Below are 108,484 nucleotides of genomic sequence, written 5' to 3'. Positions count from 1 at the left end.
GCTAACAATGTCCTTGGCATACAAAGCGGGGGCGTCATTGCAATGTCCCCCGAAACGTCGGGAGGACACCTTGCACTTGAAGTTTCGCCATGTGATCGCCACCGCCGCCTCGCTCGCGGTGCTCGCTCTGGCCGGCCCGGCCCTCGCTGCCGACAATCCGATCGTGATCAAGTTCAGCCACGTGGTGGCCTCGAACACCCCGAAGGGCCTCGCCGCCGACAAGTTCAAGGAGCTGGCCGAGAAATACACCGACGGCAAGGTCAAGGTCGAAGTCTATCCGAACTCGCAGCTCTACAAGGACAAGGAAGAGCTCGAGGCGCTGCAGCTCGGCGCGGTCCAGATGCTGGCGCCGTCGAACTCGAAGTTCGGCCCGATCGGCATCAAGGAATTCGAGGTGTTCGATCTGCCCTACATCCTGCCCGACCTCGCCACCCTGCGGAAGGTGACCGACGGCCCGCTCGGCGCCAGGCTGCTGAAGCTGCTCGAGCCCAAGGGAATGATCGGGCTCGCCTACTGGGACAACGGCTTCAAGCAGATGAGCGCCAACAAGAAGCTCGTCGATCCCGCCGACTACAAGGGCCTGAAGTTCCGCATCCAGTCCTCGAAGGTGCTGGACGCGCAGTTCCGGACGCTCGGCGCGATTCCGCAGGTGATGGCGTTCTCGGAAGTCTACCAGGCGCTGCAGACCGGCGTCGTCGACGGCCAGGAGAACACGCCCTCGAACATCTATACCCAGAAGATGCACGAGGTGCAGAAGTACATCACGCTGACCAATCACGGCTACATCGGCTACGTCGTGGTCGTGAACAAGAAGTTCTGGGACGGCCTGCCGCCGGATATCCGCGCCGCCTGCGAGAAGGCGATGAAGGAAGCGACCGCCTACGGCAACAACCAGTCGGCGAAGGAGAACGACGACGCGCTCGAGGAGATCCGCAAATCCGGCAAGACCGAGCTGGTCAAGCTGACGCCGGCCCAGGACGAGGCGATGCGCAAGGCGATGATGCCGGTGTACAAGGACGTCGCGGGGCGCGTCGGCCAGCCGCTGATCGACGAGTTCCTGAAGGAGACGCGCGGCACGACCAACTGATGGCGTGAGGCGAGCGGTGCGCGGGCCATGGTCTGCGCACCGAGGGGTGAAGCACTCGGCGCGCAAGAAGGCAGACGGCGCAGCCAAGCGCCGCGGACGTTTGATTGTGGGGGTAGGGGACTTGGGCTTTCTGTTGCGCATCCTCGATCGGCTCGAGGAGATCCTGATCGCATTCCTGATCGCGGCGGCGACCTCGATCATCTTCCTGGCGGTGCTGCATCGCTATTTGGTCGGCGTGCCGCTGTTCTATCCGCTGCTGTTCCCGATCGACATGTCCTGGGCGCAGGAGCTCTGCATCTACATGTTCGTGTGGATGGCGAAGTTCGGCGCCGCCTATGGCGTGCGCACCGGCATCCATGTCGGCGTCGACGTCGTCGTCAACATGATGCGGCCATCGCTGCGCAAGGTGACGGTGCTGTTCGGCCTGCTTTGCGGAGCGCTGTTCACCTCCATCATCGGCACGATGGGCGCCAAGTTCGTCTACGGCCTGTCGCAGACCGACCAGGTGACGCCCGACATGGAGCTGCCGAGCTGGCTCGTCTACCTCTGCATCCCGCTCGGCTCCTATCTGATGTGCTTCCGCTTCCTGCAGGTCGCCTGGCACTATCTGCGCCACGACGAGCTACCGCATCATGATCATGCGGCCGTCGAGGGCATCGAGACGACGGGCGTGGAGGCCGCGCGATGAGCAGCCTCCTCATCTTCAGCCTGCTCATCTTCCTGATGCTGACGGGCATGCCGATCTCGATCGCGCTCGGCCTCACGGTGCTCTCGTTCGTCTTCTTCATGACGAACGTGCCGACCGAGTCGGTCGCGCTGAAGCTGTTTACCGGCATCGATAATTTCGAGATCATGGCGATCCCGTTCTTCATCCTGGCCGGCAACTTCCTGACCCATGGCGGCGTCGCCCGGCGGATGATCAATTTTGCGACCTCGATGGTCGGGCACTGGTATGGCGGCCTCGGCCTTGCCGGCGTGATGGCCTGCGCGCTGTTCGCCGCCGTGTCCGGCTCGTCGCCGGCCACGGTGATCGCGATCGGCTCGATCATGCTGCCGGCGATGGTCCGCCAAGGCTTCCCGAAGCGCTTTGGCGCCGGTGTCATCACGACGTCAGGCGCGCTCGGAATCCTGATCCCGCCCTCGATCGTGATGGTGGTCTATGCGGTCGCGACCGGCGGCAGCATCGCGCTCGATCCGGCCGGCCACCGCGTGTCCTCGGCCTCGGTGGGGCAGCTGTTCATCGCCGGCGTCATTCCCGGCCTGATGCTGGCGAGCCTGCTCGGCTTCACGACCTTCTACCGCGCCTGGAAGAACGACTACCCGCGGATGCCGCGCGCGAGCTGGGCGGAACGCTTCGTCGCCTTCCGCAAGTGCATCTGGGGCCTGCTGCTGATCGTGATCGTGCTCGGCGGCATCTACACCGGCAAGTTCACGCCCACTGAGGCTGCGGCCGTCAGCGCGGTCTATGCCTTCGTCATCGCCGTGTTCGTCTATCGCGACATGTCGCTGAAGGACGTGCCGAAGGTGCTGCTCGGCTCGGCCAATATGAGCGCGATGATCCTCTACATCATCACCAATGCCGTGCTGTTCTCGTTCCTGATGGCGAACGAGAACATCCCGCAGCAGATCGCCAACTGGATGGCAGGCGCCGGCGTCAACTGGGCGGTGTTCCTGCTGGTGGTGAACATCCTGCTGCTGCTCGCCGGCAACGTGATGGAGGCGACCTCGATCGTCTTGATCATGGCGCCGATCCTGTTCCCGGTCGCGGTCAAGCTCGGCATCCATCCGGTGCATCTGGGCATCCTGATGGTGGTCAACATGGAGGTCGGCATGTGCCACCCGCCCGTCGGGCTCAACCTTTACGTGGCCTCCGGCATCGCCAAGATGGGCATCACCGAACTGACCATCGCCGTCATGCCCTGGCTGCTGACGATGCTGGGCTTCCTCGCGCTCGTCACCTACGTGCCGGAAATCTCGCTGTGGTTGCCGCGCATGCTGGGGATGCTTTGAGGCGCGGCAACAAACTGAAACTGATTTGCAAAAACAGAAAGGTATTTGAAGCAATTACATCTTCGTAAGGTCGCACACTCTGTCCAAACTGTAAGTTGAAGGCGCGGAACGGCAGGCTCATGCTGATCCGAGTTTCCAAGGAGGTTGGCATGAGAAGGTTCACCATCGCCGCAGTCGCCGTGCTCGCCATCGCCGGCTCGACCGCGGTCTACGCCCAGCGCGGCTGGTTTCATGATCACATGCACCATGCGCGCATGAATCCGGAAGATCGCGCCGCCATGCTCGATGCGCGCATCGCTTCCGTCCATGCCGGACTGAAGCTGACGGCGGACCAGGAGAAATTGTGGCCGCCGGTCGAGAGTGCGGTGCGCGATCTCGTCAAGCTGCGGTTCGATCGTGCCAACGCGCGAATGAAGGCAGCCGATGAGGCGCAGGACAAGGATGTCGATCCGGTGGCGCGGCTGCGCGAGCGTGCCGACACCATGGCGGTCACGGCGGATGCGATGAAGAAGGTCGCCGACGCCGCCGACCCGCTCTACAAGACGCTCGACGACGGCCAGAAGCGCCGGCTGTCGATGCTGACCCGGCCGATGGGGCGCATGATGGGACCGGACGGTCCGCGCCATCACCGCTGGATGGAGCGCGGCGAGGGCGGCACGGAGGATGGTCCGGGCTTCGGCGAGCATCGTTTCGGCCCGGGACCGATGGGCCGCATGGGCTGGTCCGAGGAGGAACGCGAGTCCGGACGGCTCTGACAGCCGTTTAACGATCCGTCTGATTTCATTTGGGGAAAACCGCCGCCCGCCGGCGGTTTTTCTGCATCGAAAGTGCCGAAAAATCCTCAGGGATCGCTGGACATCTCGGAATCGCTTTGCTAAACGACCGGCTCTCGCGGAAGGCTTTCTCCGGATGCAAGATCCGGGCGCATAGCTCAGTTGGTAGAGCAGCTGACTCTTAATCAGCGGGTCCTAGGTTCGAGCCCTAGTGCGCCCACCAAGCCTTTCAAGGACTCTTGGCTGATCCCGAATTGGCTGATCCCGTGGAGCCATTCCGACAAGCGGTCATTTCGGAAGATGCCGGCGCTTGATCTCGCCGTTGAGCCGCTCGATCGGATCGGTTGAATGCAGCTTGGCGCGATGCGGACAGGACCTTGCTGACTGAAGCCTTGATGCCTTCATCCGCGTCGGAGATCACAAGCGACGCCGCACGGCCCACGGCGGGCGAGCACGCGCAGGAACGTCGTCCGGAATGTCTCGGTCTCGGACGGCCGATGTCCATGCCGAGAACCTCGCGGCGGCCGTCGCTGTTCAGCCGCTCGCCTTCCGGAGTGACCTAGCGGCCGTCGGTCTGCCAGCCCGGCCTCCCGTCGTGGACAGGTGCGGACGCGCCCGGTTTTTCGTATTCTCATCACATGCAATGGGTCGAGCCTACCGCGCCGGGCCGTTTCCCTTTTTACTCGCACTTTCTTCAACCGGGCCCAAGGCTTGGAGGGAAAAGCGGGCCTGGAAACCACTCTGCGCTCCAGGCAACGGAGATGTTAGAATAAGCTCGCCGCCAACGCCGGAGGCGATGGCTCTTGCAATGGCCAGGCCCAGGCCGGATCCTTCTGCATCAGTACGACCGCGCTCGAAGGGGTGGGACAGGCGCGTCAGCAACTCTGGCGGAACCGGCGGTCCTTCGTTGGTCACCGTGAGCACGCCAATGTTTGAAAGTGTCACTGTGACCGGAGCGTCCGACGCTCCGTGCTTGAGGCCATTCTCGATCAGGTTGCGCGCCAGAATGGCAAAAGCATCGGTATCAATATCCAACAGAACCGGCGTGGCAGGAATATTGAGAACAAGCCGGCCGGCCGTGGCCGGATCGCGCATTATCTCGTCTGAGACTAATTTCAGCACGGATGCGATGTCGATCGTCTCCTTGGCTTGAAGGCGCCCGCCCTCGGCCTTTGCCAGTTGCATCAACTTTTCAGACAGTCGCCAAAGCCGCCGCAGCGCCGTCTCGATCTGCTGTGCCCGACTTTGCGCCGCAGCGTCCTGCGTCTCCGCGATCAGCCGCTGTGTCTGCGCCAACGCGGCGGCGATCGGTGTACGCAGCTCGTGCGCAGAGTTGGCAGTAAAGCTTCGCTCGGCTTCCAGTGCACGCCGAAGCCCTTCCAAGAGGTGGTTCACAGCGTCGGCAATCGGTGCGATCTCGGAGGGCAGGTCTGCGACCGGAATCGGAGACAGGTCGCCGCTGCCACGCGCCTCTATACCCCTTCCCAGGCGCCTGACCGGCGCCATCGAGACGCGCACGACGCCCCAAACCGCCACAAGACCGAGAGGCACCAAGAGGCCGAGCGGCAGAGCCAGGCCGAGGAGAGCCTTGTTTGCGACCTCGCGACGGTGGGCAAGCGGTTCTGCCACGGCGATCGTCACCGTGTTTCGCAGCGCGGCGTCGAAGTAGAGTCGGTGGGTCGCTGTGTCGACGAACCCCGTCTTGGCGAAAGGCGGAAATATCGCGTCGTCAGCGCGGTGCGAGCGCAGCAGCACGGACCCGCGCGCGTCGCGCACGATATAAGTGAAGTACTCGTCATGCTCCCTCAGGGTCGCAATACGCTGCGAGGTGTCGCCGTCCTCGCGGTCCAGGATGTCGAGCACTGCGAGTGGCAGGATGCGCTGGGCTGTTTCCTCGAGCGCACTATCGAAAACCCTGTTCATTTCGTGGCGCAGCCTTTGAGCTGTCGCGACGGCTGCGACGATCCAGAGAAGTGCGATGCCGAGTCCTAGCCACAGCGAGATGCGCCACTGCAAGCTGCGCGGCGGCATCATGCGCTGTGTCCCAGTCGGTAACCGAGACCACGCACCGTCTCGATGACGTCGTGTCCGAGCTTCTTGCGAAGCCGACTGACGTGCACCTCGATGGTGTTGCTCTCGATCTCTTCTCCAAATGAATAGAGCCGTTCCTCAAGAATGGTCTTTGACAGGACCCGACGCGGTCGCTGCACGAAGGTCTCGAACAGCACCCATTCCCGCGCTGTCAAGTTGATGTTCTTTCCTGCACGGGTGATTGAGCGGGCGGCCAGATCGATCCGGAGATCGCCGATCCCGACAAGGGGATTCGGATTGCCGGAATAACGACGCGCGACGGCGTTCAGCCGTGCCGAAAGCTCCGAAAGATCGAAGGGCTTGATCATATAATCGTCCGCGCCGGCGTTGAGGCCTTCAATGCGATCGGAGAGTTGATCGAGTGCCGTCAGGATGATGACCGGCGTCACCATGCCCTCGGTGCGGAGATCGCGCAGGAGCTTGATACCGCGACCGTCGGGCAGCATCAGATCCAGCAGAAGCAGATCATAGGCCGTGCTGCGCAGATGGTCCTGCGCGGCATCAAGGCGGGTAACCCAGTCAACCGAGTGTCCATCGGAGACGATCTGGTCGCGCACCGCAGCGCCCAGAATCGTGTCGTCTTCAATCAGCAATATCCGCATCGCCTCATTCCGCCCACCCCCCATCCATCTCGGATCATAGATAGTCATAGAGGGGAATCTGACGTTGACCTGACGCAAAAGCCACAGCGTCTTCAGGTCGCCGTCAGGAAACCGGCTCACAAGGACGACAGGTTGAGGCTTCGAACGGGAGCAGGAAACATGAAAGCGATAGCAGTGATCGTGGCCATTCTGATGGGCACTCTGGCGCCGGGTCTGGCGGTGGCCGATAATGACGACTGCAAGGTTCCCATGGCCCAATGGCAGCCGCGCGAAGCAGTCGAGCAAATGGCAAAGGCGCGCGGCTGGACCGTGCGAAGGATCAAGATCGACGACGGATGCTTCGAGATTAGAGGGCAGGACGAGAACGGTCGTGAGATCGAGGCAAAGGTAGATCCCGCATCGCTCGCCGTGATCCGCGTGAAACAAAAGCGTGGAGAGCACGGCAGGAACCGCGATGATGAGGAAGACGGTGCCCGGCGTAGTGGACGCTCCGGGCCGGAGGGAGCCCCTGAGCCAGCGGGAGTACCGCCTTCCAACGGGCTTTTTCAGGGCGGTGCCGTCCCCAAGGCCGAAGTCAAGTGATGCCGTGGTGCGGAGTCCATCTTGTTGGAGCCGTGATCAGAGAAGGTGAGAGTTGGCGCCATTGACTTCCATTGCCTGAGGCGAACGAACACATCGCGTTCAAGTGCGCCCCGCCTGCTGCGGGGCGTTTGCCGTTTTTGAAGAGGTCCAACCTGACGGCTGCCTGAAGCAGATTCCTATCGACCTTCAGGAGCACGTCATCTGCGGTCTTCAGTCTTGGTGCGATCAATACGCCACTGCTGGAGACCAACAATGAAATCGCTGCTCGCCGTCCTTGCCGTCACCACCGCGCTGACCGCTCCCGGGCTCGCCATGGCGCGTCCTGTCACGCTGACCACCACGCTCAGCAACTATGGCGGGAACGGAGCCTATCTCGCGCTTTACGTGACCGATTCCACGGGCGCCTATAAAGGCACGCTGTGGGTGGCGGGCTCAAAGTCCAAATATTACAGCCATCTCAGCGGTTGGAACCGAGGATCGCGCGGAAACCCCGCCGAAATCAACGGCATTACGGGTGCCAGCGTCGGTGCCGGCCGGACGCTGAAAGTCACGCTGGACCTCGCGGATGCGCTCTTCGATGCAGGCTACAAGCTCCACATCGATGCCGCCGCCGAGGACATGCGGGACAGCCCGTCCGAGGTGGTCGTTCCGCTGACATCCGCGGGAGCAAGTCGGCCGGCGGCGGGCCGAAGCTACGTCCGCTCCTTCACCTACGCCATGTAGGCCTATGGACAGGGATGGATGTCATGCTGCGCTGGATTCATAGGATTCTAGGCGTTTTCGTCATCATTCCGCTGATGGCACTCGCGATCAGCGGTTCGCTGCTGTCGGCGATTCCGGCCTGGGATCGGGCTGAAGCAATTTCGCCAAGCAGTGTCACCGTCGCCGCTTTGGCTGGCCGAGTCGTCGGCACCTATCCTGGTGTGGAGGAGCTCAAACGCCTGCCCTCCGGTAAGATCATCGCCTTCTATTCCGGGAACGATGGCCCGGCCGCGAGCGTGGTGAACCCTGTGAGCGGTGAATTTGTTTCGGACTACACGCGCTCGGCATTCGAACGCTGGATGACCAACCTGCATCGTTCGTTCTTTCTCGGCGATAGCGGGCGCGTGGCCGCTGGCGCCGGCGCGCTGGCGATGCTGGTCCTGCTGCTGTCTGGCCTGCAGATGACCGCCCGGCGCATGGGAGGATGGGGACAGATTCTCAGCCGGGCGCGCGGCAATGGCATTCAGCGACTACATACCGACCTCGGGCGGCTGGCGGTCGGTGGGCTTCTGCTGTCAACTCTGACGGCGCTCTATTTATCGCTCACCACGTTCGGACTGATTTCGGACGGCATGTCGCAGGCGCCCGCTTTCCCGACGGCGACGACCCGCGGCCCGGCTCTTCCCGTCGAGCAAATCGCTGCCTTGCGCGGCATCGATCTTTCCCAGCTCCGAGTGCTGACTTTTCCCAACCCGGCGAACCCGGACGACCTCTTTCACCTGACCACCGCGACCGGCGAAGGATATGTCGATCCCGCGGGCGGAGGCCTGCTGGCTTGGCACGACCATTCAATCGCCCGGCAGATCTACGAATTCATCTACATGCTGCACACCGGCCAAGGGCTGTGGTGGCTCGGCTTGCTGCTGGGCGTCAGTGCCCTCAACGTTCCGGTACTTGGCTTGAGCGGAGCTGTGATGTGGTGGAGCCGGCGCCGTGCATATGCTCCAATTGCTGACAACGTTGTCGCCAAGAACGCCGACACCGTGATCCTGGTCGGGAGCGAGGGTGGCAGCACATGGGGCTTTGCCCGCACGCTGCACGCCGCCCTGACGGCTAATGGACACGGGGTTCATACGGCCTCGATGGATAGCTTGTTGCGATCCTATCCATCGGCGCGGCGCATGTTCCTGCTGGCCGCGACCTATGGCGACGGCGCGGCTCCCGCGACGGCCAGCGTGTTCCTCAAACGCCTCGACGGGATCGCAGAGCCGCCGCCTTTCCCAATCGCGGTCCTCGGCTTCGGTGACCGGCAATTCCCGCAATTCTGCCGTTTCGCTCACGATGTCGAAGCGACGTTGGCGCGGAAGGGCTGGGCGTCGCTGATGCCGCTCGAGACGATCGACCGCCAATCCGAGCAGGAATTCGCGCGGTGGGGCGAGGCGCTGTCGCAGGTCATGGGCGAAGAGCTGGCGCTGCTGCATGTGCCGGAGCGGCCGCGCACGCATACTCTGACGCTTGTCGACCGCGTCGACTACGGCGCGGAGGTGCAGGCGCCAACCTGCGTGCTGCGCTTCGCGCTGCCGATGAGCCACATGTTCGCGCGCGTCGCAGGGGGCGGCTGGCCGCGCTTCACGGCAGGCGACCTCATAGGCATCGTGCCGCCGGGCTGCACCTCACCGCGCTATTATTCGTTGGCCAGTTCGACCAGCGATGGATTTGTCGAGATCTGCGTGCGCAAACATCCCGGCGGGCTTTGCTCGGGCCTGCTTCACGGGCTTGAGCCGGGCGACAGCGTCGAGGCCTTCGTGAAGGCCAATCCAGCCTTCCGTCCGGCGCGCGGACGAAAGCCGGTCATCCTGATCGGCGCCGGCACCGGCATTGGTCCCCTGGCGGGATTGGTCCGCGCCAATTTCTCGCGCAGGCCCATGCATCTCTATTTCGGCGGCCGCGATCCAGCCTCGGACTTCCTCTATGAGCCCGAGATCGCCGGCTGGCTGCATGACAGACGGCTGACGAGCCTCGCCACCGCATTCTCGCGCGTGAAAGGTGGCGGCTATGTGCAGGATCGGCTGCGCAAGGACGCCGATCGATTTCGTGCCCTGATCGCCGGTGGTGCGCAGGTCATGGTGTGTGGTGGGCGCGACATGGCGGCGGGCGTGACGGAGGCGATAGCTGATGTGCTCGCGCCGACCGGCCTGACGCCCATGGTGCTCAAGGCCCAGGGGAGGCTTGCTGAAGATGTCTACTGATCTTGTTCGCCACGCATTGAGCGGCGCCACGATGGGAACGCGCTGGTCGGCGCTGGTCTATGCTTTTCCTGACACCGACATTGCCGCACTGGAGGCCGCCCTGGCTCGTGCCGTCGATCGCGTCGACCGCGAGATGTCCACATGGAAGCCGGACAGCGATCTGATGCGATTGAACTCGGCCGCGCAAGGCGTCTGGGTATCCCTACCTGCCGAGATCATGCAAGTTCTGCAACGGGGCGTGACGATCGGACATGCATCGGGCGGAGCCTTTGACATCGGCCTGGGGCACCTGGTCAATGCCTGGGGCTTCGGACCTGCTGCCTCTGCTCCCGACAAGGACGCGATCCAGATGGCGCTTCGTGAGCGACTGCCGCCAACCCATACGGTTCTAGAGCTGGATGTGCCGGGAAGCAGGGTGCGCAAACATGCGCAGTCTACGTTGGACCTTTCAGGAATCGCCAAGGGTTTCGCCGTGGACGAGATGATGCGAACGGTCGAAGCCTTCGGTATTTCCAATGCGCTGGTCAGTCTGGATGGAGAGCTGAAAGCACGAGGCGCCAAGGCGGACGGAACACCGTGGCGCGTGGCGGTGGAAAAGCCCGACTACGAACGGCGCGGTCCGCTTGGCGTCATTGAATTATGGGACGCGGCGGTCGCTACTTCAGGCGATTACCGGCATTGGATCGATCTCGGGCGAAAACGTCTGTCTCACACCATGGACCGGTCACGCGGCGGTCCCATCGACAACGCAATCGCCTCAGTCTCCGTCGTCGCGGCAAGCTGCATGGATGCTGACGCATGGGCGACGGCATTCATGGTCCTCGGTCCGGTGCAGAGCAAGGCGCTGGCGCAGGAGCAGGGCCTCAGTGCCCTGCTTATCCAGCGAGGGAACGAGAGGTTGGTCGAGATTCCCGTCGGTCCGGCGTTCGAGGTGCCTTGGGCAGCGTCGGCGGAGATGAGGCGGCAAGATCTATCACATGGGTGAGGTCGATGGGTACGCGCTCCGCCCAGCTGCCTAGGTACGGCGGCAAACGGCCATGCGGTGGATTGGCTCTCGATGCTGGATTTTGGTTCCGACAAATCATCGTGATGCAGCTGGATGGAGAGGTTTGACCAACATCAAGCTCGCGCATCGTCACCCATCTAGCTTCCTCCGCGAATTTTCGTCCGCGACGCAGAGGAGATGGTCATGAAGGCGCTCGTCTATAACGGTCCGGGAAAGAAGGCCGTTGAGGAAAGGCCGAAACCCGAGATTTCGGCTCCGACCGACGCCATCGTCAAGCTTGTGAAGACGACAATCTGCGGGACTGACCTTCACATATTGAAAGGCGACGTTCCAACCTGTGTACCCGGCCGAATTCTTGGCCATGAGGGCGTCGGCATCGTCGACAAGATCGGCGGCGCCGTTACCGCCTTCAGGCCGGGCGATCACGTCATCATCTCCTGCATTTCCTCCTGCGGGACCTGCGACTATTGCCGGCGCGGAATGTATTCCCATTGTGTGAACGGCGGATGGATCCTTGGCAACCGAATCGACGGAACGCAGGCGGAATACGTGCGTACTCCGTTTGCTGACACCAGCCTTTATCATGTGCCGGCCGGAACCGAAGAAGACGCGTTGGTGATGCTGAGCGACATTCTTCCGACCGGCTTCGAGTGCGGCGTGCTCAACGGTAAGGTCCAGCCCGGCTCGACGGTGGCGATCGTCGGCGCCGGTCCGATCGGCTTGGCAGCCCTGCTGACGGCCCAATTCTACTCGCCGGCCGAAATCATCATGATCGACCTCGACGACAATCGCCTGGAGATGTCGTCCCGGTTCGGCGCCACAACTGTCATCAACAACAAGGATGGCAAGGCTGTTGAAAAGATCATGGAGATGACGGGCGGTCGCGGCGTCGACACCGCCATGGAAGCGGTCGGTGTGCCGGCGAGCTTCATCATCTGCGAGGATATCGTTGCGCCCGGCGGCGTCATTGCCAATATTGGTGTTCACGGCGTCAAGGTCGATTTGCACCTGGAGCGACTGTGGGACCGCAATATTGCGATCACGACAAGGCTCGTCGACACTGTCACCACGCCGATGCTGCTTAAAACGGTACAATCTCGCAGGATCGACGCGAAGAAGCTCATCACCCATCGGTTCAAGTTCGAAAAGATCCTGGACGCCTATGAGACCTTCGGAGCAGCTGCCAGTACGCACGCCCTGAAGGTGCTGATCGAGTTCTAGTACGCGGACTCATAGCCGGGGGATACGTCGGCCTTTGAAGGGGCGCTGGCTAACCTTTTTCTCGATCCAGGCGAAGGGTTCAGCTCTGTCGTCGCAGGCTTGGACGAAGGCATCGATCGCACGACTGCGACATTTGGGAAAGACGCGCGTAACCTGCGGACTGCCGAGCTTCAGCGCTGATCGCCGAATGTGACATTTCGATGAATGATCCAGCGCAACACCGCACCGTTCGCCGGCTGCTACGAGGCCGTTATCAAACAGCGACGTGCGCCGATGAAAACTGAAATTGTCAGAGAGCTCGGACAACCCGACATCCTGCTGCCGCAGCTCGTGGCAGAGGGACTGGCCGCCAACGATCGCATCAAGCTCCGCCTCAGCGCGCTGCAGGCCGCGGTCCAACATGCAAGACAGCCGCGCGCGAACGTGCCTGATCTCGCGATGGAGAGCCGCGCTGCCGGGCTTGCGCCGGCGGCGCTCGTCACACTGATCGGCGGCGCACATCTCGCTGGCGACGACAAGGTGGTCGCACCAGGACTCGCTCCTCTGCTGAAGGGCATCGAGGGCGACATTCTCGCGATGATCAGTGCCGCCGCCGCAGGCAATCCGTCGGAAGGCCAGCAGTTCGAAAGACGCCTGGCCTCGATCCGCAGCGCGGGTCACCTCGAAGCGACGCCGGAGATCGAGATCGCCCGCGTCGGTCGGCTGACCGGGGTCGAGCATGACGGACCGGACAGCCTGCATCGGCTGGTGATGGACCTGCACAAGGCATTGAACCGTCTGGCCGCGACCCACTCGGAGGAGATCATCGCCGGCGCGCATGTCTTCGGCGTGCAGGACGCCGATCGCGCACCGATCGCGAGCTTCATGCGCGGGCTCAACGAGACGAGATCGCTCAAGTTCAATCATCCCGGGCTCGATACGACCGCAATCCGGGCGGGCGACCGTCTGGTCATCCAGAACGACATCGGCACCACCGATGCGCATGTGATCGTCATCGTGGTCACGGCGAGCGCCGTGACCATCACCTATACCGACGTTCATCTGGCGCGCGCGAAGTTCTTCGTATCGCTGTTCGACGAGTGTTCGCTGAAATGGAGCGGCCTGGACAAGCATGCCGCCGCGGGGCTCGAGGACGACGGGACGTTCTATCTCGTCACCGGATCTCATGAGTATGGAGCGCCCGACGATCGCGACGAATTGCTCGCCGCCATCGGATCTTCGCTGGTGTTCCTGATCGACTGGAACAAGGCGCGCAAACTGCTGCGCAGCTGGGTCGCCAAGACCGATGCGGTTCGTATCCTGGAATGGGCGGCGCGGCAGCGTGTCGGTCACCGCGGCTTTCTGGAGCTTGGCGGCAGCGAGCTGCTCGGCGCAGCCGTGCGCAGCGCGGCACCGACGCGCATCGGCTTCGGCGAGCGGCTCGACCAGGTGCTGGGGCGAGAGGCCGCGATCGGTTTCCTCAAGACGTGCCTGCAGGTCTCGACCGAGGCTTTGCGCGAGGGGCAGTCGTCACGGCTGGCGCGGGACCGGATCGGCGCCGACCTGGTCAGGCATCTCGATCGCGTCGATAGCGGATTGCTCGCGATGGTGCTCCGACAGATCGGCCTGGCGCGCGATGTGGCGGCGCTGGTCCAACAGGCCGTGTCGATGATCGAGCCGGAGCCAACGTTGGTCAGGCAGCTCGCGGAGCGGGCGGGCCGGATCGAGCGGAAGGCCGACAGGATCGCCATCGAGGCGCGTGCGGACATCGCGCGGCTCGCTGCGCGGCCGGTGATCGGCGACCTGGTCGACCGGATCGAGCAGGCGATCGATGAGTTGGAGCAGGCTGCGTTCATTGCGTCGCTGGCGCCGGGCGCGCTGAAGCCCGAGATCAGATCCGCACTGGGGGCGCTCGCGTTGGTGGCGGTGTCGGCAACCGAGCACGCCGCGTCGGGCCTCGCCGCCGCTGCCGAGGTCCAGGAAGGCCGCCGAGCAGATTCGGAAGATGCGTTGGCGGCGGTTGCCCGGCTGATGGATGCCGAGCACCAGGCGGATGCCAAGGAACGCGAAATCACTGCGAGCGTGTTCTCCGGCGGGCTCGATCTGGCAGCCTCTCTTGGCGCTCTGGAGCTCGCGCGGGCGATCGAGCGCGCGACCGACTGCCTGGCGAGCTTCGGCCATCTGCTGCGGCGCTACACGATGAGTGACCTCTCGGCCTAGGGAACGAAGTGATGATGATGGTGCGGATCGGGGATGGCCGGCGCGAGCTGCCTGGCGCCGAAGAGGTCGGGGCGAAGGCGGCAAATCTCGCACGGATGGCGGCGCTGGGTCTGCCGGTGCCGCCTGCATTCGTGCTGCCGGTGCAGCTCTGCGCCGACGTGGTGGCCGGCAAGGGGCAGGCAACGCGCCAGCTCGTTGACGGACTGAAAGGAGGGATCGCCTTTCTCGAGCAGGCGACCGGAAAGTCGTTCGGCTGCTCGCGCAATCCGCTGCTCGTGTCCGTCAGGTCCGGTGCGGCGCGGTCGATGCCGGGCATGCTGGATACCGTTCTCAATGTCGGCTGCACGTCGCGCGCCGTGCGCGGTCTGGTGCGCGCAACGGGGCGGCCGCGGCTGGCCTGGGACTGCCGGCGGCGCCTGCTCGAGAGCTACGCCGAAACGGTCATCGGGATCGATCCCGCCCCGCTTGCCGAGCGATTGAGCCAGATGATTGCCGCCGAAGGCGTCAGCAACGAGCGTGAGCTGGACAGCGAGGCGCTCGAGCGGCTGGTTTGCGACCAACACAAGCTTCTGGAAGAGGCCGATGATGACGGATGGCTCGAAGATGCCGCGGTGCAGCTGGAACGCTCGGCGCGGGCCGTCTATCGATCCTGGACCAGTGAGCGGGCGCGGACCTATCGCCGGCTCGAGGGCCTCGAGCATCTCAAGGGCACGGCGGTCACGGTGCAGGCCATGGTGTTCGGCAATGGCGGCATGTCGTCCGGTGCGGGCGTCGCATTCTCGCGCGATCCCTCGACGGGAGCGGACGAGCCGGTCATCGACGTCATGTTCGATTCGCAGGGCGAGGACGTCGTCTCCGGCCGAAGGACGCCGGAAACCGAGAGGGCCCTGTCACGGGCGCTGCCGGATGTGGCGCTGGGGCTGCGTGCAACTCTGAAGCGGCTGGAAAGTGAATTTCGCGATGTGCAGGACATCGAATTCACCATCGAGGAAGGCCGATTGTGGATCCTGCAGACAAGAGCCGCCAAGCGCACCCCGCGCGCCGCGCTCCGCATCGCGGTCGACCTCGTGCACGAAGGATCGATCACGCAGGAAGAGGCCCTGGGAAGACTTGAAGGCATCGATGTCGAGGCACTCACGGAGACGTCGCTCGTTTCGGCCGGCCAGCCCGCAGCCGTCGGAGTTGCGGCTTCCGGCGGTGTCGCAACGGGTCGGGCGGCCTTCGACAGCGCGTCCGCGGAACGCCTCGCGGCGGCAGGTGATCCGGTCATTCTGATCCGTCACGACACCAGCACCGCAGACATTGCCGGCTTCGCCGCGGCCTCCGGGATCGTCACGGCCGTTGGCGCCCGCACCGCGCATGCCTCGCTTGTCGCCCGTCAGATGGGCAAGCCCTGCGTGGTCGGTTGCGCCGCGATCCGGGTCGATGGTGAAGCGCAGCAGGCACGTATCGGCGCAGCGGTCGTGTCCCCCGGCGACTGGATCACCGTCGACGGCAATACGGGCCGTCTCTACCTGGGGCGCGGCGAAATCGTCGCACAACGGCCCGAGGCTGAGCTTGCGGAGCTGTCGACATGGCGCTTTCCGCGCGATACCGGCTCTGGGGGCGCAATCGCTGAAGCGCCCGCGGCCTGACCAGTTGCCGCTGGTCTAAGCGAAGGACCGGATCATACGCCGCTCAATCAGCGGGTCCTAGGTTCGCCCACCATGCCTTCCCCCATCAAGTCTTCCCCGGTTTCTCCAGCGATCGATGCCCGGCCGAGCTCTTCCAGGGCCCGTCGCACCGACTCGACGAGGTCCAGCGCCACCGGCGAGGGGCTGCGCTGCGGCGGAAACACCGCGGCGAATTCGAAATCGATGCGCGGCGTGAATGGCCGCATCACCACGCCGCGGCCGTCGAATTCGCGCGCGGTGAACGGATCACAAATCGAGACGCCCAGTCCCGACGACACCATCCCGCACATGATTTCCGACAGCGTCGTCTCGACCCGCAGCACGCGCCCGACATCCTCGCGATGGAAGATCTGATCGATCAGATGCCGGCTGGTGGAGCCTGACGAGAGCGAGATGAAGGTCTCCCCCTCGAAGTCGCGCGGCACCAAGATTGTCTTCGCACACAGCCGATGGCCTGCCGGGAGGACGGCGACGCGCGCCAGCGCCGGCAGCTTGATGCTCGGCAGGCCGGCATGGGCGATCGGCACCTCGGCAAAGCCGACGTCGCATTGCGCGTTCAGCACCCAGTCGATCACGATCGGCGAGATCACGCCGAAAAATGCGAGATTGAGATTGGGCCGCTCCTGCAGGAAGCGGCCCGCCAGCCGCGGCAGATAGCCATTGGCAAGAGCGGGCAGGGCGGCGATGCGCAACGTGCCGGTGCGCCGGCCGCGAATTTCCTCGGCGGCCGCAGTGATGCGATCGAGCCCGACGAAGGAGCGTTCGACCTCCATGTAGAGCGCCGTTGCTGCGGCGGTCGGCACCAGCCCGGTGCCGCGCCGTTCGAACAGCTCCATCTTGAGCAGCGCCTGAAGGTCGCGCAGCAGCCGGCTGACCGCCGGCTGCGTCACCGCCATCAGCTTGGCGGCTTCGGTCACACTGCCGCTCAGCATCATCGCCCGGAAGGCTTCGACCTGCCGCGAGTTGATCCGCGCCATCAGTCCTCCAGTCCATAACATTTGCGTATGAACAGGGTGCCATTATTCATTGGACGATCAAAGCCTCTGCTGCGATCTTTTTTGGCAGGGTGAGGGGTGGCTCGTTTTTTAGGCTCGTTAGCTCCGGGTTTTCTGGACTGCGGATGCATCGGCCAAGCCCGATCTCCCTGGGACGGTTATTTAATACCGTCTCATATCCAAGATGATGGAGATCGGTCCGATGAAGCACCCTAAACTCCTGATGGCGGTCAGCGTCGCCGTCCTGGCTTCAGCCTCCCAGGTCTGGGCTCAGCAGAAGACGCTCTATGTCGCCGGCTATGGTGGCTCGTTCGAGAAGACCATCCGCGAGGAAGTGATCCCGCCGTTCGAGCAGGCCAACGGCGTCAAGGTCGAATACGTCGCCGGCAACTCCACCGACACACTCGCCAAGCTGCAGGCGCAGAAGGGCAATCAGCAGATCGACGTCGCCATCGTCGACGACGGTCCGATGTACCAGGCGATCCAGCTCGGCTTCTGCGACAAGGTCACCGGGCTGCCTGGCGATCTCCTCGATGTCGCGCGCTTCAAGGACGACAAGGCGGTCGCGATCGGTCTCGTCGCTACCGGCCTGATGTACAACAAAAAGGTGTTCGCCGAGAAAGGCTGGGCCGCGCCGACGTCGTGGAATGATCTCAAGGATCCGAAATACAAGCAGCTGCTCGTCATCCCGCCGATCAACAACACCTACGGCCTCAACGTCCTGCTGATGCTGGCCAAGATGAACGGCGGCAGCGAAGCGAACGTCGATGCCGGCTTCAAGATCTTCAAGACCGACATCAATCCGAACGTGCTGGCCTACGAGCCGTCGCCGGGCAAGATGACCGAGCTCTTCCAATCGGGCCAGGCCGTCATCGCCGTGTGGGGCAGCGGCCGTGTGCAGAGCTTCGCCAACACCGGCTTCCCGGTCGATTTCGTCTATCCGAAGGAAGGTGCCGTCAGCCTGCTGACGACGGCGTGTCCGATCGCCAAGACCTCGGTCTCGCCGCTGGCGTCGAGCTTCATCAAGCTGCTGCTCGATCCGAAGATCCAGCTCACGATGCTGAAGGAATATGGCTATGGCCCGGTGGTGAAGTCCGTGGTCGTGCCCGAGGGCGTCGGCGCGATGGCGCCGATCGGCGAGCGCGCCGCCAAGGTCTATGCGCCGGATTGGAGCGTGGTCAACGAGAAGCGCGAGGAATGGACCAAGCGCTGGAATCGCGAAGTCGAGCGCTAATCAGTCGTTTGTTGCGAACCTCTCTCGTCGACGGCGGTCTTCTCCCTCCCCCCTCGTGGGGGAGGGTCGGGGAGGGAGGGACCACACCAATGGTCTTCGGGCCGCCCCCACCCCCGGCCCCTCCCCGCAAGGGGGAGGGGAGTGCACCGTGCGCGCGGCGCCAGCATTCCTCGCCCATCTGGATCCAAAGCATGTCCTTCCTCGAGCTTGATCGCGTCGGCAAGTCCTTCGGCCCCAACACGGCGGTCGAGGAGTTCAGCCTCGGCGTCGCCAAGGGCGAGTTCATCTCGTTCCTGGGGCCGTCCGGCTGCGGCAAGACGACAACCTTGCAGATGATCGCGGGCTTCCTCGACCCGTCGCACGGCGCGATCCGGCTCGAGGGCAGGGATCTGGTCGCGATGCCGCCGGCGAAGCGCGGGCTCGGCATCGTGTTCCAGAGCTACGCGCTGTTTCCGCACATGACGGCGGCCGAGAACGTCGCCTTCGGCCTGGAGATGCGCAAGGTCGCGCGCAAGGATCGTGAGGAGCGCGTGCGCGCGGCGCTCGCGCTGGTCGGCCTCGCCGGCTATGAGGACCGTCATCCGCGCCGCATGTCCGGCGGCCAGCAGCAGCGCGTTGCGCTGGCGCGCGCGCTGGTGATCCAGCCGAGCGTGCTGCTGCTCGATGAGCCCCTGTCCAATCTCGATGCGCGCCTGCGCGAGGACATGCAGATCGAGCTGCGCCAGATCCAGCGCAATCTCGGCACCACGACCATCCTCGTCACCCATGATCAGATCGAGGCGATGTCGCTATCCGACCGCATCGTCGTGATGAGCAAGGGGAGGATCGAGCAGATCGGCACGCCGCAGCAGGTGTACGAGCAGCCGGCCTCCGCCTTCGTCGCGCAATTTCTCGGCAAGACCAACGAGTTTGCTGCGACCGTGGACCGCACCGGGGGGCAGGCCAGACTGGTCGCGGGATCTTGGAGTGCGCCGGCGCCGGCCGGCGTGGCCGGCTCCGTCGCCGTCAGCGTCCGGCCCGAGCGCATCAACTTCGGTGACGCCGGTCTTGCAGGGCGCGTCACGAGCCGCATCTTCCAGGGCAATCACTGGCTGTTCCAATGCGACACCGAATGCGGGCCCGCCATCGTGATCCGGCAGAATGACGGCCAGCCGCAGCCTGAGCAGGGCGCAGCGGTGCATCTCGTCTGGCAGGTCTCGGACATGAGCCTGCGCGCCGCGAAGGCTGCAGCATGAGCGCGACCATCGCGTCCAACTCGTCCGAGACGCGCGCCGGCCTTTCGCTGGCGCTGCCGGCCTTGATGCTGTTCCTGGGAGTCGTCGTGATCCCGTTGGCGATGACGGTGATGCTGTCGTTCCATGATTGGGGCCAGTACAAGGGCATCGAGCCAGTCTTCATCCTGAAGAACTGGATCGAGATCTTCGACGACCCCTACTACGCCGAGATGTTCTGGCGCACCTTCCGCGTCGCGGTGCTGGCGACCTTGATAACGGCGGTGTTCGGCGTGCCCGAGGCCTACATCCTCAACCGCATGCAGGGGCCGTGGAAGGGCCTCTTCCTGCTGGTGATCATCGGCCCGCTGCTGATCTCGGTGGTTGCGCGCACGCTCGGCTGGGCGCTCCTGTTCGGCGGCAACAACGGGCTCGCCAACAAGCTCCTGATGACATCAGGCCTGATCGATTCACCGGTCCGGTTCATGTTCACCGAAACCGGCATGGTGATCGCGCTGGCGCACGCGATGATGCCGTTCATGGTGCTCGCGGTATGGACCGCACTGCAGCGGCTCGATCCGCAGGTCGAGAATGCGGCGTTGTCGCTGGGTGCAAGCTCGCTGACGGTGGTCCGCCGCATCGTGCTGCCGCAGATCATGCCGGGCGTGCTGTCGGGCGCCATCATCGTATTCTCGCTGTCCGCCAGCGCCTTTGCGACGCCGGCGATCATCGGCGGCCGCAGGCTCAAGGTCGCCGCGACGCTCGCCTATGACGAATTCCTCAACACGTTGAACTGGCCGCTCGGCGCCGCGGTTGCCGTGCTGCTGCTGATCGCGCTCGTCCTGATCGTGGTCGGCTCCAATGCGCTGATCGAGCGCCGCTACCAGGAGATGTTCCGATGAGCAGGAACGGTCCTCTGGCGCTGATCTTCCATGCCGTCTTCGTCGTCTTCATGGTGGCGCCGATCGTCGTCGTGTGCTGGGTCGCGTTCACGCCGGAAGGCTTTCTGTCGATTCCGATCACGAGCTTCTCGCTGCGCTGGTTCAGGGCGCTCGCCGACTATCCGGAGTTCGTCCACGCCTTCGGCGTAAGCCTGTGGCTCGGCGCGCTGTCGTCGTGCGTGGCGCTGCTGTTCGCGGTGCCGGCGGCGCTCGCGATCAGCCGCTATCGCTTCCGCGGCCGTGACGCGCTGTCGGCGCTGTTCCTGTCGCCCTTGATGATCCCGCATGTGGTGCTCGGCATCGCCTTCCTGCGCTTCTTCACGTCGGTCGGCATCGGCGGCACGTTCGTGGCGCTGGTGATCGCCCATGTCGTCGTGGTGTTTCCGTTCGCGCTGCGGCTGACGCTTGCGGCCGCGACCGGCATGGACCGCTCGATCGAGATGGCCGCGATCTCGCTCGGCGCCGGCGGCTGGACGATGTTTCGCCGCGTCACCTTGCCCGCGATCCTGCCCGGCATCGTCAGCGGTTGGATGCTCGCCTTCATCCAGTCGTTCGACGATCTGACCATGACCGTGTTCCTGGCGACGCCCGGCACCGAGACCCTGCCGGTGCGCATGTTCCTCTACATCCAGGACAACATCGATCCGCTGGTGACATCGGTATCGGCCAGCGTCATCGCCATCACCATGACCGTCCTGATCCTGCTCGACCGCTTCTACGGGCTCGACCGCGTGCTCACCGCCAAAGGCGGCGACGCAGGACGATAGGAGACACTACGATGAGAGACTATGACGTCGCCGTCGTCGGCGGCGGCCTGCTCGGCTCTGCGATTGCCTGGGGGCTCGGCCGGCTCGGCCAGCGCGTCGCCGTGCTCGACGAGGGCGATATTGCCAAACGCGCCTCGCGCGCCAACTTCGCGCTGGTGTGGGTGCAGAGCAAGGGCCTGGGCATGCCGGCCTATACCGGCTGGACGGTGCGCGGCTCCAAGGCGTGGCCGAAGCTCGCCGAGGAGCTGAAGGCTCAGACCGGGCTCGACGTCGTGCTGCAGCAGAACGGCGGCTTTCACCTCACGCTGGGCGAGGCCGAGTACGAGCAGCGCACGCAACTCGTGGCGCGCATGCACAATCAGGTCGGCGCCGCCGACTACCAGATGGAGATGCTGCCGGCGGCAGAGGTGAAGAAGATGCTGCCGCTGATCGGCCCGGAGGTCTCCGGCGGCAGCTTCTGTCCCTATGATGGCCACGTGAATTCGCTGCGCACCTTCCGCGCCCTGCATGCCGGCATGAAGCAGTTCGGCGTCGACTATCTGCCGGAACGCGCGGTCGGCGCGATTGCCCGTGAGGGCGATGAGTTCAGGCTGACGACGGCGCAGGGCGAGGTACGCGCAGCGAAGGTGGTGCTCGCGGCAGGGAATGCCAACCAGACGCTGGCCCCCATGGTTGGACTGTCGGCGCCGATGGGCCCGACGCGCGGCCAGATCGTCGTGACCGAGCGCACGATGCCGTTCCTGCCGCATCCGCTGACCACGATCCGCCAGACCGACGAAGGCACGGTGATGATCGGCGACAGCAAGGAGGACGAGCTCGACGATCGCGTGCAGAACCATCCGATCAACGCTGTCATGGCCGATCGCGCCCAGCGCACCTTCCCGCATCTGGCGCGGCTCAACGTCGTCAGGAGCTGGACCGGCATCCGCGTGATGCCGAAGGACGGCTTCCCGATCTACGAGCAGTCGGAGAGCCACCCAGGCGCCTTCGTCGCCTGCTGCCATTCCGGCGTGACGCTCGCGGCGAACCACGCGTTCGACATCGCGCGCATGGTCAAGGACGGCGCGCTGGAGCCGGAGCTGGTCAGCGCATTCACAGCCAGGCGCTTCGACGGCGAAGCGGAAGCGGGCGGCAGTGGCTACTACTGATAGTGAGAGGCCCGGCACGGGCGCGGAGATGATGATGTTCAAGCGAGCAGAGGGTGACGCCAGGCGATCGGTGACGATCCATGTCGAAGGCAAGGCGATCGCCGCGCGCGAAGGCGACACGGTCTCGGCGGCGCTGCTTGCGTCGGGTCTCGACGTCAGGCGCTCGACCGCGGTCAGCGGCGCCAAGCGGCTGCCCTACTGCATGATGGGCGTGTGCTTCGATTGCCTGGTCACCATCGATGGCGTCGGCAATCGGCAGGGCTGCCTGGTCCCGGTCGCCGAGGGCATGCAAATCGAAATCCAGAAGGGCAAGCGGGAGATCGGCAAATGAGCGCGGCGCCGAAGCATGATCAATACGACGTCGTGGTGATCGGCGCTGGTCCGGCCGGGCTGGCCGCAGCGACCGCGACGGCCGGCGCCGGCCTGTCGACTTTGCTGCTGGACGAGAATGCTGGTCCCGGCGGGCAGGTCTGGCGCGCGATCAATTCGACGCCGGTGAAGAGTGAAGCGCTGCTCGGCACCGATTATTGGTCCGGGGCCGAGATCGCAAAGTCTGCCGAGACCAGCGGGGCCGAGATCATCCATCGGGCCACGGTGTGGAGCCTCGATCGCAAGCTCGAGCTCGGCGTCTCCGTCGGCGGCGGCTCGGCCTTCATCAAGGCCGGGCGGGTCATCATCGCGACCGGGGCGCAGGAGCGCCCGTTCCCGATTCCCGGCTGGACCCTGCCCGGCGTGATGACGGCGGGCGCGGCGCAGACGATGCTGAAATCGTCGGGGCTGGTGCCGGATTGTCCGACGGTGATCGCAGGGCAGGGACCGCTGCTTTGGCTGCTCGCCGCGCAGATCCTGCGGCTTGGCGGTCGCATCGACCGCGTGCTCGACACCACGCCGCGCGCGAACTACATCACAGCACTGCCGCACGCCTTCGCTTTCGTGACCTCGCCCTATTTTCTCAAGGGTCTGGCGATGATGCGCGAGGTGCGCGCGAAGGTGCCGGTCACCACGGGCGTGACGGAGCTCGCCGCCACCGGCAACGGCAAGCTCGACGCCGTCAGCTATGTCGCCGCGGGCGGCAAGCGCGAGACGCTGCCGGCCGAGCTGTTGTTCTTGCACCAGGGCGTGGTGCCGAACGTCAATCTGGCGATGGCCGCCGGCGTCGAGCATCGCTGGAATGAGCTGCAGCTGTGCTGGACGCCCGTGCTGGACGCCGGCGGCAACAGCTCGATTCCGGGCATCGCGATTGCCGGCGACGGTGCCGGCATCGGCGGTGCGCAGGCCGCGCTGTGGCGCGGACGCATCGCGGCAGCCAGCGCCATCAAGGCCCTTCGGCCCCAGGCAAAGGTTTTGGACTATTCAGCGCAGTTGAAACGCGCCGAGCGTGGCCGTGTCTTCCTCGACGTTGTATTCCAGCCGGCAGAACAGTTCCGTATCCCGCAAGGCGACACCATCGTGTGCCGATGTGAGGAGATCACCGCCAAGGACGTGCTCGACTCCGTCGCGATCGGGGCCACCGGACCGAACCAGCTCAAGGCCTATCGCCGCACCGGCATGGGGCCGTGCCAGGGCAGGCTGTGTGGCCTCACCGTCACCGAGCTGATGGCGCAGGCGCGCGACAAGAGCCCGCAGGAGATCGGCTACTACCGGCTGCGCGCGCCAGTGAAGCCGATCATGCTGTCCGAGCTCGCAGGCCTGCCGAAGACCGAAGAGGCCACCAAGGCCGTGGTGCGCGGATGACGGTGAAGAAGGATGCCATCATCGTGGGTGGCGGCATCCACGGCTGCTCGACCGCGCTGCATCTATGCCTGGCCGGGTTGAAGCCGGTGCTGATCGAGAAGGACTATGCCGGCCGCCACGCCTCCGGTGTCAACGCCGGCGGCGTGCGCCAGCTCGCGCGCGACGTCGCGGAGATTCCGCTGTCGATCCGCTCGATGGGCATCTGGGAGAACATCAGCGACCTGGTCGACGATGATTGCGGCTTCGAAAGCTTCGGCCAGGTGCTGGTCGCCGAGAACGACGCGGAGCTCGACGCCTGCCGTGCCCGCGTCGCCGATCTCAATGCGCGCGGCTTCAGCCATGAGGAGCTGATCGACGGCACGGAATTGCGCCGCCTCGTGCCGGCGGTGGCGGAGAGCTGTCCGGGCGGCGTGGTGTCGCGGCGGGACGGCGCGGCGCAGCCTGCGCGCACCACGACGGCGTTCCGCCGCAAGGCGGAGCAGCTCGGCGCGCTCATTCGCGAGGGCGTGGCCGCGACGAACATCCGCAAGGACGGCAAGCTCTGGCATGTCGACGTCGGCCCTGAGAGCTTTGCCGCGCCGGTGCTGGTCAATGCCGCCGGCGCCTGGGCAGGCCGCGTTGCAGAACAGTTCGGCGAGCCGGTCCCGGTCGAGACTATCGCGCCGATGCTGATGATCACGTCTCCCGTCGCGCACTTCATCGATCCCGTCGTCATCCTGCGCGGCCGCAAACTGTCATTCAAGCAGTTCCCCAACGGCACGGTGCTGATCGGCGGCGGGCACCTCGCCATCCCCTATCAGGATCGCAACGAGACCGTGCTCGACTGGCGCAAGCTATCGGAGAGCGCGCGCACCGTCGCGGAGCTGTTCGAGGTGATGCGCAGCGCGACCATCGTGCGTGCCTGGGCCGGCATCGAGGCGCGCATGCGCGACGACATTCCGGTGTTTGGACCGAGTGCGCGGCACGAGGGGCTGTATCACCAGTTCGGCTTCTCCGCGCACGGCTTCCAGCTCGGCCCCGGCGCCGGCGCGGTGATGGCCGAGCTCATCGTGCACGGCGGCACCCAGACGCGCATCGGCGATCTCAGCATTGCGCGCTTTCAGACTTCCACCCCTTCGTCAACGACATGAGGACATGATGACGATCACCCGCAAGATCCGCTCCGCCATTCATCACCGCATCGTCGAGGCCAACGGCTTCGTCTTCATCGGCGGCACCATCGCCGACGACACCTCGGTGTCGATGGGCGAGCAGACCCGTAATATTCTCGGCAAGATCGACGGCTTCCTGAAAGAGGCCGGCACCGACAAGTCACGCGTCGTCTCGGGCCAGATCTTCGTCACCGACCTGTCGAAGAAGAAGGAGATGGATGCGGCCTGGACCGAGTTCTTCGGCGACGATCTGCCGGTTCGCGCCACGGTCGGCGTCTCCGATCTCGGCGGCGGCGCGCTGATCGAGATCGTCATCACCGCCTTGAAGGGCTGAGCACAACGCCTCGGCTCGGAGAAATGTGATCGAGGGTGACGCGCGGACTCGCTCCGCGCGTCATTTGCTTTTAAGGGGATTTCGATCGAACATGGTATGACTGCAACGTCACGCGACGAAAGACGACCTCATGAGCGATGCCCGCACCGTTCCATCTCCTTCCGCCGGTCTCGCTGCCGTGTTCCGGCACATCGACGCCGAGAGGGAGCATTTTCTCACCCGCGTGATGGACTATGTGCGCCATCCCTCGATCAGCGCGCACAATGTCGGCATTGCCGAGGTGGCTGCGCTGCTGGTGAGGATGCTGCGGGAGATCGGCCTCGAGGCCGAGGCGGTGCCGACCGCGGGTCATCCGATGGTGCTGGGACGCTGGCACAACAAGCCGGGCGCGCCGACCGTGCTCCTCTACGGGCACTACGACGTGCAGCCGCCGGATCCGCTGGAGCTGTGGCTGAGTCCGCCGTTCGAGCCGACCATCCGCGACGGCCGCATCTATGCCCGCGGCATCGGCGACAACAAAGGGCAGCATTTCGCGCAGCTCATGGCGATCGAATCGCATCTCAAGGTTCACGGCGAGCTGCCGTGCAACGTCATCTTCCTGCTCGAAGGCGAGGAGGAAATCGGCAGCCCACGCATTGCCGAGTTTGTCGCCACGCATCGCGAGAAGTTGAAGGCCGATTTCGTGGTCACCGCCGACGGCCCGATGCATGCGTCGGGACGGCCGACCATGACCTATGGCGTCCGTGGCATGTGCTCGTTCGAGCTGCGCGCCAAGCACGCCATCCGCGACGTTCATTCCGGCAATCTCGGCGGCATCGTGCCGAATCCGATCTGGACCCTGGTGCATCTGCTTGCGACGATGAAGAATGCCGCCGGCGAGATCACCATCGACGGTCTCCACGACGCGATCGTGCCGCCAAGTGCGCTTGACGTCGCTGCGGTGAAGCGTTTGCCGCTCGATCTCGATGCCGCCAAGGCAAGCCTCGGTCTCAGCCGCCTCGATGCGCCGGCAGAACGCGGCTACTACGAGCGGCTGATGTTCCACCCGACGCTCACCATCAATGGCTTTCACGGCGGCTATGGCGGCCCCGGCAGCAAGACCGTCCTGCCGTGCGAGGCGGTCGTGAAATGCGACATCCGCCTGGTCGAAGCGATGACGCCGGGCGACGTGCTGGCCAAGGTCGAGGCCCATGTCAGGAAGCACGCGCCCGAGGTCGAGTTCATCCCCCGCGGCGGCATGCTGCCCTCGCGCGTGCCGCTCGATTCGCCCTATGGCGCAATCATCCGCGACGCGATTCGATTGGCACAGGGCGTCACGCCCCTCGAATTTCCGTGCACTGGCGGCAGTCTGCCGGACTACGTCTTCACCAAGATCCTCGGCGTCCCGGCCTTCGTCGTTCCCTATGCGAATGCCGACGAGGCCAATCACGCGCCGAACGAGAACATGACGATCGACTGCTTCTACAATGGCATTCGCACCGGTGCGGCACTGCTCGACCGCGTCGGCGCGCGCGAGCGCTGATGCCGGTGCAACGCCCATCACGATCTCGCGTGCAGTGCGGGAGGCGTCATCGAGCAGCCATGAACGGATGGCAAGCACACGCTGGTTCGTCGCGTTGCGGGCGAATCGGCCGCACGCGGCGAGATCGCGCATGGATTAACGCAGTTGATATCGCCTAGTCTCGGAAGAGATTAGTAAACGCCGCTTCAGGGCTCGGAGCTGCCACATGCACGACCCCGTTGACCAGCCGAGTGATTCGGTAAGTTCCGCTTCTCCTTGCGCGCGCGATCAGCGCAGCGCTCCGGAACATTCCGCCGCGGTTCCCGTGATCCAACTCGACCACGCGCCCGCAATCGATCCCGCGCCCAATGTCGATCAGGCTGCACAAAGCCTTGGCGCTCTTGGTCGGAAACGGTCCGATGGCGCGCATCTTGTCACACCGACCATGTGGCGCTGAGAACGATTCGTTCTCGGCGGCCATCGGACATGCGATGTCCGGCGACGAGTTCCTGAAGAACACCTTCGCCCAACAACGCATTCGAGAAATTTGAGATCGCCGCCTACACGTCGCTGCTCTCGCTGTGCCGTGCCGCCGGCCTCGAGGACGCCCGCGCGCCGCTCGAACAGTCGCTGCAGGAGGAGGAACGGAGAGCAGAGTGGGTCGACTCCGATGTCGAGAAGGTCACGCTGGAATTCGTTCGCCATGAGGAGCGTCAGACGGCGTGACCTGGCGGTATCTCGGTCAGGATAGGGAACCGTCAGCGCGATGACAACCTCCGGTATCATCCGGATACCCACGAATCTCCTGATCTAGTAAGTAAAACCTAGCCCTTCTTGGGGCGTTTCCTCCCTGGACTTGGGCCGCCTGCACCTTGTGTGTCGGCGGCCTCTTTCTTTCAGGGGGCGGGTCAGGTGCTGGCTCCGCAATCGGAGCCATGGGCGGTCGGTCCAGTCGCGCTCCTGGAAGCCGGCTTGAGCGGCCTCCGGCAATATTTCACCGCGATCGCGCGCGACCTGAGCCTCACCGCCGCGCGTGCTGCCAGCGCAGCAGCCGGCTCTCGGCCGCGGCCATCGCGAGCGCGGTCGTGTAGCCGATGATTCCGAGCAGCATCACGCCGGCAAACAGATCCGCCGAGCGGAACGAGCGCGCCGACAGCAGCACCCATTGGCCGAGGCCGTCGAGGCCGGCGAGCATCTCGCAGACGACGGCGAGGATCAGCGCGACCGTGAGGCTCAGCCGCATGCCGGCGAGGATGTCGGGTGCCGCCGATGGCAGCGCGATCTTGAAGATCACGGCGAGCCGCGACATGTGCAGCACCCGCGCCACTTCATAGAGTCGCGGCTCGACCGCGGCGAAGCCGTGGATCGTCCCGAGCAGCAGCGGCCACAGCGAGCCGAACGCGATCACGAACAGCGCCATGCCCTGGCTCAGTCCAAGAACGGCGATGGCGACAGGAATGATCGCTGAGACCGGCAGCGGCCGCAGCAGCTCCAGGGTCGGTGCGACGTAGATGCGCATCGCCTTCGAGGAGCCGATCATGGCGCCGAGCGCGATGCCGGCGGCGGAGGCGAGCAGCCAGCCATAGGCCATATGCGTGAGGGTGCCCGTGAGCTTGGTCAGGAGATCGCCGCTGGTGAAGCCGCGCAGCAGCGCCGCCCAGGCGCGGTCGGGGCTGGGAAGAAACACCGGTGATATCAGCCGCTGATCGGCGGCGAACTGCCACAGCACGATGATGCCGGCGGCGACGGCGAAGCTGGCGAGGCGCCAGGCGGCGACCGACCACTTCATGCGGGGTCTCCCATCGCGGCCGCGCGCCCGAACAAGCTCTGTTGTGCAGCGATCAGCGCGGTATTGAGCGCAAACCCGGTCACGCCGATCCATACCAGATAGGCCAGCATCAGATCGGGCCGCAACGCCTGCTGCGCGGTCATGATGCCGGCGCCGAGGCCGAGCGGATTGATGGCGATCTCGACCGTGACGGCGACGATCAGCGCGATGCCGGCGGCGAGGCGGAACGCAAGGAAGATGCGGGGCAGGGCGGCGGGGATGACGATCTTCCTGATGCGATCGCGCTGCGTCAGCCGCAGCACGCGCGCCACCTCGATCAGCCGCGGCTCGATGCCGCCCACCGCGGCACGCGTCACGATCAGCACCGGCCAGACGCAGGCAAAGGCGACGATCGCGATCTCCATGCGATAGCCGAAGCCGAGCGCGATCAGCGCGATCGGCAGCAGCGCCACTGAAGGAATGGGCCTGATCGCCTCGATCGTGACCTCCATCAGCCGGTTGAAGATAGGCGACAGGCCGAGCGCGATGCCCAGCACGAGGCCGATGGTGCCGCCGAGCGCGAGGCCGGCGAACACCGAGGCGAGCGTGTCGCGCGTCGCCGCGAGCAGCGAGCCGTCGGTCAGCGCGCCCAGCAATGCGAGTGCGATCGCGCTCGGCGGCGCTAGCGAGTCGCTCTGCACGCCGGCGAGCCGCATCCAGGCCTCGAACACGAGCAGCGCTGCGAACGGCAGCAGGGCGGGCTTGATGCGATCCGGCATCGTCATTCGCTCGCCTTGATGAAGTCGAACAGCTCGCGCCGCAGCCGCAGGAACTCCGGATGCTCGCGCGTCGCCAACTGGTCGCGCGGCCGCGGCAGGTCGATCTGCATCGTGAGGCCGACGCGGCCGGGATACGGCAGCAGGCCGACCACGCGGTCGCCGAGATAGATCGCTTCCTCCAGATCATGCGTGACGAACACGACGGTGGCGCCGGTCGCCGCCACCAGCGCCAGCATCTCGTCCTGCAGCCCCTGTCGCGTCATCGCGTCCAGCGCGCCGAACGGCTCATCCATCAGCAGCACCTTCGGATCCTGCGCGAGACAGCGCGCGATCTGCAGCCGCTGCTGCATGCCGCCCGACATCTCCGTCGGATATTTGGCCGCATGGCCGGCCAGCCCGACCTTGGCGAGCAACTCGGCGATGCGTGTCTCGCGCTTGATGGCGGGCATGCCGATCGTCTCCAGCGCCAGCGAGATGTTGCCGGCAGCGGTGCGCCAGGGCAGCAGCGCCTTGCCATAGTCCTGGAACACGACCGCGATCTCGCGCCGCGGCGCGCGCATCGCCTCGCCCTCGAAACGCACCGTGCCGCCGCTCGGCTGATAGAGGCCGGCGGCGAGCCGCAGCGCCGTGGTCTTGCCGCAGCCGGAGGCGCCGACCACGCACAGGATCTCGCCAGCTGCGACCTCCAGGCTGATCGTGTCGATGATCGTCTTGCCGCCGAGCACCAGCGCGACATCGTCGAAGGCGATCTGCGCGCGCACAGGCGAGGGAGATGATTGCACCAATGCGAGGGCAGGCTCTGCCATCTCAGGATCCCTTCGGATGCGGATAGACGATATCGACGGTCGAGCGCAGATGTGCCTCAAGCCGCGCTTGGGCCGCGGCGGCATTGCGCGCGATCACGAGGTCGGCGAGCGTCTCGTGCTCTTTGATGAAGCCGCTGCCATCCTCGAAGCTGCGCATCATGACGCGGCGGTAGCGATAGGCCTGGTCGTAGAGATCCGAATGAGCGGCGAGCAGGCGCCGTGATCCGCAGGCCCCCAGCAGCGCGGTGTGAAACGCCTTGTGCAAGCGATCGAACTCCGGAGCGCCTTCGCGGAACTCGCTCTGCATGCGCTGGATGTAGCGGCGCATCTGATGCAGCGCGGCGATGATGCCGGCCTCCCATTGGTCGTCGCCGCTCTGCATCGCCAGCCGCAGGGCCTCTTTTTCCACGACAGTGCGCATGCGCGTGATGTCAACGAGATCGTCGCGGCTGACCTCGGCCACGCGAAAGCCGCGCTGGCCGATGCCGACGATCAGGCCGCGCGACACCAGCCGGGACAGCCCTTCCCGGACCGGCGTCGGCCCGATCTCGTAGCGCTTGGCAAGCTCGACGATCCCAAGCCGCGAGCCGGGGGCGAGGACGCCGGCGACGATGTCGCGCTCGATCAGCGCGGCGGCGCGCTCGCTGAGCGTGTCGCTGCTCGGCGGCTCGGTCTGCGGGATCGGGTGTGGTGCCGTCATCAGTCGAGGATCAGCTTCTTGAGATCGAGCTTGCTCTGCAGCATCTTCTGCGCGGACATCACGTCGATCCACCAACCAAGCTGCTCGGGTTTCAGGACCGGCTCGGCGTAGTTGGGCGTCGTCAGCTTGACCAGCTCTAGCGGCTGCTTGGTGAACTTGGCGATCGCGGCCGAGGCCTTCTCCCGGTCGCTGTTGACGACCGGCGCCGCCTCGGCGATGGCCGCGCGGAATTTCCTGACGGTCTCCGGGTTCTTCTCCGCCCATTCGCGCGAGGCCGCATAGAAGATGATCGGCTCGGTGCGGGCGAGCTCGGCCGCGTAGTGCGCGCCCACCGTGCCGAGATTGGCATTGGTCATGCGCATCACGAAAGGCTCCGCCGTCAGCACCGCATCGACGCCTCCCGACTTGATGGTGTCGGCCATGGTCGGGAACGTCACTTCGACGAAGTTGACGCTCTTCGGATCGACGCCCTTCTCGACCAGCCATTTCACGAACAGCACCTGAAGGAACGCGCCGATGCCGGGGGCGCCGACCTTCTTGCCCTTGAAGTCCTGCGGCCCAGTGATGGTGATGCCGTTGCGCACGAAGGCGGCGACCGCATCGTTCGAGGTCTTGGTCATGATCGAGGCGCCGGAGACGGCGACCAGGTCGAGGCCGCCATCGGCCGCCTGGAGGAACACCGTCGAGGTCGGTCCGCCGATCTGGATCGAATTGGAGAGGATGGCCGCGGGGATGTTCGAGTTGATCCCGATCAGCACCATCTCGGCGTCCAGGCCGTGCTTCCTGAAGATGCCTTCGTCGACCGCGACCATCGCCGAGGCGCAGTCCGAGGTGGCGGTGCAGCCGATCTGGATCTTCTCGGCGCGTGTCGCAGATGTGAGCACAAGCGTGGCCAGCACCGATCCGAGCGCAGCACTGATGATCCGATGACGCATCCTTGACTCCTCCCGCGGGCGTCCCTCTCTCGGACGCCTCTTGTTTATCGATATTTTCTATGTTTGTATATTTTTAGATAGAACACAAGGGGAGGCCAGCGTGAAACTTGCGACATTTCGAGCGGAAGGCGGGGAGCGCATCGGCGTCGTCCATGGCGGCGATTCCAAGCTTTTCGATCTCACCGCGGCCGCCGATCGCGCTGGCAAGAGCAATCCGGCGTTCGGCTCGATGCTGTCGTTGATCGATGCCGGCGAAGCTGCGCTCGACGCAGCACGCGCGCTGGTCGAGCGCCATGGCAGCGACGAAAGCCTCTCGCGCGACGTCGGCGGCACCGAGCTGCTGGCCCCGGTGCCGGAGCCGCGGCAGATGCGCGACGGCATGTCATTTCCGCTGCACATCCTGCAGGCGCCGCGCGGCCAGCGAAAGCTCGCGGCGCGGCAGCGCGGCGACGCGGAGGAGCTCGCGCGCATCGATGCCGAGCCGCTCGGCGAATTGCCCGAGGTCTATCGCAAGGTCCCGATCTTCTACATCACCAACCGCTTCAGCGTGCGTGGCCCCAACACGACGGTGAAATGGCCGCGCTACAGCAAGGTGATGGACTATGAGCTGGAGTTCGGCATCATCACCAGGGGCAAGGGCAAGGATATTCCGGCCGCGAAGGCGCGCGATCACATCTTCGGCTTCACGATCTTCAACGACTTTTCCGCGCGCGATACCCAGCGCATCGAGATGGACGGCCGGCTCGGTCCCTCCAAAGGCAAGAGCTTTGACGGCGGCAACGTGATGGGGCCGTGGATCGTGACCCCCGACGAGATCGGCGATCCCTATCGCCTGAAGATGGAGGCGCGGGTCAACGGCGAAGTCCGCTCGCGCGGCGTCAGCGAGGGCATGCTGTTTTCGTTCGAGGAGCTGATCGCCTATATCAGCAAGGACGAGACCCTGATGCCCGGCGAGTTCATCGGCTCGGGCACGGTCGGCAATGGCTGCGGTCTCGAGCTCGGCTGGTATCTCGAGCATGGCGACGTGATCGAGCTCGAGGTCGAGAAGATCGGCGTCCTGAAGAACAAGGTCGAGCGGCAGGACGTCTGATCCTGCTGCCGACGACAATAACCAAGAACGATGACAAGAGAGGACCGCCCATGGCCCGCAAGCTGATCGACATCTCCGTGCCCTTGCAGAACGACGTGCCCGCCGATCCGCCCGGCAATCATCCGACCATCACCTATATCGACCATCAGCAGGGCCTGCCGCGCATGCTGCAGTTCTTCGACGGGCTGAAAGCCGAGGATCTGCCGGACGGGCAGGGCTGGGCGGTCGAGCAGGTCAATCTGTCGACCCACAACGGCACGCATCTCGATGCGCCCTGGCACTTTCATCCGACGATGAACCGCGGCGAGCGCGCCTGGACCATCGACGAGGTGCCGCTGGAATGGTGCCTGCAGCCGGGCGTGAAGCTCGACTTCCGTCGTTTCCCGGACGGCTATGTGGTGACCGCGAGGGATGTCGAGGATGAGCTCAAGCGCATCGGCCACACGCTGTCGCCGCTCGAGATCGTCGTCGTCAATACCTCGGCCGGCGCGCGCTTCGGCCAGGCCAACTACGTCAACTCCGGCTGCGGCATGGGCTATGAGGCGACGATGTATCTGCTTGAGCGCGGCGTGCGCCTGACCGGTACCGACGGCTGGAGCTGGGACGCGCCGTTCGTGTTCACCGCGCAGAAATACGCCGAGACCCACGATGCCGCGCTGATCTGGGAAGGCCACAAGGCCGGCCGCCACATCGGCTATTGCCATCTGGAGAAGCTGCACAATCTGGAGCAACTGCCGTCGACGGGGTTCATGGTGTCGTGTTTCCCGGTCAAGATCGAGCGCGCCTCGGCCGGATGGACGCGGGCGGTGGCGATCATCGAGGGGTAGGGCGCCTAATCTCCGATTGAAGTCACGACATGGGTTCTGGCGCGTTTGATCTTCGCGTCATTCCGGGGCGGCGCGCGCCAGCGCGACGAGCCCGGAATCCATCGAGCCGCGCGACGTGCTGAAGGATGGATTCCGGGTTCGCGCTGCGCGCGCCCCGGAATGACCGAGGAGAGGACTCGGCAAAGCCAAAGAGGGAGCTCGTCGCGCGTCGTGGTGACAGTTGCGAGCCGACCTTGACTGCAAAATCAAGCCGCTCTCTCTCATCTCGCTTTAGCAACTACACGCCAGCATGACCTCGTTCCGCCGTAGCATCGGCAGGGTCCAGGGCGGATTGTAGAACGCGAGCAGCGGCGATCCGGTGACGGTCAGCCCCTTGCGCTGCGCGTAGTCACGCAGTTGGTGAGTTTTGTCAGCGATGATGCCGTCGGAGGTGGAGCCCGAAAAGGTGATCGCGACCATGCGCTGCGCAGACTGGGCCGTCAGCTTGATCCGGGCATCGGCCGGCGGCGGCAGAGTGTCGAGCGACCAGTTCGAGGGCATCACGAAGCTGATGCTCCAGCGGTCGCTGGCGACGCCATCGGCGGGCGCGATGGTGGCGCTGGCCTGCTGCTGCACCGGCGCGGTCATGGCGATCTTCGCCTTCGCACGGTTGGCGCCGAAAATGTAGCCGGCGATGATGCGAAAGCCTTCCTCGATCGCCGGCTTGCGCGCGCCCTGCACCTCGGCCTGCACGATGATCATCGGCGCATAGGCGCGGATTTCGAAGTCGCCATCGCGTGAAACGACGTCGTATCTGGCATGTTCGACCCGGCTCATAAGCGGCCCTGCGGCAATGGCGGCACCGGCGAGGACAAGCACGGTGGCGCCTGCGAGCCAGATCAGCATGCGGCGTCTCCTCGGTGGTGTCGTCTCGGTCATGGCGGTTGCGCCGTCAGGTTTGAATAACGAGGAAACGCGAGCGAAGGTCCGGCAGATCACGTGCCGGGTGCCCGCCTGCGGTCGTCCTTCGCGACGCCCGACTGTAGCGTAGCCCGGATGAGCGCAGCGATATCCGGGATCGCACGAGGCGTAGGGACCCCCGGATGTCGCTGCGCTCATCCGAGCTACGCGCGTGCTGATGGCGGTGCGTGCCCGTCGGGCGACTCGGGCTCGGGCGCGACAAGAAGCGCCGCCCCGCAACCCCTCTCATGATCCAGATCGTGCCTGCGCCGAAAACGAAAATTCCGCAGCGCGCTCAGCGCGATCACCTCTGTCCAGATCTCGGCGCAAAAATTTCCCACTTTCGTTTTATCGGAAGGTATGCTCTCCTCCCTCCATCCCGCCTCATTCAGAGGGGCGTACGCGTCGTCACGATACGTTGAGGCGGGGAGCGGTGGCCGCGGGTCTGTCAGGCGCTTTTGCGCAAGACGACTGTCAGCTCGCGGACGTTCAAGCCGTGTGGTCCTGGCGCCCCGATGCTGGCGCCAAGCCTGTTGCCGACCTGACGGGTTGCGCAGGTGACGGGGGCAAACAAGCCGGTCCCCGGGGAGAGCTCGGAGCAGACGTTCACCCATCGCGCAGGGAAGGCCGGGTCTGTCCGGCTGAACCTGTGGTTCCTGCCGCCTGCATTTTTTCCGCAGGCGGGCCACGGGCCTCAGTCGAGGTCCGGCCTTCCCTGCGCCCTCGCGTTTCCGGCGAGGGTCTTGAGCATCGCTTCGGGCGCGTGTTGCGCTGCGAGAGCGACGGCGCGTGCGCGCATGGTGGCGCTGGCATACTGGATATGCTTATCAGTTGAGCGGGGCGCCGATGCTGGCGCGCCACCACCAACAAATCAGCCGGCCGCAACGGCTGATCCAGGAGGAAACCCATGGCAGACACCTCACGCCGCGATCTTCTCGTCGCCGGCAGCGCCGCCGCAGCGGCTGCGATCATGACGGACACTTACCCTGCCGCGGCGCAGGCCGGGCCGAAGCCGATCTTTGCCGTGCCGGCGACCACCATTCCGATCGCCGGCGAGCAGGGTGTGTTCCCCGTCCGCCGCATCTACTGCATCGGCCGCAACTACGCGGCGCATGCGATCGAGCGCGGCTCCGATCCGAACCGCGAGCCGCCGTTCTTCTTTCAGAAGCCGACTGACGCGATCCAGAACGTCGCGGTCGGCGAAGTCGCCGATCATCCCTATCCGTCGCTGACCAAGAACTATCACCACGAGGTAGAGCTGGTCGCGGCGCTGAAATCCGGCGGCACCAACATCCCGGCCGAGTCCGCGCTCGATCACGTCTACGGGTACGCGCTCGGCCTCGACATGACCCGGCGCGACCTGCAGAACGGCATGGCCGCCGAGAAGAAGCCATGGGAGATCGGCAAGAGTTTTGATCATGCCGCCGTGCTCGGCCCGATCCATCCGGTGGCGAAGGTCGGCCACTTCACCAAGGGCGCGATCTCGCTCGCGGTCAACGGCACGGTCCGGCAGAACTCCGACCTGACCAAGATGATCTGGAACGTCGCCGAGCAGATCGCGAAACTGTCCGAGGCGTTCGAGCTGAAGGCCGGCGACATCATCTATTCCGGCACGCCGGAGAATGTCGGCCCGGTCGTCAAGGGCGACGTGCTCTTGTGCAAGCTCGAGGGCCTGCCGGATATGTCGATCAAGATCGTTTGAGTGGAGGGGCTGGATCACACGTCGTGTGCAGCATGTTAACGCTGCCGATCGGAACGGAAGTCGCCGCCGCAATGCCGGTACGCTCCTTCTCCCCGCACGCGGGGAGAGGCGAGCAGCGAGCGTCGCTACGCGCGCTATCCAACAAGCGCGGCAGCCGCAGCCATCCCTCCGGATGCTGCGACTGCCGCCGTGGCGCTCGCGGCGCCGCGCCTCTCATCGCCTGCCGGACGGGAACTATCGTTGTTCCCGCGCAAACAGGCGCTGCCACCCGTTCGCAAGTTTGTGGCCCGACAAAGAGCCGCCGGGCACCGCCGCCTATCGTTGCCCTGCATCAGCCGAGCGAACGAGGGCAGCCGTGGCCATCACCATCGAGATCGATCACGCCAAGACGAGGCGCATGGCGCAGGGCCAAGGCCAAAGCAAGGGCCAGGGTCAGGCCCGCGGCCCGGCACGGTCGTTGCGCAGCGCTGGCGGCCCGGTGGTTCCGCAGGGCGTCAAGGGGCCAATCCGGCGGCTGAAATGGCTGATTCTCGTTCTGACGCTCGCCGTCTACTACATCACGCCGTTCGTGCGCTGGAACCGCGGGCCGAATGCGCCGGGCCAAGCCGTGCTGCTCGATTTCGCCCACGGAAAGCTCTATCTTGGCCCCGCCGAGATCTGGCCGCAGGATCTCTATCTCATCACCGCGGCGATGCTGCTGGCGACCTTCATCCTCGTCCTGGTCAACGCGCTGGCCGGCCGCCTGTGGTGCGGCTTCGCCTGTCCGCAGACGGTGTGGACCGACCTGTTCCTGCTGGTCGAGCGCCTCGTCGAGGGCGACCGCCGGCAGCGGCTGAAGAACGTCGGCGCGCCGCTGACGGCGCGGCGAATCGCGCAGATCGCCACCAAGCACGCGCTGTGGATGGCGATCGCGCTCGGCACCGGCGGCACCCTGATCTTCTACTTCACCGACGCGCCGGAGTTGCTGCGCGATCTCGTCCATGGCGAGATGTCGGCGACCGCGCTGACCTGGACCTTGGTGTTCGCCGGCACGACCTATGGCCTCGCCGGTTTCGCGCGCGAGCAGGTCTGCACCTTCATGTGCCCGTGGCCGCGTCTGCAGGGCGCGATCTGGGATCCAGAAGCCTTCACGGTGAACTATCGCGATTATCGCGGCGAGACTCGGATGTCGGCGAAAAAGGCCGCCGAGGCGCGATCGCAGGGGTTGCCGGCCGGCGATTGCGTCGATTGTGGCGCCTGCGTCGCGGTCTGCCCGATCGGCATCGACATCCGCCAGGGGCCGAGCTTCGCCTGCATCAATTGCGGCCTCTGCGTCGATGCCTGCGACGGCGTGATGGCCAAGCTCGACCGTCCGCGCGGCCTGATCGACTACGAGAGCTGGCGCAACATCGAGCGTGGCCGTGTCGGCGAGCCGCGTGTCTCACGGCTGGCGCGGCCGAAGACGATCGGGCTCGCGCTCGCCTGCGTCGCTGTGGCCGGCGTGATCGCTGTTTCGTTCGTCACGAAGACCACCGCCGTGCTGTCGGTGCAGCACGATCGCGATCCGATGTCGGTGCGGCTGTCGGATGGCTCGGTGCGCAACGGCTACACGGTGAAGCTGCTCAACAAGTCGTCCGCCGTGCAGGGCTTCAAGCTCGGCATCAGCGGCATCGATGCGGCGCTCGCCATTGTCGGTCATGCGGCGGCGGATGCGATCGAGGTCGAGCCGGACGGCTCGGAGGCGCTGCGGGTGACGCTGACCATGCCCGAGTCTGTGGATGCCGATGTGACCTTCCAGGCGGTCGATGCGAGCGGGCAGGTCGTGCTGACCGCGCACGACCGCTTCGTCAACCGGTAGAGGAGGGCTCAGAGATACGCCTTCGGCAGCAGCATGTGGATGCCCTTGTTGCCGTCCACCAGCTGGGTGACGCGCAGATTGCCGGCCAGCGAGCACAGCATGTAGGCCTGGTTGCGCGACAGGTTGGTGCGGGCGCAGACGTGCTTGACCATCTCGCGCACCGCCTGCTTGGCGGCGTCGTCGAGGCCGATCGACATCAGGTGGGTGGCGTTCTCGGCGAACGGCCAGGCGATGTCCATGTCCTTGCGCACGGTGAGGCGGAAGCTGCCGGTGACGCCGGTCTCCAGCGCGGTGATGCAGACCTCGCCTTCCGCCGTCATCGGCCGCTATGCCTCGGTGCGCTACGGGCGCTGACCGATCCTGCTTCTTCCGCTGGGATCACCGGCCGGATCGCTCCGGCCGACGATCTGCTGATTGCTGCAAGCTCAGGTCGCGAGCTGATTGCCGATCGGCAGCGCCCGCAGGCGCTTGCCGGTGGCGGCAAAGATCGCGTTGGCGAGCGCCGGCGCGAATGGCGGCACGCCCGGCTCGCCGACGCCGCTCGGCGGCGTGTCGGCATCAACGGGCACGATGTGCACATTGGTGACCAGCGGTGCCTCGTCGATTCGGACCACTGGATGGTCGTCGAAGTTGCGCTGCTGCACCCGACCGTTCTTGAAGCTGATCTCGCCATATTTGGCGAGGCTCAGCCCCATGATCGCGGCGCCTTCGAGCTGCGAGGCGATGCGCTCGGGGTTGACGAAGGTGCCGCAGTCGATCGCGGTGTCGACCTGATGCACCACAAGCTTGCCCTTGTCGTCGACCGACACCTCCACGATGGTGGCGATGTAGCTGACGAAGCTGCGATGCGCGGCGATGCCGAGGCCGTGGCCCTTGGGCACCGAGCGGCCCCAATTGCCCTTCTCGGCCACGAACTCGACGACGCGGCGCAACCGGCCGGTGTCGATCGGGTAGCTCTCGTAGGGCTCGCCGTAGTTCCAGAGATCCTTCACCGAGGCGAGCTTCAGGACGCGCGGAGTGCCGATCAGCTCGAGCAGCGTGTCCTTCTGGTCGCGGCCGGTGGCATGGGCGATCTCGCCGACCATCGACTGCACGGCGAAGGCGCGCGGGACGTTGGAGACCGAGCGGAACCAGCCGATGCGGGTCATCGCCTTGGCGGCGGGATTCTCACATTGGATGTTGGCGATCTCGAACGGCATGTCGACGAGGCCCATGCCGAGCTCGAACGGCGCGGCATGATCGGCGCCCGCCGCGAAGGTCGACAGGATGGTCGGCGCGACGCTGCGGTGGCGCCAGGCCACCACCTTGCCGCTCTTGTCGAGCCCGGCTTCGATGCGCTCCACCGACACGGTGTGCAGGAAATCGTGATGGAGGTCGTCATCGCGCGTCCACTGCACCTTGACCGGCGCACCCAGCGTCTTCGACAGCAGGGCAGCCTCGAGCGCGAAGTCGCATTTGGACTTCCGCCCGAACCCGCCGCCGAGCAGGGTGACGTTGACGGTCACGTTCTCCGGCGGGATCTGCAGCGTCTTGGCGACATCCTCGTGCGTGCCGCCGGGGCTCTGCACAGGCGCCCAGATCTCGGCCTTGTCGCCCTTGACGTCGGCGACCGCGACCGGCGGCTCCATGCTGGCATGGGCGAAATGCGGCAGGTAGTACTCGCCGGTGATCACCTTGTCGGCCGACTTCAGCGCGGCCTCGACGTCGCCTTCCTGGCGTACGACGAGGCCCGGCTGGCGTGCGGCGGCTTCGAGCTCGGCGCGATAGGCGACGGAGTCGTAAGCAGCATTGGCGCCGTCGTCCCACTCGACCTTGAGCACGTCGCGACCCTTGATTGCAGCGCCGGTGTTGCGCGCGATCACGGCGACGCCGCCAAGCGGCTGGAACTTCGACGGCCAGGGCCAGCCCTTGACCTCGATCACCTGCTCGACGCCGGGCACCTTCAGCGCCTCGGCCGGATCGAACGACTTGACCTTGCCGCCGGTGACCGGCGGCCGGGCGATAACCGCGTATTTCATGCCGGGCAGGCGGACGTCGGCTCCATAGCGCGCCTTGCCGACGGTGATGTCGTGCAGATCGACGATACTGACCTGGCCCTTGCCGAGATAACGGAAGTCCTTCGGCGACTTCAGCTGCACGGTGTCGACCGCAGGGACCGGCAGATTGGCTGCATCGGCCGCGAGCTCGCCGAAGCCGAGGCGGCGGCCGCTGGCGCTGTGCACGACCTCATGATTGACGGCTTTCACTTCGCTCGGCGGCACGCCGAGGCGCTTGGCCGCCGCGGCTTCGAGCATCGCCCGCGCCATGGCGCCGATCTGTCGCATCGGCAGCAGATAGTGCCGCGTGCTGCGCGAACCGTCGGTATCCTGGTTGCCGAACTTCACCTCGTCGCCGGGAGCCTGCACGACGCGCACGCGCGACCAGTCGGCTTCCATTTCCTCCGCCACGATCAGTGGCAGGCTGGTACGCACGCCCGTGCCCATCTCGGAGCGGTGGGCGAGGATCGACACGATGCCGTCGGGGGCGATCGAAACGAAAACCTTGGGATCGACCACGGTGCCGTGCGGCATCTTGCCGGCGCCGGTTTCATAGGCGGCAAACGCCGGGCGCGACAGCAAGGGAGCCGCGAGCACGAACCCGCCGGCGAGGCCCAGCGTCTGCAGGATGGTACGGCGCGAGACGTTCTCGACCTTGAGATGCCGCTCGAAGCCGCGGCGAGACGCGGACTTTGCGATGTCGGGATTTGCGATGATGCTCATGATCACACCCCCGTCGAGGCCAGATGGACCGCATTCTCGATGCGCTGATAGCAGCCGCAGCGGCAGATGTTGCCGGCCATCGCATCCCTGATCTGGTCATGCGACGGCTTGGGATTCTCGTTCAAGAGTGCGGCCGCCTGCATGATCTGCCCGGCCTGGCAGAAGCCGCATTGCGGCACGTTGACCTGCCGCCACGCCTTCTGCACCGGATGATCTCCAGTCGGATGCAGACCTTCGATGGTGGTGACCTCCCGTCCCGCGACATCCGACACTGCGGTGATGCAGGCGCGCGCCGCTTCCTTGTCGACTATCACGGTGCAGGCGCCGCACAGCGCCGCGCCGCACCCATATTTCGTTCCGGTCAAACCCAGCTCGTCGCGCAGATACCACAGCAGCGGCAGGCTCGGATCGCCATCCCAGCTCTGCTCCTGTCCGTTGATTTTCACCTTGATCATGTTCGCCCTCGCTCTGTCGGACCAATGGTCGCTGTTCTGATCGTTGGTGGACGCGCGCGGGACCACATGTCCTTACGTGCACGCGCCGGATCAATCGAGAGTTGTCGGAAAACGACTAATGATAGCAGACCGGGACAGGCGTCGGTCTACACAGGCGCGTGTGTTGTCAGAGCAGACGAGCGCTGCGCGTGCAGCCCGCTGCAATGCAAATGCGGAACAATGGGCGGTGCGCCGACAACAATGGCGGCCGCCAGACCAAAACGACGACAAAAAAGAATGCCTCGCCAGCGTGGGGCAGGCGAGGCACCAAGTCTTCAGGAAGGAACGCTTCAGTTGGTACGCTTGGTACGTGGCGGCCGTCAGGCCGCCTTTGCTTTCGCCACGTGGGTGGCAATCGCATCCATCAGGGCCGGCGACAGGCAGTCATAGGGCTCGAGCCCCAGCTCCTTCAATCGCGCCCGAATCTCGCCCATCTGTTCCGGCTTCACGCCCGACTCGATCACCGAGGAGACGAAGGCCGCAAAGCCCGGCGCGGCCGAACCCTGCTCCTGGAACAGCTCGGGGTGAATGAAGTCGAGGCCGTAGAACGGGTGGCCCGTGTTCTCGATGCGGCCATACATATGCGTGCCGCAGCCGGTGCAGGCGTAACGCTGGATGACGGCGGAGGGATCGACGATCTTGAGCTTGTCGCCGTTCTCCAGCACCGTGACGTTCTGCCGCGGCACCACTGCAACGACCGAGAAGGTCGCGCCGGAGGGCTTCCAGCATTTGGTGCAGCCGCACGCGTGGTTATGCGCGACATCGCCCTTGATGCCGACCTTGACCGGCCGGTCGTGGCACTTGCAGACCAGCGTGCCGCCGGCGAAATGGCCGCTTCCCTGTTTGACGCCGTTATCGACGGACGGGTGGATGTGGACAGTCATGGCGCAATCCTCCTCAGTTTTGCGTGCTTGGGGTCAGAACACGACGACGGAACGGATCGATTTGCCCTCATGCATCAGGTCGAAGCCCTTGTTGATGTCTTCGAGCTTGAGCGTGTGGGTGATCATCGGGTCGATTTCGATCTTCCCGTTCATGTACCAGTCGACGATCTTGGGAACGTCGGTGCGCCCGCGCGCGCCGCCGAACGCCGTGCCCTTCCAGACGCGTCCGGTGACGAGCTGGAACGGGCGGGTCGCGATCTCCTTGCCGGCTTCGGCGACACCGATGATGATCGATTCGCCCCAGCCGCGATGGCAGGCTTCCAGCGCCTGGCGCATCACCGTGGTATTGCCGGTGCAGTCGAAGGTGTAGTCGGCACCGCCATCCGTCAGCGCAACCAGATGCTGGACGATGTCGCCGGTCACCTTCTTCGGGTTGACGAAGTGGGTCATGCCGAAGCGGCGCCCCCATTCTTCCTTGCTGTCATTGACGTCGACGCCGACGATCTTGTCGGCGCCCGCCATCCGCGCGCCCTGGAGCACGTTGAGGCCGATGCCGCCGAGGCCGAAGACGATGACGTTCGAGCCGGGCGTGACCTTGGCCGTATTAACGACTGCGCCGACGCCCGTGGTGACGCCGCAGCCGATATAGCAGCTCTTGTCGAAGGGCGCGTCCTCGCGAATCTTCGCGACCGCGATCTCCGGCAGCACGGTGAAGTTGGAGAAGGTCGAGCAGCCCATGTAGTGGTAGATGGCCTGGCCCTTGTAGCTGAAGCGCGACGTGCCGTCGGGCATCAGGCCCTTGCCCTGCGTGGCGCGGATCGCGGTGCAGAGATTGGTCTTGCGGCTGAGGCAGCTCTTGCACTGGCGGCATTCCGGTGTGTAGAGCGGAATGACGTGGTCGCCGGGCTTGACCGAGGTCACGCCAGGGCCGACCTCGCGCACGATGCCGGCGCCCTCATGGCCGAGGATCGAGGGGAAGATGCCCTCGCTGTCGAAACCGTCGAGCGTGTAGGCATCGGTGTGGCAGATGCCGGTGGCCTTGATCTCGACCAGTACCTCGCCGGCCTTCGGCCCTTCGAGGTCGACCTCGACGATCTCCAGCGGCTTCTTGGCTTCGAAAGCGACCGCGGCGCGCGTCTTCATGTCTCAAACTCCTCTTTCATTCTCTTGAGCCCGCGACGCTGCCCAGGGAAACTGTTCAGGCGCGGTCCCCGTCGTCAGTCATTTCTTGCCCATGCAGGAGTTCTCCGCTTCCGTATAGGCTGGCGGTTTGTCCTCGTGCTTGGCCGGGCGAACGCGTCCCACCGCGTCATTGCCGCGGGCGCGCAGGTAGATGTAGAGGTCGTCCATGTAGCAGGCCACGTTCGGATTGTCGCCGAAAGCCGGCATGACGTTCTCCTGGGACGTGCTGACATTCTTGCGGCCGCTGGCGATGACACCGATGAAATCGCCGTAGCTCATGGTCTTGACCGAGTCCTTCAGCGCAGGCGCATAAGTCGATCCCATGCCGTCGGGCCCGTGGCAGACGTGGCATTCGGAATGATAGCGGCGGTATCCGGAGTAGGTGTACCAGTCGACCGATCCGTCGGCGCCCACCTTGTAGGTCGGATTGCCATCCTTATCGAAGTACTTCCCGTCTTCGGACTTGACGGCCGCAGGATCTCCCGGACTTTCCGCCCAGGCATTTTCGGCGACAGTCATCCCGCCGGTTGCCAGGATCAGAGCCGTGGCGACCGCAAAACAGATTCTACGCAAGGGCGTCTTCCCTTAATTTTCTGGGGCAGGCGAACCGGCGCATGGACGAGATCCATGCGCCGGAAGCAGGTGCCTAGCTCACTGCTGCGGGAGCGAGAACACGGTGAGCGCGCCGCCCAGGGCGGTGTAGTTGCTCAGCGCTGCGTAGCCGCCGACCGCACCGAGACCGGCGGTCGGATCCGTCAGGCCCGCCGCGAGACCGATGCCGGCCCAGCCACCGACACCCGAGAGCACGGCGACATACTGCTTGCCGCCTGCCTCGTAGGTCGTGACGTTGCCGATGATGCCGGACGGAGTCTTGAACTTGTAGAGCTCCTTGCCCGTCTTGGCATCGACCGCCTTGAGGTAGCCTTCGAGCGTTCCGTAGAACACCACGCCGCCGGCCGTTGCGAGCGCACCCGACCACACCGAGAACGGCTCCTTGTTCGACCAGGCGATCTTGCCGGTCTTGCCGTCCCAGGCGATGAAGTTGCCCATATGGGTCTCACCCGCCGGCGGATACATCGACAGCGTCGCGCCGACATAGGGCTGACCTGCGGTGTAGCTCACCTTGAAGGGCTCGTAGTCCATGCAGACATGGTTGGTCGGAACGTAGAACAGCTGCGTGTCCGGCGAGTAGGCGGCCGGCTGTTCGTCCTTGGTGCCGAGCGCCGCCGGGCAGATGCCCTTGGTGTTGACGTCTTCACCCTGCTTGTCGGTCGAGTATTGATCGACAACCTTCGGACGGCCGTAGGTCGGCGAGTTCTTGTCCATGTCGACGCCGGTGGTCCAGTTCACCTTCGGGTCGAACTTTTCGGCGACGAGGAGCTCGCCGCTGGCACGGTCGAGCGTATAGCCGAGGCCGTTACGGTCGAAGTGCGTGAGCAGCTTGCGCGGCTGACCGTTGATCGACTGGTCCGACAGGATCATCTCATTGACGCCGTCATAGTCCCACTCGTCGTGGGGCGTCATCTGATAGACCCATTTCGCGACGCCGGTGTCGGCGTGGCGGGCGAAGATCGTCATCGACCACTTGTTGTCGCCGGGACGCTGCTTCGGGTTCCAGGTCGAGGGATTGCCCGACCCGTAATAGACCATGTCGAGTTGCGGATCGTAGGAGATCCAGCCCCAGGTGCAGCCGCCGCCGGTCTTCCACTGATCGCCTTGCCAGGTCTTCAAGCTCGAGTCCTTGCCGACCGGCTTGCCGAGCGCGGTGGTGTTGGCATCGAACAGGATCTGGTCATCCGGACCTTCGGAGTAGGCCTTCCAGACCTGCTTGCCGCTCTTGATGTCGTAAGCGGTCATGCTGCACTGGACGCCGAACTCGCCGCCGGACGTGCCGACCAGGACCTTGTCCTTCACCACCAGCGGCGCCGAGGTGCCGGTCTGGCCCTTGGTCGGATCGCCGTTGACGGCGGTCCAGACATGCTGGCCGGTCTTGGCGTCGATCGCCACCAGCTTGTCGTCGGCCTGATGCAGGAAGATCTTGCCGTCACCATAGGCGACGCCGCGATTGACCGTGTCGCAGCACATCACCGGAATGACGTTCGGGTCCTGCTTGGGCTCGTACTTCCAGACGATCTTGTTGTCCTGCGCGAGATCGAGCGCATACACCTTGTTCGGGAACGGCGTATGCACATACATCAGGTTGCCGATGATGAGCGGTCCGCCTTCATGGCCGCGCAGCACGCCGGTGGAGAAGGTCCACGCGACCTGCAGCTTGCCGACGTTCTGGGCGGTGATCTGGTTGAGCTTGGAGTAACGCGTATTGGCGTAGTCTCCCGCCGGCATCACCCAGTCCTTCGGGTTGGCCGACATCTTGACCAGCTCTTCACTGGCCCACGCGCCACCCGCGGCGAGCGCCGCGACTGACGTCAGACATGTTGCGAGTAGCACTCTTCGCATCGTCTTTCCTCCCGGGTTCAACTGAGGTTCCGCATCACGCGGCCCAGTATTCGTTTTCGGCATCATTGATTATCCACTTCCCAACCGGGAAACTTGCCCAAAAGAGAAAAGAGCTTGCTCAAGAGTGAAGCGAATAGAAGTTTTTGAAGGAGATTTTGCTTTGCTGGTCCGCAACATGAGGGCCACTCTTGCTGCGCAGCATCAATTTGCAGCATCGCGGTTCCACCGAGGGTTGACGTTTCCCTTGACCTTACAGAGATGAAGGCGGAGGATCAGACAGGGCGCGTTATGGAACGAGTGCGCCGCGAAAGAGCCGCAGCCTTAAAATGGGAGCAATCTTGCTGCAGTCTCGTTCGCCGTCCTGCGGCGGACCCGTTGCGTTTCGATCATGAATCGGTGGATGAAACATGTCCGATACGATCCGCTCGCTTAATACTTCGGGCTTCTCGCCGAAGAGCCAGATCCAGCGTTGGTCAGATGCACTGACCGACCTGTGCGGACGTTTCGATGTCGATCCGCTGGAGGGGGCCTCATTCGAGGGGCGCATCAATTTCACGACGGTGTCGCGCCTGAAGCTCTGCCAGATCGAGGCCAGCCAGCACCGCATTGCGCATTCCTATGCGCGTGCGCAAAAGGCGGCACATCCCTACATCAAGATCTTGTTCCAGACCTATGGAACGTCCTATTTCGAGCAGGATGGCCGCCAGATCGAGATCGGCCCCGGCGATTGCCTCGCCTACGATGTGTCGTCGCCGCACACGATCATCAGCCCCGCGTTGACGCGCCATGACGTTGTCATCGTGCCCAAGGAGCTGTTGCAGGAGCGCGGTTTCCGGTCGGAGAAGATGCCGGCATACAAGCTGTCGGCGCGGAGCGGGACCGGTCGGATTGCGCATGACGTCACCCATGCCGCGTTCGACGAGGCGACCCGGCTGTCGCCCAACTCGGCGGCCAGCGTCGCCGAGTCGCTGATCGATCTGCTGCTGCTGCCGCTGCGCGAAGCCGATCGAATGCTGGACCGTGCGGGACCCGAGGCGGTCTATATCCGCGCTCAAGCCTTCATCCGCGAGCATCTGCGCGATCCCGATCTGTGCATCGATCAGATTTCGGCGGCCCTGGGTTGCACCAAGCGCTACCTTCACATGGTCTTCAGCGATCGTGGGATGACGGTCAGCGACTACATCTGGCGGGCCCGGCTTCAGCATTGCCGTCAGGAGCTGGAGACGCAGAGCGGCAAGACCATCACCGATGTCGCGTTCTCATGGGGTTTTTCGAGCTCGTCGCACTTCAGTCGCGTCTTCCGCAAATATTTCGGCGTCGTGCCATCGTCGGTTCACAAGACTGCGGCGCGCTGAGCGGTCGTGGAGCGACCGCGCTAGCGTGCGCCGCTCCGGATGATCCTCTGGAATGCATCGCCGAGAATCACCGGCTCGCGCGGCGGAAGATAGGTCAGTCCGGCGGACCGACCGAGATTCGCCAGGGCCCCGGAGCCGTCGAGCTCCGTCAATGCCTTGTCGACCGATGTGATGAGTTCGGCCGAACTGGCCAGCCCGACATAACCTCGGTTCACGCCGATCGGATAGCTGTAGCCCGACCCGCCGAGCTTGGTGTCGGGATGAGCCGCCCGATACGCATCGAAACGTCTGCTATCGAGCAGGGTCGCGTCGAACTTACCCTGTTCGAGCGCGCCGAGCAGATCGTCCCGCGCCGGAATCAAATGAGTGATGTCGTCGATCAGCCGTCCCTTGTCGAACGTCATCAGGATGGCATCCGCCAACGTTCCGCTCTCGATTGCCAGCCGCAGCCCGGCCAGATCGCCGATGTCGGTAATCGGGCGCGGTTTCGCGGAAGGTCCGAGAACGACGGTCAGTGTTGAGAACATGTACGGCTTGCTCGGCATCAGCGTGCCGAGCGGAACACGGCGGCGGCGGTCGTCGCGCGTGGCGCCATCGAAGTCCGGCAGCTTGGCCGTCTTGACGCCCGGCGCGACCAAGCCGTCCTGCGTGAACGCATAGCTGCCGAGCAACGAACAGCGTCCGTCCGATAGCAGTGCATTCGCCTCCAACGCTGGACTGGAATCTTCGTCCAATTTGCTCTCGTACCACTGGATCTCGAGCTTCCTGCCGAGGCGATCGGCGATCGCCTGACCGAGCAGGACATCGAAGCCGCCGCCGGGCTTGCCACGATGATGGACCGAGAGTGGCGGAAGATTTTCGTCGAGGCAGATGCGCAGCACGTCGTCGGCGGCTGAAGCCGCTGACGATACCGTCGAAATCATCAAGGCGGCCAACCAACAGCAGAGATGGCGCATCACTGCGCTCTCCGGCTCGAAACGTAGGCCCACAGCGCGGTGATCTCGTCATCGCTGAGAATATCGCCCCAGGGCGGCATGCGGCCGTTCTTGCCCTGCTTCACCGTGGTGACGAAACGAGGCTGGTCATCGGGAAACCGGCGCAGGTCGGGCGTCACAGTGCCGGAGTTCACCATGTTGGGCCCGTGGCAGTGCGAGCACTTCTGAGCGAACGTCGTCTTGCCGAGGTCGACCTGGCTGTGTGCAGCGCTGCCATCTTGTTGTTGGGCGAGGGCGGTCGTCGATGGCACGGCCAAAGTCGCCATGACGGCGGCGAAGGCCGCCGCCGTTCTCATGAACATGGTCTGTCTCACGGGCGATCCGCACTCAATTCTTGACCGCGAAGACCCACAACGAGCCGCCTGCCGGAACGTTGGCGAGGCGCTCGTCACCGGAGAACAGCGAGTAGACGCCGCCGTAGCCGGAGGTGACAGCGACATACTGCACGCCGTCCTGCTGCCAGGTGACGGGCTGGCCCTCGATGCCGGAGCCGGTCTGGAACTGCCACAGCTTCTTGCCGCTGTCGGCGTCGAAAGCTTCGAACTCGCCGGTCAGCTTGCCCGAGAACACCACGCCGCCTGCCGTGGACAGCACGCCGGAGAAGCGCGGGATGTCGCTCGGCTGCTCCCACTTGGTCTTGCCGGTCATCGGATCGATGGCCTTGAGCTGACCGCGCGGCCCTTCCGGCCAATCCCACAGATCCGTCAGGTCCATGCCGAGGTACCACTCGCCGGCCTTGTAGGTCGCAGGCTCGGTCTTGTAGTGACCGCCGAACACGAGCGTATTGGCATAGGCCAATCCCGTTTGCGGATTGAACGACATCGGCTCCCAGTTCTTGCCGCCGAGAATCGACGGATAGACCGTGACCTTCTTGCCCTCGCGCGCATCACGCGTCACGTCGGTCTCGACCGGCTTCCCGGTCTTCAGGTCGATGCTGGAGGCCCAGTTCACCTTCACATAGGGGTTGGCCGCGAGCAGCTTCCCATTGGTGCGATCGAGCACGTAGAAGAAGCCATTGCGGTTAGCGTTCATCAGCACCTTGGTCGGCTTGCCCTCGACGTTCATATCGGCGAGCACCATCTCCGCGACCGCGTCGTAGTCGAACGGATTGTTCGGCGAGAACTGGAAGTGCCACTTCATCTTGCCGGTCTTCGGATCGAGCGCGAGCACCGAGCAGGTGTAGAGGTTGTCGCCCGGGCGCACCGCCGCGTTGAACGGTCCGGGATTACCGACGCCCCAGAACACGGTGTTCTGCTCGGGATCGTAGGAGCCGGTGATCCAGGTCGAGCCGCCGCCCAGCTTCCAGGTGTCGCCCTTCCAGGTGTCGCCGCCGGGTTCATCCGGGCTCGGGACCGTGTGCGTGCGCCACAAATGCTTGCCCGTCGCGGGATCCCAACCATCGATGAAGCCGCGGGTGCCGAACTCGGCGCCGGAGATGCCCGTCAAAACGACGCCGTCGGCCACCAGCGGCGCGACGGTCATCGAGTAGCCTTCCTTGATATCGGCGGCTTTCTGGCGCCACAGCTCCTTGCCGGTTTTGGCATCGAGCGCAATCACGTTGGCATCGAGCGTCGTCCGGAACACCTTGCCGTCGTACAGTGCGGCGCCGCGATTGATGATGCCGCAGCAGACCACGCGCGGCGTCTCGGCGGGATAGTCGATCTTGCTCTTCCAGATCTGCTTGCCGGTCTTGGCGTCGACGGCCATCGTCGCATTGTGGGTCGTGACGTACAGCACGCCCTGATAGACCAGCGGCTGCGATTCTTCACTGCGATCATCGGCGAAACTGTAGTTCCAGACCGGGACCAGGTTCTTGGCGTTGTCCTTGTTGATCTGGGTGAGCGGGCTGAACCGCTGCAGATTGTAGCCCATGCCGTAGTTGAGGACGTTTGCCGTATCAGTTGCACCCTTGACCAACTGATCGGCGCTCTGCGCGCTTGCACCATGTGATGCAAAAATGGCGAGGCCTGCGGCCAGCGCGATCCGCTTCATTCATTTCCTCCGAGATTTTTATGCGCGCCTATCCTGACGCTGCGGGAACAACACTCCCCTCGAAATCAGGAACCGTCAATACGAAAAGGTGGCAACGACCCTCGTCTCATCGGGAAGCCCTCCTCGTTCGATTCGGACGGAGCAGCCAAGCCGTTGTCGCTGCTCGCTGATCGAGTTCGGCATGATGGCACCGCTCCTATGCTGCGTTGCGGCACGAACATTGCTTCACTGCATCATGCCGGGACAACAGAGGAGTAGGCGGATGAGACGAACCATCCTTTGGCTCGGCATGCTTTGTTGCCTTTGGGTGAGTGCGAGTGCGCGTGATCTCGGTCAGTGGGGAGCGGTCGATCCTGCATTGCGTCAATGGTACGAGGCGTTGATGCAGCCCGATGTCCCGACGGCATCATGCTGCGGTGAGGCTGACGCCTACTTTGCCGATGAGATCCATGTCCGCAACGGCAAGACCTATGTCATCATCACCGATGACCGTCCCGATGAGCCGCGTGGCCGTCCGCACATCGATGTCGGTACCGAAATCGAGGTCCCCGATCACAAGCTGAAGTGGGACAAGGGAAATCCGACGGGGCACGGCATCATCTTCCTGAGCCGCAATCGATATGTGTTCTGCTATGTGCAGCCGGGCGGTGCGTGAGCGAAGCTGCCGTCCCGCTCAGGGGGCACGTCCTACGAGGATTGAGGCGGAACGGCGTCCAGCCAGGCGGCTGGATTTTTGTTTCGTTCAATCGATCGCCAACCGCTGGGAAATGCTCCACGGTTGCGGAGCCTTGCGTTCCACCTGATGCGGTCCTAGCTTCGACGTCGGCGCGAGCAATGCGTCAGTCAATGATAGTCGAACTTGGGAGCTTGAAATGGCCTGGAAGACACCGAAGATCGTCGAAGTGCCGGTTGGCATGGAAATCAACATGTACGCCTGTGCGGCGCGCAAGTAGCGCGTAGCGGTCTGCCAAGCCACGAAGAGCAAAATTTGCTTCGGACTGGCTTGGCGGATCCATTCTGCAGACGACCCGCGAGATCGTCCCGGCGACCGGCCTCTCGGCCGATCGGGTATGACGGGCACACCGCCGAACGTTGGTGACGGCCTGAGGACCGTCCAAGGATCAAACGTCCTGCGTGTCGAAGATATACAGATCGACGCCGCCATCGGCGAAGTTGGGCAGATCGCCCGCCGCCGCCTTGCCTTCGGCAGAGCCCATTCCCGCCTGCAGCGCCTGCATCGAATCGAATACCAGGGTGGCAACGAGGTGGATGTTGGTGGCGCCCGCCGGCCCATTCACCGGGCCGCGGCTGATATCGTAGCTCTTCAGGCCGGGAATCTTCTTCGCCAGCGGCACGTGGACGTTCATGTAGTGTTTGTCGAACGCCTCGGCGCTCTTGGGGGTCTTGTAGAGTACGAGAACCTTGGGCATCTGCTTCCTCCGCATTCGCTCTTTTTGAGGTCGATCGACCGAGTCCATTGCAGCCGATCTGCCGGTTCGGATCAAGCGTCAGGGCCGGCTTGGCCCGGGGATGGTCGTTCCAGCCTTGGTTCCGCTGGATAATTTGTTGTGCAAAGAGAAACTGATGCAGCCGGATGTCGTAGTTTCAGGTACGTTGCTTCAGGCTTATTGAAGGACAACGAGCCATGAGCCCCATCGATCTCGTCATCACCGTCTGCGCAGTCCTGTCTCCGGCCACCTGCGAGGAGCAGCATCTCGTTTTCGCAGATGGCGGCGCCTCCCTGCAGCAATGCGCGATGAAGGCGCCGCCCTACATCGCCCAGTGGATCGGCGAGCACCCGAAATGGACGGCAGTGCGGTGGCGCTGCGAATATCCGCACACTAACGACAAGGCCTGAGGCCGGTTTGGCCGTCGGCGCGCTGGCTGCCTACTTCGTGCACTCCTTGAGGTCCTTGTCCGCGACCGAGATCACGGCGTCGGCCTTGATGTCGAGGCCGCGTACGACGCACTGCCGCTCGCCGGCATAGCTCACCTTGGCGTCGTAGCGCCCAGGCTCGATGCCGGTGAGCTTCAGCCGTTCGTCGTGATCGAGCTCCTTGTCCTTGTCGCTCAGCGTCTGGTTCGGACCCCAGTTGTTCTGGTCGGCCGGAGAGAGCTGAAAGCCGGTCATCGTTGCGGTGGTCAGATTCCAGAGCCGGATGCCCTTGCTTTGTGCGACGGCTGCGAGCGGCATGGCGAACAGAATGGTTGCCGTCACGGCGAGTTCGCGTTTCATGGCATTTCCCTGGGTTTCCGACGTCCTTTGATTGCCATGACTATGACACGGAAAAATCCAGTCGCGCCAGATCGGCCTTGGTCGCCGCAACGGTGTCGTTGTTGCGCTGCGCGCGCGGCAGGTCGATCGGGACTGAATGAAGCAGACGGGCGGGGCGCGAGGATAGCAGGAAGATCCGGTCGCCGAGCCGCGCCGCGTCGTCCATGCTGTGCGTGACCAGGAGCGTGATCATCGGCCTGTTGGCCACCAGCGTCGCAATCTCCTCGCGCAGCCGCGCGGCGAGCGCGTCGTCGAGCGAAGCCAGCGGCTCATCCAGGATGAGGAAATCCGGCTCGACCGCAAAGGCGCGCGCCAGCGCGACACGGCGGGCGAGGCCGAGCGACAACTCGCCTGGAAAATGGCTGCGATGTCCCTCGAGCTCGAGCACGCCGAAGATCGCGGCCAGCCTGTCCTCGGCAACACCGGGCGCTGCCAGCCGGACGTTGTCCTCCACCGATCGCCACGGCAGCAGCCGCGGCTCCTGGAACACCATCGCCAGCCGGGCTCCCTCAGGCCGCGATACCTGGCCCTGATAGTCGTTGTCCAGACCGGCGAGAATCCGCAGCATCGTGCTCTTGCCGCACCCGGAGGGGCCGACGACGACGCCGACCTCGCCCCGCTGCAGCGCAAAGGCAATGCCCGCAATCACCTCCTGGCGCTTGCCATTGGCGCTGGTGTAGCTCTTGGACCTGATATCGACCTCAAGCCGCACGGAGCCGCCACCTCGATGCGCGCTGCTCGAACGGCTGGACGATGACGGCCTCGATCACCAGCACCACGGCAGCAAAGCTGAGCGAGTAGGCGAGCAGCAGCGGAATGTCGAACAGCTGGAAGGCGACGCCGATCTCGAAGCCGATGCCGTTGGGCCGTCCGAGCAGTTCGGCCACCAGCACGATCTTCCAGACCAATGAAAGGCCGGAGCGCGCGGCAGCCGCAATATAAGGTGCGAGCTGCGGCAGCAGGACGTGGCGGAGGATGCGTCCGCGCGAAAAGGCAAACACCTTGGCCATCTCGTCGAGCGATGGATCGAGCGCGCGGGCGCCTTCACGCAGGGTGACGACGGCCGTCGGCAGCTTGTTGATCGCGATCGCCGCGATCGCAGCGACCTCAGTGAGACCGGCCCAGATATAGGCGAGCACGATCACCACCAACGCCGGCAGATTGAGCAGCAGGATCAGCCAGGGATCGCCGAGGCGGTTGGCGAGCTGGCTGCGCCCCATCAAAAAGCCGATTGCCGAGCCGAGTGTCATCGACAGAGTGAAGGCGAGGGCTACGCGGGCGAGCGTTGCGCCGAGATGCAGAAACAGCGCGCCGGACCGCGCCTCCGCCACCGCAACCGCAAGCACGGCCGATGGCAATGGCAGCTTGGCGCTGCCGGCGACAGCCGCGGCAATCCACCAGGTGGCGAGCAGAAGCGCAAAGGACAACAGCCGCAGCACTAATCCCTCGCATCCGCCCTGTAGTAGGTGCCGGGACTGAGCTCAGCCGCGGGGCCGACCAGATCGCGGCCGCCGATCGAGGCGAGCACGCCGTAGAGAACGCGGGCGTCAGCCTCTTCCTCGGCCACCGGCCGGCGCGGAATACCTTCGCGATAGCGGTCGCGGTAGGCGCGCAAGGTGGCGTCGTCCTGTGCGCCGGTCAGCGGGGCGATCGTTTGCCAGTCGGCGTCGGAAGTCGCCAGGATCTCCTTGGCCTTGGCCGTGACGGTTAGGAAGCGTGCGACGAGATCGCGATGCTTGGCGGCCCAGTCCTCGTCGAAGACATAGCCGATCATCGCGGTGCGGCCCTTGGCGCCGAATGGCGGCAGCAGGTCCTCGATGCCGGCAAGCCGGCGGAAGCCCTTGGCCTCCAGGGCCGCGCAGAAATTCCAGAAGTTCAAGCCCGCATCCATCTCGCCGTCGGCCAGCTTGGCGGCCAGCAGCGGCGGTGCCCCATAGGTGATGGTTGCCTGCGATTTCAGATCGACGCCGTCGCGCTTGAGCGTGGCCTGCAGCAGCAGCCAGCTCTTGTCGAGCGGGCCGCCGGCCACCGCGAGCTTGCGTCCCTTCAGATCGGAAAGTGTCTTGATCGGTGAGGTCGCCGGCACCATCACGGCGCCGAGCGCGCTCGAATAGGGATAGAAGGTCAGCTTGGCGCCGAGCGCACGCTCGCGCGACACCCACAGCCAGTCCGATACCATGATGTCGGCATTGCCGGCACGCAACGCGATCTTGCCGGCCTCCGGGCTCGCAAGCTCGACCGCATCGATCGCGATATCCGCCTGTTTGTCCAGCTGGCGGGCGCGGATCACGGCCAGCTCCCAGGCGAAGGTGCCGGTCTTCTGCACTGCAACCTTGACGGTCTCGGCGGCGCAGCATGCCGTGACCGGCAGCAGGGCGCAGGCGACAATCGCCATCAACAAACGACCGATCTGCGTCATGAGCCCGTCTGCATTTCCTCGAGATGTGTTCTTTTCAGCCTCATTCTCTTAGCATAGCTTCGGCTGCGATGCCGCGGAGGACTGTGATGCGTAGTGCTGTTCCGGTAGGACCGATTGTCGCCACCCTCATTGCCATGATCGCGCTGCGCGGGTCGGCTCACGCCGAGGATCTCAACGACTATCCGACCTCTGCGCGGGCCGAATATGTGTTCGGCTGCATGAAGGCCAATGGCGAGACCCGGGAGGCGATCGCGCAGTGCTCCTGCTCGATCGACGTGATCGCCTCGATCCTTCCCTATGAGCGCTACGTCACGGCCGAGACCGTCCTCAGCATGTCCCAGGTGCACAGCACTCTCGGCACCCAGTTCCGCACGTCCGAGCAGGCCGCCACCGCGCTGAACGATCTCCGTCGGGCGCAGGCCGAAGCCGAAGTGAGATGCTTCTGAAGCGCTGCCGCTCTGCCGCATCAAGTTCCTGAGCCGTCGGCCGGCCAGTCGTGCTCGAACACGTGGCCCTGCGTATCCTTCGCTTCCGCACGGAATTGCTTGGCGCCGTTCGACACGTAGGTGAAGCGGATATTGGGATCCTCCGAGATCGAGATGCCGCCTTCGACCGACAGCACCAGGCTGCCGTCCTGCGACAGCGTCAGCCGGTCGATGAAGAAGGCCGGAATGTAGAGCTGCGTCACCTGGTCCATCTGGAGCCCGGAATTGTTGGGATGCCCGACCATGACCTGCGCTTCGCGGATGCCGCTCGTGGCGCCGTCGCTGCTCTGCGTGAACTGCCGGTAGCGCATCTGGCCGATGCGCGCCTTGGCCTCGTCCGGATTCTTCGCCGCCGGGGCCGAGCAGCCTCCGGAAGCCTTGACGAAGGTCTTGACCACATAGAGCTGGCCGTCGGTGAGCTCGGCCACCGCATGCACATCCGTGTAGTTGTTGACGCGGACCCGCGTCGAGATCGCGGTCACGTTGGCGTCCGCGCCGAGCGTGAACTTGGCCGCCATGGGCGCGGGATTCTGGTCGATCACCAGCGTGATGGTCTTGATGCGGCGCTCGTCGGCGGGCGACAGCTTGCTGCGCAGGGTGACCGGAACCACCGAGGCATCCTCGGCGCGCGTCGGCATCTCGATCGACAGCACATTGCTGCCGTCCTGCATCGCCTTGTTGTTGAAGATGTCCTGGACTAGTCCCGGCCAGGGATCGTAACCATCAGCGGCCTTCGCAGGTGCGAAGGCAAGCGCGAGGCATGCCCCGAGAAGCAGGGTGGACGGCAGGTGGAGCCGGATCATGGCGCAATCCTCCTCGGGCAGTCGGGTGAATTAACAATCATAGCGCGTTGCCGCCCTCATTCCCATTCCATTTCCGAGAATGCCGCCGTTGCGTTGCGGGCATTGTAGTCGTCGAACAGCTCCCATTTGCCGCGCTCCGATCCGGCGGCCCCAGCGGCGTCCGCGATCGGCTTGCCCGCCTTGATCAGCCCGCGAACGTCGTGGGCCAATATGTCGAGGTAGCGACGCTCGTCGCTGAGCGCCAGTGGCCACGGGCTGACAGGGCCATGGCCCGGGACGACGCGCTCGGCCGGGATGATCGCGAGCGCGGCCATGTCGGCGATCCAGCCGCGCAGGCTGCCATCCATCACCGGGATGTGACGCAGGAATACGAGATCGCCGGCGAACAAGATCCGGCTCCGGTCATCATAGACGGACAGGTCGCAGTCGCTATGCGCGGTGCTCCAGGCCTTGAGCGTGAGGGTACGGCCGCCGAGGTCGAGCATCATCTCGTCGTCCACGAGGATCGACGGGGCGACGAGACGGACCTCGTCGATCAGCTCGGCGCCCATCAGGCGCCGGAACGCCTCGATGTAGTGCGGTCCGCGCAATGCAAGCGCGCGCGGCAGGTTCTTGGCGCCGACGAAGCGCGTGCCGTCGCCCTCGAATGCCGCGTTGCCGAATGCGTGATCCGGATGGGCGTGAGTGTTGACGACGTAGCGCACCGGCTTGGCGGTACGGGCGCGGATCGCTGCCAGCAGCGCGCGGCCTTCGCGGACGCTGCCGCCGGTGTCGATCACGGCGACCGCGTCGTTGCCGACGATGAAACCGACATTGGCGATGGCGCCCTCGTTCGCCGCGTTCATCAGCGCGGTCTGGCCGACGTGAACGAACACGCCGGGCGCGATCTCGCTGACCTCGAGTTCCGGCGGCATGGCAAGAGCGGCGCTGCCTAGCGCCAGCGCCCCCCAGGCGGTGATCGCGATGATCAATTGTCTCACCATCGGCTTGCCTTGCTCGCGTGAGAGGTGTGCGTCAGACGATGGACGTTGCGGTGCAGCAATGGGTCAACTCTTCGCGATGACGGCGGCTGTTGCACCGGAGCGGCCGGCGGCCTAGCATTTTCAAAAATACCGCGATGCGTTCGATAGGGATGGAAATACGGATGACGAAGCGTCACAAACTTGCCTGCTCGCTGGCCGTTGCCGCGGGGCTCACTCTGCTCGGACCGGCCGCCGCTTTCGCGCAGAGCAATGATGGCCTGGACCTGTCGATCGAGCTGGTCGATCCCAAGGTGCTCAGGGTCTGCGCCGATCCGCGCAACCTGCCGTTCTCGAACGAGAAGGGCGACGGCTTCGAGAACAAGCTGGCCGAGCTCTTTGCCGCCAAGCTGCAGAAGAAGGTCGACTACACGTTCTTCCCGCAGGCCACCGGATTCGTGCGCATGACGCTGGGCTCGCACCGCTGCGACGTGATCATGGGCTTTCCCCAAGGGGACGACCTGGTGCAGAGCACCAGCCCGTATTACCGGACCTCCTACGCGATCGTGACCAAGCCGGGCTCCGATCTCGCCGACGTGACGACGCTGGAGGACGCCAAGCTCAAGGGCAAGCATATCGGCATCGTGGCGGGCACGCCGCCGGCGACCAACATGGCGCTGGCCGGGCTGATGCCGACCGCAAAGCCCTATCCGCTGATGATCGACACCCGCGTCGATTCGTCGGCGGAGGCGATGATCAACGATCTGAAGTCCGGCGATATCGATGCCGGCGTGCTGTGGGGCCCGATGGCCGGGTACTACGCCAAGCAGGCGAGCCCGCAGCTGCACGTGACGCCGCTGGTGAAAGAGACCAGCGGGCCGACGCTGATCTATCGCATCGCCATGGGCGTCCGTGGCGCGGACCAGAACTGGCGCCGTCAGCTCAACAGGCTGATCCAGGAGAACCAGGGTGAGATCAACAAGATCCTGCTGGACTTCGGGGTGCCGCTGCTGGACGAGAGCAATCATCTGATCACCGCCGAGGCTGCGGCGAAGACATCGCCATGATCGTTCGGCTCGCCGCGGCGGCGTTGGCAGGCGTGCTGCTGATCGCCGCGGCGGTGCGAGCCGATGATCTCGTGCCGGAGCCGGACAGCTACCGGACCGAGAACTACCGCGCGCCGGTGCCGACGACCCTGGCCGGTGCGCGCGTGCTGTCGACGCGGGAGACCGAGGCGATCTGGCGCGCAAAATCGGCCGCCTTCGTCGACGTGCTGCCGCGCCCGCCCAAGCCGAAGGATCTGCCGGCAGGGACGGTGTGGCGCGAGCAGCCGCGCCTGGACATTCCCGGCAGCATGTGGCTGCCCGACACCGGTTATGGTGTGCTGGCGCCCCAGACTGAGGACTATCTGAAGCGCGGGCTGGCGCACGCGTCGGGCGGCGACCTCGGTCGTCTGCTCGTGTTCTACTGCCTCGAAGACTGCTGGATGTCGTGGAATGCCGCCAAGCGCGCGCTTACCTTTGGCTATCGCAACGTCGCCTGGTATCCCGACGGGACCGACGGCTGGAGCCGCGCCGACCTGCCGCTGCAGCAGACGCAGCCTGAGCCGCGGCCTGAGGAGTGAGCGGGGAGGGCGGCGAGAGCGCATCAAAACAGCTACTCCATGTCCTGCTGGATCTCCCGGGCCAGCGCGAACAGGCGCTGGTCGATCGCGGTCGGCACCTCGCAGACGAACTTCATCACGCGACGCCGATCCTCGAAGATGCGCGTCTCCCAGTTCAACTGGTTGGTCATTTCCTCGACCTTGGCCTGATCCGGCGCGGCGCTGCTCTGCATCTCCTGCAGCTTGATCGTGTCGCCGCGCACTTTGTCGACGGCCTCGCGCTGCTTGCGCATGACGCGCTCGAGGCCGTTCATGACCGATGTCCGCTGCGCGTTCAGCGTGTCGAACAGCCCGACGAACAGCAGCTTGCCCTTGCGTGTCTTCTCCTCGGACGTTCCGGTCAGGAAATCGGCCACGTCCTTCTGGGCCTGCTCCAGCGGGATACGGCGCGCGGCAAGCTTGGCGACGAGCTCGGCCACCTTCGCATCGTCCTTCCAGCTCGCGCCGATATCGTCGATCGGCGGGCCGGACCACACCGCCGCGATGGAGATTTCCGGCACCTTGGCCTGCGGGCAGGGCCAATCCGGATAGCGCGGATCGGCGGCTTGCGCAGCACTGGCTGACGCAGCGATGGCGACGGCCGCCAGTATCGTTCTCAACCTCATGCCTCGCCTCCGGGACCACGCCTGACAAACCCCCGCGACGGATCATAGGCCAGGATCGCGCCGATCATGAATATGGCGGTGCAGCCGCCGACCACCGCGAGCGAAACCCAGTTCAGCTTGCCGTACAGCGCAAAGCGGATGAGCTCGACCGCGTGGGTGAAGGGGTTGGCTTCGCAGAGATAAGCCAGCCAGGGACTGCCTTCCTCGACGCGCCAGAGCGGGTAGAGCGCCGATGAGGCGAAGAACATCGGGAAGATCACGAAGTTCATGACGCCGGCGAAATTCTCGAGCTGCTTGATGCCGGAGGAAATCAGCATGCCCAGCGCGCCGAGCATCAGGCCGGACAGGATCAGCGCCGGCAGCACCGTCAGATAGCCCATCGGCGGCGGGGTGATGTCCCAGAACCAGGCGATGGCGAGAAACGCATAGACCTGCAGCACCGAGACGGCGGTGCCGGCGAGCAGCTTGCAGAACAGGAGATAGCCGCGCGGCAGCGGGCTCACCAGCAAGGTGCGCATGTTGCCCATCTCGCGGTCATAGACCATCGACAGCGACGACTGCATGCCGTTGAACAACTGGATCATCGCCATCAGGCCGGGCGCGATATAGACCTCGTAGAGGATGTAGGTCTCGTAGGGCGGGATGATCGAGATGCCCAGCACCTGGCGGAAGCCGGCGGCGAAGATGAACAGCCAGACCAGCGGCCGTACCAGCGCCGAGACGAAGCGCTCGCGCTGATGCAGGAAGCGCAGGCCCTCGCGCCAGACGATGCCGGTGAGGCAAGTGATGTATTCGCCGGCCGAGAAGCCGCTGCGTGTGGGTGGGGGGGCGTGCATGGTGGTGACGGTCATGGCTCGGAGCTCCGCGCCGGACTGGCCTGGGTCGTCAGCCGCGCGAACGCCGCGTTGACGTCGGTCGCACCGGCCTCGGCGATGACCTGCGGGACGGGCCCGCGCGCCAGCACGCGGCCTTGATGCAGCACCACGAGATCGTCGGTCGCCGCGATCTCGTCGAACAGATGCGTCGCCCAGAGCACGCCGATGCCCTGCTCGGCGACGAGTTGGCGGACATGGCCGACGATGTCGGCGCGCGCCTTGACGTCGAGGCCGACGGTGGCCTCGTCGAGCAGCAGCAGGCGCGGCCGGTGCAGCAGGGCGCGGGCGATTTCAAGGCGGCGCATCTGGCCGCCGGAGAGGTCGCGCACCTTGTTGCCGGCGCGGTCGGCGAGGCCTATGCGCGCCAGCAGCTCCTCGCTGCGCGCGCGGGCCTCGCGGCGCGAGATGCCGTGCAGCGCGGCGTGATAGAGCAGGTTCTGGGTCAGCGACAGATCGAGATCGAGCGTGCGCGGCTGGAACACGACGCCGAGCAGCCGCAGCGCCTCGCCCGGCGTCCGGCCGATGTCATGGCCGAAAATGCCGATCTGGCCGGTCTGCACCGCGAACAGCCGCGTGATGAGCGAGAACAGCGTGCTCTTGCCGGCGCCGTTGAGGCCGAGCAGGGCGGTGAAGCTCGCAGGCTGGACGGCGAAGCTGACGTCGTTCAGCGCCTTGCGTGCACCGTAGGAATGGCTGACGCCGGCGATCGACAGCGCCGGGACCTGCTCGGGCGCCGTCTGCGATGCAGAGCCTGTCGAGTCGAGAGCGGGTGCGTTTTGCGTCGTCATGGCTGTGCAATCGTGATGCCCCAGGGCAGCTCGCCGACTTGGATGGTCTTGATCACCTTCTGCGCGGCGACGTCGATCACCGAGACGTCGTTGGAGACGCCGTTGGTGACCAGAAGATATTTCTCGTCCGGCGTGAACTCCATGTGCCAGACGCGCTGGCCGACCAGGAGATATTTCTTCACCTCGTGGGTGGTGCCGTCGACGACCGCGACGCGGTTGGCGGGGCCGAGCGCGACGAAGCCGGTCTTGCCGTCCTTGGTCAGGGCGATGCCGACCGGCTGGATCGCCTCGCTGCGCAGGCCGGGCACGGCGAACTTGATCTTGCCGGTGACCTCACGCTTGGCCGGATCGATGATCGAGACGGTGCCGCCGATTTCGGCGGAGACCCACAGCTCCGAGCCGTCGCTCTTGAACTCGGCATAGCGCGGCCGCGCATCGACCAGCACGTTGGCCACGATCTGGCGCGTCGCCGTGTCGATGAAATGCGCCATGTTGGTGGTTTCAGAGGTGCAGATCAGGATCTTGCCGTCCGGACTGAGCATCATGCCCTCCGGCTCGACGCCGACCTGGACGTCGCCGATGCGGACGCGCTTCTCGAGGTCGAGCACGGTGACGGTGTTGTCGTTCTCGTTGGCGACATAGAGCGTCTTGCCGGCGGCGTCCTGCGCGAACAGCTCGGGATCGGGGCCGGAGGGCAGGGTATCCACCACCTCCATCTTCTTGGCATCGATCACCTGAATGGTGTCGTCATCGCCGACCGCGACCATCACGAACTTGCCGTCGCGCGTGAACGCGATGCCGCGCGGCCGCTGGCCGACCTTGATGGTCTTGGTGACCGTCCAGGTGTCGGTGTCGATGACGGAGACGGTGTTGCCTTTTTCGTTGGAGACGAAGGCGACGTAGGCGGAGGCGGGGGCTGCATGGGCCATGACGAGTGCGGCGATGAGCAGGCTGACTGCTGTGCCGAAGCGCTTGCAAAGCTGCGATCGCCCTTCGGGACGCGCGTGTGCGGAAGGCTCCACACCAGCACGCATGCCGGCCCGGCATGTCGGACTAGGCATTCTCATCAGCATGGTTCGATCCGACATCATTGCAGCTTGCACTTGGTTTCGGGGCGGTCGATACCGAGCGTGTCGAGTTCGGAGACCTGGTGCAGGAAGCCCTCCTGCGGGGAGACCGAGACGATCATGCGGCCGTCGGCTAAGAGGATCGGCTGGCGGAGCTGCAGGTTCCAGTCGCGCAGCGAGAGGCGCGTGCCCTTGAAGGCGGCGATCGTGAAGTTCGGGCTCTTGAGATAGTCGGTCATCGTCTTGGCGTCGCCGGAGTTGGTGCGCGAGGCGGCCTCGCCGACCATGCGCACGGCCATCCAGGCCTGCATATCCAAGGCGTCCATGCGGCGCGAGGCGAGCTTCATGAAGCGGTTCTGCAATTGCGTCGCCCCCCACTGGTCCTGTGCCGGATCCCAGCTGGTCGGCCGCAGGCCGGCGGAGCCCGCGACGGGGCGCGGATCCCAGGTGCGGTAGGGCAGATAGTTGGCGAATACCTCGCTCTCGTCGGCGGCGACCAGCACGTCATAGGCCGGCGCCTTCTGCGTGAACACCGGCATCTGGCGCTGGATCAAGGTCACACCGCTGTCGGTGCGGCGCGCGCCGCCGGTGTCCGCGAAGGTGCGCTCCTCGACGATCTTGGCGCCGAAGCGCGTGGCGGCGCGGCGCAGCGCATCGGCGAACAGTCTGTCATTGTCGTGCGAGCCGGTGACGAGCAGCCAGCGCTTCCACTGCTTCCAGACCAGATATTGCGCGAGGCCATCGGCCAGCATCGAGCGCGTCGGCGCGACATGGATGACGTTGGCGCGGCAGTCCTGCTCGCGCAGCCGGTCGTCGGTGGCGCCGACATTGAGCAGGGTGACGCCACGGCCCCGCAACGCATCTGCGACCTTCAGCAGCGCATCTGCCGGCAGGTCCACGAGGACGAATCCCGTCTTGCCGGCGAGCTCATTGGAGGCCTGCGCGGCGTCCTCGTCATCCTTGACGCGGCGGTCGATCAAAGTGAAGCGCTGGTTGAGGAACTTGCCGGTGGTGTTGTTGTCCTCGATCGCGAGCTTCGCGCCGGCCACGCCATCATCGGCCGCTGGCTGGTCGAGCGGCGACAAGGTCTGCGGCACGCTGGCGCGGCCGAGATAGCCGATCGCGATGTCGACCGGATCCGCCGCGCTGGCGGCAGTTGCGGCGGCGATGAGGCCGATCGCGCCCATCAGAGATCGGGCCAGAACTCCCAGGACCACATGTCCTCCCATTGTTCCCTCGTCCTTGTCCGGCGAGGTTTCATCTTGCAAGATGAACGAATTGGCCTAGCTTTCAACCCCACTTTTGGCCGCTGTCGCGTCATTTCGGATCACGACCTTGAAACCTGCCGTTCTCCCCGCGTTCCTGATCCTGATGTCTGCGACATCAGTGCATGCCGAGCCGACCAAGGTGGCGGTGTTCGACTTCGAGCTGATCGACACCAGTCTGCAGGGCGAGGTGCAGGGCCTGCGCCAGGACGAGCAGAACAGGCTGGCGCATGCGGCCGAGCAACTGCGCGCGGCGCTGCAGGACTCCGGACGTTTTCGCGTGCTCGACATCGCTCCCGTTAACGATGCGGCGCACCACAGCAATCTGCAGGCTTGCGGCGGCTGCGACGTCAAGCTCGCGAGCGACATCGGCGCCGATCTCGCCATCACCGGGACGGTGCAGAAGGTCTCCAATCTCATCCTCAACATGAACATCTATCTGCGCGACGTTCACACCGGCAAGCCGGTCGCGGCGATGACTGCGGATATGCGCGGCAACACCGACGAATCCTGGACGCGCACCATGGCTTGGCTCGTCCGCAACCGCCTGCTGGCGCCGAACTACGGTGCGCCGCAGGCGCAGTAGCCGACGAGATATGACGGTGCATTCTCGCGGCGGATGACGCCCGAGCTTTGCGTGCCGGTCGCCCCTTGGAAAACAAGAGGCGCAGGGAAGGCCGGGAGCCTGCCGCCCCCATGGCCCGCCTGCAGAAAGAAATGCAGGCGGCAGGTACCACAGGTTCGGCTGGGACATCCCGGCCCTCCCTGCGCGGATGGTCTTAACGGTTGCTTCGCGTTCTCCCCGGTGCGCCGGGCTTTCTGGTCACCGTGCGCAACGACGCGCTGTGAGCACGCCGCCGCGGAGGCATCGGCATCGGGATGCCAGGACCACGCGACTTGGCCGTACGCCGTGACGCGTTCGTCCGCACGCTCTCACGGGGCATGTGATGCCCTGAGCATGCTGCGCGCCGCCGGCGTCCACCGCATCCCACCTCCACGTTCGTGACGACCGCGATACGCCCTCTCGACGAGGCGGGATGGGGCTAAACAATCACGATTTCCGGAAAAACGAAAGTGAAATTTTGTCGCCGCCGGGCTGGACGCTGGGATCGCCTTGTGGCGCCGAGCGAAATCCGCCTCGTCGCGCACGTGGAATCCGGGCGCCGGGGAGACAAAATCGCCTCGACGGGCGCGTCATCGCACCCGTCGGGCAAATCACGTCCGCGGCTGATATCAGCGGCCGAGCCGCGCCGCGTGCCAGCGCAGGTGATCGGCCATGTAGGTCGAGATGAAGTAGTAGCTGTGGTCGTAGCCTTCCTGCTTGCGCAGCAAGAGCGGGATGTTCGCTTTCTCGCACGCCGCCTTGAGCAGCTCGGGGCGCAGCTGCTGCGTCAGGAACTGATCGGCGGTGCCGACATCGACCAGCAGGTCGGAGACGCGCGCGCCGTCCTCGATCAGCGCCACCGCATCGTGTTTGCGCCACGCCGCCTTGTCGGCGCCGAGATAGCCGCCCAGGGCCTTCTCGCCCCACGGCACCTGCGAGGGCGCGACGATCGGCGAGAACGCGCTGGCCGCGCGGTAGCGGTCCGGGTTGCGCAGCGCCACGGTGAGCGCGCCATGGCCGCCCATCGAGTGGCCCATCACCGACTGCCGGCGCGGGTCGACCGGGAAGTTCGCCGCGACCACGCTCGGCAGCTCCTCGGTGACGTAGCTCCACATCCGGTAGTTCTTCGCGAACGGTGCCTCGGTCGCGTCGACATAGAAGCCGGCGCCGAGGCCGAAATCATAGGCATTGTTGGGATCGCCCGGCACGCCGTCGCCGCGCGGCGAGGTGTCGGGCGCCACGAAGACCAGGCCGAGCTCGGCGCAGGCGGCACGAAACTCGCCCTTCTCGGTGACGTTGGCGTGGGTGCAGGTCAGGCCGGAGAGATACCAGACGACCGGCAGCTTCGCGCCGTCGGCATGCGGCGGCACGAACACCGCGAACGTCATCTCGGTCTTGGTCTCCTGGCTGGCGTGGCGATAGACGCCCTGGACGCCGCCATGGGATTTGTTCTGGGAGACGGTCGTGAGGGTCATGGAATCACCTGTTCGGCAATGATGTCGGGCCGCTGGCGCGCGTGCCGCCAACGCGTGTCAAGCTGCGTCGTTCAATCGGGGCGAGTCAAGCGACGCCGTTCTCGATCGCCAAACGCACCAACTCGCCGGATGTTCGCACGCCGAGCTTCTGGCGGATGATCGAGGAGGTGTTGGCGACGGTCTTGTAGGACGAGTGGATCAGCCAGGCAATCTCGGACAGGCTCTTGCCGGCGCTGAGCAGGCGGAGGATCTCGAGCTCGCGCGAGGTCAGCTTCGCCAGCGGGCTCTGCGCGACCGCGGCGCCCGCGAACGCGATGCTGCGGGCGATCGCCGGCGGCAGATAGCTGCCGCCGCGCGCGACCTCGCGGATCGCCTCGGCGAGATCGTTCGGGTCGCCGCTCTTGGAGACGTAGCCCTTGGCGCCGATGTCGATGGCGCGCGCCGCGAACACCGGATCGTCGTTCATGCTGAACATGATCAGCCGGGCATTGGCATCGTGGGCGAGGATGCGCCGCGCCAGCTCGAAGCCGGAGACGGTCGGCAGGTTGATGTCGACGACGCAGACGTCCGGTCGGCGCGCGATGAAGCTGGCTTCGCCGCTCTCGGCATCGGCGGCTTCGAGCAGCTCAAGGTCCGGATCGGTCGAGAGCAGGGCCCGGCAGCCTGATGCCACAATGGGATGGTCATCGACGATCAGTACGCGCATGGCCTTGGGGTCCCGGACTTCCAACTCGCGTCATTGTTGCGATGCATCATGGATGCATGCTGCGCGGTCTGGCATCATGTTGCAATTAGATCGCCGGCGGATTTGTCTGTCAATGTGAGGACGCGTGAAACCCGGTGGCTTTGAGGCGGAGAGAATGTGGCAGAATTGGTCGTTGCGGACCCGCATCAACGTGCTGCTGGCGCTGCTGCTGACGCTGGGCCTCGCCATCAACATCGGCCGTCTCGTGCTGGAGGCGGCGCCGCGCGTGCTGGCCGAGGACCAGAGCGTCATCCGCCTGACACGGGCCTTCGTCGAGACCATCATGGACGAGGTCAATGACGCGCCCGATCCGGACGCGCGCCTCGATCGGATCGTCGGCGATCTCCGACAGCTTCGTCACGTCAGCGTGAGACGGCAGGGAATGCCGGCGCAGACTCCGCCCTCTCCGGGCGTCGGCCGCGCGGCGCCGGCGTGGTTCATCGCACTGGTGCATCCCGACAAGACCTCGGTCAGCATGCCGGTCATCGTCGCCGGCCGGAGCGACACGCTGGTGATCACGTCGCATCCCGACGACGAGATCGCGGAGATCTGGGACGGCATCGTCACCCAGCTCGTCGTCGGCTCGCTGGTCGGGCTGGCCTTGTTCGCGATCACCATGCTCGTGGTCGGCCGCGCGCTGGCGCCGCTGGCGGATCTATCGGAGGCGATGAGCCGGATCGAGGCCGGCGCCTATGATACCCGCGTCAGGCCGGGCGGCGCGCCCGAGCTCGCGGCGCTCTGCGCCAAGCTCAACCATCTCGCCGGCGCGCTCGGCGAGGCGGTGGAGGAGAAGCGCCGTCTGGCCGAGCGCACGGTGTCGTTGCAGGACCACGAGCGCAAGGAGATCGCGCGCGAGCTGCATGACGAGTTCGGGCCGCATCTATTCGCGCTGCGCGCCCATGCCAGTGCGCTGATGCGGCTGCCGGAGGCTGCGACGCTCGACGTCGCGGCGATGCGCCGGCACGGCCAGGCGATCCTCGACCAGGTCAACGCCGTGCAGCAGTTCAACCGCCGCATCCTCGAGCGGCTGCGGCCCGTGGGTCTCGCCGAGCTGGGCTTGCGCGAGGCGCTCGGCGCATTGGTGCGGCTGTGGCAGGAGTCAAGGCCGGAGGTCGTGATCGAGACCAGGTTCACCGACACGGTCGTGCGCAGCAATGAGACGGCGGAGCTGACGATCTACCGGGTGGTGCAGGAAGCGCTGACCAACGTGTTCCGCCACGCCGAGGCCACCGCGGTCGACGTCACCATCGAGCCGCTGCAGCAGACGACGGCCGGCCACCGCCGCAGCTACACGCGGGTGCGCGTCCGCGACGACGGCCGCGGATTCAGCCCGGAGCACAAGCTCGGCTTCGGCCTCACCGGCATGCGCGAGCGGCTGCTGGCGCTCGGCGGCACGCTGACGGTGGCCTCCACCAGCACGGGCGTCACGATCGAGGCCATGGTGCCGGCCGACGCGGCGTGAGTTCGGCCGCTAGGAACCAACCACCGGACGCCGCATTCAACGAGCGACTTGCGATCCGCGTGAGCCGCAGCCCGGAGCACGCGCTGGTAGCTCGTGGTGATCAGATGACGAGAACCCTGCTCGCGCTGGGCAGCGCGGCCTTGTTGGCTGCGCTGTCGTTCAACGATGTCGTCTGATTACCACGCAAGGTCACGCCGTCGAGGCAGCCTCATGCGAGGGAGAACCATGGACCGGACCAGCGACACTGAACTTCAGGAGAGGATTCGCCGAGCTGCGCGTCGGGTGCGACGCGCGGCGACCGACGGTAAGCCGCTCATCCGATCGATCCGCTGGGGGGAGGCACGCGCCTGTCGCATTTGTCCGACATCCGACAGCGCGCGATGTGCCATGTCGTGCGCTGTGATCGCCTCAGGCCACCGACACCATCGCGCACGGCACGGGCTCGGCCTGCACCGGCCACACCGCCGCAGCGGCCGTATCACCCTGCCGCTCGTCGAGGATCCGCTTCACCGAGCGTGAGCAGAGGCCGCATTGGACCGTGCAGCCGAGACAATCATACACTTGCGCCGGCGAGCCGAAGGTGATGTCGGCCGCCGTGACGATGTTGCGAATGGCCGTGTCGCTGATGACGTTGCAGGAACAGATGATCATGGCTGTTGCTCGCTCCTGCAAACGATAAGCAACCGGGATGCCAAGGCCGGCGCGCCGGATACGGGCTAATCAGAATCGTTCGAAACGATCTGATCGGCGGGCACGCTCGCGCTCGTCCTGATGCAGTTTGCGGCGTGCAGCCGTAATGCGGCCAGCGTCGCCTGGGCGAGCGCCTGTCCCTGCGCATCGATCCCGGTCCACTGCGCATGGCGGCCGCGTGGATCGATCTCGGCGAGCGCGATGCCGGCCGGCACGTCGCTGCCGTCGCGGACGATGCCGCGCAGGATGCCGTCATAAGGGGCTGTGACCGGTGCGCCGGAGAGATGGCCGATCACGAAGCCCTTGTAGATGCGCGTGCCGATCTCGATCGGGGTGTGCCATCGGCCCTCATGCGGCGAACGCACCAGGCGCTCGACGCCGACGAGCGCGCCGACATCATCCGTTGCCAGCGTCCAGCCCTCGCGCACGATCTGGCCGAGCCGGTCCGGCCGGGTCTCGATCGCGATATCGCAATTGGCTGATGGCGAGAAGCCCGGACCGATGCCGATCGAGAGCCGCGTCATGCCGCGCAAATTCGGGGTCACCTCGCGCCGCTGCATCCGTGCGTCGATCAGGACGTCGATGGTACGGACCGGCAGGAGATCGAGCAGCCCGAGCGGGGTGACCAGGACGTGCCGGGGATCGCCGAGCGCCTTGAACACCTCCATCGTGCTCTCGATGCGCTCGCCGGTCACGTTCTCGATGCGGACGGTGTCACCGAACAGGGCGTCGTGAAACGCCATCTTGCGGCGCATGACCGGCGGATTGGGATCATGCGACAGCACCACGCAGAAGCCCGCACGATGCAGATGCACGCCGATCGCGGACGCGACGTCGTTGGTCCCGAGGACCACGGCGAAGCGCACTGCATTCGTCCCCATGTCCCGGTTCATACGGCGTTGGCGTCTCGTGGCTGTCGTCGTGCGGCTGGCAAGCCGTCTTCCAGTTCGAATGATCAAATCCGTCGAGCAAGAGTTGGACCATCAGCCATCGTTTTGAAAACGATCGCTCTTTGAAGGTCTTGCAAAGGACGCAGCACAAAGCCGACGCTGGATGTGTCCAGAACGCGCCAATCTGTCGCGAACCCGACAGAAACGGGCTGCTTTGCCCGCCGTTTTCGCTGGCCCGGAATCTGCACAACCGGCGCATGGCGATACCGCTGATATTTCCGATCGTCGCGGAGCCTGCGCCCAGACCACGTCTGAGGCAAAGGCAGCAGCCGAAGCTTGGCAGCCGGCGTCCTGGTGGCGTTGCGGCGCAGGATCAGGACGGATGAGGTGAGTCTCGATCTCGACCAGGACGTCCGCGAGCCCGCCATGGCGACGGCCGAGACCATCGCGGCGTGCCCGTTCCATCGAGACATGGCGGCCGCCGAGCGGCCCGCGCGCACCGAGCAGAAAACGCTCGTGCTGACCGGCGGCTCGCGCGGAATCGGTCATGCGACCGCAAAGCTGTTCTCCGACGCCGGCTGGCGCATCATCACCTGCTCGCGCCAGCCGTTCGACGGTGCTCGCTGTCCGTGGGACGCCGGTCCCGACAACCACGTCCAGGTCGATCTCAGCGATCGCAAGGCGATCCCGCGCGCGATTGCCGACATCAAGCAGCGGCTCGACGGCGCGCCGCTGCATGCCTTGATCAACAATGCCGCGATCTCTCCGAAGGCCGGCGACGGCGGCCGGCTGGATTCTCTGTCGACCTCGGTCGAGACCTGGATGACCGTCTTTCACGTCAACTTTCTCGGACCGATCTTGCTCGCGCGCGGGCTGTTCGAGGAGCTGAAGCGCGGGCAGGGCGCGGTCGTCAACGTGACGTCGATCGTCGGCACCCGCGTCCATCCGTTTGCGGGCACCGCCTATGCGACCTCGAAGGCGGCGCTCGCCTGCCTGACCCGCGAGATGGCGCACGACTTCGCGCCGCATGGCATCCGCGTCAACGCCATCGCGCCCGGCGAGATCAAGACCGAGATGGTGTCCCCGGAGACCGAGGCGCGGTTCTCGCCGCTGATCCCGATGCGCCGGATCGGCGCTCCGGAGGAGGTCGCCAAGGTGCTGTTCTTCCTGTGCTCGGATGCGGCGAGCTACGTGACCGGCGAGGAGATCCAGATCAACGGGGGGCAGCACCTCTAGGTTGATCACAGCCGCGCGCTGCCGACACGCGGATGTGAACACGTCATACCCATGGCTTGCAGCCGAAGGCGACGAGCGGCGGGCCGACGGTGGAAAGTTGGTGTTCAGTGTTGTCCGTTGCGATCCGGTCGCAAACAGGCCGACGAATGCGCGGATATTAGGTGTCGAGAAGACAACGCGAAATCGTCAGGCACACCGTTTTTGTCGCCCGCGCGGACGTGCAATGCACGCATCGTGACGGGTGCAAACTCATTTGTTAACATCATGAAAGCCTGCAGCTTTTCTGTTCTGTCCGTTGCACACTACTTCTGCGGCAATGCAGCAAAGTTAGGCACGACAATCATCTGCAGTTGGGGGAGGATGTTAGAACATCTACAATCACGGGCGGCTTCACCGAGGCGTTCGTGACGATCAGAGAAGCGGCCATGGTCCAAACGGAAACACGTCAGGTCGAAGCTCAGGACGTCAGGTCCAACGCCGCTCCGATCCCGCTCAGCGAGATCGCCCTGACGGGCATTTTCGAAATCTCGAAGATCCTGGCGGCGCCGACGCGGTTGGAGATCACCCTCGCCAATGTCGTCAACCTGCTGCAGTCCTTCATGCAGATGCGCCACGGCGTGGTGTCGCTGCTCGCCGATGACGGCATTCCCGATCTTGCGGTGGGGGCCGGGTGGAGCGAAGGCAGCGATCAGCGCTATCGCGAACGGCTGCCGCAGAAGGCGATCGACCAGATCGTCGCCACCGCCGTGCCGCTGATCGCGGAGAACGTCGCCGATCATCCCGCCTTCAGCGCCGTCGACGCGGTGACGCTCGGCGTCGGTGCCGACACCCGGGTGTCCTTCCTTGGCGTTCCGATCCGCATCGACCAGCGCGTCGTCGGCACGCTGACGATCGACCGTGTCTGGGACGGCCGCGCCGTGTTCCGGCTCGATTCCGACGTTCGCTTCCTGACCATGGTCGCCAACCTGATCGGCCAGACCATCAAGCTTCATCGGGTCGTCGCGCGTGACCGCGAGCGGCTGATGGCGGAAAGCCACCGGCTGCAGAAGGAGCTGTCGGAGCTGAAGCCGGCGCCGAAGGATCGCAAGAAGGTGCTGGTCGACGGCATCGTCGGCGACAGCCCGGCGCTGCGCGCATTGTTGGAGAAGATCAACGTCGTCGCCAAGTCAAATGCGCCGGTGCTGCTGCGCGGAGAATCGGGCACTGGCAAGGAGCTGGTGGCGAAGGCGATCCATGAACTGTCCAATCGCGCCAAGCGGCCGTTCATCAAGATCAACTGCGCCGCATTGCCAGAGACGGTGCTGGAGTCGGAGCTGTTCGGCCATGAGAAGGGCGCCTTCACCGGCGCGATCAACGCGCGCAAGGGCCGCTTCGAACTGGCCGACAAGGGCACCTTGTTCCTCGACGAGATCGGCGAGATCTCGCCGGCGTTCCAGGCCAAGCTCCTGCGCGTGTTGCAGGAGCAGGAGTTCGAGCGCGTCGGCGGCAATCAGACCATCAAGGTCGATGTCCGCATCGTCACCGCCACCAACCGCAACCTCGAGGAGGCGGTGTCGCGCAACGAGTTCCGCGCCGACCTCTACTACCGGATCAGCGTGGTGCCGATCAAATTGCCGCCGTTGCGCGAGCGTCGCAGCGACATTCCGCAGCTGGCGCGCGAGTTCCTGCGCCGCTTCAATTGCGAGAACGAGCGCGACCTGACGTTCGACGTCAGCGCGATCGAGGTGCTGATGCATTGCGGCTTCCCCGGCAATGTGCGCGAGCTGGAGAACTGCGTGCAACGGACCGCGACCATGGCGACGGGCTCGGCGATCAGCATGGACGACTTCGCCTGCAGCCGCAACGAGTGCATGTCGGCGATCCTGTGGAAGGGTAACACGGTAACCCCGCCACCGCCGCGCGGCCAGCCGATGGTGCCGCTGCCGATCCTGCCGCGGACGTCGGCGCCGATCGAGGCTCCCGTCGAGTTGCCAGCCATCGATGCCGATGACGGCGAGTATTCCGAGAGCACGGAGGGCGGCGCGGTGCCGGAGCGCGACCGCATCGTGCAGGCGATGGAGCGGTCCGGCTGGGTCCAGGCCAAGGCCGCGCGCCTGCTCGGCCTGACGCCGCGTCAGATCGGCTACGCGCTGAAGAAGCACAATATCGAGGTGAAGCGGTTCTGAGCGGGTTGGGTCTCATGAGGGGCGCGCAGATGGCGCGCCCTTTTTTATTTCACGTGCATGCTGTCGCCCGCGTAACGATAGCCGTGAAACTCGAGATCGCGCCCCGGCGACGGTCGGCTCCCCTCCCCCTTGCGGGGAGGGGTCGGGGGTGGGGGTCTCCGGGCGCTGATCGTCGTGAGTTCGCTCGCTGTACTCACGTCCGCTGAGCTGCTCGTTACATCACACATCGTCACTCCGCTGGTGACAGCATTAGCGCGCATCACGTGCAGCGTGCTCGTGGACCCCCACCCCCGACCCCTCCCCGCAGGGGGGAGGGGAGCTCACTGCCTTCGTGGCGGGGGCTCGACCCAAACGCGCACGCGACTTCGTGCGCCCTGTCGCACTTGCGACATGCTGTCGGGAGAGCGACAGCTGACCGGCGTGGCGATCTTTAGAATCCTCCTTAGAAATCAACCAAATGCTCTCTGGCACGCGGCTTGAAAGATACTCCGTGAATGACGTCGTCCGATGTCGCAGGGATCGCGGGGAGCTGCACATGACCTACAAGATCATCGCCTCACAATGCACGGTCTGCGGGGCTTGCGAGTTCGAATGTCCGAATGCGGCCATCCGGCTGAAGAACGACATGTACATCATCGATCCGAAGAAGTGCACGGAGTGCGAGGGCCACTTCGACGCGCCGCAATGCGCTGCCGTCTGTCCGGTGCCGGACACCTGCGTGCCCGCCTAACGCGGGCCACGACGGAAACATTGCAAGCGGAGTGAGAGATGGCAGCGGTTCAGGAGACCATTGATCGGGTCAAGGGCATCGACGTCGATCAATATCGCTACGGATTCGAGACCGTCATCGAGTCCGAGAAGGCTCCGAAGGGGCTGTCGGAAGACACGATCCGCTTCATCTCGGCCAAGAAGAACGAGCCGGCCTGGATGCTCGAATGGCGGCTGGAGGCGTACCGCCGCTGGCTGACGATGACCGAGCCGACCTGGGCGCGCGTCGGATACCCGAAGATCGACTATCAAGACCTCTATTACTACGCGGCACCGAAGCCGAAGAAGAAGGTCGCCTCGCTCGACGAGATCGATCCGGAGATCCTGAAGACTTACGAGAAGCTCGGCATTCCCCTGCGCGAGGTCGAGATCCTCGAAGGCGTCGAGCGGCCTGCGGCGGCGGAAGCGGATGTCGACGGCGAGGCCGCGGCGCCGCGCAGCAAGATCGCCGTCGATGCCGTGTTCGACTCGGTGTCGGTGGCGACGACGTTCAAGGAGGAACTGAAGAAGGCCGGCGTGATCTTCATGCCGATCTCCGAAGCGCTGCGCGAGCATCCCGACCTCGTCCAAAAATATCTTGGCACGGTGGTGCCCACCACCGACAACTATTTCGCGACGCTGAATTCGGCGGTGTTTTCCGACGGCTCGTTCGTCTACATCCCGCCGGGCGTGCGCTGCCCGATGGAGCTGTCGACCTACTTCCGCATCAACGAGCGCAACACCGGCCAGTTCGAGCGCACCCTGATCATCGCCGACAAGGGCGCCTACGTCTCCTATCTCGAAGGCTGCACGGCCCCGCAGCGCGACGAGAACCAGCTGCATGCCGCCGTGGTCGAGCTGGTCGCGCTGGATGATGCCGAGATCAAATATTCGACGGTGCAGAACTGGTATCCCGGCAATTCCGAAGGCGTCGGCGGCATCTATAATTTCGTCACCAAGCGTGGTGACTGCCGCGGCACAAATTCGAAGATCTCCTGGACCCAGGTCGAGACGGGATCGGCGATCACCTGGAAATATCCGAGCTGCATCCTGCGCGGCGACAATTCCAGCGGCGAGTTCTATTCGATCGCGATCTCGAACGGCTTCCAGCAGGTCGACTCGGGCACCAAGATGATCCATCTCGGCAAGAACACGTCGAGCCGGATCATCTCCAAGGGCATTGCCGCCGGCAAGTCGCAGAACACCTATCGCGGCCTGGTCAGCGCCCATCGCAAGGCCTCCGGCGCGCGCAACTTCACCGCCTGCGACTCGCTCTTGATCGGCGACAAATGCGGCGCGCACACCGTGCCCTACATCGAGGCCAAGAACTCCTCCGCGGTGTTCGAGCACGAGGCCACGACGTCGAAGATCTCCGAGGACGTGCTGTTCTACTGCATCCAGCGCGGGCTCTCCCAGGAGGAAGCGGTCGGCCTCGTCGTCAACGGCTTCGTCAAGGACGTGCTGCAGCAATTGCCGATGGAGTTCGCGGTCGAGGCGCAGAAGCTGATCTCGATCAGCCTCGAAGGATCGGTTGGATGACGGCGTCGCGCCGCGACAGCATCAGAAGGAGTGTTCGATGACGGCCTTGCTCGAAATCAAGGGGCTCCATGCCGAGATCGCAGGCGGACGGAAGATCATCCAGGGCCTGGACCTGACCGTGAACAAGGGCGAGATCCACGCCATCATGGGCCCGAACGGCGCCGGCAAGTCGACGCTGTCCTATGTGCTCGCCGGCAAGCCCGGCTACGAGGTCACGGCCGGCGAGGTCTATCTCAATGGCGAGGACCTCTTGGCGATGTCCGCCGACGAGCGCGCCGCCAAGGGCGTGTTCCTCGCGTTCCAATATCCGTTGGAGATCCCCGGCGTCGCGACGCTCACCTTCCTGCGGGCCGCCTTCAACGCCCAGCGCAAGGCGCGCGGCGAGGAGGAGCTGTCCTCGCCGGACCTGATCAAGCGGGTGCGCGAGATCGCCAAGACGCTGAACATCGATGCCGACATGCTGAAGCGGCCGCTCAATGTCGGCTTCTCCGGCGGCGAGAAGAAGCGCAACGAGACCCTGCAGATGGCGCTGCTGCAGCCGTCGCTCTGCGTCCTCGACGAGACCGATTCCGGCCTCGACATCGATGCGCTGAAGGTGGTCGCCAACGGTGTCAACGCGCTGCGCTCCGCCGAGCGCGGCATGATCGTAATCACCCACTACCAGCGGCTCCTCGACTACATCGTGCCTGACATCGTCCATGTGTTCGCGGCGGGCCGCATCGTCCGCACCGGCGGCAAAGACCTCGCGCGCGAGCTCGAGGCGACCGGCTACGCCCAGTACCAGAGCGAAGCGGCGTAAGGCGCCGGGGAGGACGAACATGGGCGTCGTGATCCGCAAGACCAAGGCCGAACTCGGACTGGCCGATCTGTATCAGGGCGCCCGCCGCTATCTGCCGGGCGGCGAGGAGATCACCGCGGTGCGCGCCGCCGCATTCGACCGTTTCAATGCGGTCGGCCTGCCGCACCGGCGCGTCGAGGCCTGGCGCTATACCGATTTGCGCACGCAGATGAAGGAAGCCAAGCGGCTGGCCTCGCTGCCCGACGACGCGGCAAAAACCAAGGCGCGCGAGGCGAGCGACTTGTTCGCGGGCGCTGGCTTCCGCAAGCTGATGATCGTTGACGGTGCCTTCGTGCCCGAGCTGTCCGACCTCGCCGATCTCGAGCCGGGCCTCACCATCCAGCCGATGGCCGACGCGCTCGCCGCCGACAAGCCGCTGCTGTCGCAGCGTCTCGGCCCCGTCGTGCCTGACGACGATCCGGCGTTGGCGCTCAACACCGCGCTGGCTGCCAATGGCGTCGTGATCCTGGTCGCGCCGGGCACGGCACTGAGCCGGCCAATCCACGTCGCGTTCGTCACGACCAATTGGGTCGCAACCTCGATGTACACGCGGTCGCTGGTCAATATCGGAACTGGGGCCAGCGCCACCATCGTCGAGTCGCATCAGGGGCCCGACGGAAGCGAATATCAAGTCAACACCGCGATGCAGCTCGTCGTCGGCGACGAGGCGCGGATCGACCATGTCAAGGTGACCCGGGAGGGCAACAGCGCGCTGCACATCTCCTCGCTGCTCGCCAATATCGGCGCGCGTGCGACCTTCAATCAGCTCGGCTTCGTCGCCGGCGGCAGCATGGTGCGCAACCAGCTGTTCGTGCACATCGCGGGCGAGGGCACCGTAGCCGACATCCGCGGCGGATCGCTGCTGTCAGGCGCCCAGCATGCCGACACGACCTTGGCGATCGAGCATGCAGCCGAGAACTGCCAGAGCCGCGAGACCTTCAAGGCCGTCGTCGGCGACACCGCTCGCGCGGTTTTCCAGGGCAAGATCACGGTCAGTCCCGGCGCGCAGAAGACCGACGCCAAGATGATGTCGCGGGCGCTGCTATTGTCCGACGAGGCCGAGGCCGACAGCAAGCCGGAGCTCGAGATCTTCGCCGACGACGTGCAGTGCGGCCACGGCACCACGACCGGCGCAATCGACGACGAGCTGCTGTTCTATCTGATGGCGCGCGGCATTCCGCCCAAGGAAGCCAAGGCGTTGCTGATCCAGGCCTTCGTTGGCGAGATCATCGAAGGCGCCGCCGATGAGAGCGTGCGGGCGGCGTTGACCGAAGCGATGCTGGGCTGGCTCGGACAACGGGAGTAGGTGATGCATGCAGCGGTGAACGGAAGCGGCTATGACGTTGGCCGCATCCGTGCGGACTTTCCGATCCTCGGCATGCAGGTGCACGGCAAGCCGCTGGTCTATCTCGACAACGCCGCCTCGGCGCAGAAGCCGCAGGCCGTACTGGACCGGATGAACCAGGTCTATACGTCCGAATACGCCAACGTGCATCGGGGGCTGCATTATCTCGCCAACGCCGCCACCGAGGCCTATGAGGGCGCCCGCGCCAAGGTGGCGTCGTTCCTGAATGCCGAAAGCCCTGAGCAGATCATCTTCACGCGCGGCGCCACGGAAGCCGTGAACCTGGTCGCGCAGACCTTCGGCCGCGAGCGGATCGGGCCGGGCGATGAGATCGTGCTCTCGATCATGGAGCACCACGCCAACATCATCCCCTGGCATTTCCTCCGGGAGCGCCAGGGCGCGGTGCTCAAATGGGCTCCTGTCGACGACGACGGCAATTTCCTGCTCGACGAATTCGAAAAGCTGCTGACGCCGCGCACCAAGATGGTAGCGATGACGCAGATGTCGAACGTGCTCGGCACGGTCGTCCCGGTCAAGGAGGTCATCCGCATCGCGCATGCGCGCGGCATCCCGGTGCTGATCGACGGCTCGCAGGCCGCCGTGCACATGGAGGTCGACGTCCGCGATCTCGATGCGGATTTCTATTGCATCACCGGGCACAAGATCTACGGCCCGACCGGCATCGGCGCGCTCTACGGCAAGCGCGAGCTCTTAGCCGCGATGCCGCCGTTCAACGGCGGCGGCGAGATGATCCGCGAGGTCTCGCGGGACTGGGTCACCTATGGCGACCCGCCGCATCGCTTCGAGGCCGGTACGCCGCCGATCGTGGAAGCCGCTGGGCTGGGGGCAGCGATCGACTACGTCGCCTCCATCGGCAAGCAGCGCATCGCCGCGCATGAGCATGATCTCGTCGCCTATGCGACCGAGCAGTTGCGCGAGATCAACTCGCTGCGCATCATCGGCAATGCCGCCGACAAGGGGGCGATCGTCTCGTTCGAGATGCAGGGCGCCCACGCCCACGACTTCGCCACCGTCATCGACCGCTCCGGCGTCGCGGTCCGCGCCGGCACCCATTGCGCCATGCCGCTGCTGGAGCGCTTCGGCGTCACAGCGACGTGCCGGGCGTCGTTCGCGATGTACAACACGCGGGAAGAGGTCGACGTGCTGGTGCGGGCGCTGAAGAAGGCGCAGGAATTCTTTTCGTAGAGGCGCCTTTTCCTACACGCAGTGATCGCGAAGAAGCGCTGCTCGTTGATGCGCCCTCTCCCCTTGTGGGAGAGGGCAGCACCGCTACCAGCCCTGGAATCGCTCGGGTGAGAGGTCGTCTCCGCGAGCCATGACCTTCTGGGTGCGCCGAGAGACCCCTCACCCGGCTGCCTTCGGCCTCCCCCCTCTCCCACAAGGGGAGAGGGTGCACCGAGTTCGCCGCGATACGCGCGATCAGTCAAAGCAGCAATCAAACAACCAAACCTACGCCGCCGCCGCCAGCGCCGCCTGGGCGTCGGCTCTGATGCGGCTCACCATCGAGCGGAAGCCGTTGGAGCGCTGCGGGGTCAAATGCTCGCGCAGGCCGAGTTTCTCGAACAGCGCGATCGGATCGGCGGCCAAGATCTCGGATGCGGTGCGGCCGGACACCATCGCGAGCAGGATCGCGACCAGGCCGCGGACGATGTGGGCGTCACTGTCGCCGATGAAGTCGAGCGCCGGCACTGCGGCGTCGTGCCGCACCGTGGTTGCAAGCCAGACCTGGCTGGTGCAGCCCTGCACCTTGTTGCCATCATTGCGGTCGGTATCGGGTAGCGGCGGCAGGCCGCGGCCCAACTCGATCACGTAACGGTAGCGGTCGTCCCAGTCGTCGAGCAGCGCGAAATTCTCGACGATGTCCTCGATGTCCGGTGCCCCCGGCGTCGCGGTCTGGGTCATCTTCAACATCATCCCCTCCTCGTCATCGGCTGATCTCCGTGGATACCAGGGCCAGCTATGCCGTCAGGCCCGGCTCGCTACCGCGCCGCGCCAGCACGGAATCGACCGCGTGCGTGACGCCGTCGAAGGTGATCGGCTTGGCGATGATGGCTTCCGCGCCCTGCCGCAGGCCGGCCAGCGCGAGCGGCGACTTGGTCGATCCTGCGACCACGATGATGCCGGCCTGATGCATCGTCCTGGCGAGCATGCCGACCGTCTCGGCGCCGTCGTCCTCCAGGATGCTCATCCCGATGAGGACGGCATGGGGCGTGGTCCGTGCGGCCTTGGTCAATGCGTCGGCGGTCTCCGCGAAGGTGAAGGTCTCGTGACGCTCACTGAGAATGTAGCCGAGCGCCGAGCGGATCACCTGATCGGCTTCAATGACAAAGACGCGCGTCTTGCTCGCCATCAATAGTACTCCTGCTGGCCCGTTCGAAAGCGGGTTTGATCTACATCAAGCAAACTCCGTACCGCCGCTCCTGGCCGGCCTCACGCGAGCGCTCCCCGGTGTTCTCTACGGAAGCGCCGCTCGGAGCCGCGGCGGCATGTGTCGTTTCGGACAGCACGGCGCGGGAGCGTCGGGTGAAAACCCCCGATGTCGGATTTGCAACAAGTACATCCTAGCGCCGAGCTTGGCCGCATCTCTTTCAAAACATGGCCTTTTTAACGATTCCAAAGCTCTGGCACAGCCGTTGCAAAACTGGGCTCAGGCAAAGGTTGAGGGCTGAGTGCACGCCGACGCTTCGGACGAGCGATGCTCTCCTTCCCAATAACCCGTCTGCCGGTTCTGGAGAGAGGACGCGGTCTCGCGATGCAAGGTGCATGCGAGACATTGGCAATCGGTTGATGGAGAGCATCATGGCAGCGCTGCGACAAATCGCATTCTACGGCAAAGGCGGCATCGGCAAGTCGACGACGTCACAAAACACCCTCGCGGCACTCGCCGAGATGGGCCACCGGATCCTGATCGTCGGCTGCGATCCGAAAGCGGATTCGACCCGCCTGATCCTGCACGCCAAGGCGCAGGACACCATCCTGAGCCTGGCCGCTGCCGCCGGCAGCGTCGAGGACCTCGAGATCGAGGAGGTCATGAAGGTCGGCTATCGCGACATCCGTTGCGTCGAGTCCGGTGGTCCGGAGCCGGGCGTCGGTTGCGCCGGCCGCGGCGTCATCACATCGATCAACTTCCTGGAAGAGAACGGCGCCTATGAGGACATCGACTACGTGTCCTACGACGTGCTCGGCGACGTGGTCTGCGGCGGCTTCGCGATGCCGATCCGCGAGAACAAGGCGCAGGAGATCTACATCGTGATGTCCGGCGAGATGATGGCGATGTATGCCGCCAACAACATCTCCAAGGGCATTCTGAAGTATGCCAACTCCGGCGGCGTGCGCCTGGGCGGCCTGGTCTGCAACGAGCGTCAGACCGACAAGGAGCTGGAGCTGGCGGAAGCGCTGGCCAAGAAGCTCGGCACCAAGCTTATCTACTTCGTGCCGCGCGACAACATCGTGCAGCACGCCGAGCTGCGCCGCATGACGGTGCTGGAATATGCGCCGGATTCGGTCCAGGCCGGCCACTACCGCTCGCTGGCGCAGAAGATCCACGCCAACGGCGGCAAGGGCATCATCCCGACCCCGATCACGATGGACGAGCTCGAGGACATGCTGATGGAGCACGGCATCATGAAGGCGGTCGACGAGAGCCAGATCGGCAAGACCGCCTCCGAGCTCGCCGCCACGGCGTAACCGCCACCGGTCATCCGGCCCATGATCTCTAAGGGCCGGATGACCCCCGCAACCGATCATCGAGGAAAAGCCAGATGAGCGTCATCGAGAAACAAAGCGTGGCCGAGATCAAGGCACGCAACAAGGAACTGATCGCCGAGGTCTTGAAGGTCTATCCGGAGAAGACTGCCAAGCGTCGCGCCAAGCACCTCAACGTGCACGAGAACGGCAAGTCCGACTGCGGCGTCAAGTCGAACATCAAGTCGATCCCCGGCGTCATGACCATTCGCGGCTGCGCCTACGCCGGCTCCAAGGGCGTGGTGTGGGGCCCGATCAAGGACATGATTCACATCAGCCACGGCCCGGTCGGCTGCGGCCAGTACTCCTGGGCGGCGCGCCGCAACTACTACATCGGCACGACCGGCATCGACACCTTCGTGACGATGCAGTTCACCTCCGACTTCCAGGAGAAGGACATCGTGTTCGGCGGCGACAAGAAGCTCGCCAAGATCATGGACGAGATCCAGGAGCTGTTTCCGCTGAACAACGGCATCACCGTGCAGTCGGAATGCCCGATCGGCCTGATCGGCGACGACATCGAGGCGGTCTCCAAGGTCAAGTCGAAGGAGTATGACGGCAAGACCATCGTTCCCGTCCGCTGCGAAGGCTTCCGCGGCGTGTCGCAGTCGCTCGGCCACCACATCGCCAACGACGCGATCCGGGACTGGGTGTTCGACAAGATCCCGGCCGACGCTGCGCCGCGCTTCGAGCCGTCGGACTACGACGTTGCGATCATCGGCGACTACAACATCGGTGGCGACGCCTGGTCGTCGCGCATCCTGCTCGAGGAGATGGGTCTGCGCGTGATTGCCCAGTGGTCGGGCGACGGCTCGCTGGCCGAGCTCGAGGCGACGCCGAAGGCGAAGCTGAACGTGCTGCACTGCTACCGCTCGATGAACTACATCTCGCGTCACATGGAAGAGAAGTACAATATTCCGTGGTGCGAATACAATTTCTTCGGGCCGAGCAAGATCGCCGAATCGCTGCGCAAGATCGCCAGCTATTTCGACGACAAGATCAAGGAGGGTGCCGAGCGCGTCATCGCGAAGTACCAGCCCCTGATGGACGCCGTGATCGCCAAGTACCGGCCGCGCCTCGAAGGCAAGACTGTGATGCTGTTCGTCGGCGGTCTGCGTCCGCGCCACGTGATCGGCGCCTATGAAGACCTCGGCATGGAGGTCGTCGGCACCGGCTACGAGTTCGGCCACAACGACGACTATCAGCGCACCGCCCAGCACTACGTCAAGGATGGCACGCTGATCTATGACGACGTGACCGGCTACGAGTTCGAGAAGTTCGTCGAGAAGGTCCAGCCGGACCTGGTCGGCTCGGGCATCAAGGAAAAGTACGTGTTCCAGAAGATGGGCGTGCCGTTCCGCCAGATGCACTCCTGGGACTACTCGGGTCCCTACCATGGCTACGACGGGTTTGCGATCTTCGCCCGCGACATGGACATGGCCATCAACTCGCCGGTCTGGAAGATGGCAAAGGCGCCCTGGAAGCAGGTGCCCAAGCCGTTGCTCCAGGCTGCCGAGTAACACCACCACCCACGGCCTGGCTCTCCTTCGGCGGAGAGCCAGCGCTCCCTGATCGACACAGGAAAATAGAGAGGGTTATCCCATGACGCAGAGTGCCGAACATGTGCTCGATCACTTCGAGCTTTTCCGTGGTCCGGAATACCAGCAGATGCTGGCGAACAAGAAGAAGATGTTCGAGAATCCGCGCGATCCCGCCGAGGTCGAGCGCATCCGCGAATGGGCCAAGACGCCCGAATATCGCGAGAAGAATTTTGCCCGTGAGGCGCTGACCGTCAATCCGGCCAAGGCCTGCCAGCCGCTCGGCGCCGTGTTCGTCGCCGTCGGCTTCGAGAAGACGCTGCCGTTCGTGCACGGCTCGCAGGGTTGCGTAGCTTACTACCGCAGCCATCTGTCGCGCCACTTCAAGGAGCCAAGCTCCTGCGTGTCGTCGTCGATGACCGAGGACGCAGCGGTGTTCGGCGGCCTCAACAACATGATCGACGGCCTCGCCAACGCCTACAACATGTACAAGCCGTCGATGATCGCGGTCTCCACCACCTGCATGGCGGAAGTCATTGGTGACGACCTCAACGCCTTCATCAAGACCTCGAAGGAAAAGGGCTCGGTTCCGGCCGAGTTCGACGTGCCCTTCGCCCACACCCCCGCCTTCGTCGGCAGCCATGTCACCGGCTACGACAACGCCATGAAGGGCATTCTCGAGCATTTCTGGGACGGCAAGGCCGGCACCGCGCCGAAGCTCGAGCGCGTTCCGAACGAGAAGATCAACTTCATCGGCGGCTTCGACGGCTACACCGTCGGCAACATCCGCGAGGTCAAGCACATCTTCGAGGAAATGGGGATCGAATACACGATCCTCGGCGACAACTCGAACGTGTTCGACACCCCGACCGACGGCGAGTTCCGCATGTATGATGGCGGCACGACCTTGGAGGACGCGGCCAACGCCGTCCACGCCAAGGCGACCATCTCGATGCAGCACTATTGCACCGAGAAGACCCTGCCGCTGATCAAGAACCACGGCCAGGAAGTGGTCTCGTTCCACCATCCGGTCGGCGTCACCGGCACCGATGCCTTCGTGATGGCGCTGTCGCGCATCACCGGCAAGGAGATCCCGGAATCGATCGCCCTCGAGCGCGGCCGCCTGGTCGACGCGATCGCCGACTCCAGCGCGCACATCCATGGCAAGAAGTTCGCGATCTACGGCGACCCGGATCTCTGCCTCGGCCTCGCCGCGTTCCTGCTCGAGCTCGGCGCCGAGCCGACCCACGTGCTCGCCACCAACGGCAACAAGGAGTGGGCCGAGAAGGTGCAGGCCGTGTTCGATAGCTCGCCGTTCGGCAAGAACTGCCACGTGTATCCCGGCAAGGATCTGTGGCACATGCGCTCGCTGCTGTTCACCGAGCCGGTCGACTTTCTGATCGGCAACACCTACGGCAAGTATCTGGAGCGCGACACCGGCACCCCGCTGATCCGCATCGGCTTCCCGATCTTCGATCGCCACCACAAGCACCGCTATCCGGTGTGGGGTTATCAAGGCGGCCTGAACGTGCTGGTCACGATCCTCGACAAGATCTTCGACGAGATCGACCGCAACACCAACGTGCCGGCCAAGTCGGACTACAGCTTCGATATCATCCGCTGAGTGACGGCGCGGCGGCCTTTCGGGGTCGCCGCGTTTCGATGTTGGGAGCGGGGCTCAAGGGGAGGCATGTCGTGCCTGAGCCTTGTCTTTCGAAAGACGCGCAATCGGTCGTCAACAGGAGAAGCCAATGAGCTCGCTTTCGGCCACGATCCAGAACGTCTTCAACGAGCCGGGTTGCGGCAAGAACGCCAACAAGTCCGAGGCCGAGCGCAAGAAGGGTTGCACCAAGCAGCTGCAGCCGGGCGGCGCGGCCGGTGGCTGCGCCTTCGACGGCGCCAAGGTCGCATTGCAGCCGCTGACCGACGTCGCGCATCTCGTGCACGGACCGATCGCCTGCGAAGGAAATTCCTGGGACAACCGTGGCGCCGCCTCCTCGGGCGCTTCGATCTGGCGCACTGGTTTCACCACCGACATCAACGAGACCGACGTCGTGTTCGGCGGCGAGAAGCGGCTGTACAAGGCGATCAAGGAAATCATCGAGAAATACGATCCGCCGGCGGTCTTCGTCTACCAGACCTGCGTGCCGGCCATGACCGGCGATGACATCAACGCGGTCTGCAAGGCGGCCTCGGCGAAGTTCGGCAAGCCCTGCATTCCCGTCAATTCGCCCGGCTTCGTCGGCCCGAAGAACCTCGGCAACAAGCTCGCCGGCGAGGCACTGCTCGACCACGTCATCGGCACCGTAGAGCCGGAGGTCACGACGCCCTACGATCTCAACATCATCGGTGAATACAATCTGTCCGGCGAGCTCTGGCAGGTGAAGCCGCTGTTCGACGAGCTCGGCATTCGCATCTCCGCCTGCATCTCCGGCGACGGCCGCTACAAGGATGTGGCGTCGTCGCATCGCGCCCGTGCGGCGATGATGGTGTGTTCCAAGGCGATGATCAACGTCGCCCGCAAGATGGAGGAGCGCTACGGCATCCCGTTCTTCGAGGGCTCGTTCTACGGCATCCAGGACTCCTCGGACTCGCTGCGCGAGATCGCGCGCCTGCTGGTCGAGCGCGGCGCGCCGGCCGATCTGCTGGATCGCACCGAGGCCGTCATCGCCCGTGAGGAGGCCAAGGCGTGGGCCGCGATCGAGCCGTTCAAGCAGCGGCTGACGGGCAAGAAGGTGCTCTTGATCACCGGCGGCGTGAAGTCGTGGTCGGTGGTCGCGGCGCTGCAGGAGGCCGGCATGGAGCTGGTCGGCACCTCGGTGAAGAAGTCCACCAAGGAGGACAAGGAGCGCATCAAGGAGCTGATGGGCCAGGACGCTCACATGATCGACGATATGGCGCCGCGCGATATGTACAAGATGCTCAAGGACGCCAAGGCCGACATCATGCTGTCCGGCGGCAAGTCGCAGTTCGTGGCGCTGAAGGCTGCGATGCCCTGGCTCGACATCAACCAGGAGCGTTCGCACGCCTTCATGGGCTATATCGGCATGGTCAAGCTGGTCGCGGAGATCGACAAGGCGATCTACAACCCGATGTGGGAGCAGCTGCGCAAGCGCGCGCCGTGGGAGACCGCCAACAATAATTGGCAGGCGAGGGCGATCGCGCAGGCCAATGCGGAAGCCGCGGCGCTCGCCGCCGATCCGGTTGCCGCGGAAGCCGCGCGCCGCGCCAAGAAGATCTGCCACTGCAAGTCGGTCGATCTCGGCACCATCGAGGACGCCATCAAGACTCATGGTCTGAGCGACGTCGCCGGCGTCCGCACTCACACCAACGCCTCCGGCGGTTGCGGGGCATGCGCCGGCCGGGTCGAGGACATCCTGGCGGCACAAAAGGCGCCGGCCGAACTGCTGCAGGCGGCGGAATAGGGCGGCGCACATGGCCAAGGTCACCATTGGAAAGAAGGCCTGCGCGGTCAATCCCCTCAAGATGAGCCAGCCGATCGGCGGCTCGTTCGCCTTCCTCGGCCTGCGCGGGGCGATGCCGCTGCTGCACGGCTCGCAGGGCTGCACCTCGTTCGGGCTGACGCTGTTCGTGCGCCACTTCAAGGAAGCGGTGCCGATGCAGACGACGGCGATGAGCGAGGTCGCCACCGTGCTCGGCGGCTATGAGAATGTCGAGCAGGCGATCCTCAACATTCATAAGAGACAGAAGCCGGAGATCATCGGCATCTGCTCGACCGGGGTCACCGAGACCAAGGGCGACGATGTCGACGGCTACATCAGGCTGATCCGCGAGAAGCATCCGGAACTGGCCAATTATCCACTGGTCTACGTCTCGACGCCCGATTTCAAGGATGCGTTCCAGGATGGCTGGGACAAGACAGTCGCCAAGATGGTCGAGGTGCTGGTCGACAAGCCGACCTCGACGCGGCGCGATCCGGCCCGCGTCAACGTGCTGCCGGGCTGCCATTTGACGCCGGGCGACATCGAGGAGCTCAGGACGATCTTCGAGGATTTCGGCCTGGAGCCGTCGTTCTTGCCGGATATCGGTGGCTCGCTGGATGGCCACATTCCCGACGAGTTCACGCCGACCACGATCGGCGGCATCGGGCTCGAAGAGATCGCGACCATGGGCAGCGCGGCCTGGACGATTGCGATCGGCGCGCAGATGAAGCGCGCGGCGGAGGCGATGCAGGCCAGGACCGGCGTGCCGTACCGGCTGTTCGAGCGGCTCTGCGGGCTGTTGCCGAACGACGAGTTCATGACGTTCCTGAGCGATATCTCGGGGCGTCCGGTGCCGGCAAAATATCGCCGGCAGCGCGGCCAGCTCGCGGATGCCATGCTGGATGCCCATTTCCACATCGGCGGCCGCAAGCTTGCGATCGGCGCCGAGCCGGATCTGCTGTTCGATGTCGCCAGCATGCTGCATGACATGGGTGCGCAAATTGCCGTGGCCGTCACCACGACCCAGTCGCCGGTGCTCGAACGCATGCCGTGCGAGGAGGTGCTGATCGGCGATCTCGAGGACCTGGAGACGCTCGCCAAGGCGCGCGACTGCGGTCTCATGATGACGCATTCGCATGGCCGCCAGGCTGCGGCGCGTCTCAAAATCCCGTTCTATCGGATCGGCTTCCCGATGTTCGACCGGCTCGGGGCAGGGCATTTGCTGACGGTCGGCTATCGCGGTACCCGCGACCTCGTCTTCGCGCTGGCCAATCTCATCATCGCCGATCGCGAGGACAACCATCAGCCGACGCCTGACACTTGGCTCGATCCGTGGAAGGACGTCCAGCAGGCATCGATCGACTCCGCCGTCGTGGCGCCACTGCATTGACGTTTCAGGAGAAAGGACCGACGACATGAAAGTCGCATTCGCTACCCAGGATCTGAAACGCGTCGACGCCCATTTCGGCTGGGCCAAGAACATCGCGATCTACGATGTCGACACTGCGGGGCATCGCTTCGTCGAGACCGTCGAGTTCGACGGCGATCTCAAGGAGGATGGCAACGAGGACAAGCTGGCGCCGAAGATTGAGGCAATCAAGGATTGTGCGATCCTCTATGTCGCCGCGATCGGCGGCTCCGGCGCCGCGCGTGTCGTCGCCAACAACATCCATCCGATGAAGGTCAATCAGCCCGAGGAGATCAGCGATCTCCTGGGCAAGCTGCAGGCCGTTCTGGCTGGCACGCCACCGCCCTGGCTGCGCAAGGCGCTCGCCAAGGGCCAGGAACGCGTTCTCGATTTCGAGGAATGAGGAAACCAACATGTCCGATACCGCCGTAGCAGTCGAAACGGTACCCGCCGAGCAGCGGCCCTTCGTCAAGGAACTCATCAAGGTCTGGCGCGCCCAGGACACCCACGGCGCCTGGGAGGGCAAAAAGGACATCGACCTGCTCGAGCCCTACATCCTGGACAAGGAGAAGCGGCGGGCGCTGCCGATCATCGGCGATCCCGATCCGGAGACGATCTGGCGGCTCGAACTGTTCTTCAACGCGGTCGCGTTGTCGATCGAGAAGGCCACCGGCGTGATGATCTCGCCGATGCTGAAGATGAGCCACGAGGGCTTTGGCCGCATGGTGCTGATCGGTGGCCGGCTGATCGTGGTCAACAAGCAGCTGCGCGACGTGCACCGCTTCGGCTTCGACAACCTCGGCAAGCTGGCCGACGAGGGCGACAAGTTCGTCAACGCCGGCGTTGAGATGATCGAGAAGTTCAAGGACGTCGCAAACTACTAACGGCGAGGATGGAGACAATGAGCGACCTGGACACCCTGAAGGCCGAGATCAAGAAGCTGTCGGCACGTGCCATGGATGCCAAGATGAACCTGCACGACTTGTCGGAGGAGCTGCCCATCAACTGGGACCAGATCCTGCCGACGGCGCAGAAGGCGCATGAAGCCTTTGCCGAGTTGGAGAAGAAGCGGGCCGAGCTGAAGAAGCTCGAGACCGCGTAGGCTTACATAGGACCCGTCATCATGTCCAATTCAACCCGTGACGGCCGCGACTGGCGGCCGGACTATCTGGTCGCCATCGACGCCGGAAAGTGTATCGGCTGCGGCCGCTGCTACAAGGTCTGCGGTCGCGAGGTCATGACCTTGAAGGGCATCAACGACGAGGGCGAGTTCGTCGAGCTCGATGACGACGAGGATGACGAGGTCGAGAAGAAGATCATGGTCATGCACGACACCGGCGCCTGCATCGGCTGCGGCGCCTGCGCCCGCGTCTGTCCGACCAGCTGCCAGACCCATTCGCCGGCGGCGTGAGATCATCGAGCGTGCTGTCATGGTGCGGATGGAGGCAAAGTTCACGATCGGCCAGGTGACCCGGCACCGCGTCTACGACCTGCGCGGTGTCGTGTTCGACGTCGACCTGTCATTCTCGGAAGAAGAGGGCTGGCGCGCCATCACCATGGACACCAGGCTCGACAAGGAGCAGCCGTTCTACTACCTGCTCGCCGAATGCGGCGACAGCAGCTACATCGCCTATGTTCCGGAGCAGAACTTGGTGGCGGACGTCACGGGTGAGCCGGTCAAGCATCCCGATATCGGCGAGCTGTTCGATGTCGACGACGCCGGCAGCTACCGGTACCGCGGGCGGGTTTTTCAATAACGTATTGGAAAGCCGAGAGCGGCCGTCATTGCGAGGAGCCGCAGGCGACGAAGCAATCCAGAGTCCTCGCGTGGACCTGGATCGCGTCGCTGCGCTCGCGATGACGGCGATGGATTGGTAGGGTGGGCAAAGGCGCCTGGGCGGTTTTTCCACGCCGATTCAGCCAATGCGCCGTGCCCACCATTTTTCGGCGTGCGGGACGAAGATGGTGGGCACGCCATCGATCGCCGCTGCGCGTCGCCCGCTGGCTTTGCCCACCCTACGAATCAATGCCTACTCGATCCCCTGTTCCCGCGCCTTCCACATCGCGGCGATCCGGAAGCGCTCGTTGATCGCGGCGGGGTTGGCGAGGATTTCGGCCTGGGCCGCAGCGAACGCACCCTCGACGGTCGCGGCCTCGTCCTTGGTCAAAGTGATGCGGCCGGCCATGTGGGTCGCGTCGGGCGCGGCCTCCCAGATCTTGCGTCGGTTCGGATGCAGCTTGACTTCGACCAGCTCGAACGCCTCGAGCTCGCCTTCGAGACAGATTGCCAGCCCAATCACCTCGACCTTGCGGCCGTCCTGCGTGGTCTTGACCAGGGTTCTTGCCATGCTCGTGCTCCCGTCATTCGTCTGTGCACATCACGCCGCCACCGCCGTGTCGTCGAGCTGGCTCCATTCCGCCCAGGACCCGTCGTAGACGGCAACATCCGGACGTCCCAGCCCATAGAGCGCCAGCGCCAGCATGCATGACGTGATGCCCGAGGCGCAGGTGGTGACGATCGGCTTCTCCAGATCGATGCCGGCACTCGCGAATCGGGCTGCGAGCGCGTCGGGCGCCATGAGCACGCCCGTGTCCGGGTCGACCAGATCGGCCCAGGGCAGATTGATCGCGCCGGGGATGTGGCCCTGGCGCTTGAACGTGAACACGTCCGCTTGGGTGCCATCGAACTTGCCGGGCCCACGGGCGTCGACCAGCTGCGCGCCGCCACTCTGCACGGCGGCCGAGGTGGTCACAAGCTCCGGCCTGAAGCTTGCGCTGAAACTCGCCGGCACCGGGCGCACCGGCGTCATCTCGGCCGGCCTCTTCTCCTTGGTCCATTTGCCGAAGCCGCCGTCGAGCAGGGCGACGTTGTCGTGCCCGAACACGCGGAACATCCACCACACGCGGCCCGCGGCGGAGCCGCCATAGTGGCGGTCATAGACGATGACGCGGTCGGCATTGCTGATGCCGAGCAGCCCGACCTTGTGGGCGAAATCCTCCGCTGACGGCAGCATGTGCGGCAGCGGGCTCGACTTGTCGGCGACCTGGTCGATGTCGAAATGCACCGAGCCCGGCAGATGCCGGCCGCGATATTGCGTACGGCCATCGAGATTGGTGCTCGGATGATGCCAGGTGCAGTCGAGGATCTTGGTGGCGGGATCGGTGAGATGTTGCGCCAGCCATTCGGAGCTGACCAGGGCGTCAGAGAAGTCTGTGCTCATGCATTCGCTCGCGATGTCGTTAAACCAACAGGAGAGACCTGGTCCAAGGCGTGACGGCGTCCGCCGTCACAGCGTCTTCGGCATCGGGTAGCCCGGACGCGGACGGGTGTCGTAGTATTCCGGACGCTCCGGCCAGCCGCCTTCGGCGATGATCTTGAAGGTCGCGACCGTAACCGGCGCGCCGGGCGAGCATGACACTTCGGTGAACTTGATCTCGCGCTCGCCTGGGCCGGCGGAGAAATCGGCGACAGTGGTGCCGTCCGCCTTGCGCGCCCGCGCAAAGCCGGGCGTGCCGACGGTGGCCGCCGGCACGGGCGTCGCGACGAAGTTCGGCTGCTCGAGGCCATCCACCGCGGGGCCGAAGGCGGGCGAGCCGAACGTGAAGGTCGCGAGCACGCCGCTGCGGTCGACCGGCTTGTCCGCGGTAATCGGACGCGCCACCGAGTAGACCGTCAGCGTGCCGCCCTCCAATGCCGTCTTGATGTCGTCGAGCGAGCTCTCGACGAATTCCAGTGCCACGTTCATGTCGATCTCCTTACAAAGCCGTATTTGCAGGAGAAATTTTCAAGTTCTGTGCCAATCTCTCGCAGCAGCGAAGAAAGCCAGGCGGACGGGCGGAGTTGCGCGAATCTTGCAACGCGTTCCGCAGGCGAGCCGACCGCCGCTCCCGCTGCGCTGAAGCGGCCGTGTCGGAGATGCGCCAGACATCGATGAGGCCCGACATGACGACCGACGTCGCCTACGCCATCTGCAGCTTCAACGACATCCCGAGCCGCCGCGCCATGGGCTTTCAGCTTATGGTCGTAGCCGAGGACGGAACGCAACGTCCGTGGCCGATCTTCGTGATCCGCTGGGGCAAGCAGGTGTTCGGATATCTGAACATGTGCCCGCACGATAAGGTCAATCTCGACTGGGAGCGAAATCAGTTTCTGGACGGCAACGGCCTGCGCATCCTGTGCGGCAAGCACGGTTCGCTGTTCGAGATCGGCACCGGGCTCTGCGTCGACGGCCCGTGCAAGGGCGAGAGCCTGACGCCGGTGGCGTTGAGCGTCCTCGATGGCGACATCTGCGTGACCGGCGTGACCTTGGTCGAGGATGAAGAGGATGAGGACGAGACCGGCCTGCAATGCGAGGAAGGCTGAGGCTGCGATCCCGGCGAAGTCCCGACGGCAACTGCCGGGACTTCATCTTGCATATGAAGAAGAGGACGATGTCAGACCGGTCGGTTCTCGTTGCGGTTCTTGACCGGCTCCATCCTGGCCAGTGCATCCGCGTAAGGCACGAGATCGTAATTCTCACGGAAGTCCTTGGCGGTGTCGAGCACGTAGTCGAGCTTGCCTGCGGTATCGAGCTTCTTGATGTCGTTCTTGTCGATCGACAGCAGCTCCAGCATCTCCTTCCAAACCGTGGATTCGTCGCAAGGCAGCACGTAGAAGGTGATGTCGTCGATCTTGATGCGGTACTTCACCAGGAGATCGATGTTGTTGCAGAACATGAAGTACTTTCCGTCAGGCTGCAGCAGACCCTTGAGCACCTCAGCCGCGGTCTCGAGATAGGCCAGCGAGTGGATGTAGCCGGCCAGCACCGGGATCGTCGAGGCGCCGTCCTGCGCGATCGTGAGCACCTGCTCGATCGAGAAGTCCGGCGGACGCTTCTCGTCCGCGACCTGGGTCTGGAATTTCAGCGCGATGTCGCCGCGGAAGCCGAACCGTCCCGGCCTGGTGGTCGGCGCCTTGAGGACGGCGTTGAGCAGCCGTCCTTCCTTGTCGAGCTGCGCGAGCGCGGTGGTCTCGATCGCAACCGTCTTCTCCAATGTCGTCATCAGCAATCCCCTCGCATGTCCTGGTGAGCCGTCTCGCCGCACGGCGCGGTCGAAAAGGGCTGGAATGCAAATTGTCTGCCGGTGTGTGCTGCGTCTTGATTTACTTAGTCTTTCGCCCACGACCTCAGAGCATTGTCGGGTTTCCGCCGCGACATCCTTTCGGCACGTCCGAGGCCGGCGCAAATCATCCGTGTCGGAAACCCGACATGCGTCGGAAACGCCACAGCGACTTTGCGAAAAGCCGTGTCGTTTCAGTTAATTGCTGCATGGCATGAGACTTGCCATTCCTGTTCGCAACAGCCGAATGGGAAAGGCAAGATGATGATGATCAACCTGACCGACAGCGCCATCAACGCGGTTCGCAACGCGATCACGACCTCCGACAAGCCGGTCGACGGCCTCAGGATCATGGTCGAAGCCGGTGGCTGCGCCGGGCTTAAATACAATATGGGCCTCGTTAGCGGCAGCGAGCCGGAGGACACCGTGATCGAGCGCGAGGGCGTGCGCGTGCTCGTCGATCACAAGAGCCTCGAATATCTCGAAGGCACGACGATCGATTTCGTCATCGCGCTGGAAGGCTCCGGCTTCACCTTCGAGAATCCGAATGCCAAGTCAAGCTGTGGCTGCGGCAAGTCGTTCGCTTGATTCTTCGCTCGATCATTCAACACGCGAGAAGTGAAACCATGCTGGTCGAATCCCAGGGCATCGTCGAAGCGCCGTCGCAGATGAGCGAGCGCGAGCGGATCATCCGGGCCGTGATCGAGGAGGTCCGTCCGAACCTCAAGCGCGACGGCGGCGATTGCGAGCTCGTCGAGATTGATGGCAACAAGATCATGGTCAAGCTCGCCGGCGCCTGCATCTTCTGCAAGCTCGCCAGCGCGACGCTCGAGGGCATCCAGGCGCGCATGATCGAAAAGCTCGGCGAGTTCGTTCGCCTCGTTCCGGTGGCCGGCGCAGCCAAGGCGCGGCATTAAGGAGCGGCCTTGCGTCCGGTCTATCTCGACAACAACGCGACGACCCGTGCGGATCCTGAGGTCGTCGCCGCGATGTTGCCGTTCTTCTCGGAGCAGTTCGGCAATGCGTCGTCCTCGCACGCGTTCGGCAGCGAGGTGGCCAGCGCCGTGAGACAGGCGCGCAAGAGCCTGCAGGCGCTGTTAGGGGCCGTCTTCGAGCACGAGATCGTCTTCACGTCGGGTGGCACGGAGTCCGACAACAGCGCGATCCTATCGGCGCTGCAGACCCAGAGCGGCCGCGACGAGATCGTCACGACGGCGGTGGAGCATCCCGCAATCCTGTCGCTGGTCGAGTATCTCAGGGACAAGCGCGGCCTCACGGTGCACCTGATCGGCGTCGATGCGGCCGGTTGCCTCGATCTCGAGGCCTACAAGCGCGCGCTCGGACCCCGCACTGCGATCGCCTCGGTGATGTGGGCCAACAACGAGACCGGCACGCTGTTCCCGATTCCGGAGCTGGCGAAGCTCGCACATGACGCCGGTGCGCTGTTTCATACCGATGCCGTTCAGGCTGTCGGCAAGGTCGCGATCGATTTGAAAGCTGCCGGCGTCGACATGCTGTCGTTGTCGGGCCACAAGCTGCACGGCCCCAAGGGTATCGGTGCGCTGTATGTCAGAAAGGGCACGCCGTTCGCGCCGCTGGTGCGCGGCGGCCCGCAGGAGCGCCGCCGCCGCGGCGGCACCGAGAACGTGCCTGCGATCATCGGTCTCGGCAAGGCGGCCGACCTCGCCGGACAACATCTTGCCGACGAGCAGGGCCGGGTGCGCGCGCTGCGCGACCGGCTGGAGCAGGGCATCATCCAGGACGTCGGCCATTGCGCCGTGCTGGGCGATATCGAGCACCGGCTGCCCAACACGTTGAACATCGCCTTCCAGCATCTCGAAGGTGAGCCGATCGTGATGCGCCTGAATCAGGCGGGCATCGCGGCTTCGCTCGGCTCGGCCTGCGCGTCCGGCTCGATGGAGCCGTCGCATGTGCTGCGCGCGATGAACGTGCCGTCGGATCTGCTCCGCGGCGCCGTCCGCTTCTCGCTATCGCGCGACACCACCGACGACGACATCACGCGCGTGCTGCAGGTCCTGCCCGACATCGTCGCCAGGCTGCGTGAGACCTCGCCGGCCTGGCTGCAGCATCATCCTTCACAATCGGCGGCCCCCCTTCGATCCACGGAGCTCACGTAATGAAAGTCATGATCCGCCGCTCGCCGGAAACGGGCCTGTCGATCTACGTCCCCAAGAAGGACCTCGAGGAGCCCATCGTCGAGTCCGAGCACGAGTCCTTGTGGGGTGGCTGGATTCGCATCGCCAATGGCTGGGTGCTCGAACTGCCGCAGATGGCCGCCGACACGCGGCTGCCGATCACGATCAATGCGCGCAAGCGCGGTGGCGAAGGGGACGAGTGATGAATGCGCCGCTTCCTCATATCGACATCGTCAGACAGGCTGATGCCGAAGCCCTGCTCAAGGACGTCGTGGCCCGGCTGAAGGCCGGCAAGGTCGTTCCGTATCTCGGTCCCGGCGTCTCGGAGCAATCCGGCGCGGCGGTGCCGATGAATCCTGAAGCGCTGGCCGCGTTCTTCGGCACCAAGGTGGCGCTGCCGCGCCGCGCCAAGGGCAATGCGTGGGCTTCCGCGCAGCACATCGAGAGCACGCGCCACCGCTCGACGGTGACGGCGCTGATGGCTGAAGCCTTTGCCGCGCCCGTCGCGCCGACACCGCTGCAGCAGTATCTGGCGTCGCTGCCGCTGCCGATGGTCGTCGACAGCTGGTATGACGGCGCGATGCGGACGGCGCTCGCCGGGCGCGGCGATTGGGGCGAGGTGCAGGGCATCACGCGGGCCGGAATCGGCGAGGACCGCTGGTATCGCTTCTACGACGCTGCGGGCGCCGAGAGCGATCGTGAGAAGGCCGGAAGCTGGACCACGCTGCTCTACAAGCCGCATGGCGGGACCACGCCAGCCAAGAACTTCCTGATCACAGACGCCGACTATGTCGAGGTCCTGACCGACATCGACATCCAGACGCCGATACCCGACACGGTTAAGGACCGGCGCACCGACCGAAGCTTCCTGTTCATCGGCTGCCGCTTCAACGACCAGTTGCTGCGCACCTATGGCCGTCAGGTGATCAAGCGCTCCGGCGACGAGCATTACGTCCTGGTCGAGCCTGACTCATTGTCGAAGAACGAGCTGAAGTTCTTCATCGCCGAGCGGTTGACGCCGATCGCGATTCCGCTGGCCCGCGCGACCGAGATCATCATCGGCGGCTGAGCGAAACCACGACACCGTAAATCGAACAGCGCGGCCGCAAGCTGCGCTGTTTTGCCGTTCGTTCCTGTGTCCCAATTCGAGTCTGTAACGTTTCTAACAACGCCCGAAACGAGAGCCTTTCGCATGTTGGCAAGGCGACAGGCGCGATGATCTGGCTAAGGCGTTGATAGTCTGACGAAATGATCTTGTCCGCGGCGTGGCACGCGAGTTGCTGAACCCTAGCCCAAGGCGGTTTGCGGCTCGCCAGCAACGTAAGGAGCGGACATGGACGCGTCAGTGCAGCACGAACAGGCGACGATACCGGACGGCGACAAGCTGAGCTCGGTGATGCAGACCATCGCGGAACACAAGGGCTGCGGCACCTCGGGCGGCAGCGGCAAGGCGAGCTGCGGCTCGGGCGCCGGCGAGAACGACCTGCCGCCGGAGATCTGGGAGAAGGTGAAGAACCATCCCTGCTACAGCGAGGAGGCGCATCATCACTACGCGCGCATGCACGTCGCCGTCGCGCCCGCCTGCAACATCCAGTGCAACTACTGCAACCGAAAGTATGACTGCGCCAACGAGTCGCGTCCGGGCGTGGTCAGCGAGAAGCTGTCGCCGGAACAGGCCGCCAAGAAAGTGCTCGCTGTCGCCTCGACCATTCCGCAGATGACCGTGCTGGGCATTGCCGGTCCGGGCGATCCGCTCGCCAATCCGGAGAAGACGTTCAAGACCTTCGAGCTGATCGCTCGCACCGCCCCCGACATCAAGCTCTGCCTGTCGACCAACGGCCTCGCGCTGCCCGATCACGTCGACACCATCGCCGGCTTCAACGTCGATCACGTCACGATCACCATCAACATGGTTGATCCCGAGATCGGCGCCAAGATCTATCCCTGGGTGTTCTGGAAGCACAAGCGCTACACCGGCGTCGAGGCTGCCAAACTGCTGACCGATCGCCAGTTGCAGGGCCTGGAGATGCTGACGGAGCGTGGCATCCTCTGCAAGGTCAATTCGGTGATGATCCCCGGCGTCAACGACAAGCATCTCGTCGAGGTCAACAAGGCGGTGAAGTCGCGCGGCGCGTTCCTGCACAACATCATGCCGCTGATCTCCTCGCCGGAGCACGGCACCGTGTTCGGCCTGACCGGCCAGCGCGGCCCGACCGCGCAGGAGCTGAAGGCGCTGCAGGACGAGTGCGAAGGCGAGATGAACATGATGCGGCATTGCCGGCAATGCCGCGCCGACGCCGTGGGCCTGCTCGGTGAGGATCGCTCCGCCGAATTCACCACCGACAAGATCATGGCGATGGAGGTGAACTACGACATCGACAGCCGCAAGGCGTATCAGGAGGCGGTCGAGCAGGAGCGTGTCGCCAAGGTCGTGGCGAAGCAGGAGGAGCTCGCCTCGCTCGCCGGCCAGTCCAGCGACATCAAGCTGCTGATCGCGGTCGCGACCAAGGGCTCGGGCCTGATCAACGAGCATTTCGGACACGCCAAGGAGTTCCAAGTCTACGAGCTCTCCACGGCCGGAGCCAAGTTCGTCGGTCACCGCCGCGTCGACCTGTACTGCCAGGGCGGCTATGGCGACGAGGACAGCCTGGAGACCGTCATCCGCGCCATCAACGACTGCCATGCGGTGTTCGTGGCCAAGATCGGCGGCTGCCCGAAGAGCGACCTGCAGGCCGCGGGCATCGAGCCCGTGGATCAGTTCGCCCATGAGTTCATCGAGAAGTCCGCGATCGCCTGGTTCAAGAGCTACCTCGACAAGGTGAACAGCGGCGAGATCCAGCACGTCGTGCGCGGTGACGCCGAAATTCGCCAGGGCGCCCTGATCTCGGCAGCGTGACATCAGACCCCGGCGGCGCCGTCGCGTCGCCGGGCCCCTTCGACAGGAGCCTTTAATGACCTTGAAGATCATTGCCTCGCAGTGCACGAGCTGCTCGGCCTGTGAACCCGAATGTCCGAACGTGGCGATCTCGGAGAAGAACGGCACCTTCGTGATCGATCCGAAGAAGTGCACAGAATGCATCGGCCATTTCGACGAGCCGCAATGCGCGGCGGTCTGCCCGGTCGACAACACCTGCGTGATCGACAATTCGTTCCCGCGCTATCAGCCGCCGGCTTGAGGGAGACCGAGATGAACTTCACGCTCACGCCAGCCGCGCAGAAGTTCATGCGCATGATGCTGCGGGCTGACGGCACTGCGGGCTCTGGTTTCCGTCTCGCGGTGTCGCCCGGCGGTTGCTCGGGACTTGCTGCCGATATCACCGTCCTCGCGACGCCGCAGCCCGGCGATGCGGTGGTTGAACGCGATGGCGTCAGGCTGTTCCTGCCGGCGGAGAGCCGTTTGCTGCTCGACGGCGTCACCATCGACTTCGCGGATACCGCGACGCAGACCGGCCTCGTGTTTCACGATCCGAAGCAGGTCTCGTGCTCGACCCATGCCTTGAAGGCGCTGGAGCACTAGGACAGCTCGCCATGCCCACCGACGCCCGGCCCAGCTCTCAGACCGCCATCGAGGACGCGCTGCTTGCCGACGCGCTGCTCGGCGGCGGCCTGCCGGAGGAGGCCGAGTATCATCTGTGGCAGGCGGGCCAGAGCTATCATCTCGACGATGTCGCGGAGACGCATCTGAAAAAGGCGGAAGCGCTGGTGCCTGGGCATGCGGCGGTCCTGATCGGCTTCTACCGGTTCTATTTCTACAAGGGACGGCTCGCTGACGCGTTGCGCATCGCCAAGCGGTGCCTCGCCAAGGCGGCCGTCGAGAACCGCTTGCCGCCGCATTGGCGCGACGTTCGCGCCAGTCATGCCGAGTTCGGCAGCTATGACAACATGCTGCCGCGCTTCTTCATGTTCACCTTGAAGGGATACGCCTATTTGCAGATGCGCCTCGGCAATCTCGTCGAGGGACGGCTCGCGGTGCAAAAGCTGCTCGAGCTCGATCCCAGCGACAAGATCGGCGCACGCGTCCTGCTCGAGGTGGTCGACCGGGTGGAGCTCGACGATGAATGACGACATCGACGAGGCCATCGACTGGCAGGGTAACGAGATCAGTTGTGCAGGCTGCGAACACGCGCAGCTCAACGCATCCGGCGGCTGTCGCCTTCGGCACGCCTGCGTGCACGACCGCTACGCCCGCCGCATCGACCGCTTCTTCAACTGGAATCCGGCGCTCGCCAACGGCTACGTCAAGCATCCGCATTTCGAGGTGCGTGCTATCGCGGCCAAGCATGCCAGCCCGTTCTTTCTGCCTCCGCTGCTCGATGATCCCGAGGAGACGGTGCGCTGGAACGCTGCGCGGCGGCTGCCGAAGCGGCTGGTGCTGCGGCTGCGCCATGATCCGCATCGCGAGGTCCGCATCCGGATCGCGACGGTGCTCGATCCGGAAGATCTGATGCCGATGATGATGGACGACGACTATTACGTCCGTCTCGTCGTGGCGCGCCGCATCGTGCCGTCCGTGCTGGGCCGCATGATGGGAGACCCGGAGGCCGAGGTCCGCCGCGTCGTCGCGCGGCGCATCCCGAGCGACTGGCTGCTCGGCATGATCAGCGACCCCGATCCGCGAGTGCGGCTCGAGATCGCCGAGCGCCTCGCGCCGGATCTCCTCACCGCGATGCGCAAGGACGCCGACTGGCGGGTGCGTCACGAAGTTGCGAGCCGGATCGCGCTCAGTGAGCTCGCGGAGCTGGTGCGCGACGAGGACCCGCTGGTGCAGGAGATGGCGCGCGGCCGGCTCGCGAGCCGCTTCGGAGCTGCGATGGAGAAACCGGCATGAGCAACATCGTTCGTGACAGCGAGGTCGTGGAGTTGTCAGCGCCGCCGTATTTCACGTTTGGCGAGAAGGTCAAGGCGAAGCGCACGATCCGCAACGACGGCACCTATGCAGGCAAGGAGATCGGCGAGGTCCTCGCGAAGAAGGGCGAGATCGGTTACGTCGTGTCGATCGGGACCTTCCTGCAGCAGTTCTACATCTACGGCGTCGAGTTTCTCGAAAGCGGGAACCGCGTCGGCATGAAACGCAAGGAGCTCGAGGCCACCGTTCCCCGCGGGGAGGCCGAGGACGAGCTGCCGCTGCCGGGAGCATACAAGTCATGATCGAGCCGCGCCTGCCGAAATATCAATGGGGTCAGCGCGTGAAGGCGCTGATCGATCTCGTCAACGACGGTTCGTTCCCGAATGCGCCGGCCGAGGCCAAGCTCGTCGGCGTTGGCGACTTGGGCGAGATCGTCCAGGTCGGCACCCACACCGAAGCGAACATGCCGATCTATCTCGTCGAGTTCGGCGAGCAGCTGGTGGTGGGCTGTCTCGAAGAGGAGATCGTCCCGGTCTAAGGGAGATGATCAGCCATGGCCGCAACCGCGCTCAAGCCCAGCGTCATTCTGCCCGCACATCCCAACGAGCTGGATCGCAGGCGGATCGAGCGCGCGCTGAAGTCGCGCAAGCGCTATCGCTATGTCGAGCCGACGGTCTTGCCGGTCAACGAGGGGTATCACGTCAGGAGCCCGTGCTGCTCACGCAACATCGACAAGGACGGCGGGGTGATCGACGTCGCTTTGCTGCGTCACGATCCGGCGAATGCGATGTGGAAGCTGTTCTGGAGAGATCACGGCCAGGGAACATGGGAGCTGCACAGCGTGCACAAGCGGTTGACCGCGGCGGTCGACGAGCTGAACGCCGACCCTGAGCGGATATTCTGGCAGTAGGACGAAGAGGACGGGTGACATGGCACTTGCCGAGCAGGAACTGAATGAGATCGAGCAGGTCCTCACTGGACCCGATGCCGGCAGCGCGGCGTTCGGCGAATTGCGCCGTCGCTTCCCCAAGCTGGTCCTGACGCGTTGCGATGCCTCCGACGTAACCGAACAGCCGTTCCGCAGCTACGCGGCGTTCGACCTGCATCTGCTCGATGCCAGCGACCATTGCGCCGGCGTGACCGACGATCCCGCGAAGGCCACCGGCCTGATCCTGGCCAGGCGGAGCTGATCATGACCAAGCCCTATCTGGTGCATGACGCCGATCGACAGGAGCAGGACGAGGCTGAGTTGACGCCGGTCGGTTTCGACTTCATCCCGTTGTCCGATCCTGACATCACGACGGCGGAGATCGCCGCCGTGGAGGCGACTTTGCGGTCGCCGCGGCTGTCCTGCGGTCCGCTCGTCGAGGAATTCGAAGCGGCATTCGCGGCCTATCTCGGCCGCAAATATGCCATCGCGGTGCCGAGCGGGACGCTGGGCCTGGTGCTCGTCCTCAAGGCTATGGGGATCGGCCCCGGCGACGAGGTGATCGCGTCGTCCTATTCGTTCCGCGAGGTCGCGCACGCGATCAGTATCGTCGGCGCTAAGCCGGTCTTCGTCGATATCGACTACTATTCGGGCACGCTGGCGCCAAGCAAGATCGGGGCGCGCCTCACTGAGAAGACCAAGGCAATCCTGGCCGGCAACACCAACGGGCATCCGGCCAAATGGTCGGAGCTGCAGGCGATCGCCAAGGCGCACAATCTGCCCCTGATCGAGGATTCGACCGAGGCGATCGGCTCGAAATATCAGGGCGCGCTGGTCGGCACCTTCGGCGTCGCGTCGGTGTTCGACTTCTCGCAGCCTTTTGCATTGACCTGCGGTGAGGGCGGCATGGTCGTCACGGATGACGTCGACATTGCGGTCGCCGTACGTCGCCACCGCTTGCACCGGCTGGACGAGCGCGGTTCGGTCGTGGTCAGCAGCAGCCCGTCCCACCAGGCTGTCATGAGCGACGTGACGGCGGCGCTGGGCCTCGCACAGCTGAGGCGAGTCGACGAGATCCTCGAACGCCGCAAGCTGATCGAGCAGATCTATTATAGCCAAGTGCAATCGTTCGAGGGAATCAAGGATCCCTATGTCGGGCCTGATGTCACCGACGTGAACTGGTTCCTGTATCAGGTGCATCTGGGCACGCGGTTCTCGAAGTCGAGCCGCGATTCGATCGTCGAGGATCTCAGGGTCGAACAGGTCGAGGCGATCGCTTATTCCAATCCGCTGCATCTGCAACGACACTATTTCAACATGGGCTATCGGCGGGGCGACTATCTCGTGACCGAGAAGGTCGCCGATCGCGTCGTAGCCCTGCCGTTCCACGTCCACCTGACCACGGACCAGATCGCCTTCATCGTCGCGACCATGAAGGACGCATCGGTCAATGTCGGAGCGGGCGCGGCGATCTACTGACGAGTTCTGATCTCAAACTGGAAGAGGAGAATCCAAGTGGCGACATTGACGGTAATGCCATCAGGCAAGACGATCGAGGTGGGCGAGGGCACCACCATTCTCGCGGCGCTGCTCGGCGCCGAGGTCGACATCCAGCACAAATGCGAGGGCCAGGCGAAGTGCGGCTCCTGTCACATCTTTCTGCAGGAGGGACGCAAGGGCGTGTCGAAGGTCTCCAAGCTGGAGAACGAGAAGCTCGACACCATCGTCGGCGTCGGCTCGAAATCCCGGCTCGCGTGCCAGGCGACCATCCTGGGCACCGAGAACGTCAAGATCGAGTTGCTCGGCTTTGGCTCGGGTCTGTAACAGGAGGATCAGATGGACAATGTGACGCTCCATGTCCGCTTTGCCAATGACGGCACGGTGGCTGAAATCAGCGAGCGGCCGGTCGGCCTGACGCCGCAGCAATGGTTCGACAAGTTGAGTGAGGCGATCGGAATGAAGGCCTATCAGACCTTCGCCGGCGGTCGCGGCGTGTTTAAGGTGGCGCGCGACCAGATCGAGGCCTTGAAGACCGCAGCCGTGTCGTCGTGACGGCTGCACTGCAGACTCATACTTGAAGCGGCTGCGTAATGACGGATACAGGGCGGGATTGCCGGTTCTTCGTCTCGTATACGGGCATCAAGCTGCCGCTGCGGCTGGTCACGGCGATCGCGCCGGAGCAGCTGTCGAACCGCAACACCTTCATCCGCGGCTATTTCGATGCCGCGGGTGCGCTCACCGGATTCGAAAAGATCGTCTATGGTGAGATCGAGCTCACGCATCGCTACAGCTACCATGCCAATGGGGCGCTGAGCCGGGCCGAGATCGTGATGCTCGACGAGGATCCGGTGACGCTCAATTTCGACGAGAACGGCGTCCCTGTCGCTGGACAGGCCGCTGCGTGAGGAGGAGGGATCGTGACCGTCGCCAAGCTGATCGAGGTCCTTGCCAGCATGCCCAAGGACGCTATCGTGCTGATGGACAGCGGCGGCGGATTGTCGCGTGTCGATGCGCTGGAGCTTGTGGACGAGCAGGGACCTGGCGCCCCGGCTGAGGTCATCCTGCAGCCGAGCTTGGACGAGTAGAGACAGGAACGGCCGGATGGCGGACGCTGGGACTTCAGAGACTGGAACTCCGGGTGCAGGGCCGGTCGCGACCCCCTATGAGCGGATCGGCGGTGCCGTCGTGGTCGACCGTCTCGTCGAATCCTTCTACCATCGAATGGATACTTTGCCCGATGCCAAGGGCATCCGCGCCATGCACGGCAGCAATCTCGGGCCTATCAAGTACATCCTGAAGCGCTATCTCTCCGAATGGCTTGGCGGCCCCAAGCTGTACTCGCCCGAGAAAGGCCATCCGCGGCTGCGCCAGCGTCACATGGGCTTCGCCATCGGCAATGCCGAGCGCGACGCCTGGCTGCTGTGCATGCGCGGCGCGCTCGAGGAGACGGTGACCGACGTCCAGGCGCGGCACGACGTCGACGTCGCCATGACCAAGCTCGCCGACTGGATGCGCAACCAGGCCGGCAACCCGCACGATGCTCGCGCCGCGCGGCCATAGGCCTGCGGTTGCGTCATTGCGAGGAGCAAGGCGACGAAGCAATCCAGAATCGTCGTGTTGCGCTAGATTGCTTCGCTGCGCTCGCAATGACGGAGACTGCGCGGCGCGTAGGGTGGGCAAAGCGAAGCGTGCCCACCACGACTCCATCAGCCGATGATAGCCGATGGAATGGTGGGCACGGCGAGCTTCGGGCAAGCCTAGCAATTGCCGCCGGTGGCGCCTTTGCCCACCCTACGGCTCCGGAACGGCCGAGCTAATACAATGGCACGCCGAAGAAGTTCTCGTCGTCGCCGCCCCAGGCGCGGTGTAGCGCCAGGGCGTTCTGCCATTGCATCATCTCGGCCTCGCTGGCATTGCGATGCGTGATCCTGCCGTCCGGCACCTCGGCGAGCAGAAAAGGCTTGCCGTTGCGGATGAAGCGGTTGAGATCCTTGGTGTCGTTGGGGCGCACGACGCAACGTGGCCGCTCGTCGATGAGGATGGTGGTCGGCAGCATCGCGGCGCTCTCACTCCATCGGATTGTCAATCAGCCGGCGGTCCCATGTCGTCGTCGGCCTTCTTCTTCTTCTTTTTCTTGTCGGTCTTGGCCAGCGCATAGGCGCCGGCGTTCTTCAGCGTGATCGGCGGCTGCCCGACGATATATTGCGAGATCCACGCCAGGGTCCGGTCATGTGCCAGCGTGGCTGCAGATTCATCATAAGTCTCGCCGTCACCGTCGAACGCATGCGCGGCATTCGGATAGGAGAACGCGCTGACCTCGGGATGATAGGCGCGGAACATGGTCACCTCCGCGAACGGCACGACGATGTCGGCCTCGCCGAAATGGAGCAGCGTCGGAATCCTGCGCTTGGCGCCGGCTGCGTTGACGACACCGGTCGCGTAGTAACTCACCGCGCAGGCCACACCGGAGACGCGGTTGGCCGCGTCATAGGCGAGACCGCCGCCGGCGCCGAAGCCGACCACCGCCACCTTGCCGCATTCCTTGACGCTGTCGACCGTTGACTGGATCTCGGCGAGCAGCGGCGCCGCCGGATCCGGCACGGTCTTGGCCGGCTCGCCCTCCGTTGCCGCGTCGATCGCCGCAGGAGGCGACAGCTCCGGCGCAATCACGACATATCCGCTGGCCGCAAAGGCATCGGCGACCTTGCGCAGCTTGCCGGCAGCGCCGGTGCCATCCGGCAGGACGACGATCGCCCCCTTCGGCGCATCGGCTGGATCGGCACGAAACGCCTGGAAGGTATGGCCGTCGCTGGCGGTCAGCTTGATCGTGCTCTCCGTAGGCATGTGATGCTCCTGCTCCTGTTGGCGCGGCTCGCGCGCGTTACAACAAACCCAGCTCCAGCGCGGTCTCTTCGGACATGCGCGACTTGTCCCATGGCGGCTCGAACACGAGCGTGACTTTCACTGACGCGACGCCGTCGACGGCCTGTACGGCGTCCTCCACCATGCGGACGATCTCGCTTGCGACCGGGCAGCCAGGCGCCGTCAGGGTCATGTCGATCTCGACGACGCCGCCGCCCTCGTGCGCGATTCGATAGACCAGGCCGAGATCGTAGACGTTCACCGGAATTTCCGGGTCGTAGACCGTCCGCAACGCGGCAATCACGCTCTCGGCGGCATTCCGGGAGCCGCTCGCTACGGCGTTCTGTGCCGGGGAAGGAGAGGGCGGGGCGTGCATCGTCATCATGCGTTGGTTCCTCTCATGATCCTGGTTCGCACCGGGGGATGGTCGTTGGAATTCGTGTCATGTTCGCGTTGCTCATGCTTGGCGTCGCCTCATTCCGAACCGAGCCCCTCGGCCAGCGCGGCGACGACCGGCCATCCGACGGCGCCGGCGGGATCCAGTCGCCGCAGCGCCGCGAGCATTTCGGCAGCCCCCTCGGAATCGGTCTTGCGCAGATGAATGAAGGCGAGTGCCTTCAGTGTGTAGAGCGCGAAGCGGCCGGCGCCATCCGGCAGCGGATCATGCGGCGTCCAGTGCCGCCAATCACGTGGCCAGCCGGCTTGGCGCGCTGCTTCCGCAAGGCCCAGCTCGGCGACCGCCTCTGCCTCGTCGAGATGGCCCTGATAGGTGTGAATCTTGTACAGACAGAAGTAGGTCGGCAGCTGCTGCGGAGCGGTCGCCAGCGCCTGGCGAAACAGCCGATCCGCCTGCGCGTGGTCGCGGCGGTACGCCGCCACGCCCTGTTGCAGCAGCGCATCGATCTCTTGCGGCAGATCGCCGAAGTTGATCGTGTCGGGTTCGCTGACGAGTTCGAGCATCTGCATTGACCTCGATCAAATCACTGCAAGACGCGGACCGTTTTCGAGCGGGTGCAGCGGCGCCAGAGTCGGTACAAGGCGGGTGGAAGAACGGGCCGATGTTGGATTTTGAACGCGGCCTCTTCGCTGCGCCGTGGCTGATGTAGCAAAGACGACGCAACGCGGGCGGTTTGGCCTGGACAAGTCGTCAGATGCCGACGAGCCGGCGATTGCCGCCCGCAAATGACTGGTTCGGAGCTTGCATGAGGCCTTCATCAATCCAGCGGGAGTGGCAGCGATGGCGATGGCAGCAACGGATATCGAGCGTCTGATCAAGGAGGCGTTCCCGGATGCCGTCGTCCTGATCGAGGATCTGGCAGGCGATGGCGACCATTATTCGGCGCGCGTCACCTCACAGGCTTTCGTTGGAAAGAGCCGGGTGCAACAGCATCAGATGGTCTATTCGGCTCTCAAGGGCCAGATGGGCGGCGTGCTGCATGCGCTGGCGCTCGAGACGTCATTGCCGAAGTGATCGTTGCGATCCGGCTGATCGGTCGCATTCAGGGAAAGGATCCAGTCTATGTCGACATCCGAACGCATTCAGAAGCTGATCGACAGCAATGATGTCGTGCTGTTCATGAAGGGCGTGCCGGCCGCGCCGCAATGCGGCTTCTCCGCCGCGGTGGCGCAGATCCTGGCCAAGCTGGACGTGGCTTACGAGAGCGTCAACGTGCTCGCCGATCCCTTCATTCGCGAGGGCATCAAGGAGTTCTCCAACTGGCCGACCATTCCGCAGCTTTATGTGAAGGGCGAATTCGTCGGCGGCTGCGACATCGTGCGCGAGATGTTCCAGGCCGGTGAGCTCGCGACGCTGCTCGCCGACAAGGGTATCAAGGCGCCTGCGTCATGAGCGATTCTGATGTTGCCGAGGCGGATGATTCATTCGAGATTCCGCAGCTCTACAAATACCACGCCTTCGTCTGCCTGACGCAGCGTCCGCCCGGACATCCGCGCGGCAGCTGCGGCGCGCTCGGCGTGCAGCCGCTGTGGGACCGGCTGACCAAGACCATCGAGGCGCAGCGGCTGACGGACGTCGGTGTCACCGCGGCCGGCTGCTTCGGCTTCTGCAGCGCGGGACCGATGATGGTGGTCTATCCAGACGGCGTCTGGTATCGGCCGACCGGGCCCGAGGATATCGACGAGATCGTCGAATCCCACTTCAAGCAGGGCAAGCGCGTCGATCGCCTGGTCATGGTGTTGAAGCGCTGAGCTTGCAGAACGGAGCCGCTCAACGCGGCTCCGGACAAGGTGTCGCCCCCTCCGGACGCGTGCAGCCCTGGACATCGTCCAGATCGTCGCCCTGCCGGAGCAGCGAGATCACGGGTTCACGATCGAAGCCGGCGCAGCACCGGCCGCCGGCTTCGATCAATGGCCGACGGATCAGCAGCGGATCCTCGAGCATCAGGTCGATCGCTGCGACGGCTTCGATTGTCTCTGGCTCGATCGCTCCCGATTTCACGCGCGGCGAGGCTGGATTGAACCAGCTCCAGACGGGCGTCCCGGCGAAATACGCCCGCAGCCGCTCGCCGGTCCAGGGCTCGGTCAAGAGATTCCTGGCGACGACATCGTGGCCGGCGCGTGCCAGCATCAGCTTCTGCCGGGCGTTGGTGCCGCAGCCCGGCTTCTCATAGAAGACGACGGTCGTCACGTCAGGCGCCGCCGAGCTGGACCAGCTGCGCGCCGCCGGCGCGGCCGAGAATGGTGTCGACCTTCTTGCGCACCGACTCGATCGTAAGCGGCTTGACCACGGCGCCATGCGCGCCGGCCTTGAGACCTTCGATCGCGATCGCCTCGTCGGCCTTGGCGGTCACGATCAGAATCCGCACGCCTTTGAACTTCGCCAGGATCTCGCGGACGAGCTCGGGGCCGCGTTGCTTCAAGAAGGAAACCCCGAGCAGCACCACGTTCGGTGCCAGCCAATCGACGCCCTTCTCATACGCCTCCTCTGGCGTCGCCAATTCATGTGTCTCGATTTCATCGTGCAACATGAACTGCAGGGCCGCGCGCGTGATCTCGTCGTCATCGATCACGAACACGCGCCGCTGGTCCACCGCCTTGGCCGTTTCCACTCCGATCTGCATTGCATCCTCCTCAACGTTGTCAGCGTCTGTGCCGCAGGGCTGCGGAGGGGGATCTAGCAAATCTCGTTCCGGGTCCTGCACGGCTGAAACGGCGCAGCCGTTGTGTCGTTTCAGACAGGGCTGCGTGTCGTCGCATCTTGCGAAGCATTCCGATGTCGGGTTTGCAACAACCCGCAATCGCGTCCGGATTGCTCGGCATCTCCTTT

123 protein-coding genes, 1 tRNA gene and 2 pseudogenes are annotated in these 108,484 nt (G+C 64.7%); 78 read left to right on the top strand and 48 right to left on the bottom strand.

Annotation, left to right across the window (positions count from 1 at the left end; translation table 11 throughout):
* The first annotated feature begins 70 nt into the window (after positions 1–70).
* The 5 genes from QX135_RS27720 (at position 71) to QX135_RS27700 (ending at position 4,093) form a co-directional block, all read left to right on the top strand.
* Positions 71–1,087, top strand: a complete 1,017-nt coding sequence (locus QX135_RS27720; protein ID WP_315796402.1) for a TRAP transporter substrate-binding protein — start codon at positions 71–73, stop codon at positions 1,085–1,087.
* 121 nt (positions 1,088–1,208) lie between these two features.
* Entirely contained in the window at positions 1,209–1,775 is a 567-nt protein-coding gene (locus QX135_RS27715; protein WP_315778627.1) for a TRAP transporter small permease, read from the top strand.
* Positions 1,772–3,097 carry a TRAP transporter large permease subunit gene (locus QX135_RS27710; RefSeq protein WP_316178712.1) on the top strand — a complete coding sequence of 442 codons (1,326 nt, stop codon included), beginning with the start codon at positions 1,772–1,774 and terminating at the stop codon, positions 3,095–3,097. The genes QX135_RS27715 and QX135_RS27710 overlap by 4 nt, the downstream gene beginning before the upstream one ends.
* Before the next feature lie 149 nt (positions 3,098–3,246).
* Positions 3,247–3,852: a Spy/CpxP family protein refolding chaperone gene (locus tag QX135_RS27705; RefSeq protein ID WP_315771636.1), complete on the top strand. Its 606-nt coding sequence runs from the start codon at positions 3,247–3,249 to the stop codon at positions 3,850–3,852.
* 165 nt (positions 3,853–4,017) lie between these two features.
* Positions 4,018–4,093: transfer RNA gene (locus QX135_RS27700), tRNA-Lys, on the top strand.
* Between the two features lie 132 nt (positions 4,094–4,225).
* Here QX135_RS27700 and QX135_RS27695 read toward each other — a convergent pair.
* From QX135_RS27695 to QX135_RS27685, 3 genes and pseudogenes are all read right to left on the bottom strand, one after another.
* Positions 4,226–4,408 (bottom strand): annotated as a pseudogene (locus QX135_RS27695) (transposase); the annotation flags it as partial.
* A 116-nt stretch (positions 4,409–4,524) separates the two neighbouring features.
* On the bottom strand, positions 4,525–5,904 hold the full coding sequence (locus QX135_RS27690) for an ATP-binding protein (protein ID WP_316178714.1): 1,380 nt from the start codon (positions 5,902–5,904) through the stop codon (positions 4,525–4,527).
* Entirely contained in the window at positions 5,901–6,563 is a 663-nt protein-coding gene (locus QX135_RS27685) for a response regulator transcription factor (protein ID WP_316178716.1), read from the bottom strand. The genes QX135_RS27690 and QX135_RS27685 overlap by 4 nt, the downstream gene beginning before the upstream one ends.
* Positions 6,564–6,722: 159 nt before the next feature.
* Here QX135_RS27685 and QX135_RS27680 point away from each other — a divergent pair, with 159 nt between their 5' ends.
* From QX135_RS27680 to QX135_RS27650, 7 genes are all read left to right on the top strand, one after another.
* Positions 6,723–7,145 carry a PepSY domain-containing protein gene (locus QX135_RS27680; protein ID WP_315811343.1) on the top strand — a complete coding sequence of 141 codons (423 nt, stop codon included), beginning with the start codon at positions 6,723–6,725 and terminating at the stop codon, positions 7,143–7,145.
* Positions 7,146–7,397: 252 nt separating this feature from the next.
* Positions 7,398–7,868, top strand: coding sequence for a DUF2271 domain-containing protein (locus tag QX135_RS27675; RefSeq protein ID WP_315736963.1), 471 nt, complete (start codon positions 7,398–7,400; stop codon positions 7,866–7,868).
* A 23-nt stretch (positions 7,869–7,891) separates the two neighbouring features.
* Entirely contained in the window at positions 7,892–10,096 is a 2,205-nt protein-coding gene (locus QX135_RS27670) for a PepSY domain-containing protein (protein WP_316178720.1), read from the top strand.
* A complete protein-coding gene (locus QX135_RS27665) occupies positions 10,077–11,081 on the top strand; it encodes an FAD:protein FMN transferase (RefSeq protein ID WP_410052031.1) in 1,005 nt (334 codons plus the stop codon). Before QX135_RS27670 ends, QX135_RS27665 begins: the two co-directional genes overlap by 20 nt.
* Positions 11,082–11,285: 204 nt before the next feature.
* Positions 11,286–12,323 (top strand): zinc-dependent alcohol dehydrogenase family protein, encoded by a 1,038-nt coding sequence (locus QX135_RS27660; RefSeq protein WP_316178723.1) that lies wholly within the window; start codon positions 11,286–11,288, stop codon positions 12,321–12,323.
* 273 nt (positions 12,324–12,596) lie between these two features.
* Entirely contained in the window at positions 12,597–14,522 is a 1,926-nt protein-coding gene (locus QX135_RS27655; protein ID WP_316178725.1) for a hypothetical protein, read from the top strand.
* A gap of 11 nt (positions 14,523–14,533) precedes the next feature.
* Entirely contained in the window at positions 14,534–16,156 is a 1,623-nt protein-coding gene (locus QX135_RS27650) for a PEP/pyruvate-binding domain-containing protein (protein ID WP_316178727.1), read from the top strand.
* A 47-nt stretch (positions 16,157–16,203) separates the two neighbouring features.
* Here QX135_RS27650 and QX135_RS27645 read toward each other — a convergent pair whose 3' ends face one another.
* Positions 16,204–17,172, bottom strand: coding sequence for a LysR substrate-binding domain-containing protein (locus QX135_RS27645; RefSeq protein WP_316178729.1), 969 nt, complete (start codon positions 17,170–17,172; stop codon positions 16,204–16,206).
* Positions 17,173–17,392: 220 nt separating this feature from the next.
* On the opposite strand from QX135_RS27645, the gene QX135_RS27640 reads away from it, so the two are divergent.
* The 12 genes from QX135_RS27640 (at position 17,393) to QX135_RS27585 (ending at position 27,937) form a co-directional block, all read left to right on the top strand.
* Entirely contained in the window at positions 17,393–18,424 is a 1,032-nt protein-coding gene (locus tag QX135_RS27640; protein ID WP_315736972.1) for an ABC transporter substrate-binding protein, read from the top strand.
* A 191-nt stretch (positions 18,425–18,615) separates the two neighbouring features.
* Entirely contained in the window at positions 18,616–19,659 is a 1,044-nt protein-coding gene (locus QX135_RS27635; protein ID WP_316178731.1) for an ABC transporter ATP-binding protein, read from the top strand.
* Positions 19,656–20,537, top strand: coding sequence for an ABC transporter permease (locus QX135_RS27630; RefSeq protein ID WP_315736974.1), 882 nt, complete (start codon positions 19,656–19,658; stop codon positions 20,535–20,537). Before QX135_RS27635 ends, QX135_RS27630 begins: the two co-directional genes overlap by 4 nt.
* On the top strand, positions 20,534–21,343 hold the full coding sequence (locus QX135_RS27625) for an ABC transporter permease (RefSeq protein WP_316178733.1): 810 nt from the start codon (positions 20,534–20,536) through the stop codon (positions 21,341–21,343). Before QX135_RS27630 ends, QX135_RS27625 begins: the two co-directional genes overlap by 4 nt.
* Before the next feature lie 11 nt (positions 21,344–21,354).
* On the top strand, positions 21,355–22,491 hold the full coding sequence (locus QX135_RS27620; protein WP_316178735.1) for an FAD-dependent oxidoreductase: 1,137 nt from the start codon (positions 21,355–21,357) through the stop codon (positions 22,489–22,491).
* Positions 22,492–22,525: 34 nt separating this feature from the next.
* Positions 22,526–22,822: a (2Fe-2S)-binding protein gene (locus tag QX135_RS27615; RefSeq protein ID WP_315736978.1), complete on the top strand. Its 297-nt coding sequence runs from the start codon at positions 22,526–22,528 to the stop codon at positions 22,820–22,822.
* Positions 22,819–24,225: an NAD(P)/FAD-dependent oxidoreductase gene (locus QX135_RS27610; protein ID WP_316178737.1), complete on the top strand. Its 1,407-nt coding sequence runs from the start codon at positions 22,819–22,821 to the stop codon at positions 24,223–24,225. Before QX135_RS27615 ends, QX135_RS27610 begins: the two co-directional genes overlap by 4 nt.
* On the top strand, positions 24,222–25,355 hold the full coding sequence (locus QX135_RS27605; RefSeq protein WP_315736982.1) for an FAD-dependent oxidoreductase: 1,134 nt from the start codon (positions 24,222–24,224) through the stop codon (positions 25,353–25,355). Before QX135_RS27610 ends, QX135_RS27605 begins: the two co-directional genes overlap by 4 nt.
* Positions 25,356–25,362: 7 nt before the next feature.
* Entirely contained in the window at positions 25,363–25,710 is a 348-nt protein-coding gene (locus QX135_RS27600) for a RidA family protein (RefSeq protein WP_315737085.1), read from the top strand.
* Between the two features lie 130 nt (positions 25,711–25,840).
* Complete coding sequence (locus QX135_RS27595; protein ID WP_315778603.1) at positions 25,841–27,232, top strand: M20/M25/M40 family metallo-hydrolase; 1,392 nt, start codon at positions 25,841–25,843, stop codon at positions 27,230–27,232.
* Positions 27,233–27,579: 347 nt separating this feature from the next.
* Entirely contained in the window at positions 27,580–27,762 is a 183-nt protein-coding gene (locus tag QX135_RS27590; protein ID WP_315771621.1) for a hypothetical protein, read from the top strand.
* Position 27,763: 1 nt separating this feature from the next.
* On the top strand, positions 27,764–27,937 hold the full coding sequence (locus tag QX135_RS27585) for a DUF892 family protein (protein ID WP_315771718.1): 174 nt from the start codon (positions 27,764–27,766) through the stop codon (positions 27,935–27,937).
* 295 nt (positions 27,938–28,232) lie between these two features.
* Here the strand turns inward: QX135_RS27585 and QX135_RS27580 are convergent, their stop codons facing one another.
* The 5 genes from QX135_RS27580 to QX135_RS27560 are packed head-to-tail and all read right to left on the bottom strand — an operon-like array spanning position 28,233 to position 32,199.
* Positions 28,233–29,000: an ABC transporter permease gene (locus tag QX135_RS27580; protein ID WP_315713245.1), complete on the bottom strand. Its 768-nt coding sequence runs from the start codon at positions 28,998–29,000 to the stop codon at positions 28,233–28,235.
* On the bottom strand, positions 28,997–29,764 hold the full coding sequence (locus QX135_RS27575) for an ABC transporter permease (protein ID WP_315771619.1): 768 nt from the start codon (positions 29,762–29,764) through the stop codon (positions 28,997–28,999). Before QX135_RS27575 ends, QX135_RS27580 begins: the two co-directional genes overlap by 4 nt.
* Positions 29,761–30,564 carry an ABC transporter ATP-binding protein gene (locus QX135_RS27570; protein WP_315771616.1) on the bottom strand — a complete coding sequence of 268 codons (804 nt, stop codon included), beginning with the start codon at positions 30,562–30,564 and terminating at the stop codon, positions 29,761–29,763. Before QX135_RS27570 ends, QX135_RS27575 begins: the two co-directional genes overlap by 4 nt.
* 1 nt (position 30,565) lies before the next feature.
* Entirely contained in the window at positions 30,566–31,264 is a 699-nt protein-coding gene (locus QX135_RS27565) for a GntR family transcriptional regulator (RefSeq protein ID WP_315771614.1), read from the bottom strand.
* Positions 31,264–32,199, bottom strand: a complete 936-nt coding sequence (locus QX135_RS27560) for an ABC transporter substrate-binding protein (protein ID WP_315771612.1) — start codon at positions 32,197–32,199, stop codon at positions 31,264–31,266. The genes QX135_RS27565 and QX135_RS27560 overlap by 1 nt, the downstream gene beginning before the upstream one ends.
* Positions 32,200–32,299: 100 nt before the next feature.
* Here QX135_RS27560 and QX135_RS27555 point away from each other — a divergent pair, with 100 nt between their 5' ends.
* Both QX135_RS27555 and QX135_RS27550 read left to right on the top strand, forming a co-directional pair.
* Positions 32,300–33,289: a fumarylacetoacetate hydrolase family protein gene (locus QX135_RS27555; protein WP_316178742.1), complete on the top strand. Its 990-nt coding sequence runs from the start codon at positions 32,300–32,302 to the stop codon at positions 33,287–33,289.
* Positions 33,290–33,339: 50 nt separating this feature from the next.
* On the top strand, positions 33,340–34,116 hold the full coding sequence (locus QX135_RS27550; protein ID WP_316178744.1) for a cyclase family protein: 777 nt from the start codon (positions 33,340–33,342) through the stop codon (positions 34,114–34,116).
* Between the two features lie 270 nt (positions 34,117–34,386).
* Here QX135_RS27550 and QX135_RS27545 read toward each other — a convergent pair whose 3' ends face one another.
* The gene (locus QX135_RS27545) at positions 34,387–35,001 is read right to left on the bottom strand and encodes a heme-binding protein (RefSeq protein WP_316178746.1); all 615 of its coding nucleotides are present in this window, start codon (positions 34,999–35,001) and stop codon (positions 34,387–34,389) included.
* A 961-nt stretch (positions 35,002–35,962) separates the two neighbouring features.
* Here QX135_RS27545 and QX135_RS27540 point away from each other — a divergent pair.
* Together QX135_RS27540 and ccoG are read left to right on the top strand one after the other, a co-directional pair.
* Positions 35,963–36,757, top strand: coding sequence for a fumarylacetoacetate hydrolase family protein (locus tag QX135_RS27540; RefSeq protein WP_316182434.1), 795 nt, complete (start codon positions 35,963–35,965; stop codon positions 36,755–36,757).
* A gap of 355 nt (positions 36,758–37,112) precedes the next feature.
* On the top strand, positions 37,113–38,594 hold the full coding sequence (gene ccoG, locus QX135_RS27535; RefSeq protein ID WP_316182432.1) for a cytochrome c oxidase accessory protein CcoG: 1,482 nt from the start codon (positions 37,113–37,115) through the stop codon (positions 38,592–38,594).
* Positions 38,595–38,602: 8 nt separating this feature from the next.
* Here ccoG and QX135_RS27530 read toward each other — a convergent pair.
* The 7 genes and pseudogenes from QX135_RS27530 to xoxF5 all read right to left on the bottom strand — a co-directional run.
* Positions 38,603–38,905, bottom strand: a pseudogene (locus QX135_RS27530) (amidase); the annotation flags it as partial.
* Between the two features lie 114 nt (positions 38,906–39,019).
* Positions 39,020–41,353: a xanthine dehydrogenase family protein molybdopterin-binding subunit gene (locus tag QX135_RS27525; RefSeq protein ID WP_316182430.1), complete on the bottom strand. Its 2,334-nt coding sequence runs from the start codon at positions 41,351–41,353 to the stop codon at positions 39,020–39,022.
* A 2-nt stretch (positions 41,354–41,355) separates the two neighbouring features.
* Positions 41,356–41,808 (bottom strand): (2Fe-2S)-binding protein, encoded by a 453-nt coding sequence (locus QX135_RS27520; protein WP_315741262.1) that lies wholly within the window; start codon positions 41,806–41,808, stop codon positions 41,356–41,358.
* 359 nt (positions 41,809–42,167) lie between these two features.
* Positions 42,168–42,731, bottom strand: a complete 564-nt coding sequence (gfa, locus tag QX135_RS27515) for an S-(hydroxymethyl)glutathione synthase (protein WP_315713222.1) — start codon at positions 42,729–42,731, stop codon at positions 42,168–42,170.
* 33 nt (positions 42,732–42,764) lie between these two features.
* Positions 42,765–43,874, bottom strand: a complete 1,110-nt coding sequence (locus QX135_RS27510; protein ID WP_315756267.1) for an S-(hydroxymethyl)glutathione dehydrogenase/class III alcohol dehydrogenase — start codon at positions 43,872–43,874, stop codon at positions 42,765–42,767.
* A gap of 78 nt (positions 43,875–43,952) precedes the next feature.
* The gene (locus QX135_RS27505) at positions 43,953–44,432 is read right to left on the bottom strand and encodes a c-type cytochrome, methanol metabolism-related (protein ID WP_315713645.1); all 480 of its coding nucleotides are present in this window, start codon (positions 44,430–44,432) and stop codon (positions 43,953–43,955) included.
* Positions 44,433–44,564: 132 nt separating this feature from the next.
* Entirely contained in the window at positions 44,565–46,370 is a 1,806-nt protein-coding gene (xoxF5, locus tag QX135_RS27500; RefSeq protein WP_315741264.1) for a lanthanide-dependent methanol dehydrogenase XoxF5, read from the bottom strand.
* Positions 46,371–46,777: 407 nt separating this feature from the next.
* Here xoxF5 and QX135_RS27495 point away from each other — a divergent pair, with 407 nt between their 5' ends.
* Entirely contained in the window at positions 46,778–47,725 is a 948-nt protein-coding gene (locus tag QX135_RS27495; protein ID WP_315741265.1) for a helix-turn-helix domain-containing protein, read from the top strand.
* A 20-nt stretch (positions 47,726–47,745) separates the two neighbouring features.
* Here the strand turns inward: QX135_RS27495 and QX135_RS27490 are convergent, their stop codons facing one another.
* Genes QX135_RS27490 through QX135_RS27480 form a run of 3 tightly spaced genes read right to left on the bottom strand, consistent with a single transcriptional unit; the run spans position 47,746 to position 50,712 of the window.
* The gene (locus tag QX135_RS27490) at positions 47,746–48,681 is read right to left on the bottom strand and encodes a transporter substrate-binding domain-containing protein (RefSeq protein WP_315741266.1); all 936 of its coding nucleotides are present in this window, start codon (positions 48,679–48,681) and stop codon (positions 47,746–47,748) included.
* Entirely contained in the window at positions 48,681–49,022 is a 342-nt protein-coding gene (locus tag QX135_RS27485; protein WP_315771598.1) for a cytochrome c, read from the bottom strand. The genes QX135_RS27490 and QX135_RS27485 overlap by 1 nt, the downstream gene beginning before the upstream one ends.
* A 25-nt stretch (positions 49,023–49,047) precedes the next feature.
* Positions 49,048–50,712: a methanol/ethanol family PQQ-dependent dehydrogenase gene (locus QX135_RS27480; RefSeq protein WP_315741267.1), complete on the bottom strand. Its 1,665-nt coding sequence runs from the start codon at positions 50,710–50,712 to the stop codon at positions 49,048–49,050.
* A 382-nt stretch (positions 50,713–51,094) separates the two neighbouring features.
* On the opposite strand from QX135_RS27480, the gene QX135_RS27475 reads away from it, so the two are divergent.
* Both QX135_RS27475 and pqqA read left to right on the top strand, forming a co-directional pair.
* Positions 51,095–51,367, top strand: a complete 273-nt coding sequence (locus QX135_RS27475) for a hypothetical protein (protein ID WP_315741268.1) — start codon at positions 51,095–51,097, stop codon at positions 51,365–51,367.
* Positions 51,368–51,584: 217 nt separating this feature from the next.
* A complete protein-coding gene (gene pqqA / locus QX135_RS27470) occupies positions 51,585–51,665 on the top strand; it encodes a pyrroloquinoline quinone precursor peptide PqqA (protein WP_009031067.1) in 81 nt (26 codons plus the stop codon).
* Between the two features lie 168 nt (positions 51,666–51,833).
* Here pqqA and QX135_RS27465 read toward each other — a convergent pair whose 3' ends face one another.
* Positions 51,834–52,142: an EthD family reductase gene (locus QX135_RS27465; protein WP_315796444.1), complete on the bottom strand. Its 309-nt coding sequence runs from the start codon at positions 52,140–52,142 to the stop codon at positions 51,834–51,836.
* A gap of 215 nt (positions 52,143–52,357) precedes the next feature.
* Here QX135_RS27465 and QX135_RS27460 point away from each other — a divergent pair, with 215 nt between their 5' ends.
* Positions 52,358–52,570 carry a hypothetical protein gene (locus QX135_RS27460; protein ID WP_315741270.1) on the top strand — a complete coding sequence of 71 codons (213 nt, stop codon included), beginning with the start codon at positions 52,358–52,360 and terminating at the stop codon, positions 52,568–52,570.
* 30 nt (positions 52,571–52,600) lie between these two features.
* On the opposite strand, the gene QX135_RS27455 is transcribed toward QX135_RS27460, so the two are convergent.
* The 4 genes from QX135_RS27455 to QX135_RS27440 are packed head-to-tail and all read right to left on the bottom strand — an operon-like array spanning position 52,601 to position 55,406.
* The gene (locus tag QX135_RS27455; protein WP_316182425.1) at positions 52,601–52,948 is read right to left on the bottom strand and encodes a hypothetical protein; all 348 of its coding nucleotides are present in this window, start codon (positions 52,946–52,948) and stop codon (positions 52,601–52,603) included.
* Between the two features lie 40 nt (positions 52,949–52,988).
* Positions 52,989–53,699, bottom strand: coding sequence for an ABC transporter ATP-binding protein (locus tag QX135_RS27450; protein WP_315741272.1), 711 nt, complete (start codon positions 53,697–53,699; stop codon positions 52,989–52,991).
* Entirely contained in the window at positions 53,689–54,426 is a 738-nt protein-coding gene (locus tag QX135_RS27445) for an ABC transporter permease (RefSeq protein ID WP_315713201.1), read from the bottom strand. The genes QX135_RS27450 and QX135_RS27445 overlap by 11 nt, the downstream gene beginning before the upstream one ends.
* Positions 54,426–55,406: an ABC transporter substrate-binding protein gene (locus QX135_RS27440; protein WP_316182422.1), complete on the bottom strand. Its 981-nt coding sequence runs from the start codon at positions 55,404–55,406 to the stop codon at positions 54,426–54,428. Before QX135_RS27440 ends, QX135_RS27445 begins: the two co-directional genes overlap by 1 nt.
* An 86-nt stretch (positions 55,407–55,492) precedes the next feature.
* On the opposite strand from QX135_RS27440, the gene QX135_RS27435 reads away from it, so the two are divergent.
* The gene (locus QX135_RS27435) at positions 55,493–55,852 is read left to right on the top strand and encodes a hypothetical protein (RefSeq protein ID WP_315771594.1); all 360 of its coding nucleotides are present in this window, start codon (positions 55,493–55,495) and stop codon (positions 55,850–55,852) included.
* A gap of 20 nt (positions 55,853–55,872) precedes the next feature.
* Here QX135_RS27435 and QX135_RS27430 read toward each other — a convergent pair whose 3' ends face one another.
* Together QX135_RS27430 and QX135_RS27425 are read right to left on the bottom strand one after the other, a co-directional pair.
* Positions 55,873–56,694 carry a quinoprotein dehydrogenase-associated SoxYZ-like carrier gene (locus QX135_RS27430; RefSeq protein WP_316182419.1) on the bottom strand — a complete coding sequence of 274 codons (822 nt, stop codon included), beginning with the start codon at positions 56,692–56,694 and terminating at the stop codon, positions 55,873–55,875.
* A 56-nt stretch (positions 56,695–56,750) separates the two neighbouring features.
* Entirely contained in the window at positions 56,751–57,677 is a 927-nt protein-coding gene (locus QX135_RS27425; RefSeq protein ID WP_315771592.1) for a quinoprotein relay system zinc metallohydrolase 2, read from the bottom strand.
* 161 nt (positions 57,678–57,838) lie between these two features.
* On the opposite strand from QX135_RS27425, the gene QX135_RS27420 reads away from it, so the two are divergent.
* Together QX135_RS27420 and QX135_RS27415 are read left to right on the top strand one after the other, a co-directional pair.
* On the top strand, positions 57,839–58,720 hold the full coding sequence (locus QX135_RS27420; RefSeq protein ID WP_316182417.1) for a substrate-binding domain-containing protein: 882 nt from the start codon (positions 57,839–57,841) through the stop codon (positions 58,718–58,720).
* Entirely contained in the window at positions 58,717–59,277 is a 561-nt protein-coding gene (locus QX135_RS27415) for a PQQ-dependent catabolism-associated CXXCW motif protein (RefSeq protein WP_316182415.1), read from the top strand. The genes QX135_RS27420 and QX135_RS27415 overlap by 4 nt, the downstream gene beginning before the upstream one ends.
* Positions 59,278–59,309: 32 nt before the next feature.
* On the opposite strand, the gene QX135_RS27410 is transcribed toward QX135_RS27415, so the two are convergent.
* From QX135_RS27410 to QX135_RS27390, 5 genes are all read right to left on the bottom strand, one after another.
* Positions 59,310–59,921, bottom strand: coding sequence for a hypothetical protein (locus tag QX135_RS27410; protein WP_316182413.1), 612 nt, complete (start codon positions 59,919–59,921; stop codon positions 59,310–59,312).
* Positions 59,918–60,772: an ABC transporter permease gene (locus QX135_RS27405; protein ID WP_316182410.1), complete on the bottom strand. Its 855-nt coding sequence runs from the start codon at positions 60,770–60,772 to the stop codon at positions 59,918–59,920. Before QX135_RS27405 ends, QX135_RS27410 begins: the two co-directional genes overlap by 4 nt.
* Positions 60,769–61,584 (bottom strand): ABC transporter ATP-binding protein, encoded by an 816-nt coding sequence (locus QX135_RS27400; RefSeq protein WP_316182408.1) that lies wholly within the window; start codon positions 61,582–61,584, stop codon positions 60,769–60,771. Before QX135_RS27400 ends, QX135_RS27405 begins: the two co-directional genes overlap by 4 nt.
* Complete coding sequence (locus tag QX135_RS27395) at positions 61,581–62,513, bottom strand: YVTN family beta-propeller repeat protein (protein WP_316182406.1); 933 nt, start codon at positions 62,511–62,513, stop codon at positions 61,581–61,583. Before QX135_RS27395 ends, QX135_RS27400 begins: the two co-directional genes overlap by 4 nt.
* Positions 62,514–62,671: 158 nt before the next feature.
* A complete protein-coding gene (locus QX135_RS27390) occupies positions 62,672–63,880 on the bottom strand; it encodes an ABC transporter substrate-binding protein (RefSeq protein ID WP_316182404.1) in 1,209 nt (402 codons plus the stop codon).
* A gap of 142 nt (positions 63,881–64,022) precedes the next feature.
* Between QX135_RS27390 and QX135_RS27385 the strand changes: the two genes are divergently transcribed.
* Positions 64,023–64,502, top strand: a complete 480-nt coding sequence (locus QX135_RS27385) for a DUF3280 domain-containing protein (RefSeq protein ID WP_316182445.1) — start codon at positions 64,023–64,025, stop codon at positions 64,500–64,502.
* Between the two features lie 647 nt (positions 64,503–65,149).
* Here the strand turns inward: QX135_RS27385 and fghA are convergent.
* Entirely contained in the window at positions 65,150–65,995 is an 846-nt protein-coding gene (gene fghA / locus QX135_RS27380; protein ID WP_316182402.1) for an S-formylglutathione hydrolase, read from the bottom strand.
* An 85-nt stretch (positions 65,996–66,080) separates the two neighbouring features.
* Positions 66,081–66,701, bottom strand: coding sequence for a response regulator transcription factor (locus QX135_RS27375; protein WP_315713180.1), 621 nt, complete (start codon positions 66,699–66,701; stop codon positions 66,081–66,083).
* Between the two features lie 154 nt (positions 66,702–66,855).
* Between QX135_RS27375 and QX135_RS27370 the strand changes: the two genes are divergently transcribed.
* Positions 66,856–68,202, top strand: coding sequence for an ATP-binding protein (locus QX135_RS27370; RefSeq protein ID WP_316182400.1), 1,347 nt, complete (start codon positions 66,856–66,858; stop codon positions 68,200–68,202).
* Between the two features lie 408 nt (positions 68,203–68,610).
* On the opposite strand, the gene QX135_RS27365 is transcribed toward QX135_RS27370, so the two are convergent.
* Together QX135_RS27365 and QX135_RS27360 are read right to left on the bottom strand one after the other, a co-directional pair.
* Positions 68,611–68,853 (bottom strand): bacterioferritin-associated ferredoxin, encoded by a 243-nt coding sequence (locus tag QX135_RS27365; RefSeq protein ID WP_316182398.1) that lies wholly within the window; start codon positions 68,851–68,853, stop codon positions 68,611–68,613.
* Between the two features lie 65 nt (positions 68,854–68,918).
* Positions 68,919–69,773, bottom strand: coding sequence for a xanthine dehydrogenase (locus QX135_RS27360; RefSeq protein WP_316182397.1), 855 nt, complete (start codon positions 69,771–69,773; stop codon positions 68,919–68,921).
* 396 nt (positions 69,774–70,169) lie between these two features.
* On the opposite strand from QX135_RS27360, the gene QX135_RS27355 reads away from it, so the two are divergent.
* The 7 genes from QX135_RS27355 (at position 70,170) to QX135_RS27325 (ending at position 78,858) form a co-directional block, all read left to right on the top strand.
* Positions 70,170–71,018 carry an SDR family oxidoreductase gene (locus QX135_RS27355; RefSeq protein WP_316182443.1) on the top strand — a complete coding sequence of 283 codons (849 nt, stop codon included), beginning with the start codon at positions 70,170–70,172 and terminating at the stop codon, positions 71,016–71,018.
* Between the two features lie 425 nt (positions 71,019–71,443).
* Entirely contained in the window at positions 71,444–73,183 is a 1,740-nt protein-coding gene (gene nifA, locus QX135_RS27350; protein WP_315740942.1) for a nif-specific transcriptional activator NifA, read from the top strand.
* Between the two features lie 535 nt (positions 73,184–73,718).
* Positions 73,719–73,913 (top strand): 4Fe-4S dicluster domain-containing protein, encoded by a 195-nt coding sequence (locus QX135_RS27345; protein WP_006609648.1) that lies wholly within the window; start codon positions 73,719–73,721, stop codon positions 73,911–73,913.
* A 38-nt stretch (positions 73,914–73,951) separates the two neighbouring features.
* Positions 73,952–75,469 carry a Fe-S cluster assembly protein SufB gene (sufB, locus tag QX135_RS27340; RefSeq protein WP_315740943.1) on the top strand — a complete coding sequence of 506 codons (1,518 nt, stop codon included), beginning with the start codon at positions 73,952–73,954 and terminating at the stop codon, positions 75,467–75,469.
* Positions 75,470–75,506: 37 nt separating this feature from the next.
* The gene (gene sufC / locus QX135_RS27335) at positions 75,507–76,268 is read left to right on the top strand and encodes a Fe-S cluster assembly ATPase SufC (protein WP_315740944.1); all 762 of its coding nucleotides are present in this window, start codon (positions 75,507–75,509) and stop codon (positions 76,266–76,268) included.
* A gap of 19 nt (positions 76,269–76,287) precedes the next feature.
* Entirely contained in the window at positions 76,288–77,613 is a 1,326-nt protein-coding gene (gene sufD, locus QX135_RS27330; protein WP_316182394.1) for a Fe-S cluster assembly protein SufD, read from the top strand.
* A 3-nt stretch (positions 77,614–77,616) separates the two neighbouring features.
* Complete coding sequence (locus QX135_RS27325; protein ID WP_315740946.1) at positions 77,617–78,858, top strand: cysteine desulfurase; 1,242 nt, start codon at positions 77,617–77,619, stop codon at positions 78,856–78,858.
* 264 nt (positions 78,859–79,122) lie between these two features.
* On the opposite strand, the gene QX135_RS27320 is transcribed toward QX135_RS27325, so the two are convergent.
* Positions 79,123–79,584, bottom strand: coding sequence for a SufE family protein (locus QX135_RS27320; RefSeq protein ID WP_315740947.1), 462 nt, complete (start codon positions 79,582–79,584; stop codon positions 79,123–79,125).
* Between the two features lie 46 nt (positions 79,585–79,630).
* Positions 79,631–80,023: a response regulator gene (locus tag QX135_RS27315; RefSeq protein WP_315740948.1), complete on the bottom strand. Its 393-nt coding sequence runs from the start codon at positions 80,021–80,023 to the stop codon at positions 79,631–79,633.
* Between the two features lie 449 nt (positions 80,024–80,472).
* Between QX135_RS27315 and nifH the strand changes: the two genes are divergently transcribed.
* The 10 genes from nifH to hspQ all read left to right on the top strand — a co-directional run bounded on the left by nifH (position 80,473) and on the right by hspQ (position 89,563).
* Positions 80,473–81,360 carry a nitrogenase iron protein gene (gene nifH / locus QX135_RS27310; RefSeq protein WP_316186531.1) on the top strand — a complete coding sequence of 296 codons (888 nt, stop codon included), beginning with the start codon at positions 80,473–80,475 and terminating at the stop codon, positions 81,358–81,360.
* A gap of 74 nt (positions 81,361–81,434) precedes the next feature.
* Entirely contained in the window at positions 81,435–82,937 is a 1,503-nt protein-coding gene (nifD, locus tag QX135_RS27305) for a nitrogenase molybdenum-iron protein alpha chain (RefSeq protein WP_315740950.1), read from the top strand.
* An 82-nt stretch (positions 82,938–83,019) separates the two neighbouring features.
* Positions 83,020–84,579, top strand: a complete 1,560-nt coding sequence (gene nifK / locus QX135_RS27300) for a nitrogenase molybdenum-iron protein subunit beta (protein ID WP_315740951.1) — start codon at positions 83,020–83,022, stop codon at positions 84,577–84,579.
* Positions 84,580–84,706: 127 nt separating this feature from the next.
* Positions 84,707–86,380: a nitrogenase iron-molybdenum cofactor biosynthesis protein NifE gene (gene nifE / locus QX135_RS27295; protein WP_315785962.1), complete on the top strand. Its 1,674-nt coding sequence runs from the start codon at positions 84,707–84,709 to the stop codon at positions 86,378–86,380.
* A gap of 10 nt (positions 86,381–86,390) precedes the next feature.
* The gene (nifN, locus tag QX135_RS27290; RefSeq protein WP_316182391.1) at positions 86,391–87,788 is read left to right on the top strand and encodes a nitrogenase iron-molybdenum cofactor biosynthesis protein NifN; all 1,398 of its coding nucleotides are present in this window, start codon (positions 86,391–86,393) and stop codon (positions 87,786–87,788) included.
* A 25-nt stretch (positions 87,789–87,813) separates the two neighbouring features.
* On the top strand, positions 87,814–88,209 hold the full coding sequence (gene nifX, locus QX135_RS27285) for a nitrogen fixation protein NifX (RefSeq protein WP_315756230.1): 396 nt from the start codon (positions 87,814–87,816) through the stop codon (positions 88,207–88,209).
* A 10-nt stretch (positions 88,210–88,219) separates the two neighbouring features.
* Positions 88,220–88,690 (top strand): NifX-associated nitrogen fixation protein, encoded by a 471-nt coding sequence (locus QX135_RS27280; protein ID WP_315740955.1) that lies wholly within the window; start codon positions 88,220–88,222, stop codon positions 88,688–88,690.
* 17 nt (positions 88,691–88,707) lie between these two features.
* Positions 88,708–88,908 (top strand): CCE_0567 family metalloprotein, encoded by a 201-nt coding sequence (locus tag QX135_RS27275; RefSeq protein WP_012045814.1) that lies wholly within the window; start codon positions 88,708–88,710, stop codon positions 88,906–88,908.
* 21 nt (positions 88,909–88,929) lie between these two features.
* Positions 88,930–89,217, top strand: coding sequence for a ferredoxin III, nif-specific (fdxB, locus tag QX135_RS27270; RefSeq protein ID WP_316182388.1), 288 nt, complete (start codon positions 88,930–88,932; stop codon positions 89,215–89,217).
* A 19-nt stretch (positions 89,218–89,236) separates the two neighbouring features.
* Entirely contained in the window at positions 89,237–89,563 is a 327-nt protein-coding gene (hspQ, locus tag QX135_RS27265; RefSeq protein WP_316182386.1) for a heat shock protein HspQ, read from the top strand.
* 273 nt (positions 89,564–89,836) lie between these two features.
* Here hspQ and QX135_RS27260 read toward each other — a convergent pair whose 3' ends face one another.
* From QX135_RS27260 to QX135_RS27250, 3 genes are all read right to left on the bottom strand, one after another.
* Entirely contained in the window at positions 89,837–90,154 is a 318-nt protein-coding gene (locus QX135_RS27260) for a hypothetical protein (RefSeq protein ID WP_315740957.1), read from the bottom strand.
* 30 nt (positions 90,155–90,184) lie between these two features.
* Positions 90,185–91,027: a sulfurtransferase gene (locus QX135_RS27255; RefSeq protein WP_316182383.1), complete on the bottom strand. Its 843-nt coding sequence runs from the start codon at positions 91,025–91,027 to the stop codon at positions 90,185–90,187.
* Positions 91,028–91,093: 66 nt separating this feature from the next.
* Positions 91,094–91,552: a hypothetical protein gene (locus QX135_RS27250; protein ID WP_316182381.1), complete on the bottom strand. Its 459-nt coding sequence runs from the start codon at positions 91,550–91,552 to the stop codon at positions 91,094–91,096.
* Positions 91,553–91,749: 197 nt separating this feature from the next.
* On the opposite strand from QX135_RS27250, the gene QX135_RS27245 reads away from it, so the two are divergent.
* Complete coding sequence (locus QX135_RS27245; protein WP_316182379.1) at positions 91,750–92,169, top strand: Rieske (2Fe-2S) protein; 420 nt, start codon at positions 91,750–91,752, stop codon at positions 92,167–92,169.
* Between the two features lie 71 nt (positions 92,170–92,240).
* Here the strand turns inward: QX135_RS27245 and QX135_RS27240 are convergent, their stop codons facing one another.
* On the bottom strand, positions 92,241–92,849 hold the full coding sequence (locus QX135_RS27240; protein WP_316182376.1) for a hypothetical protein: 609 nt from the start codon (positions 92,847–92,849) through the stop codon (positions 92,241–92,243).
* 324 nt (positions 92,850–93,173) lie between these two features.
* Between QX135_RS27240 and QX135_RS27235 the strand changes: the two genes are divergently transcribed.
* The 20 genes from QX135_RS27235 to QX135_RS27140 all read left to right on the top strand — a co-directional run bounded on the left by QX135_RS27235 (position 93,174) and on the right by QX135_RS27140 (position 103,896).
* Positions 93,174–93,494, top strand: coding sequence for a HesB/IscA family protein (locus QX135_RS27235; RefSeq protein WP_257170758.1), 321 nt, complete (start codon positions 93,174–93,176; stop codon positions 93,492–93,494).
* A gap of 38 nt (positions 93,495–93,532) precedes the next feature.
* Positions 93,533–93,823: a NifU family protein gene (locus QX135_RS27230; protein WP_315713137.1), complete on the top strand. Its 291-nt coding sequence runs from the start codon at positions 93,533–93,535 to the stop codon at positions 93,821–93,823.
* 9 nt (positions 93,824–93,832) lie between these two features.
* Positions 93,833–95,044, top strand: a complete 1,212-nt coding sequence (nifS, locus tag QX135_RS27225; RefSeq protein WP_316234376.1) for a cysteine desulfurase NifS — start codon at positions 93,833–93,835, stop codon at positions 95,042–95,044.
* Positions 95,044–95,265 (top strand): putative nitrogen fixation protein NifT, encoded by a 222-nt coding sequence (gene nifT, locus QX135_RS27220; protein ID WP_315713133.1) that lies wholly within the window; start codon positions 95,044–95,046, stop codon positions 95,263–95,265. The genes nifS and nifT overlap by 1 nt, the downstream gene beginning before the upstream one ends.
* A complete protein-coding gene (locus QX135_RS27215; RefSeq protein WP_316182372.1) occupies positions 95,265–96,131 on the top strand; it encodes an SIR2 family protein in 867 nt (288 codons plus the stop codon). The genes nifT and QX135_RS27215 overlap by 1 nt, the downstream gene beginning before the upstream one ends.
* A 264-nt stretch (positions 96,132–96,395) precedes the next feature.
* On the top strand, positions 96,396–97,958 hold the full coding sequence (nifB, locus tag QX135_RS27210; RefSeq protein WP_315756221.1) for a nitrogenase cofactor biosynthesis protein NifB: 1,563 nt from the start codon (positions 96,396–96,398) through the stop codon (positions 97,956–97,958).
* A 55-nt stretch (positions 97,959–98,013) separates the two neighbouring features.
* Positions 98,014–98,238 (top strand): YfhL family 4Fe-4S dicluster ferredoxin, encoded by a 225-nt coding sequence (locus QX135_RS27205; RefSeq protein WP_006609676.1) that lies wholly within the window; start codon positions 98,014–98,016, stop codon positions 98,236–98,238.
* An 11-nt stretch (positions 98,239–98,249) separates the two neighbouring features.
* Positions 98,250–98,579 (top strand): iron-sulfur cluster assembly accessory protein, encoded by a 330-nt coding sequence (locus tag QX135_RS27200; RefSeq protein ID WP_315740966.1) that lies wholly within the window; start codon positions 98,250–98,252, stop codon positions 98,577–98,579.
* An 11-nt stretch (positions 98,580–98,590) separates the two neighbouring features.
* Positions 98,591–99,124: a hypothetical protein gene (locus tag QX135_RS27195; RefSeq protein WP_316182370.1), complete on the top strand. Its 534-nt coding sequence runs from the start codon at positions 98,591–98,593 to the stop codon at positions 99,122–99,124.
* Complete coding sequence (locus QX135_RS27190; protein ID WP_315740968.1) at positions 99,117–99,890, top strand: 4Fe4S-binding leucine-rich repeat protein; 774 nt, start codon at positions 99,117–99,119, stop codon at positions 99,888–99,890. Before QX135_RS27195 ends, QX135_RS27190 begins: the two co-directional genes overlap by 8 nt.
* Positions 99,887–100,210, top strand: a complete 324-nt coding sequence (locus QX135_RS27185) for a nitrogen fixation protein NifZ (RefSeq protein WP_315785943.1) — start codon at positions 99,887–99,889, stop codon at positions 100,208–100,210. Before QX135_RS27190 ends, QX135_RS27185 begins: the two co-directional genes overlap by 4 nt.
* Positions 100,207–100,446: a nitrogen fixation protein NifZ gene (locus QX135_RS27180; protein ID WP_315740970.1), complete on the top strand. Its 240-nt coding sequence runs from the start codon at positions 100,207–100,209 to the stop codon at positions 100,444–100,446. The genes QX135_RS27185 and QX135_RS27180 overlap by 4 nt, the downstream gene beginning before the upstream one ends.
* A gap of 15 nt (positions 100,447–100,461) precedes the next feature.
* Positions 100,462–100,818, top strand: coding sequence for a DUF3024 domain-containing protein (locus tag QX135_RS27175; protein ID WP_315785942.1), 357 nt, complete (start codon positions 100,462–100,464; stop codon positions 100,816–100,818).
* A gap of 19 nt (positions 100,819–100,837) precedes the next feature.
* Complete coding sequence (locus QX135_RS27170) at positions 100,838–101,098, top strand: hypothetical protein (protein ID WP_315740972.1); 261 nt, start codon at positions 100,838–100,840, stop codon at positions 101,096–101,098.
* Positions 101,099–101,100: 2 nt separating this feature from the next.
* Positions 101,101–102,315 carry a DegT/DnrJ/EryC1/StrS family aminotransferase gene (locus tag QX135_RS27165; protein ID WP_315785938.1) on the top strand — a complete coding sequence of 405 codons (1,215 nt, stop codon included), beginning with the start codon at positions 101,101–101,103 and terminating at the stop codon, positions 102,313–102,315.
* A gap of 36 nt (positions 102,316–102,351) precedes the next feature.
* On the top strand, positions 102,352–102,660 hold the full coding sequence (locus QX135_RS27160; protein WP_315740974.1) for a 2Fe-2S iron-sulfur cluster-binding protein: 309 nt from the start codon (positions 102,352–102,354) through the stop codon (positions 102,658–102,660).
* Between the two features lie 12 nt (positions 102,661–102,672).
* Positions 102,673–102,888, top strand: coding sequence for a hypothetical protein (locus QX135_RS27155; RefSeq protein ID WP_316182366.1), 216 nt, complete (start codon positions 102,673–102,675; stop codon positions 102,886–102,888).
* A gap of 38 nt (positions 102,889–102,926) precedes the next feature.
* Entirely contained in the window at positions 102,927–103,241 is a 315-nt protein-coding gene (locus QX135_RS27150; RefSeq protein WP_315796480.1) for a DUF6156 family protein, read from the top strand.
* A gap of 12 nt (positions 103,242–103,253) precedes the next feature.
* Positions 103,254–103,421: a hypothetical protein gene (locus QX135_RS27145; RefSeq protein ID WP_316182365.1), complete on the top strand. Its 168-nt coding sequence runs from the start codon at positions 103,254–103,256 to the stop codon at positions 103,419–103,421.
* A gap of 16 nt (positions 103,422–103,437) precedes the next feature.
* Complete coding sequence (locus QX135_RS27140) at positions 103,438–103,896, top strand: group II truncated hemoglobin (protein ID WP_316182364.1); 459 nt, start codon at positions 103,438–103,440, stop codon at positions 103,894–103,896.
* Positions 103,897–104,149: 253 nt separating this feature from the next.
* Here the strand turns inward: QX135_RS27140 and QX135_RS27135 are convergent, their stop codons facing one another.
* The 4 genes from QX135_RS27135 to QX135_RS27120 all read right to left on the bottom strand — a co-directional run bounded on the left by QX135_RS27135 (position 104,150) and on the right by QX135_RS27120 (position 106,164).
* Positions 104,150–104,392 (bottom strand): hypothetical protein, encoded by a 243-nt coding sequence (locus QX135_RS27135; RefSeq protein ID WP_315740978.1) that lies wholly within the window; start codon positions 104,390–104,392, stop codon positions 104,150–104,152.
* Positions 104,393–104,418: 26 nt separating this feature from the next.
* Entirely contained in the window at positions 104,419–105,180 is a 762-nt protein-coding gene (locus QX135_RS27130) for a dienelactone hydrolase family protein (protein WP_316182362.1), read from the bottom strand.
* Between the two features lie 37 nt (positions 105,181–105,217).
* Positions 105,218–105,580 (bottom strand): iron-sulfur cluster assembly protein, encoded by a 363-nt coding sequence (locus QX135_RS27125; protein ID WP_315741024.1) that lies wholly within the window; start codon positions 105,578–105,580, stop codon positions 105,218–105,220.
* Between the two features lie 92 nt (positions 105,581–105,672).
* Positions 105,673–106,164: a hypothetical protein gene (locus QX135_RS27120; protein ID WP_316182360.1), complete on the bottom strand. Its 492-nt coding sequence runs from the start codon at positions 106,162–106,164 to the stop codon at positions 105,673–105,675.
* 271 nt (positions 106,165–106,435) lie between these two features.
* Here QX135_RS27120 and QX135_RS27115 point away from each other — a divergent pair, with 271 nt between their 5' ends.
* Genes QX135_RS27115 through QX135_RS27105 form a run of 3 tightly spaced genes read left to right on the top strand, consistent with a single transcriptional unit; the run spans position 106,436 to position 107,406 of the window.
* Complete coding sequence (locus tag QX135_RS27115) at positions 106,436–106,669, top strand: BolA family transcriptional regulator (RefSeq protein ID WP_315740981.1); 234 nt, start codon at positions 106,436–106,438, stop codon at positions 106,667–106,669.
* Positions 106,670–106,717: 48 nt separating this feature from the next.
* Positions 106,718–107,047 carry a Grx4 family monothiol glutaredoxin gene (gene grxD / locus QX135_RS27110; RefSeq protein ID WP_315756206.1) on the top strand — a complete coding sequence of 110 codons (330 nt, stop codon included), beginning with the start codon at positions 106,718–106,720 and terminating at the stop codon, positions 107,045–107,047.
* Positions 107,044–107,406 carry a (2Fe-2S) ferredoxin domain-containing protein gene (locus tag QX135_RS27105; RefSeq protein ID WP_316182358.1) on the top strand — a complete coding sequence of 121 codons (363 nt, stop codon included), beginning with the start codon at positions 107,044–107,046 and terminating at the stop codon, positions 107,404–107,406. The genes grxD and QX135_RS27105 overlap by 4 nt, the downstream gene beginning before the upstream one ends.
* A 19-nt stretch (positions 107,407–107,425) precedes the next feature.
* On the opposite strand, the gene QX135_RS27100 is transcribed toward QX135_RS27105, so the two are convergent.
* On the bottom strand, positions 107,426–107,845 hold the full coding sequence (locus QX135_RS27100) for an ArsC/Spx/MgsR family protein (RefSeq protein WP_316182356.1): 420 nt from the start codon (positions 107,843–107,845) through the stop codon (positions 107,426–107,428).
* A 1-nt stretch (position 107,846) separates the two neighbouring features.
* Positions 107,847–108,278 carry a response regulator transcription factor gene (locus tag QX135_RS27095; protein ID WP_315741025.1) on the bottom strand — a complete coding sequence of 144 codons (432 nt, stop codon included), beginning with the start codon at positions 108,276–108,278 and terminating at the stop codon, positions 107,847–107,849.
* Positions 108,279–108,484 lie beyond the last annotated feature (206 nt).

Source organism: Bradyrhizobium sp. SZCCHNR1098 (assembly GCF_032489375.1).
Lineage (GTDB): Bacteria > Pseudomonadota > Alphaproteobacteria > Rhizobiales > Xanthobacteraceae > Bradyrhizobium.
Note: the sequence above shows the minus strand (reverse complement) of the source record. Positions and strands in the feature narration are given on the sequence as shown.

Excerpts from the sequence above, each read along its gene's own strand:
- hspQ (WP_316182386.1), top strand. The coding sequence starts at position 89,237 with ATGGTGCGGATGGAGGCAAAGTTCACGATCGGCCAGGTGACCCGGCAC.
- sufB (WP_315740943.1), top strand. The coding sequence starts at position 73,952 with ATGGCAGCGGTTCAGGAGACCATTGATCGGGTCAAGGGCATCGACGTC.
- fghA (WP_316182402.1), bottom strand. The coding sequence starts at position 65,995 with ATGACCCTCACGACCGTCTCCCAGAACAAATCCCATGGCGGCGTCCAG.
- QX135_RS27200 (WP_315740966.1), top strand. The coding sequence starts at position 98,250 with ATGAACTTCACGCTCACGCCAGCCGCGCAGAAGTTCATGCGCATGATG.
- QX135_RS27375 (WP_315713180.1), bottom strand. The coding sequence starts at position 66,701 with ATGCGCGTACTGATCGTCGATGACCATCCCATTGTGGCATCAGGCTGC.
- QX135_RS27435 (WP_315771594.1), top strand. The coding sequence starts at position 55,493 with ATGCGTAGTGCTGTTCCGGTAGGACCGATTGTCGCCACCCTCATTGCC.
- QX135_RS27275 (WP_012045814.1), top strand. The coding sequence starts at position 88,708 with ATGAGCGACCTGGACACCCTGAAGGCCGAGATCAAGAAGCTGTCGGCA.
- QX135_RS27230 (WP_315713137.1), top strand. The coding sequence starts at position 93,533 with ATGCTGGTCGAATCCCAGGGCATCGTCGAAGCGCCGTCGCAGATGAGC.
- nifK (WP_315740951.1), top strand. The coding sequence starts at position 83,020 with ATGACGCAGAGTGCCGAACATGTGCTCGATCACTTCGAGCTTTTCCGT.
- QX135_RS27660 (WP_316178723.1), top strand. The coding sequence starts at position 11,286 with ATGAAGGCGCTCGTCTATAACGGTCCGGGAAAGAAGGCCGTTGAGGAA.
- QX135_RS27370 (WP_316182400.1), top strand. The coding sequence starts at position 66,856 with ATGTGGCAGAATTGGTCGTTGCGGACCCGCATCAACGTGCTGCTGGCG.
- nifB (WP_315756221.1), top strand. The coding sequence starts at position 96,396 with ATGGACGCGTCAGTGCAGCACGAACAGGCGACGATACCGGACGGCGAC.
- QX135_RS27595 (WP_315778603.1), top strand. The coding sequence starts at position 25,841 with ATGAGCGATGCCCGCACCGTTCCATCTCCTTCCGCCGGTCTCGCTGCC.
- QX135_RS27135 (WP_315740978.1), bottom strand. The coding sequence starts at position 104,392 with ATGCTGCCGACCACCATCCTCATCGACGAGCGGCCACGTTGCGTCGTG.
- QX135_RS27510 (WP_315756267.1), bottom strand. The coding sequence starts at position 43,874 with ATGAAGACGCGCGCCGCGGTCGCTTTCGAAGCCAAGAAGCCGCTGGAG.
- QX135_RS27590 (WP_315771621.1), top strand. The coding sequence starts at position 27,580 with ATGTCGATCAGGCTGCACAAAGCCTTGGCGCTCTTGGTCGGAAACGGT.
- QX135_RS27475 (WP_315741268.1), top strand. The coding sequence starts at position 51,095 with ATGCAGCCCGATGTCCCGACGGCATCATGCTGCGGTGAGGCTGACGCC.
- QX135_RS27240 (WP_316182376.1), bottom strand. The coding sequence starts at position 92,849 with ATGACGACATTGGAGAAGACGGTTGCGATCGAGACCACCGCGCTCGCG.
- QX135_RS27170 (WP_315740972.1), top strand. The coding sequence starts at position 100,838 with ATGGCACTTGCCGAGCAGGAACTGAATGAGATCGAGCAGGTCCTCACT.
- fdxB (WP_316182388.1), top strand. The coding sequence starts at position 88,930 with ATGTCCAATTCAACCCGTGACGGCCGCGACTGGCGGCCGGACTATCTG.
- gfa (WP_315713222.1), bottom strand. The coding sequence starts at position 42,731 with ATGACTGTCCACATCCACCCGTCCGTCGATAACGGCGTCAAACAGGGA.
- QX135_RS27125 (WP_315741024.1), bottom strand. The coding sequence starts at position 105,580 with ATGACGATGCACGCCCCGCCCTCTCCTTCCCCGGCACAGAACGCCGTA.
- QX135_RS27655 (WP_316178725.1), top strand. The coding sequence starts at position 12,597 with ATGAAAACTGAAATTGTCAGAGAGCTCGGACAACCCGACATCCTGCTG.
- QX135_RS27430 (WP_316182419.1), bottom strand. The coding sequence starts at position 56,694 with ATGATCCGGCTCCACCTGCCGTCCACCCTGCTTCTCGGGGCATGCCTC.
- QX135_RS27325 (WP_315740946.1), top strand. The coding sequence starts at position 77,617 with ATGCATGCAGCGGTGAACGGAAGCGGCTATGACGTTGGCCGCATCCGT.
- QX135_RS27205 (WP_006609676.1), top strand. The coding sequence starts at position 98,014 with ATGACCTTGAAGATCATTGCCTCGCAGTGCACGAGCTGCTCGGCCTGT.
- QX135_RS27140 (WP_316182364.1), top strand. The coding sequence starts at position 103,438 with ATGGCGGACGCTGGGACTTCAGAGACTGGAACTCCGGGTGCAGGGCCG.
- QX135_RS27680 (WP_315811343.1), top strand. The coding sequence starts at position 6,723 with ATGAAAGCGATAGCAGTGATCGTGGCCATTCTGATGGGCACTCTGGCG.
- QX135_RS27645 (WP_316178729.1), bottom strand. The coding sequence starts at position 17,172 with ATGGCGCGGATCAACTCGCGGCAGGTCGAAGCCTTCCGGGCGATGATG.
- sufC (WP_315740944.1), top strand. The coding sequence starts at position 75,507 with ATGACGGCCTTGCTCGAAATCAAGGGGCTCCATGCCGAGATCGCAGGC.
- QX135_RS27420 (WP_316182417.1), top strand. The coding sequence starts at position 57,839 with ATGACGAAGCGTCACAAACTTGCCTGCTCGCTGGCCGTTGCCGCGGGG.
- QX135_RS27155 (WP_316182366.1), top strand. The coding sequence starts at position 102,673 with ATGGACAATGTGACGCTCCATGTCCGCTTTGCCAATGACGGCACGGTG.
- QX135_RS27675 (WP_315736963.1), top strand. The coding sequence starts at position 7,398 with ATGAAATCGCTGCTCGCCGTCCTTGCCGTCACCACCGCGCTGACCGCT.
- QX135_RS27495 (WP_315741265.1), top strand. The coding sequence starts at position 46,778 with ATGTCCGATACGATCCGCTCGCTTAATACTTCGGGCTTCTCGCCGAAG.
- QX135_RS27550 (WP_316178744.1), top strand. The coding sequence starts at position 33,340 with ATGGCCCGCAAGCTGATCGACATCTCCGTGCCCTTGCAGAACGACGTG.
- QX135_RS27480 (WP_315741267.1), bottom strand. The coding sequence starts at position 50,712 with ATGAAGCGGATCGCGCTGGCCGCAGGCCTCGCCATTTTTGCATCACAT.
- nifN (WP_316182391.1), top strand. The coding sequence starts at position 86,391 with ATGGCCAAGGTCACCATTGGAAAGAAGGCCTGCGCGGTCAATCCCCTC.
- QX135_RS27190 (WP_315740968.1), top strand. The coding sequence starts at position 99,117 with ATGAATGACGACATCGACGAGGCCATCGACTGGCAGGGTAACGAGATC.
- grxD (WP_315756206.1), top strand. The coding sequence starts at position 106,718 with ATGTCGACATCCGAACGCATTCAGAAGCTGATCGACAGCAATGATGTC.
- QX135_RS27605 (WP_315736982.1), top strand. The coding sequence starts at position 24,222 with ATGACGGTGAAGAAGGATGCCATCATCGTGGGTGGCGGCATCCACGGC.
- QX135_RS27455 (WP_316182425.1), bottom strand. The coding sequence starts at position 52,948 with ATGAAACGCGAACTCGCCGTGACGGCAACCATTCTGTTCGCCATGCCG.
- pqqA (WP_009031067.1), top strand. The coding sequence starts at position 51,585 with ATGGCCTGGAAGACACCGAAGATCGTCGAAGTGCCGGTTGGCATGGAA.
- QX135_RS27405 (WP_316182410.1), bottom strand. The coding sequence starts at position 60,772 with ATGACCGTCACCACCATGCACGCCCCCCCACCCACACGCAGCGGCTTC.
- QX135_RS27620 (WP_316178735.1), top strand. The coding sequence starts at position 21,355 with ATGAGAGACTATGACGTCGCCGTCGTCGGCGGCGGCCTGCTCGGCTCT.
- QX135_RS27670 (WP_316178720.1), top strand. The coding sequence starts at position 7,892 with ATGCTGCGCTGGATTCATAGGATTCTAGGCGTTTTCGTCATCATTCCG.
- QX135_RS27175 (WP_315785942.1), top strand. The coding sequence starts at position 100,462 with ATGGCCGCAACCGCGCTCAAGCCCAGCGTCATTCTGCCCGCACATCCC.
- QX135_RS27345 (WP_006609648.1), top strand. The coding sequence starts at position 73,719 with ATGACCTACAAGATCATCGCCTCACAATGCACGGTCTGCGGGGCTTGC.
- QX135_RS27425 (WP_315771592.1), bottom strand. The coding sequence starts at position 57,677 with ATGGTGAGACAATTGATCATCGCGATCACCGCCTGGGGGGCGCTGGCG.
- QX135_RS27365 (WP_316182398.1), bottom strand. The coding sequence starts at position 68,853 with ATGATCATCTGTTCCTGCAACGTCATCAGCGACACGGCCATTCGCAAC.
- QX135_RS27705 (WP_315771636.1), top strand. The coding sequence starts at position 3,247 with ATGAGAAGGTTCACCATCGCCGCAGTCGCCGTGCTCGCCATCGCCGGC.
- QX135_RS27165 (WP_315785938.1), top strand. The coding sequence starts at position 101,101 with ATGACCAAGCCCTATCTGGTGCATGACGCCGATCGACAGGAGCAGGAC.
- QX135_RS27625 (WP_316178733.1), top strand. The coding sequence starts at position 20,534 with ATGAGCAGGAACGGTCCTCTGGCGCTGATCTTCCATGCCGTCTTCGTC.
- QX135_RS27565 (WP_315771614.1), bottom strand. The coding sequence starts at position 31,264 with ATGACGGCACCACACCCGATCCCGCAGACCGAGCCGCCGAGCAGCGAC.
- QX135_RS27260 (WP_315740957.1), bottom strand. The coding sequence starts at position 90,154 with ATGGCAAGAACCCTGGTCAAGACCACGCAGGACGGCCGCAAGGTCGAG.
- QX135_RS27600 (WP_315737085.1), top strand. The coding sequence starts at position 25,363 with ATGACGATCACCCGCAAGATCCGCTCCGCCATTCATCACCGCATCGTC.
- QX135_RS27560 (WP_315771612.1), bottom strand. The coding sequence starts at position 32,199 with ATGCGTCATCGGATCATCAGTGCTGCGCTCGGATCGGTGCTGGCCACG.
- QX135_RS27360 (WP_316182397.1), bottom strand. The coding sequence starts at position 69,773 with ATGGGGACGAATGCAGTGCGCTTCGCCGTGGTCCTCGGGACCAACGAC.
- QX135_RS27320 (WP_315740947.1), bottom strand. The coding sequence starts at position 79,584 with ATGTTGAAGATGACCCAGACCGCGACGCCGGGGGCACCGGACATCGAG.
- QX135_RS27130 (WP_316182362.1), bottom strand. The coding sequence starts at position 105,180 with ATGCCTACGGAGAGCACGATCAAGCTGACCGCCAGCGACGGCCATACC.
- QX135_RS27235 (WP_257170758.1), top strand. The coding sequence starts at position 93,174 with ATGATCAACCTGACCGACAGCGCCATCAACGCGGTTCGCAACGCGATC.
- QX135_RS27245 (WP_316182379.1), top strand. The coding sequence starts at position 91,750 with ATGACGACCGACGTCGCCTACGCCATCTGCAGCTTCAACGACATCCCG.
- QX135_RS27575 (WP_315771619.1), bottom strand. The coding sequence starts at position 29,764 with ATGACGATGCCGGATCGCATCAAGCCCGCCCTGCTGCCGTTCGCAGCG.
- QX135_RS27540 (WP_316182434.1), top strand. The coding sequence starts at position 35,963 with ATGGCAGACACCTCACGCCGCGATCTTCTCGTCGCCGGCAGCGCCGCC.
- QX135_RS27710 (WP_316178712.1), top strand. The coding sequence starts at position 1,772 with ATGAGCAGCCTCCTCATCTTCAGCCTGCTCATCTTCCTGATGCTGACG.
- QX135_RS27390 (WP_316182404.1), bottom strand. The coding sequence starts at position 63,880 with ATGGGAGGACATGTGGTCCTGGGAGTTCTGGCCCGATCTCTGATGGGC.
- QX135_RS27615 (WP_315736978.1), top strand. The coding sequence starts at position 22,526 with ATGTTCAAGCGAGCAGAGGGTGACGCCAGGCGATCGGTGACGATCCAT.
- QX135_RS27395 (WP_316182406.1), bottom strand. The coding sequence starts at position 62,513 with ATGGCCCATGCAGCCCCCGCCTCCGCCTACGTCGCCTTCGTCTCCAAC.
- QX135_RS27545 (WP_316178746.1), bottom strand. The coding sequence starts at position 35,001 with ATGCTGATCTGGCTCGCAGGCGCCACCGTGCTTGTCCTCGCCGGTGCC.
- QX135_RS27195 (WP_316182370.1), top strand. The coding sequence starts at position 98,591 with ATGCCCACCGACGCCCGGCCCAGCTCTCAGACCGCCATCGAGGACGCG.
- QX135_RS27465 (WP_315796444.1), bottom strand. The coding sequence starts at position 52,142 with ATGCCCAAGGTTCTCGTACTCTACAAGACCCCCAAGAGCGCCGAGGCG.
- QX135_RS27115 (WP_315740981.1), top strand. The coding sequence starts at position 106,436 with ATGGCGATGGCAGCAACGGATATCGAGCGTCTGATCAAGGAGGCGTTC.
- QX135_RS27315 (WP_315740948.1), bottom strand. The coding sequence starts at position 80,023 with ATGGCGAGCAAGACGCGCGTCTTTGTCATTGAAGCCGATCAGGTGATC.
- QX135_RS27415 (WP_316182415.1), top strand. The coding sequence starts at position 58,717 with ATGATCGTTCGGCTCGCCGCGGCGGCGTTGGCAGGCGTGCTGCTGATC.
- QX135_RS27180 (WP_315740970.1), top strand. The coding sequence starts at position 100,207 with ATGATCGAGCCGCGCCTGCCGAAATATCAATGGGGTCAGCGCGTGAAG.
- QX135_RS27635 (WP_316178731.1), top strand. The coding sequence starts at position 18,616 with ATGTCCTTCCTCGAGCTTGATCGCGTCGGCAAGTCCTTCGGCCCCAAC.
- QX135_RS27215 (WP_316182372.1), top strand. The coding sequence starts at position 95,265 with ATGAATGCGCCGCTTCCTCATATCGACATCGTCAGACAGGCTGATGCC.
- sufD (WP_316182394.1), top strand. The coding sequence starts at position 76,288 with ATGGGCGTCGTGATCCGCAAGACCAAGGCCGAACTCGGACTGGCCGAT.
- nifE (WP_315785962.1), top strand. The coding sequence starts at position 84,707 with ATGAGCTCGCTTTCGGCCACGATCCAGAACGTCTTCAACGAGCCGGGT.
- QX135_RS27385 (WP_316182445.1), top strand. The coding sequence starts at position 64,023 with ATGTCTGCGACATCAGTGCATGCCGAGCCGACCAAGGTGGCGGTGTTC.
- xoxF5 (WP_315741264.1), bottom strand. The coding sequence starts at position 46,370 with ATGCGAAGAGTGCTACTCGCAACATGTCTGACGTCAGTCGCGGCGCTC.
- QX135_RS27105 (WP_316182358.1), top strand. The coding sequence starts at position 107,044 with ATGAGCGATTCTGATGTTGCCGAGGCGGATGATTCATTCGAGATTCCG.
- QX135_RS27460 (WP_315741270.1), top strand. The coding sequence starts at position 52,358 with ATGAGCCCCATCGATCTCGTCATCACCGTCTGCGCAGTCCTGTCTCCG.
- QX135_RS27490 (WP_315741266.1), bottom strand. The coding sequence starts at position 48,681 with ATGCGCCATCTCTGCTGTTGGTTGGCCGCCTTGATGATTTCGACGGTA.
- nifT (WP_315713133.1), top strand. The coding sequence starts at position 95,044 with ATGAAAGTCATGATCCGCCGCTCGCCGGAAACGGGCCTGTCGATCTAC.
- QX135_RS27280 (WP_315740955.1), top strand. The coding sequence starts at position 88,220 with ATGTCCGATACCGCCGTAGCAGTCGAAACGGTACCCGCCGAGCAGCGG.
- QX135_RS27520 (WP_315741262.1), bottom strand. The coding sequence starts at position 41,808 with ATGATCAAGGTGAAAATCAACGGACAGGAGCAGAGCTGGGATGGCGAT.
- QX135_RS27120 (WP_316182360.1), bottom strand. The coding sequence starts at position 106,164 with ATGCAGATGCTCGAACTCGTCAGCGAACCCGACACGATCAACTTCGGC.
- QX135_RS27525 (WP_316182430.1), bottom strand. The coding sequence starts at position 41,353 with ATGAGCATCATCGCAAATCCCGACATCGCAAAGTCCGCGTCTCGCCGC.
- QX135_RS27630 (WP_315736974.1), top strand. The coding sequence starts at position 19,656 with ATGAGCGCGACCATCGCGTCCAACTCGTCCGAGACGCGCGCCGGCCTT.
- QX135_RS27400 (WP_316182408.1), bottom strand. The coding sequence starts at position 61,584 with ATGACGACGCAAAACGCACCCGCTCTCGACTCGACAGGCTCTGCATCG.
- QX135_RS27690 (WP_316178714.1), bottom strand. The coding sequence starts at position 5,904 with ATGATGCCGCCGCGCAGCTTGCAGTGGCGCATCTCGCTGTGGCTAGGA.
- QX135_RS27610 (WP_316178737.1), top strand. The coding sequence starts at position 22,819 with ATGAGCGCGGCGCCGAAGCATGATCAATACGACGTCGTGGTGATCGGC.
- QX135_RS27410 (WP_316182413.1), bottom strand. The coding sequence starts at position 59,921 with ATGAGGTTGAGAACGATACTGGCGGCCGTCGCCATCGCTGCGTCAGCC.
- QX135_RS27650 (WP_316178727.1), top strand. The coding sequence starts at position 14,534 with ATGATGATGGTGCGGATCGGGGATGGCCGGCGCGAGCTGCCTGGCGCC.
- QX135_RS27150 (WP_315796480.1), top strand. The coding sequence starts at position 102,927 with ATGACGGATACAGGGCGGGATTGCCGGTTCTTCGTCTCGTATACGGGC.
- nifH (WP_316186531.1), top strand. The coding sequence starts at position 80,473 with ATGGCAGCGCTGCGACAAATCGCATTCTACGGCAAAGGCGGCATCGGC.
- nifD (WP_315740950.1), top strand. The coding sequence starts at position 81,435 with ATGAGCGTCATCGAGAAACAAAGCGTGGCCGAGATCAAGGCACGCAAC.
- QX135_RS27095 (WP_315741025.1), bottom strand. The coding sequence starts at position 108,278 with ATGCAGATCGGAGTGGAAACGGCCAAGGCGGTGGACCAGCGGCGCGTG.
- QX135_RS27250 (WP_316182381.1), bottom strand. The coding sequence starts at position 91,552 with ATGAACGTGGCACTGGAATTCGTCGAGAGCTCGCTCGACGACATCAAG.
- nifA (WP_315740942.1), top strand. The coding sequence starts at position 71,444 with ATGGTCCAAACGGAAACACGTCAGGTCGAAGCTCAGGACGTCAGGTCC.
- QX135_RS27185 (WP_315785943.1), top strand. The coding sequence starts at position 99,887 with ATGAGCAACATCGTTCGTGACAGCGAGGTCGTGGAGTTGTCAGCGCCG.
- QX135_RS27570 (WP_315771616.1), bottom strand. The coding sequence starts at position 30,564 with ATGGCAGAGCCTGCCCTCGCATTGGTGCAATCATCTCCCTCGCCTGTG.
- QX135_RS27440 (WP_316182422.1), bottom strand. The coding sequence starts at position 55,406 with ATGACGCAGATCGGTCGTTTGTTGATGGCGATTGTCGCCTGCGCCCTG.
- nifX (WP_315756230.1), top strand. The coding sequence starts at position 87,814 with ATGAAAGTCGCATTCGCTACCCAGGATCTGAAACGCGTCGACGCCCAT.
- QX135_RS27580 (WP_315713245.1), bottom strand. The coding sequence starts at position 29,000 with ATGAAGTGGTCGGTCGCCGCCTGGCGCCTCGCCAGCTTCGCCGTCGCC.
- QX135_RS27640 (WP_315736972.1), top strand. The coding sequence starts at position 17,393 with ATGAAGCACCCTAAACTCCTGATGGCGGTCAGCGTCGCCGTCCTGGCT.
- QX135_RS27685 (WP_316178716.1), bottom strand. The coding sequence starts at position 6,563 with ATGCGGATATTGCTGATTGAAGACGACACGATTCTGGGCGCTGCGGTG.
- QX135_RS27485 (WP_315771598.1), bottom strand. The coding sequence starts at position 49,022 with ATGTTCATGAGAACGGCGGCGGCCTTCGCCGCCGTCATGGCGACTTTG.
- QX135_RS27505 (WP_315713645.1), bottom strand. The coding sequence starts at position 44,432 with ATGACTGTCGCCGAAAATGCCTGGGCGGAAAGTCCGGGAGATCCTGCG.
- QX135_RS27255 (WP_316182383.1), bottom strand. The coding sequence starts at position 91,027 with ATGAGCACAGACTTCTCTGACGCCCTGGTCAGCTCCGAATGGCTGGCG.